Here is a 115343-nt window from a genome sequence, read left to right as displayed (position 1 = left end):
GAAAAACGTATTCTGGATTCTCAAAAATGCGTTGCGCCTTTTCTTCAATGCCTTGCGTTACATTAGCGCCGGCGATAGGCGAAACAAATACGTATTGTTGGAAATAATCTTGGAAACCGTAGTTCTCGAAGAAAGAAATGTAGTAGGGCTTCGTCCAAGGCATTTTGTAGGTGGGCTCGAACTCCCAGCCTTTGACCATCAAACCCCAGAAACTATCGCGCTCCCCAAAATTAATCGGGCCATCCATCCCCTCCATTCCACGCTCTGAAAGCCAGTTTTTGCAAGCATCAAATAGCATAATGGCTGCCTCTTCGTCTTCGATACACTCAAAAAAGCCCATTCCACCCACGGGAATTTCGCCTTCTTTTGTATTTCGCTCATAAAATGCCGCTACTCGACCAATGGCCTCACCAGCCTCAGAAAATAAAATCCAACGAATAGCCTCTCCTTGCTTAAAATGCGGATTTTTACGCGGATCGAAAATCGATTCGATGTCGTTATCTAGCGGACGAATCCAATTCGGATCAGAGGCGTACAGCTGAACCGGCAATTCCAAGAAGGTCTTCTTTAATCGAGCGTCGTCTCCTACTTCTCTCAAAAACATACCAAAAGCGATTTAATGCAAAAAACATACAAAGGTAATGAATTGCGTTTGGGTTTGGTGAATTAAAAGAATCCAATTAATTTTAATTCCTTTTTAACCTTCCGGTTTTACATGCAGCCCTTAAAAATATACAATACCCTGAGTCGTGAAAAAGAACTTTTCACCCCGATACACGAAAATCACGTAGGCCTTTATGTCTGCGGACCCACGGTATACAATTATGCCCATTTGGGAAATGTGCGCACTTTTACGTCTTTTGACGTCCTGAACCGCTATTTATTGCATATCGGATACAAGGTTCGCTACGTTCGAAACATTACGGATGTGGGACACCTTGTGGGCGATGGTGATGAGGGAGAAGACAAAATCGGTAAGATGGCCAAACTGGAAAAGTTAGAGCCGATGGAGATCGTTCATCGCTTTACCCAAGATTTCCATCAGGTATTAGAAAAATTCAATCTTTTGCCTCCGAACATTGAGCCTACGGCAACCGGCCATATTGTGGAGCAAATCGAAACGACGAAGGCCTTAATCGATAAAGGATTAGCCTATGAATCGAATGGTTCGGTTTATTTCGATATCGAGACCTATAACAAGAATGGCGGTAATTACGGACATTTATCTGGCCGTGTCATTGATGATTTATTAACAGAGACACGTGACCTAGATGGTGTGGGCGAGAAGCGTAATCCACTGGATTTTGCGCTTTGGAAAAAAGCCTCACCGGAACACATCATGCGCTGGCCATCTCCATGGGGAGAGGGTTTCCCAGGCTGGCATTTAGAGTGTACTTGCATGAGCCACAAATACTTAGGAGATACGTTTGATATTCACGGCGGTGGAATGGACTTGAAATTCCCCCACCACGAATGTGAAATTGCCCAAGCAAAAGGAGCCTACGACCGGGCACCCGTCCGTTATTGGATGCATACGAATATGCTGACGGTGAACGGCCAAAAAATGAGTAAATCCCTCGGAAACTCCTTTTTACCTGCCGAGTTAATCACAGGCAATCACCCCCTATTAGACCAGGCCTACAGCCCGATGACGGTTCGCTTCTTTATGTTGCAATCGCAATACCGCAGTACCTTGGACTTCTCAAACGATGCCCTAAAAGCCGCTCAGAAAGGCTACAAGAAGATCGCTAACGGCTTGCGCATCATCAAAAAGCTGGAATATCCTTCGGGAATTTCCGCGAACCCAGATGCGGCGCAAGAAAAAGAAATCAATGACGCGATTCAAGGCTGCTACGACGGTATGAACGACGACTTGAACACGGCCGTGGCAATTGCGCATCTATTTACCCTGTTAAAGAAAATTAATTCGATTTATACGGGTTCTCTTTCATTTGAGTCCCTTTCTGTTGAAACATTTTCGAATTTAAAACGTTTTTATATCAGCCTTTTAGAAGATGTTCTAGGGATCAAAGAAGAGGTACCAGCAGAAATGAATGGCCTAACCGATGAACTTCTTCAACTCTACAAGGGTTTCAAGGAAAGTAGACAATACGATAAGGTAGATGAGATTCGTGGCGCCTTTAAGTCTGCTGGATTATTGATTAAAGACATGAAGAACTCCATCGATTGGGGTTACGAAGAATAAAACTATGCTAAGAAATTTAACACCTACCGTTCGAAATTTAATTTTCGCGAATGTCGCTATCTTCTTAGGATCAGCCTTCATTCCGGATGATTTATTCGCCTTGTTTTTTTTCCAGTCGAGCAAATTCCACTATTTCCAACTGATCAGCTACATGTTCGTTCATGCGAACTTTATGCATTTGTTGATGAATATGTTTGGGTTATATATGTTCGGATCTATTCTGGAGCGTATTTGGGGAGGCCAACGCTTCTTGTTTTTCTACCTCTTCTGTGGGGTGGGTGCTGGATTATTACACGAGGCCATTCAATATTTCCACGATTACGCGAGCATTCGCAAAGCGCTTGAATTAGCCCTTTCGAACCCTAATTCTGATTTCTTGATGGATTATTTCAATCGTTTTGACGGTAGCACTTCGATTAACGAAGGTCGCCTGAATGCCTTAGGAGCGATTGACCATTACAAAGAATATACGACTCAAAACCCAGTCGTAGGAGCCTCTGGGAGTGTTTTTGGTATTTTGATGGCTTATGGCTATTTATTCCCAAACTCCGAGATGTTCATCTTCCCTATCCCGATTCCGGTGAAAGCGAAATACCTCGTAATGGGTTTCGCATTCTACGAGTTATGGGCTGGAAAAGCAGCTGCGGAAGGAGATAATGTGGCTCACTTTGCGCACTTAGGGGGTATGCTTTTCGCGGTGATTTTATTATTGATTTGGCGTCAAAAACGAGACAGTTTTTATTAAGATGCGCAGTATCCTGACCGATATAAAAAACATCATACAACAACCTGGCAATGGGTTGATGAAGATTATTGTGGCCAATGGCGCCATCTTCATCGCCTTGATGATCGCCCGGGTGGGATTGTTAATTGCGGGCGAATCGGGACTTTTTGATGCCTTTTTCGCGCAGGTATCCCTTCCGTCCACGCTGGACTTAATCATTCAGCGTCCTTGGAGCTTGGTTACCTATTTTTTCTTGCACATCGAGATCTTCCATTTGATCTTTAACATGATGTTTCTGTATTGGTTTGGGACGATTATTCAAGATTTCATTGGGAATAAGCGCTTAGTTCAGCTCTTTTTCTATGGAGGTTTAGCCGGAGCAGCCGCCTTCATTCTAGCGATGAACACGGTTAGTTTTTTCATTGCCAAAGGTCCTAATTTTCTCAATGGAGCCTCTGCCGGCGTATTTGCGGTGGTAGTTGCCGCGGCGACGATTCGCCCGAATTACCAAGTCCACCTACTCTTATTAGGTCCAGTCCGCATTAAATACATCGCCGCCTTTTACGTGTTGTGGTCCTTTATCGAAACGACGGGGTCGAACGCGGGTGGAAACATTGCTCATTTAGGGGGAGCCATTCTTGGTTTCATTTTTGCCAAAAACTTTTTAGCAGCCTCCAAACCTCAAGCCATCTTTGAAATAAAAATTAAAGAATTTGCCCAGGTGGTTAACCAGCAATTTCAAGCTCGAAAAGAACCCGAAACAGTACCCGAGGATGAACTGAATGCCATTCTGGATAAAATATCGCAATCGGGCTACGATAGTTTATCTGACTACGAACAAAAAAGATTATTCAAAGCGAGTCAAAAAAATGACTAAGGCTTAAAAACATTTTTACCTTTGTAAGGTTAATCTTTCACACTCATTAAAAGCGTCTATGCAATTTGAAGCCGGTCCATTACTTAGCAAAATATCCACTCCGGAGGATTTGCGTAAGTTGCCGAAGTCAGACTTACCCCAAGTTTGCGACGAATTGCGTCAATTTATCATTGACAACGTTTCTGTGAATGGAGGCCACTTTGGCGCTTCTTTAGGGGTTACCGAATTAACCGTTGCCCTTCATTATGTGTTCAACACGCCGGACGATCAACTCGTTTGGGACGTAGGCCACCAAGCATATGGTCACAAAATCCTAACAGGTCGCCGCGAAAATTTTCATACGAATCGTTTAATGGGCGGAATTTCGGGTTTCCCGAAACGCTCTGAAAGTACATACGACACCTTTGGCGTAGGTCACTCCTCTACTTCTATCTCTGCGGCGTTAGGTATGGCTGTAGCCTCAGGCTACAAGAAAGAGTCTCACAGACAACACATTGCCGTTATCGGTGATGGATCGATGACTGCGGGAATGGCCTTCGAAGCCATGAACCACGCGGGTGATATCCCGAACAACATGTTGATTATCCTGAACGATAACTGCATGGCGATCGACCCGAACGTGGGTGCTTTAAAAGAGTATTTGACAGATATCACGACGTCTCATACCTATAACAAGGTGAAAGATGATGTGTGGAACTTGTTAGGTAAGATGTCCAAATTCGGAAAGACGGCTCAAGAAATCGTTTCGAAGATTGAGAACGGATTAAAAGCGACTTTACTGAAGCAAAGCAATCTGTTCGAATCATTGAATCTGCGCTATTTTGGCCCCATCGACGGACATGACATCGATAACTTAACAACGGTCCTAAACGATCTAAAAGACATCCCTGGCCCTAAGATTTTGCATTGCATTACGACGAAAGGAAAGGGATATTCATTAGCCGAAAAAGACCAAACCTTATGGCATGCTCCCGGCAAGTTCGATAAGACGACCGGAGAGATTCACAAGAAAACCTACGATGATCCTCAACCACCTAAATACCAGGAGGTTTTTGGCCATACTTTGTTAGAATTAGCCGAGAAGAATCCGAAAATTATGGGTATTACCCCTGCAATGCCTTCTGGATCTTCCTTGAATATTATGATGCGGGCGATGCCTAACCGCGCTTTTGATGTGGGGATCGCGGAACAACATGCCGTGACTTTCTCTGCGGGATTAGCGACACAAGGCTTAACCGTTTTCTGTAATATCTACTCCTCTTTCATGCAACGTGGTTACGACCAAGTCGTGCACGATGTCTGCTTGCAAAAATTACCCGTTATTTTCTGCTTAGACCGCGCTGGTTTAGCCGGGGCTGACGGCCCTACCCACCACGGATTGCTTGATTTAGCCTTCATGCGTTGTGTGCCTAACATGATCGTAGCCGCTCCTCGCAACGAGCAAGAATTGCGTAACATCATGTATACGGCTTCGTTAGATTCTTTCAAGTCCCATGAAAAAGCCATCACCATCCGCTACCCACGTGGAGAAGGTGTGATGCCCGCTTGGAGAACTACTTTAGAAGAAATTGAAATCGGTAAGGGTGTTCAATTAATGGAGGGTGATGAAATTGCCATCTTGTCGATTGGTCATATTGGAAACGAAGCCATTGCCGCTTGCGAAAAAGCGCGTGAATTAGGCTTGAAACCAGCCTTATTCGATATGCGTTTCGTTAAACCTCTCGACGAAGAGTTATTGCACCGTGTTTTCAAGCAGTTTAAAACGATAATTACCGTGGAAGATGCGGCGATTCAGGGAGGATTTGGTTCTGCCATCGCTGAATTTATGGTCGACCACAGCTATACCGCTAAAATAATTCGACTCGGAATTGCAGACGAAATCGTGGAGCACGGAGAGCAAAAAGAACTCTACGCCCTTTGCGGAATCGACGCAAACGGCATTTTAGCAAAAATCCAAGCGAACACTACCCCAGTTCCTGCGAAAAATAATCCGAAAGCGCTTGTTTCTTAAAGTGTTAATAGCACTTTTCAAAGAAATAATCCCTACCTTTGCACCTTGAATTTCCCAAATTAAGGAATTTCGTTTCATTCAACGAATACATTTTTATGCAAAGCATTCGCAACATTGCCATTATTGCCCACGTTGACCACGGTAAAACGACCCTAGTTGACAAAATCATTCACGCATCCAAGATTTTTAGAGAAAATCAAGAATTTGGAGATTTGATCCTTGATAATAACGACCTAGAGAGAGAAAGAGGGATTACAATTACGTCTAAGAACGTATCTGTTCGTTACAATGGAGTGAAAATCAACATTATCGATACACCTGGTCACGCCGACTTTGGCGGTGAGGTAGAACGTGTTCTACGTATGGCGGATGGCGTTATTTTGTTAGTCGATGCTTTTGAAGGCCCCATGCCTCAAACACGTTTCGTATTATCAAAAGCGATCGCTTTAGGTCTTAAGCCTATCGTTATTGTTAACAAAGTAGATAAAGAAAACTGTCGTCCAGACGAAGTACACGAAAGTGTATTTGACTTGATGTTTAACTTAGAAGCAACAGAAGATCAATTAGACTTCCCTTGTATCTACGGTTCATCGAAGCAAGGATGGATGAGCACTGATTGGAAAAAACCAACAGATAATATCATCCCATTGTTAGATGCGATCATCGAGCATATCCCAGCTTCTAAAGTACAAGAAGGTACTCCTCAAATGCAGATTACGTCATTAGACTACTCTTCATTCGTAGGTCGTATCGCGATCGGTCGTTTAGAGCGTGGAACTTTGACAGAAGGAATGCAAATTTCCCTTTGCAAAGCAGATGGCACGACGAAGAAAATGCGTATCAAAGAACTTCAAGTTTTCGAAGGTCTAGGAAAAGTGAAAGTAGATAAAGTAGAGTGTGGTGAGATTTGTGCCATCACAGGTATCGAAGATTTCGAAATCGGTGACACGGTTGCAGATGCAGAAAATCCAGAGGCTTTAGCACGTATCGCGATTGATGAGCCTACGATGAACATGTTGTTCACGATTAATAACTCTCCATTCTTTGGTAAAGAAGGTAAATTAGTTACTTCTCGTCACTTACGTGATCGTCTTTTTAAAGAGACAGAGAAAAACTTAGCTTTGAAAGTAGTTACAACGGAAAGTGAAGATAAGTTCTTAGTATTTGGCCGTGGTATTCTTCACTTGTCAGTTTTAATCGAAACGATGCGTCGTGAGGGTTATGAATTACAAGTAGGTCAGCCTCAGGTTATTTTCAAAGAAGGTGAGAATGGCGAGAAATTAGAGCCGATCGAATCCCTAGTAGTAGACGTTCCTGCTGAAGTTGCTGGTAAAGTAATCGAATTAGCGACTCAAGGTAAAGGTGAGTTGTTGATTATGGAACCAAAAGGTGACTTACAACACTTAGAATTCAACATTCCATCTCGTGGTTTGATTGGTTTACGTTCTAAAGTATTAACAGCTACATTCGGAGAGGCAATCATGGCCCACCGTTTCATCGCTTACGAACCATTCAAAGGTCCAATTCCAGGCCGTATCAACGGATCATTGATCTCGATGAACACAGGTCCTGCAATTCCTTACGCGATTGATAAATTACAAGATAGAGGGGTGTTCTTCATCGATCCAGGTGAAGAAGTTTACACAGGGATGGTAGTAGGTGAGCACAATCGCCAAAACGACATCGAAGTGAACCTTCAAGCTGCGAAGCAATTAACGAATATGCGTGCTTCAGGTACGGATTCGAATACCAAAATTGCTCCTAAATTAAACTTCTCATTAGAAGAGTGTATGGAGTTTATCCAAAAGGATGAATACTTAGAAATCACTCCTAAGTCTTTACGTATGCGTAAAATTTGGTTAGACCCGAACGAGCGTAAGCGTAACGAAAAGAAGCCAAGCTAATATTTCAAAGGCTGCCCTCACCGGCAGCCTTTTTTTATAGCCTTAGCGCAGGTCTCTCCTCCAGAAAATAATATTTCTCCGGCAAATAGGGCTTCAAGACTCCCATCCAATAAGGCGAAGGCTTTTTCAGGAAGTACCAGGTAGCGCCGCTCCAGCTTTCTAACCAGTCAGAATCGCGGTATTTGATTTCCTTCCCTAAAATTAAATGCTCCTGTCCACGTGCCTCCGTAGGTTCTCGGACATAGGCGAATTTCATACCCTGGTGTCGCCATTGGACATTTCTAGAGGATGGCCACCTTCGTATCAGCGTATCCTTCACTCCTGTATTTGCCCACAGGGGACTTAGATGGGATTGAATCCAAGCAGGTTCTAAGCTAACAGGCAAAGAAGCGATCGAGGAAGAACCCCTAGTTTTTATCCAAATCGCCTCCCCCTTGTATTGGCTCAGAAAAGCACTAGGCCTCACAGGATCCGTAGGAACAAGCACAAGTATCACCCACAGAAAAGCGAGTCCCTTCCATTGTCTAGGCGCCCAAACTACGATTGCGATGCTGGCGAAGTAAAGTATCAACTCAAGTCTGGCCAAGTGTAAGAATGGAATCACCGACGTCACCCTCTCCACCCAAGCAAACATTATCCCATGAAGTACCTGAAAACTTCCTGACAACAAAAAAGCCAATGGCAGAAAGGCCCATTCCGGCAAAAAAGCACCCACACTGAGAGTAAGAAAACCCAGGAACAAGGCTATTGAAGAGAATAAAATCAAGAAAGGATTCAGTAATAAAAACGAGAGCGGATGTGGTAGCTGATGAAAATAATAGACAATCAGGGGCCAGGTAAACACTTGAGCCGCTAAAGCAACACAGGTCAATTCCCAAATTTTCGTTAATGGCCAACGCATCCAACCTCGAAAACAAATCAGCTTCACCCAACGCTGCTGAAATGCAATCAATCCCCAAACTGCTAAATACGACAGCTGAAAACCCGGATCAAACAAGGAAGCAGGATGAATAAAAAGTAGGACAAAGGCACTAAAAGCTAATGTATTAAGGCTCTCCTGCCTTCTGAGAAATGTTTTCGCAAACAAGATCACCGAAAACATCCAAGCAGACCTCAACACCGGCAAAGAAAACCCACTAATCCCAGCATAACACCAAAGCAAAGCCAGCATCAGCCCGAAAAACGCCCATGGCCCCGCCGGCCTTAATTTCAGCAAAAAACCGAACACTAGGCTTAAACCCAGATACAATAAGCCCACATGCAAGCCAGAAACCGATAAAATATGGATCGCCCCTAATGCGGAATAGGTCGACAAAGTCTCAAAATCAATCTTCGTCTTCACCCCTAACAACATTGCCTCCGCGACATCCCGATCTCGTCCCGGTTCAAAAACGCGTTCTAAAATCTTCACAAAAAAAGCCCGTGCAGTATCAAAAAAAGGAATGCTCTCCTCCCCTTTCTCTACCAATCGAATTCGATCTGCCGAAATATAGGCCGTTCCACCTATCCCCTTCGCGGCATAATAATCTCGCCAATCTTTCTCAAAAGGAAAAAGAGGGGCCACAAAGGGTTTGATCGATTGCTTTACCACATAATGATTCCCTTCCTGCGGTCTACCTAACTGCTTGGATAGATAGAGACGAAACAGAGCGGGCTGGACTACCCAAGATCCGCCAGAACGAGTACCCAAACAACGCGCTAACACGGACCAGGTTTTGGGTTTGGACTCGACTGCACCCTCGACTCTAAACACAAATCCATCCGTGGGAAGTGGCCGAATAACGGGTTTTAAATAGGATGTCCAAGCCATCGCGAATACGATCAGCAGTGCAGATATTCCGATGCTTCGTAAAAGTCGAGAAGGGGAAAATAAGCAGGGCAAGGCAAACAAGGGCCAATAGAAACCTCCAGAAAGAAGAATTCCGATCATCCAACCTAGCAGAATTCGGACAAAAGGGAAACGAGAAAAATAGGAAATCATCGATTAGGCGGAAAGGCCTAAAGGTAGAATTTTTTAACAGCGATTAGGGATTCCACCTCATCAGGAACTAGATATTTAATCGACTGTCCTTGTTGAATACAAGAACGAATATAGGTGGCTGAAATATGCAAAACAGGCGCCTCAATACGCTGAACGTTCTTATGCTCCCATAAATCAGACGCTGGATCTTCCCCACGTGGGTACACGTAGAGGCCATAATAATCAAGTATTTGGTTATAGTTCTTCCAGCTCTTGAACTGTTCCAGGTTATCGCCGCCCAGGATTAACTTGAATTCCATGCTGGGATGACGTTCGGCTAAATGTACAAGCGTATCAATCGTATAAGAAGGACGCGGTAACTTAAATTCGATATCTGAGGATTTGAAGGCGTAATTATCTGAAATGGCACGTTCTACTAGATCCAGACGATCAAATTCGTGCAATAAGGATTTACTCTTCTTGTGGGGATTTTGAGGGGAAACGACGAACCAAATTTGGTCCACCTCCGTCTGATTTAAAACAGCCTGCGCAATGATCAAGTGACCCTGGTGAATCGGATTAAATGAACCAAAAAACAAGCCTACCTTCATGATTGCTTCAATTTATCAAACAGCGCCTGCGCCTCTGCAACAGCCACCTCTAATTGATCATTCACTAGAATGACATCGAATTGCTCTTGGAAAGACCACTCGAATTTCATTTTGAAAATACGCTTTGATAAGGCCTCCTCATCTTCTGTACCTCTAGAACGCAAGCGTTGCTCGAGCATTTCGAGGGTAGGTACTTTGACAAAAACAGCCAAAGCACGATCTCCATAATATTTCTTCAAAGCTAGACCTCCGCGCACATCGACATCAAAAATCACATGTTTTCCTGTCGCCCAAATACGTTCGATCTCAGACTTCAAAGTTCCATAATAGGCTCCTGCATATACTTCCTCCCACTCCACAAATTCATCATTCGCGATTTTTGCGCGAAAATCATCTGGCGTTAAAAAGTAGTAATCCTTTCCGTGCTCCTCATGGCGCCCCCGCTTGTCACGCGTGCAGGCAGAAATAGAAAAGCCCAAATCAGCATTGCGCGCTAATAATTCCTTAACGATGGTTGTTTTCCCTGAACCAGACGGGGCTGAAAATATGATAAGTTTACCTTCCAAAAATTCTGATGATTAAATGAACCAACAAAATAAGGGAATTAAGAGCAATATAAGGAGGATAATAGATGATATTTTTGCCCGAATACTTTCCAGTAAACTGCTCGGGCATTTCGAATGACAGGATGACTTTAGTGCTTTGCGCAAGGCTAACTCTAATTCATGCCCCTCTTGACAGGGCAAACATTGATCCTTATTCGCTATAAAACGGGCTTCCTCCTCCGCTGACGCTTCTTTATCCAAAATACGTTGGATAAGCTTTAGGCAATCGGGTTGATGGGCACAATTCGTCTTCATATGATTTACAAACAGAGCGTCTAAAAAATAAGTTCCTGGTTACGCTGACAACATGTCAGTTTTATAGCCTTTTTTCATAGCATACGAAGCAAGGGTTTCCTTCAGCATGGCACGTGCGCGGTGAAGCCTCGATCTAACAGTACCGATAGGAATATTCAGAATTTTAGCCATCTCCTCGTAGCTAAACTCCTCTAAATCACATAAAATGATGATCATTCTGAAATCAACTGGAAGCGCCTGAATGGCGGAGGTGATTTCATCACCTAGCATCTCGTTTACCGTTTCAGCTTGCAAATCCGCTTGAAAAGCTGGTTCAGGATCATCCTCCCCTGCAAACGACTGCTCCACCCATTCAAATTCTACCTTAGTTGGGCCTCGGGATTTTTTTCGGTAATCATTGATGAAATTATTCTTGAGAATGCGGAATAACCAAGCTTTGGCATAGGTACCCGGCTCAAAAGAACCGATAAATCGAAATGCCCGCATGCAGGTATCCTGCACTAAATCGTGTGCATCGTCCTCATCATTCGTTAATCTAAGGGCAAAATTATACATCGAATCCAGGTGAGGCACAAACTCCTTTTCAAAGAGTGCTCTGGCTTGCGATTCGGTCAGCGCTGGGGCTGTATCTATTTCTGTACTCATGGCGGTTTATCTAAAAGATATACCCCTACCTACAATTTAAACGCCAAAAAGAAAAGATGACAAAAAGACTTATTTAGATGAATTAAACAATTCGAGCAAAGCAAAAACGCCCAGACCTAAAAGTGTACTCAAAAATGCCTTCAGGAGGCTCAGGCCTAACAAACTGCCCGTGCTTGATTCTAACAAAAACAGCACGATATGATGGGTAAATAACATGAGAGCAACGTAAGGGAAAAACCACAACCACTTCATCTCCGCTAGACTAATCGCCGAACGCTCATCATATCCGTTCGCTGGAGTTAAGATTTTGAAGAAAGTGGGGCGTAGCCAAGCCACTAAAACAGTAGCGAAGGCATGCATGCCGTGCGTATTATAAAACGTATCCAATAACCACCCGAGAGCAAAGCCTCCAATAATCAAATAAACGGGAGGTGTTTCGATAGGCGCCTTGATGATCGCCCATAAATAGATAAAGCAGAAGCCGTAGTAAAATAAGGCCAAATCGCGCAAGAACAATAGCTGCACCACAATGGACAAAACCACGCCAAGAACCCACTTATATTGAAAGTTAGCGCCCATTTTAGTCGATTTTAGGTTTAGCTTGTTCCAATTTTGCTTGCTGACCCGCAAATTTATTCTCGATCACGTAGACATAACGCAACGTAGAGAAATGCGTTAAAAGCATCACTTTGATGTCGTGAAAGGTGCCATCGTCTTGTAATCCGACTTTGGCTACAATTCCAATTGGAACGTTAGGTGGATAAACCGCATTATAATCCGAGGTAACGATCGTGTCGCCTTTGACTACTTTCTTATACTTGGAAACGTCCATTAATTCCGCCACTTCTGGCTGATAGCCCGGCCATTTAATATAACCTAATTCTCCTGAGGATTTAATTTTAGCAGAAATGGTGTTACTGGTATGTAAAACAGAGACAATTAAAGACAAATTTTCTTGACAAGAGATAACTTTCCCCACCACACCAGTAGACGAAATGACTGCCATTCCTGGCTTTATGCCATCCTGTGAGCCTTTTTCGATCGTCAAATAATTTTGAGAATTGCGGGTGCTCTGGTCGATTACCTTACACGCGATGGGCTTGTAGCGATCAAGCGCTGCTTTGCTAAAAAAGACAGGGATATCTGCTTTTTGCTGCACCTGTGCCTGCAATTGAAAGATTTGTTGGTGTAATTTTTGATTCTCCAGGGCTAACTCCCCATTAATATCTCGTAATTGATGATAGGAAGCTACTTCCTGGCGAGTAGACAAAATCGACGCTGCCCAGGCATTCGTCGTATTGAAATAAAGGGTGTGTTGGTAATTATTGTAGGTAAATACAGACCAAAGGCTGATAACCTGCAGCAAAATAAACAGAAGCAGATTTCGCTGACGCAATAAAAACTCAAACAGTTGATTCATCCCCTACTAGGTAATCAATACCGGACGGTATTTCTCTAAGTTTTTCAAGATTTCACCCGTACCACGAATAACGGCCTTCAATGGATCGTCAGCCACGTGTACTTTTAATTGAGTCTTCTTCTCAATACGCTTATCTAAACCGTGTAACATCGCACCACCACCTGCTAAGTGAATACCATTATGGAAGATATCTCCTGATAATTCCGCTGGAGCTCTTTGCAGAGTTTCCATGATCGCTACTTCGATTTTCGTAATGGAACTATCTAGTGCGTAAGCGATTTCTGAATAATTGATCAAGATTTCCTTCGGAATACCTGTCATTTGATCACGGCCACGGATTTCGAAATCCGCTGGAGGGTTCTCTAATTCTGGAAGAGCAGATCCTACTTGAATCTTAATTTGCTCCGCAGAACGCTCACCGATTACTAACTTGTGCTCACGCAACAAGTAGTCTTTAATATCACGCGTAAATTCATCCCCTGCCACACGAATCGAGTTTTCTACTACGATTCCACTTAGGGAAATGATCGCTACTTCTGTCGTACCACCTCCGATATCTACCACAAGAGATCCGTTCGGTTGTTCAATATCAATGCCGATACCAATTGCCGCAGCGATCGGTTCGTGTACCATATACACTTCACGTGCTCCTGCATGTTCTGCGGAGTCTTTTACGGCTCTTTTCTCTACCTCGGTAATACCTGAGGGGATACAAATCACCATTCTTAACGCTGGAGAAAAGAAGGAATTTCCTTTGTCCATCATCTTGATTAAACCACGCATCATTAATTCTGCAGCAGTAAAATCAGCAATCACACCATCTTTCAGCGGACGAATCGTTTTGATATTATCGTTCGTTTTCTCGTGCATCATCATCGCCTGACGACCTACCGCTAATACCTTGTTCGTATTACGGTCCAAGGCAATGATAGAAGGTTCGTCTACGACTACTTGGTCTTTGTGGATAATCAAGGTATTTGCCGTACCTAAGTCCATGGCAATATCCTTCGAAAGAAAATTAAATAAGCCCATCTGATTTTGTGATAGTAAAAAACAAAATTACATAAAAATTGCCCTAAAATTTGAAAAAAAATGAATTTTCCATTTTCCCCGAAATAATTATAAAATAGGCCAAAGCAGTTGCTCCGAATTACTTCCTTCAAAGAATCCCCTTCTTATTAATATATTACAAATAAATACCCGAAAAAAAATAGCGTAAATGGGCCAAATTAATCGACAAAATAATTTGGAATTATTATCTGATTTATTAGTTTTGTCCAAGTTTATTCAAAAAATCGTATTCATTACTCCGTTTGGTGATAAATTATGGAAGATTATAACAAGATCATCGAGTCCTTAGGTGTTAAATTCATCAAAGCGAGAAACATTAGAATATTACAACCTATTCGTATCAAGAATTTCTATGACGTAGAAAATTCGCTCTTGATATTGTACAAAGGCGAGGTGTCTTTTGGTGAAGAGGAGACTCCAGTGGAAGAAGGCGACATGCTTTTCATCCCAGGCGGAAAAATGATTAGCGTAACCTACGGAAACGCAGAAAAACCAAAAGCGGTGAACAACGAAGAGTTCATGACGCACCGCGAATTGTATTTTGACCAAAATACGGATGCATCTTTAATCGGAACACAACCGAACTCGTTCGGAATGGTGGCCTTCGAAGCTAAAGTATTTGACTCGGTTAACTTCTTTACTTCCTTAGATATCCCTCCGTTCTTAATCAAGCGCGACGATAAACTAGCGGCAACCATCCGCGAAATCTTAGAAGAAGATTTATCTGATGCGATCGGTAAAGGACGTATCATCAAAATCAAAACGGAAGAGATCGTTATCGAAGTGATTCGCTACATTATTGAAAACCGATTATTCGTAGAGCAATTAGCAACAAACTCGACTTACTTTAAAGACCCACGCTTAATTGATATCTTCGCTTACATCAAAGATCATTTGGGTGGTGATTTATCAAACAAAGTTTTAGCAAACGTGGCAAACGTTTCTGAAGACTACGTAGGTCAATATTTCAAGATGTTAACGGGTATCAACCCACAAGATTATATCGAATACCAACGTATGGAAGCGGCAGTCGGTTTACTTCGTACGACGAAGAAATCAATCCGCGCGATCGGTTCCGAAGTTGGCTACAAGGACACGGCTTATTTCTGCCGTCGTTTCAAAATGATGTTCGGCATTCCAGCTGGAAAGATGAGAAGACGAGAGTCGTTGATGAATATTTAAACAAAAAAGCCGTTGAGAAATCTCAACGGCTTTTTTGTTAGTCGCTAGTCAACAGTCGATAGTCGACTAAATCGCGTAGCGATGACTAAGCGACAAGTCGCGACTTGCCAATCTCGACTAGTACCTTGCGACTAGTGACTAGCTTTAGTCGAAGCCACGCTTCGACTAAAGCAAATACTTCAACTTCACCAACTCTCTCTCCGTCAAGAATCTCCAGCTACCGCGTGGAAGATCTTTCTTCGTCAAGCCAGCGAAAGTCGTACGGTCTAGTTTTGTTACTTCGTAACCTAGGTGTTCGAAAATACGACGAACGATGCGGTTTTTACCGGAGTGGATTTTAACGCCGATGACATAGCCGTCTGGAGTGACTTTGGCCAAATCATCTACTTTAATTTCCCCATCCTCTAAAGTTAAACCTTCCTTGATTTTCTCGAAATCTTCGTCCGTCAAAGGCTTGTCTAGCTCTGCTTGGTAAATCTTCTCGATTTCGTTCGACGGGTGCGTTAACTTATCCGCTAATTCACCGTCATTCGTTAAAAGCAATAAACCAGTCGTGTTTCTATCCAAACGTCCCACCGGGTAAATGCGCGATTCAGTCGCGTTCTTTACGAGTTCCATCACGGTCTTGCGATCGTTCGGGTCCTCGGTAGTGGTTAAGAAGTCTTTTGGCTTATTTAATAATAAGTAAACTGGTTTTTCGCGGTTCAACTTGCGGTTACCGTATTTCACGATGTCCGTAGGCTTCACCTGGTAGCCCATTTCTGTGATTACCTTGTTGTTTACTTTGATTTCACCTGCTTCAATTAATTTATCGGCATCACGACGAGAACAAATTCCCGCGTTGGCGATGTAGCGATTTAAGCGAATTTCGTCTGAACGACGATCGGTTTGGGCGATTTTCTTTTGAATCTTCGAAGGAGCACGCTCCTTGTAGCGATCTAATTTGTATTGTGGTTCGTAGGCCGGGCCTGCATCGAAACGAGAGCGGCTTTTAAACGTCTCTCGGTCTGAATAACGTGGATTGCGACTTCCTTCCGGACGTTCGCCACGCTCTGCAGAACGCTCTGTACGCTCCTCATAGCGACGCTCGATGCGTGCTGTTGGATTCTCATCACGCGGCGTTGTCGACTCTTCTGAACCCTCTACTTTTGGGGCCGCATTGCGATCCCAGCGATTATCGCCCTTGTAAGGTGTACGTGTTGGATTTTCAGTTCTGCCAAAAGGCTTGCGTTCTCCACCTTGATATGGTTTGCGCTCGCCACCTTCGCGGTTATCCCGGTTAAACGGCTTACGCTCGCCATCAAATGGCTTACGGTCTCCGAATGAACGACGCTCTCCACCTTCGCGATTGAACGGCTTGCGATCTCCACCTTGGTACGGTTTACGCTCGCCATCAAATGGTTTGCGCTCTCCTGAAAAACGATTGCTTGATTCTGTTCTCGGTGCTCGAGGTCCGCGTGGGGCTCCTGAGTCATTACGGGGTCCGTTAAAATCACGGCCTCCTGAAGATCTTCCTTCTGATCTTCCAGTAGATCTACCTTCAGATCTTCCTGTGTTCGCACGACCTTCTGATGGTCGGCTGTCACGACGGTTATCGTCGTTTGAAATTCTTTTTCTCATAATTGTACAACATCACTGCTGGGAATAAAAGATGACGAACGTTTGTCATCTTGCTTTCGATTGTCGAAATTTAGGCAAAGCTACAGAAAATAATCGAGTTTGTGTTTATTTTTACGTTACATTCGTCCACTATGAAAATCGTAAAGCCATTTAATTCAAGCGTTTACCTCTTTATCCTGACGAGCATCTTCTTGCTTAGCGGATGTAATTATGACGCCCGATTGTTCAAAAAGGCGAAGCAAAATTTTGAATTAGGGGAATATGAGTGGACGATTCGGGAAGTAAAGCCTTTGGCCCAAAGATACTTCAGAGCCGCAGAAACAAACTATTTCGTTGCCGAGTCTTATCGTCTATCCAACCGTATCCAATACGCCACTCCTTATTATTTAATCGCCAAAGAGAAGGGCTACGAGGACAAAAACATCAATCTGCACCTGGCTTACGCCGCAAAAGCCAATGCGAAATATGCGGATGCGAAAAAATACCTGAAAGAGTTTATCGATTCCAAGCCCTCGAGAGAATTAGTAGTGAAGGCGGAAATCGAATTAGATAATTTGCCTGCTGTGGAGGAATACACGAAAAAACCGAGCCCTGTGAAGGTGCAGGGATTGGTGGGAAACACGAATCAGGCGGAGTTTGGGCCTATTAAAATGGGGGACGAGCTGATTTTAACGAGTTCAAAGAAGCCGCTGATTTATAAGAATAATGGATTACCGTTTTTGGGTTTGTATAAAGCGCGACTGAAAACTCCGGGTGAAATCGAAAAGCTGGAATTGTTTAGCCCTAATTTATTGGATGCGAATGCGAACGAGGGGACGCCAGCCTTTTCGAAAGACGGGAACCTGATGGTATTTGCCCGCGGTAACTCAGGTAAAAGCAAGGATCCTTCGCCAGATGTTGATTTGTATATTTCGACCAAAAGAGACGGAAATTGGTCCACTCCAGAACGTTTAGCTATTTCAGATTCCCTGGGTTGGGATGGTAGCCCGGCCTTTTCGAGAGATGGGAAGACGCTTTATTTTGCTTCGAATAGACGCGGAGGAAAAGGAGGATTGGATTTATACCGAGCGCCTGTGGATAATTCGGGACGTTTTGGGCGACCGATTAATTTAGGCTCTACGATTAATACACGAGGTAACGAGATCTTCCCTTATGTTTCTGAAGATGGTAAATTATACTTCTCTTCTGATGGACATCCCAGCTTAGGTGGTTTGGATATTTTTGTAGCGAGTCGTAGTGGGGATGAAATCCAAATCGAACATCTAGGAGTGCCTATTAACTCGGTGGGGGATGATTTTGGGCTATTTTTATCGGATGTGACGCAAGGCTACTTCAGCTCAAACCGTGTGGGTGGCAAGGGAGATGATGATATTTATTATTTCGAGTCGACCGGCTCCGAAGACCGCTGGTGGTCGACGGAGACCACCCTAATAGAAAGCACTGAGCCGGCGAAAGTGGCTCTCTATCACCTGCGGACGCAAGTCTTGAATTCGAGAAATAAACCGATCGCGAATGCGAAAGTGGGCGTTAAACGCAATGGCGAAATTCAGCCAGTGATGTTTACGGATGCGAAAGGATACCTAGATACGATAGATGTAAATCCAGCCGACCAAATCAGCTTCAACGCTAGCAAAGAAAAGTTCTTAACGAAGCGTAGCGAATTCTTGATGGATGGTCGCGAGATTCCGAAACAACTTTTGAAGAAAGAATTAACGGACACGACTTTTGAGCATAAAATCATCTTAGGCTTAGCGGAAGTGGGCGAGGAATTAGGGGCTTTGTTTGACGTAAATCCCATCTATTACGATTTAGATAAGTCGAATATCCGTCCAGATGCCGCAGTGGAATTAGATAAGATTGTTCAGGTATTGAAGGACAATCCAAGCATTTCAATCGAATTAGGCTCTCACACAGATGCGCGTGCCAGTGCGAGCTATAACTTGAAATTATCCCAAAGACGTGCCGAATCAGCCGTTAAATACATCATCGAACACGGAATTGAGGCCGCAAGAATCAAAGCCAAAGGCTACGGTGAAACGCAACTCATCAACGGATGCTCTGATGGCGTAGATTGTAGCGAAGAAGCACACCAAGAAAACCGCCGAACTGAATTTAAAATTACAGACCTGAATGACTAATTACGTTTTAAAAAATGCTTCCATCGTTAACGAGGGAAAAATCACTGTTTCTGACATCCGAATTTCGGAAGGCCGCATCACAAAAATCGCCTCAGACATTACGCCTGACGCTGGCGATGTGATCATGGACCTAAGTGGGAAACACGTTTTTCCAGGAATGATTGATGATCAGGTGCATTTTAGAGAGCCGGGTTTAACTCACAAAGCAACCATCGCGAGTGAAGCACGTGCCGCTGTGGCTGGGGGTGTAACTAGTTTCATGGAGATGCCGAACACGGTGCCCAATGCGTTAACACAGGAATTATTAGCTGATAAATACGCGATAGCGGCGGCTGGGTCTTTGGCTAACTACTCCTTCTTCATGGGAGCCGGAAACGACAATTTAGAGGAAGTATTGAAAACGAATTCCCGCGACGTGTGTGGAATCAAAATATTTATGGGCTCCTCGACCGGCAACATGCTGGTAGACAACACCCAAACATTAGAAAAGCTATTCTCTAGCTGCGAAATGTTAATCGCCACCCACTGCGAAGATGAGCCTACAGTGCGAGCTAGAACAGCCCTTTTCAAAGAAAAATACCCAGAAAATGCGCCGGCCTACATCCATCCTTTAGTAAGAAATGAGGAAGCTTGCTACCTATCCTCTTCGATGGCGGTGGATTTAGCGAAGAAAAACAATACCCGCTTGCACATCTTGCACATCTCGACAGAAGAGGAATTAGCCTTGTTTGAGACCGGTAAAGCGGTGAAGGATAAGAAAATTACCGCCGAAGTTTGTGTGCACCACCTCTGGTTCGATGCGGCACAATACGATACATTAGGCAATCAAATCAAGTGCAATCCAGCCATAAAAGATGCCCGCCACAAGACGGCTCTTCGGAAAGCTTTGATCTCTGGAGAATTGGATATTATTGCGACGGATCACGCACCACACACCTGGGAGGAGAAATCGCAGGAGTTTTGGAAGTCTCCATCTGGCCTGCCTCTAGTGCAACACCCTCTACTTTTGATGATTGATTTAGCCAAAGAAGGTCACATCAGCCTCGAGCTCATCGCCGAAAAAACGGCGCATGCAGTGGCCGATTGCTTCCAAATCGAGGAGCGTGGCTACCTTCGCGAGGGCTACTGGGCTGATTTAGCGATTGTGGATTTAAACAAACCGCAAACCGTCTCGAAAGAAAATGTGCTGTATCAATGCGGCTGGTCTCCTTTAGAGGGACACACCTTGTCTGCCTCAGTTGAGCATACCTTTGTTTCTGGCCATTTGGCCTATTCGAAGGGATCCTTTAATGAAGCTGTCAAAGGAAAGCGCCTTTTATTTAACCGATAACATGTCCTCGCTCCTCCCTTTCTTTTCGCCTATCGGGCTAGAAGCCGGCTTAGATGAAGCTGGGAGAGGATGCTTAGCCGGTCCCGTGGTGGCTGCGGCGGTGATTTTACCTAAGGATTTCCACCATCCTTTCCTGACAGATTCGAAGCAAATGACCTTAAAGCAGCGCAACGAGTTAAAGCGTTTGGTGCGGGAGTACGCGATTGATTATGCGATTGCGGAGGTCGATGCTGCTAAAATTGATGAAATCAATATTTTAAAGGCGAGTATATGCGCGATGCACCTCGCGGTAGATCAACTGAAGGAACGTCCGGAGCACCTATTGGTCGATGGAAATCGTTTTTATAGCTACCCATTAATACCGCATACGTGTGTCGTAAAAGGGGATTCGAAATATTTTTCGATTGCTGCTGCTTCTATTTTAGCCAAAACATACCGAGACGAACTCATGGAAAAAGCAGCACAAGAACATCCTGGCTATGGTTGGGAGCGAAATGCGGGTTATCCCACCCTGCAACATCGCAAAGCCATCTTAGAAAAAGGCCTAACAAATCTTCATCGGAAAACGTTTAGAGTAGAGATAAAATAATTCTGTAAATTAGAACCCAAATGAAACTACGCTTTCTCTTTCTTTTATTCATCGGCTTTTCCGCCATAGCCCAAGACGCGTCTAGAAAAGAACGTGCCTTGCGTTTCGGAATGCAGCAGGATTCTATTTACAGAGGGTCTCAGGCCTTAGCTAAGAAAAGAGGTATTCCTTTGCAGCAGACGCTAGGAAAGGGAAAAACATTAACATTTCAAGGCTTTTCGGAGATAGGTGAAGCGCTGTATTTGACGACAGAGTCAAATGCGCAAGCAGCAAAAATGACGAAGACTAACCTCTTATATCCAGGAGGAACGATGGGGGTAGGTTTAACCGGGAAGTCGGATTCGATTAAAGGAAAACTGGGTATGTGGGATGGTGGAGCGGTTTTAGCGAGTCACCAGGAGTTTGAGGGAAGAGCGGTGGCCCAGCAAACTATGACAGGTACGAATGAACATGCGACTCACGTGGCTGGTATTTTAGTGGCGGGCGGAATTAGCCCATCTGCTAAAGGAATGGCATACGAGGCGGATTTGAAGTTTTGGGACTATTCAAATGACAATTCAGAAATATCAACGGCTTCTACCTCTTTGCTGATTAGTAATCACTCCTATGGTTACCAAGCGGGATGGGTGTATGACGAGACGAAGAAAAAATGGCAATGGTGGGGAAATGATGCGGTGAGCGAGACCGAAGATTTTAAGTTTGGACTTTATGATTCAAACACACAGACTTGGGATCGCATTGCCTACAACGCACCTAACTACTTGATAGTAAAGTCTGCAGGAAATAGCCGAAACCAAAATGGCCCTGCCTCTGGCGAATATTATTTATTAAAAACCTCTTCTGACTCTTCTAATAAAGCCCGTTCTAAAAACGATGGCTACGATATTATTTCCACTTCAGGGACTGCGAAAAACATTCTTACCGTGGGTGCAGCGTCGCTTTCCTCCCTTATTCCGACGAAAGCCTCCGAAGTGACTATCTCTAGTTTTACGAGCTGGGGACCTACAGATGATGGCCGAATTAAGCCAGACGTGATGGCTATCGGTACCAGCATGTTCTCCACAGGAAATGCGAATGATAAGAGTTATATCACCCAAAGTGGCACGTCCATGTCCTCCCCCCAAGCGGCAGGTTCCTTGTACTTGCTTCAACAATTATACAATCGTCTAAATAAAAATACATTTATGCTGGCATCCACCCTAAAAGCGGTGGCTATCCATACTGCCTTGGATATGGAAGCAGTAGGTCCAGACTATAAAACAGGCTGGGGGCTCATTCAATTAGATAAGGCGGCGGATTTGATTAAAAATACTAGCAATTCCCATTTGTTGACAGAGGGTAAATTAGCCCAGGGAGCGACGAAAACCTATACATTCACCGCATCGGGAAATGGTCCATTGCGCGTCACCATGGCATGGACGGATCCAGAGGCTAGCACCTCGTCTGCTTTAAATGACCGAACACCTCGTTTAGTGAATGACCTCGATATTCGCTTAACGAGCGGATCATCGACCTTCCAGCCTTTCCTGTTAGACCCCGCTAGCCCAGATGCCTTGGCGGTCAGAGGGGATAATATTCGGGATAATGTGGAACAAATTTTGGTTCCTAATACACTTCCTGGCCAAACCTTTACGCTAACAGTAAGTCACAAAGGAACCCTGAGAAATAGCAATCAAGACTATGGCTTAGCTGTTTCAGGGATTGGCGGACCAGCTTATTGTGCCGTAACGCCCAGTAGTGCATCGACAGACTTCAAAACATTTAGCTTAGGAGCAGTGAAAGATTCCACTGGATTAAATCCAGTGTTTACCGCTGAATTAGGAGCGACTGTTCCTGTGAACTTTAGTTTCGCAGGGAGTAGTACGAAAAAAATACGCTTGTATGCAGACTGGAATCAAGATGGTGATTTCGCTGATGCGGGGGAGGAATTATATAATTCTGCCAGTACCGCTACCACCATTTCTATTCCGAGCACCCTAAAGCAAGATAATTATTACCGCATGCGTTGGGTAGCGGTCAGTGGATCTGGGGAGGCTCTTTCTTGCGGATCGGTGAGTGCGGGTGAGACGAAAGATTATGCTTTGCAGATTCTACAAGCCTCGAAGGACTTTAGTGCGGTTTCCATCACGCAGTCGACGGCTGGATTTTGCGAAAGTAATGGCCCGACGAATTTCATTGCACGCATCAAAAATGTGGGTTCTTTAACCCAAACGAACATACCTGTCCTGTTAGAGATCAAGTCCGGCTCCACCTTAGTGGGCACGGCCACTGGAACCATCAGCAGTCTAGCCTCAAGCAGAGAGACCGACGTGAATCTGACGGGCAATGCCACATTAGCTGCAGGAACGAGTTATTCATTCACGTTGAAAACGCAATTAACCGGCGATCAGAATAGCGCGAACGACTCCTTTGTCCTCAGTAAAACAATTGAAAGCCCTACTGCGCCTGTGGTGACGGGTACTATTTGTAGTGGATCTGCCGAATTGAGCTTAGCAGCGACGAATGGAAGTCCACTTTGGTACAATGGAAATACCTTGTTAGGGGCTGGTGCGAACTTAAAGACTCCGTCGACCGGGACTTTTTATGCGGCATTTGATAATTTGAATACGACGATGGGGCCGGCGACAAAGGCGGCCTTTGGCGGGGGAACGTATTATTCTAATTTTGGCCCTGAACCCATATTTGCAGTGACGCAACCGACAATTTTAGAATCAGCTACGGTTTATATTGGCACATCGGGAACCGTTACGTTCGGGATTTTTGACAAAGAAACAGGGGAATTAGTGGCCTCGGTAACCAAGGATTTAACGGCGACACGTACCTCTGCAAATTCAACAACGATCAATAGCCAGTTAATTGATGACAAAAATGATCCAGGCCAAAAAGTCATTTTAAATCTTCCTTTCCCTAAGGCGGGAAATTATATTTTATCACACGCTTGCTCAAACGGCGCGTCCATTTTCCGTAGCAACCGGACGGCTGCAGATACGGTGAATGCGCCTACGAACATCGGATATCCGTATGCTATTCCGGGAGTCATCAAATTAACGGGAGCACTCTTCAATGGTGGCGAAATTCAATCCGGCTTTTATTACTTGTATGGAATGAAGTTCAAATCCTACGCTTGCCCTAGCCCAAGAGTAGCCGTAACAGTCACAACCGGCGAAAGTCCAGTGGTGACGGTTAGTCCAACGGGAGCCTCCACGGTATGTTTAGGAGATAAAATCACCTTAACAGGTACCGCTGCATCGGGCACACCTAACTACCAATGGTTTAAAAATGGCGCCGCTATCGCAGGAGCAACGACGAATAAATTAGAGGTGAACACCACGGGTGTGTACACCTTGAATTCTAGCTTTAATGGCATTTGCCCTGTATTATCACCTGCATCTACGGTAACCGCGTCTACCCCATTAGAGCCTCTTATCACCTTTAATCAAGGCGTTTTAACGACTTCGGCTGGAACAGATATTCAGTGGTATTTAAATGATGTGGCCATCAATGGTGCAACAGCGACGACCTATAAGCCGACGGCTAATGGTGTTTATAAAGTCAAATTACGCGATGTAAATGGCTGTTTAGCCTCTGCTAGCTATGGTATCACGATCTTAGCGGTGACGGCAGATAATCCATTTACCACGCTCTTTGCGTTCCCGAATCCGGCAACGAATGAATTATACATTGGTATTCCGAATGCTATTTCGGCGTCGAAAATTCGCGTTCGCCTGACAGATATGCAGGGTAAGGAGATTAAAGATTATAGAGTAGAGAGTAGAGATAATCGATTAATGATCGATATTTCTGGCTTATCTGTGGGAAATTACGTGATTAGCTTCCCAGAACTAGATGGCGAGGCTTCGATAAAGTTCCAGAAGAACTAATTATTTTTTAGTCCAAACAAAGATCATCCGAGGCGACTTTAACTCATCAAATGCTGATAAGTTATAGTCGCCTTTTAGGTCGACTAAACTCAAACCCGCTTTTGTAGCGTAAGAGATAAAATCATTCTTTGCGACTAATTCCACCTTCTCCACAAACGAATAGGCTTTCCCTTGATCGCTAAAGTCAATGGACTTATACAAATACCCTTTTTCAGACCAGCGTTTGATGTGAAAGGAAATCCCCTCTCGCTCAATTGTTTCCACTGGAACTAAATTCGCTAACACGTAGGTCGGATTAAAGAAATCCAAGACTAAAATGCCGCCGTCTTTTAGACCGCCAGAAAAGGTGTCGAAGGCTTTTTGGTTATCTTGTTGATCATCAAAATACCCAAAACTCGTGAAGAAATTAAAGATCGCATCGTACTGATTTTGCAAAGGCAAGGGCTCGCGCAAATCGTGGACAAAAAAGAGGAGATCCTTGTTTTCGAATGCCTGAGCGGCTTCGATGTTAGACGGAGATAAATCAAAAGCGTCCACCACAAAACCTAGACTTTGTAGGGTAATTGCGTGGCGACCTTTCCCACAGGCGGCGTCTAATACGCGAGAACCAGGGGATAATTGTAGCTTTTCTTGCAGGGAGGAAATAAAGCGCGCAGCTTCAGATTCATCCCGCTTTGCATACAGAATATGGTAATAAGGAGAATCAAACCAGGCACTAAACCACTCTTTATCCTCCATTATTTGCGAATGCTTACATTCGTTAAGAAATCTTGGTAAGCTAAGGCAATACCCTCTTTCAACTCAATTTTATGTTTCCAGCCTAGGCCATGTAATTTAGACACATCCATTAACTTGCGAGGTGTTCCGTCAGGACGATTCGTATCCCATTGAATGCTTCCTTCAAATCCAACGATTGCCTTTACCGTTTCAGCTAATTCTTTGATGGTCACGTCGATTCCTGTTCCGATATTGACTAATTCTGAATCACTGTAGATCTCCATCAAATAGACACAAGCCTCCGCTAGGTCATCGGCATGTAAAAATTCGCGCATAGGAGATCCTGATCCCCAAAGCGTCATGGAGGCATCCCCACGTTCTTTGGCCTCATGAAACTTGCGAATCATCGCAGGCAAAACGTGTGAATTTTCTAAATCATAATTATCATTAGGGCCATACAAATTCGTAGGCATCACGGAGATGAAATCACAGCCATATTGTGCGCGGTAGGCCTCACACATTTTAATGCCTGCAATTTTAGCGATGGCATACGGCTCGTTTGTTTCCTCTAAATAGCCACTCAATAAATAAGACTCTTTTAACGGCTGAGGAGCTAATTTAGGATATATACAAGAAGAACCTAAGAACTGTAGTTTCTTTACTTTATTGATAAAAGAAGCGTGGATGATGTTGTTTTGGATGGCCAAATTCTCATACAAGAAATCAGCGCGATAGGTGTTGTTCGCAACGATTCCACCTACTTTTGCTGCGGCTAAAAACACATAATCTGGTTTTTCAGCAGCGAAGAATTCGGCTACTTTTACCTGATCACGTAGGTCTAATTCCGCTGAGGTTTTTAACAACAAATTCGTATAACCTAGGCTCTGTAATTTTCGAACAATAGCGGAGCCCACCATTCCGCGGTGACCTGCTACGTATATTTTTGCTTCTTTTTCCAATGAATTAATCGACTTAAGACTCTAAAAATCCTTGCAAAAATACACAAAGTCCGTCAGGTAATAAGTTTAATTCGTAGTTTTGAGAAATATTTTTAGGTCTCACCTATGATTTTGCGCGTCCTTCTTTTCGGTCTTCTACTTTGCTCGAACCTTCCTGTTCAAGCACAGAATCGCGCTATTACAAAAAACAAACCTTTGATAGACACTTCTGTTCACGAGAAAGGCTTATTTAATGGTCGTTTTTCGTCTGGATTAGAAGGCAAGGTGGAAGAGGCGAAGAAATTCAAAGAAGACAGCAAGGCATTTATTGAAAGTTTAGGCGTAAAAGATTTAGGCAAAAAAATAGTAAAGACCGCTAAGAAAAAACTTCAACCACGCGACGAATACGCCGGCATCAAAACCGAGCACAAGCTAGGGAATTATGGTAGTGGGGTCCGAATGACAGTGGAAGAGGTACATGTGGTGAAATATGTCGAGGATGAGGCGCTAAGCCCTTATTTACAAGAGATAAGCATCTTCGACCCAGCACAATCCCGGGTTGTCACAATCCCTTTGAAGGACGCAAAAAATGCACAAATCTGCCATGGGCCCTTCAAAAAATACGTCAACCAAAAACTAATCGAAGAGGGTTTTTATTTCATGGGAGTGAAAGATGGGCGTTGGGAAAATTATAGTTCAGAAAATGAACTAGAGAACAAGGTGTATTACGAAAAGGGCTTCACCGCGGGTTCCATCATACATTATTACGATGCTTCGAAGAAAAAAATACAAGAAGTTATCCCCCGTTTCTATGGCAAAATCCGAGGCACCTATTACGCTTTCTACCCGAATGGGAGTTTGAAAGAGGATGGCCGATTGGACGATAGTGTGAAGGTGGGTCGTTGGAGAGAATACCACGAAGTAGGAAGTGGAGGTCGTTTAAAGAAAGAATGGAGATACGGTAAGGATAAGTTTGACACAGCTGAACCCCTATTAATCCAAGAACGAGATCAGCAATCCAAGATTATTTTTCAGACGCAGGAACCCATTTCGCAGCACAAACCGACGAATCTTCCTCCGATGGACACAGAGGACGATGAAGATTCCGAAGAAGATGATTCTACCAAAGAAGCGAATTTAGTGCGAACTGATCTTGCTTCCATTTACCAGCCATTTTTAACTATTCATACCCCGGCAGACTTCCATCCGGCTTTGTCCACTGGTTTTATAAATGCCCCGCAAACACCCCCTGATTTCGTTTTTTAATTTCGATCTATTAGTCATTAATTAAACAACATCACATGAAACAATCAGAATACATTCAATCCTTCTTGAAGGGGGATTGGAAATCAGGAATAGCGGTCTTTTTAGTTGCTCTTCCACTTTGCTTAGGAATTGCGCTGGCCTCAGGAGCGCCCTTATTAGCTGGCCTTGTGGCTGGTATCATCGGAGGTACCGTAGTCTCTCTTTTATCCGGATCTGAATTATCCGTGAGTGGACCCGCAGCAGGCTTAACCATCATTGTGGCAAACGCCATCACAGATTTAGGTTCATTCCCCGGCTTTTTAGTAGCTGTCATTCTTGCAGGTGGAATTCAAATAATTTTAGGTTTACTGAAACTCGGAAAAATCGGGGGATTCTTTCCTTCTTCTGTTATACGAGGCATGCTCGTTGCCATCGGAATTGTGATTATTTTGAAGCAGATTCCACATGCCATCGGAGATGATTTGGACTTTATTGGCGAGTTTGAATTTGACCAAAAAGATGGGGAAAATACCTTCTCTGAAATCCTGAAATCCTTAGCTGACATTAAAATAGGCGCTTTAATCATTTCACTAATAGGACTTGTTATCCTGTTTTCATGGACAAAATTAGGAGAGACAATCAAGTGGATGAATGCATTACCTGCTTCTTTATTCGTGGTATTAACGGGTGTGGCGATCAATGAAAGCTTCCCATTTTGGGCGGCGGATTGGTTCTTAGGAAATTCAAAAGACCACATGGTGAACTTACCTATTTTCGCCTCTAGTGGCGAGATTTGGAGTGGATTGGTATCCCCCGATTGGACATTTATTTCAAATCCAAAGGTATACTCCATCGCCTTTACCTTAGCCATCGTGGCTACCTTAGAATCTCTACTTTCGTTAGAGGCCAGTGATTCTTTGGACCCATTAAAGCGAATTTCTTCTCCCGATAGAGAGCTATTAGCCCAAGGAACTGGTAATATAGTCAGTGGATTATTAGGCGGCCTACCGATCACATCCGTTATCGTCAGATCCTCTACGAATATTTATGCGGGTGGTAAGACGCGGATGTCGGGATTCTTCCATGGAATTCTCTTATTAGTGGCAGTGCTTTTGCTTCCGCTTTATTTAAATAAAATCCCTTTGGCCTGCTTAGCGAGCATTTTATTGTACACGGGATATAAACTAGCCCATCCGAAAGAGTTCAAGAAGGTGATTGCTGAAGGCTGGAAACAATGGGTGCCGTTTTTGGTTACAGTGGCAGTTGTTGTGGGAGTAGATTTGTTATGGGGAATATTTATCGGCACCTTAGTTGGATTGGTTTTTGTTGTAATCACGAATTTCTCTTCGGTATTTTCGGTATTTAAAAACGGGAATGAAGTATTGATTAAGTTCCAAAAGGACGTAACTTTCTTGCACAAAATGTCACTAAAGGAGACCTTGAGAAAGATCCCTGAAGGCTCTGAAGTATTCATTGATATTTCCAAAGTCCACTTTATGGATCATGACATTAAACTTATCATTGACGAATTCATTGCCACCGCAAGCGAAAGAGGCATCGAGGCAGACCTTAAAATGAAAAAAATATGAAAGAATATAAAAAATTACTCTTAAGTAATAAGGCTTGGGCGAGCGAACGTTTAGAGCTCGACCCTACTTATTTCGATAATTTATCGAAGGATCAGAATCCTTTATTCTTGTGGATTGGGTGTGCAGATAGCCGGGTTCCTGCAGAGGAAATCACCCATGCGGATCCAGGTGACATTTTCGTCCACCGAAATGTGGCGAATATGGTCGTTCATACCGATATTAACTTATTATCCGTATTGCAATATGCAGTCGAGGTTTTAGAGGTAAAGCACATCATCGTGTGTGGCCACTATAATTGTGGTGGGGTGAAGGCGGCGATGACGAACCATGATTTTGGCTTAATCAATAAATGGTTGCGTAATATCAAGGAGGTTTACGAAAAGCACTACGAAGATCTGCATGATATTACAGATGAAACGGCACGATTCAATAAATTAGTCGAGTTGAACGTCGCAGAGCAGATCCAAAACTTAGCAAAAACGACCATCGTCCAAAAAGCCTGGGAAAAACGTCAATTCCCTCACCTTCATGGCTGGGTTTTCGATATACACCATGGCGAGATTAAAGAAATTATTAATATCAACGCCGGCGAGTGGACCAGCCCCGTTTTTCATTACGATTTTTAACAAAAAAAGAGGGGCCGCTACGCGGCCCCTCTTTTTTTTCCTGCTCTAAAAAGCTAGACAGTCGTCTTGATTTTCAATTCATCTAACTGCGCTTGCGCCAGTGGAGATGGTGAATCGATCATGACATCACGTCCCGCATTGTTCTTAGGGAAAGCGATGTAATCACGGATCGAATCTGTTCCTCCGAATAGCGAGCAAAGGCGATCAAAACCAAATGCTAATCCACCGTGTGGCGGCGCTCCATATTCAAAGGCATCCAATAAGAAACCGAATTGAGCTTGCGCCTCCTCTGGAGTGAATCCAAGGACTTCGAACATTTTCGATTGTAGGTCTTTTTGGAAGATACGAATCGAACCTCCTCCTACTTCCACCCCATTCACGACTAAATCGTAAGCGTTCGCACGTACTTTACCGAATTCACCAGCAAGCATCAACGGAATATCCTCCGGCTTCGGGCTAGTGAATGGATGGTGCATCGCAAACCAGCGATCTTCTTCCTCACCGTACTCTAACAGTGGGAAATCCACTACCCAGTGTACTTTATAATTGTTCGGATCACGTAATCCCATACGTGTTCCCATCTCTAAACGTAATTCATTCAATTGCTTGCGCACCTTGTCTCCGTCGCCCGAAAGCACAAGAATCAAGTCGCCTGGCTCTGCATTAAACGCCGCAGCCCATTTCGCTAAATCTTCTTCCGAATAGAATTTATCCACCGATGATTTCACCACGCCATCCGCTTGAACGCGGGCATAAATCAATCCTTTCGCACCGATTTGTGGACGGCGAACGAAGTCTGTTAATTCATCGATTTGCTTGCGTGTATACTCCGCTGCACCTTTGACGCAGATTCCTACCACCGTATTCGCCGCATCAAAAACTTGGAAATCTTTTCCAGAAGTCAAGTCAACGCCTTCGCCTTTCAATTCCACGAATTGCATGTCAAAACGAATATCTGGCTTATCTGAACCATAATATTTCATCGCATCCGCGTAGGTCATACGAGGCACTTCGCCGATGTCAAGGCCTTTCACGTTTTGGAACAAATGACGAATTAATCCCTCAAACATATTCAAGATATCTTCTTGCTCCACGAAGGACATTTCACAGTCGATTTGCGTGAATTCTGGTTGGCGATCTGCACGTAAATCTTCGTCACGGAAACACTTCACAATTTGGTAGTAACGGTCAAAACCGGATACCATCAATAATTGCTTAAAGGTTTGGGGAGACTGCGGCAAGGCATAAAATTCGCCTGGATTCATCCGAGAAGGAACGACGAAATCACGCGCACCTTCTGGCGTAGATTTAATTAAAACGGGCGTTTCCACCTCGATAAAATCTTGCTTATCTAAGTAGTTACGCACTTCACGACCTACGTGATGTCGCAACTGCAAACTCTCGCGAATCGGGTTGCGACGCAAGTCTAAATAGCGGTATTTCATGCGGATATCATCGCCGCCATCTGTCTCGTCCTCGATTAAGAAAGGAGGCAATTTCGCGGGATTCAATACGCGTAATTCTTTCACTTTGATTTCAATATCGCCGGTAGGCATCTTGTCGTTTTTAGACAAGCGCTCTACGACTGTACCTTTCGCTTCTACAACGAATTCACGACCTAATCCTCTTGCTAATGCCAAAGCCTCCGCAGACGATTTTCCTTCCTCTAACATCAATTGAGTGACCCCATAACGATCCCGAAGATCCACCCAAATCATCCCTCCTTTATCACGTGAACGCTGAACCCAGCCACAAAGTGTTACCTCGGTGCCTGCATGTTCGATGCGCAATTCGCCATTTGTATGTGTACGTAGCATATTAAATATTAAAATTCGTGCAAAATTACGGAAAAGGTCAGGGAGTGAAAAACATTTACCCTTTTATTCTTTTTTACTTAATTTTGAAGATGAGCAAAATCGGAATTGTAGGTTCAGGAATGGGTGGCTTAGGTCTAGCGATTCGCAGCGCAGTGGCAGGCCATGACGTGACAGTCTTCGAGGCGAATCCCTACGTGGGCGGCAAGCTAGCTCAGATTGAAAAGGACGGCTTCCGTTTTGATGCGGGCCCTTCCCTCTTCACCATGCCACATTTAGTAGATGAATTGTTCACGCTAGCGGGCAAAAATCCCCGCGACTATTTCTCTTACGAACGTTTGCCGGAGATTTGCCGCTACTTTTGGGAGGATGGCACCCGATTGCAGACAAATGCGGAACCAGCAGAAACGGCCGCAGCGATTGCCTCAGAACTGGGCGAATCCGCAGAAAACGTGTCCGCCTTTTTACGCGGAATCGGGGAGAATTACCACATCATCAGCGAGCTATTTTTAGACAATTCTTTGCATTCCTTGTCCACTTGGACGGGGCCAAAAGCCCTGAAAGGCTATGCAAATCTGCACCGTTTGGGTTTATTCAGCACGATGCACCGCTCGCACGAAAAGCGTTTTAAAAATCCGAAAACGGTTCAGCTTTTTGATCGCTACGCCACTTACAACGGCTCGGATCCTTACCAAACGCCCGCGACATTATCGATCATTCCGCACTTAGAATACAACATTGGGGCCTTTTTCCCGAAAGGCGGCATCATTAGCATTCCGCGTGCCCTGCACAAACTAGCGACGGAATTAGGAGTTCAGTTTCAGTTAGAGGAAAAGGTATCTCAAATCACCACATCGAATAATACTGCCACCGGTCTTGTGACCGATAAAGGCTCTTATTCCTTCGATTACATCGCGAGCAACGCGGATATTCGTCCGAGTTATGAGAAATTACTAACGCAAGAACCGGCCCCGAAAAAACTATTAAACCAGCCCAAATCTAGCTCCGGCATCATTTTCTACTGGGGAATGGACCGCAGCTTCGACGAATTAGGGGTACACAACATCTTCTTCTCGGACGATTACCAAGGCGAATTCAAGGCCATCTTCGAAGATAAAACCATCAACGATGATCCGACTATTTACCTGCATATCTCCTCGAAAGTGGAGAAAGGCGATGCCCCAGTGGGTGGCGAAAACTGGTTCATTTTAATGAACGTCCCTGCGAATGAGGGGCAGGATTGGGATGCAGTGGTCGCGAAGATGCGCAAGAATGTGATGGCAAAATTATCGCGCAACTTAGGCGTAGACATCGAGAAACACCTCGTCGCAGAAGACTATTTAGACCCAAGACGCATCGAAGAAAGAACTTCTTCCTCTGGAGGAGCTTTGTACGGAAATGCGTCGAACAACCGTTTTGCTGCTTTTTTACGCCACCCGAATTACCGCAAGGCCATCAAAAACCTGTACTGGGTAGGCGGCAGTGTGCATCCGGGAGGTGGAATTCCACTTTGTTTATCTTCGGCAAAAATTGCGGCGAAATTGATGAGTGAGAAGTAAATTGTTTTTAGCATTATTCGATGATTAAATTTTAGTAAATTGAAGTTGATTCAGCTTCATAAATCCTACTCATCTACTTTTACTTATTCTATGAAACAACTATTCATTATCTTTTTCTTGTCAATATCTACTGCTGCATTCGCCATTCCCGCAAATAAACAAAACAAAAAAACAGCTAGAATAAGTCCAACTATTATCAATGGCACCGCCACAACTGCACCATTTTATGTATTATTGGGCGATCCAAGTTCATCTGGTGGTGGGATGATTATTGCCGATAGGTGGATTTTAACAGCGGGTCATACAACAAGTTATGCTCCTGTGTACGCAGGAATAGACAACCGTAACAATATCACTAACTCTTCTACTCTACAAGTTAAGGATAGAATAAAAGATCTATACGTAAATACCCCAAACCCATCAAATGACATTGGTTTAATACAACTAAGCCAACCTCTGATTTTTAGTTCAACTATTGCCCCAATTAAACTAGCTAGTTCTGCAAATGCTTCTATGTGGAACAATGGACAAATCGGAAAAGTATATGGAATGGGAAAAACAAGCACAGAGAGCTATTCACAACAATTACTCACTACAAATGTCAATTTATTAAGTAACTCTAGTTCAGTCAGCGAAAAGAAAATTTACGCCACAGGTCCATACACAAATGATGCCTGCAATGGGGATAGCGGAGGGCCATTGACCAATTTTAGTGTGTCATCTGACACCAGCGCACGCGCGATCGGTATAGTTAGTAGTAATTTATTCGGTAATGCACAATTTGGATGTGGCGAAGGAGGTAAGTATACGAAGATTTCTGACTATTTAAGATGGATAATAGAAACAATTCATCTAAAAAGTAGTCCAAGTAAAATCTTTGGATTTAAAACAAAAGAAAAAGGATATTTCAATAGATACGGCACATGCATTTGACCTAAGGAAAATTGAAATAGATGTCGCCGATTTACCTCGTGGAGTTTATTATCTACACTTGAGATTTGGCTCAAAAAAAGAAAATCAAGTTGACAAAATTAGAATTCTGCTAAACTAATCCCTGATGAAGTCTTCCTCCAAGCTTTTTACTGGCATGTTTATACTATTTTTTGCGCTACTATCCTGTGAAAAAGAAAATATGAACCCATCCGTTGTGGATAAATACTTGGGGTGGTATCAATTTGATTATGCCCGATATGAAAACTATTATTTTGAATTACCTGATTATAGTAAAAATGTTGAGGACATTCCTATTGGTTGGAGAATGAAGATGATTAAAGTAAACGATTCTACTGTTGACATAAAAGTACCTTATTGGGCAAATCTATCCACAAATTCTATCGTTTTTAAAAATTTAAGGATACGAACAATCACTTACCCAATCCCATTTGATCCAGCTATTTACTACTTCTATGATACCAAAAAAAATCGAAGAGTTGGGGTACTAGAAGAAATTAATGGAAATATATACCTCAATCTACATGCAGTTGATTCTGTTACTAATATTCCAATCAGAATAGATAACGCAAAACGCTATTATTAGTCATAAGACAAGAGATATTTATTCATTAACGTTGAAGAAAATGCGTAATTTCGCGCATTCAATTGATAAAAATTATGATTCAAAGACCACAATCCCTCTTCTTAGCCCTCGTCATGATAGCGAATAGCATCGCGACATCGGGCATTTCTATTTGGCAAAAAATAGGCTCATCCGGCCAAAAAGCAGAGCTTTTTTCTAACCAATGGCTGTTATTCCAAAACGAAAAAGAAGTGGCGGCGCACAGTACGATTGCGATCGCGCTTTTGGTGACCGTATCTACCATAATTACCTTAGTGACCGTTTTCTCTTACAAAAACCGCATCCGTCAAATGATGTTAGGCTTGATCAATTCCTTGGTATTAGCGGGAGCGATGGGCTATGCTTTTTGGGTGATTTTCAAAGAGGCGGTGCCTACTTTTGAGCCGGAAACGCAAGGAAAATATGGCTACGGATTCTACGCTTTAGTGGTTTCACTGTTAGCGAATATGATTGCGAACCGCTTGATCCGCAAAGATGAGATGTTAGTGCAATCGTCGAACAGAATGCGCTAAGCTAGATTTTAGACAATACCCTCTTTCAATAGGTCGTGGAGATGTACAAATCCCACGGCCTTTTTATTTGCCGTCACCACCAGTTGTGTGATATTTTTACTTTGCATGATGGCCAAAGCCTCGGTAGCAAATGCCTCCGCTTCGATGGTCTTCGGCGTTTTATTCATCAGTTGATCCAGCGAAATCGCAGACCAATCTTTTGAATTCTCTAAAGTACGGCGAACGTCTCCGTCCGTAATGATTCCCACTAAATCCCTTTTAGCATCTAGCACCGCTGTCGCGCCTAAACGCTTAGAAGAGATTTCGTGAATGGCTTCTTGGATGGTGGCTCCTTCCGAAATAGCTGGGAACTCATGAGTCGGATACAAATCCGCCACTTTTAAATACAGGCGTTTGCCTAGAGCGCCACCTGGATGGTATTTGGCAAAATCCTGCGCCGTAAATCCTTTACATTCTAACAAACAAACCGCTAAGGCATCGCCTAATGCAAGCGCCACCGTCGTAGAGGTCGTAGGTGCGAGGTTCATCAAATCAGCCTCCTGCTCCGCCAAAGCATGTAATATATAATCCGATTGCTGGCCTAAATACGAATTCGTATTCGACACCATAGCAATCAATTTCACTTGTAAACGCTTAATCAAAGGCACCAACACCTTGATTTCAGGCGTATCCCCTGACTTCGAAATACACACCACGGCATCTCCTTCTTGAATCATGCCTAAATCCCCGTGAATCGCATCCGCCGCATGCATAAACAGAGCAGGCGTTCCAGTCGAATTCATCGTAGCCACAATTTTCTGGGCAATGATGGCCGATTTACCGATTCCCGTGAACACGATGCGTCCTGGAATGCTCAACAAATGTTCCACACAAGCTTCAAAATCTGAATTAATTCCAGCGCTCACCTGAAGAATGGCCTCTGCTTCCTGTGTTAAAACTTTTTTTGCTGTGGATTGGATATTTTTGCTTAATTTCAATGTTAGAAGAATTTGTAGGGCAAAGATAAGTAGAAGCCCGCAGAATCTTATCATCGCCGAAACAACCCATTAATCAAATTATGCCCCATCCAATAACCATCGATAGCTTAAAGGAACAGCTGAAAAAGACCTTTGGATTTAGCCAATTTCGCGGGGAGCAAGAAGCTATTATCCTAAATACGGTTCAAGGTAAAAACAGCTTTGTTTTAATGCCTACGGGTGCAGGAAAATCACTTTGCTACCAATTGCCGGCAATTGTGATGGAGGGAACGGCGATTGTGATCTCGCCTTTGATCGCGTTGATGAAGAATCAGGTGGACCAAATGGTCGCTTTTGGCATTAATGCCCAATTCTTAAATTCCTCGCTAACCCGCGCTGAAATCAATCGGGTGAAAGCGGAGGTCATCTCTGGAGCCGTTAAATTACTGTACATCGCCCCAGAATCCCTAAATAAGCAAGAAAACCTGAACTTTTTAAAGCAGGCAAAAATATCCTTCGTGGCCATCGATGAGGCACACTGTATCTCCGAATGGGGCCACGATTTTAGACCAGAGTACCGCAAGATCCGCACGATCATCGAGACGATCGATGAGAAAATGCCCATTATCGCTTTAACAGCAACGGCTACTCCTAAGGTCCAAATCGACATCCAAAAGACCCTAAATCTGGAAGATGCCACCGTTTTCAAATCCTCTTTCAACCGCAAGAACCTCTATTATGAGATTCGTTCGAAGAAAGATATCGATAAGCAACTCATCCGTTTCATTAAGTCGCACAATGGTAAGGCAGGTATTATTTATTGCCTTTCCAGAAAGCGGGTGGAGGAAATTGCGGAATTATTGCACGTGAATAGCGTGAAAGCCCTTCCCTACCATGCTGGTTTAGAGCCGCAGGTGCGTATGGCGAACCAAGAAGCTTTCTTAAATGAGGAAGTGGATGTGATGGTCGCTACGATCGCCTTCGGAATGGGAATCGACAAACCGGATGTACGTTTTGTCATTCACTATGATGCCCCTAAGTCACTGGAGGGCTATTACCAGGAGACGGGGCGCGCTGGTCGCGATGGCTTGGATGGTACGTGTATTTTATTTTACACTTACGATGACATCCTGAAATTAGACAAGTTTAATAAAGATAAGGCCGTTACAGAGAAGGAGAATGCCAAAATCCTCCTATCTGAGATGGTCTATTATACGAATATTGGTGTTTGCCGCCGTAAGCAATTGCTCCACTATTTTGGGGAGCATATGGCAGAAAACTGCGGATTCTGCGATAACTGTATGCACCCGACGCCTACTTTTAAAGCGGAGGAGGAAGTTAGTTTAGTCTTGAAAGCAGTGCAGCAAACCGGCGAACAATTCGATGCGGAGCACATTGCGGATTTCTTAGAAGGCAAATCAAATTCCTTCATTCAGAGCCACGAACAAGAAAAACTAGCCTTGTTCGGTGCAGGGAAAACGGTTTCATGGATTGCCCCAGAGGTAGATGAAGACGATGATGAGGAGGACGATGACGACGCAGATGAGGACGCACCGAAGAAGCCAAAAATTCGCAAAACGGCATCGAAGCCTGTGCCTATCGAGGACGAAAAATCCCCTTGGATTTCGTTCATCAAGCAGATGGCGATTTTTGGGCTATTAGATAAGGACATTGAGAATTACGGGGTGTTGAAGATTTCTGAGGCGGGCGCGGCCTTCCTGCAGGCCTCTTTCCCGGTGACTTTCTACAAAGACCACGATTACGAAAAAGAGGCTGAGCCAGCTGAGAGCGAGGATGAGGGAGCTGCTTTAGGGGCCAAAGCCTACGATGACGCCCTCTTTGACATCCTCAAAACCCTACGCAAGAAGATCGCGAAGGAGAAGAATTTGCCTCCGTATGTGATTTTCCAAGATCCTTCTTTGGAAGAAATGGCGACCACTTATCCGACTACTCAGGATGAAATGGCCCAAATCAACGGCGTGGGAATGGGTAAAGTCGTGAAATTCGGTAAGCCATTCCTAGATGTGATCAATCGTTACGTCGAGGAAAACGAGATTGAAACCGCGAAAGAGGTGGTGGTGAAATCCACGGTGAATAAATCCAAAATCAAGATTTACATCATCCAACAGGTCGATCGTAAAATCGATTTAGACCTGATTGCTGAACAAAAAGAGGTCAGCATGGCGGAATTGATCGAGGAAATCGAGACAATTTGCTTCTCGGGCACTAAGTTGAATTTAGATTATTATATCAATCAAGTGATCGAACCTGATAAGCAGGATGAGATTTACGAATATTTCATGTCTGCAGACTCAGATGATATCGCTGAGGCGCTAGAAACCTGTGATATCGAGGACGTGAGCGAGGAAGAACTTCGCTTAATGCGCATTAAATTTTTAAGTGAATTAGCCAATTAATCATTATATGAACGTTTTAATATTAGGTGCTGGAGGCCGTGAACACGCATTTTCTTGGAAGATTAGCCAAAGCCCTATCCTAGGTAACTTATACATTGCACCTGGTAATCCAGGCACCGCACAATGCGGAACGAATTTAGCGATTAGCGTAACGGATTTTGAAGGAATCGCCGCGGCGATTCGCACACACGATATCGGATTAGTGGTCGTAGGACCAGAAGAGCCCTTAGTAAAAGGCGTGCGCGATTTTATCGAATCGCAAGCTGACCTACAGCACGTAGGGATCGTAGGGCCAGGCGCAGATGGAGCCCAAATCGAAGGCAGTAAGGACTTCTCGAAGAACTTCATGCACAAATACGGCATTCCGACGGCCGCATCACAAACTTTCACGAAGGATACGATTGCGGAAGGCTTAGCCTATCTACAAACACAATCTTTACCTATCGTATTAAAGGCCGACGGCTTAGCAGCGGGAAAAGGCGTGATTATCGCCTTGACTTTGGAAGAAGCTGAAACGGCTTTGAACGAAATGCTATTGGATGCAAAGTTTGGTGATGCGAGTTCCAAAGTCGTGATCGAACAATTCCTTCGCGGAATAGAACTATCCGTTTTCGTTCTTTCGGACGGAGAAAATTACGTTGTGCTACCAGAGGCGAAAGACTATAAGCGCATTGGCGAAAATGACGAAGGTTTAAACACCGGCGGTATGGGAGCGGTTTCACCCGTTCCGTTTGCGAATGAGAAATTCATGGAGGCAGTTCGCGTGAAAGTGATCGAACCAACCGTGAAAGGTTTAAAAGCAGAAAATATTGACTACAAAGGTTTCATCTTCATCGGTTTAATGAACCACGAGGGCGAGCCCTATGTCATCGAATACAATGCAAGAATGGGTGATCCGGAAACGGAGGTGGTTTTACCTAGAATCGAATCAGATTTCCTATCTTTGTTGATTGCAGCCTCGAATGGCACGCTGAGCGAACAAAAAATTTCCATTTTGGACCAATACGCCGTAACTACCATGTTAGTAGCGGGTGGATATCCAGAGGAATACCGCAAAGGCGATGTGTTAACGGGTCTAGACAAAGTGGAAGACGCGATCGTTTTCCACGCAGGAACCACCTCGAAAGACGGTGAAATTTTAACCAGTGGTGGCCGCGTAATGGCGCTAACAGGCACTTCGAATACCTTGGAAAAGGCGATCCAGAAATCTCAAAAGGCCGCCCAAACCATTCAATTCGAAGGCAAAAACTTTAGAAGAGACATCGGATTAGATGTATTAAGATATGGCATGTAAATCGTGTTCCAGTGGGTCATGTGGCTCTACCAGCACTAGCGGAGAGGTAAAAGGCTGCCAAAGCAATGGCGGTTGTGGCTCAGGTGGTTGCAATAAAATGAACGTCTTCGACTGGTTATCCGACCTAGACGTCCCTTCTTTTCAACGCTACCACATCGTGGAAGTGAAGTTCAAAGGAGGCAGAAAAGAATATTTCCGCAATGCAGATCAATTAGAATTGCACACGGGGGATTCCGTGATGGTCGATTCCAGCAGCGGAACCCAATTAGGCGTTGTTTCCCTTCAGGGAGAATTAGTTCGACTTCAATTATTGAAGAAGAACATTAAAGACGACGATAAAATCAAGACTATCTTCCGTTTAGCCACCGAGAAGGACATCGAGAAGCACGAGCAAGCGATGGCGCGCGACCTGCCTACGATGTACCGTGGACGTCAAATCATCAGTGATTTGAAGCTAAACATGAAATTATCGGATGTGGAATTCCAGTCAGATGGTTCTAAAGCCATCTTCTACTATTCTTCAGAAGACCGTGTCGATTTCCGTGAACTGATCAAATTACTCGCGACTGAATTCAAGATTCGTGTCGAGATGAAGCAGATTTCCCTACGCCAAGAAGCCGGCAGATTAGGCGGAATCGGGGTTTGTGGCCGTGAATTATGCTGCTCTACCTGGTTATCGGATTTCAAAAACGTTACCACCTCAGCGGCTCGTTACCAAAACTTATCTCTCAATCCAGTCAAATTAAGCGGTCAATGTGGACGTTTAAAATGCTGCTTGAACTACGAATTAGAGACCTATATGGATGCCCTAAAAAGCATTCCGACGATTGAGGGTCGCCTTAAAACGAAGCGCGGGGATGCGATCTTGCAAAAGACCGATATCTTCAAGCGGATGATGTGGTTTGGGATTGTGGGCGAAGAGGCAATTTGGATCCCGGTGAGCTGTGATCGCGTAGCTGAAATCGTTGAATTAAATAAAAAAGGAATTATTCCTGAGTCGTTCGAGGATCTGAATCCAGATGCTCCAGCGGTAGAAAAACCTACCTTATCCGAATTGAACTCCGATCTAGAGCGGATGGATAAGAAATACGGTGGCTCTGCGAAATCAGGTAATCGCAATAACAGAAATAACCGGGGCAATCGCGACGGCGGACCTCGTTCAGATCGTGGACCACGTACTCCAAGACCGGAGGGTGAAAACCGAGGTCCTAGACCAGAGCGCGGACCAAGACCAGAAGGACAAGATCGTGGACCACGCCCTCCAAGACCAGAAGGCGAGAGTCGCGGACCGAGACCAGAAGGACAAGATCGTGGACCACGCCCTCCAAGACCAGAAGGCGAGAGTCGCGGACCGAGACCAGAGCGTGGACCAAGACCGGAAGGACAAGACCGTGTACCGCGTCCACCTAGACCGGAAGGGCAAAACCGTCCAAACGGAGCTGCTCCTTTAGCCGATGGTACAGCCACACCGAAGCCATTTAAGAAGAAAAAGAAGTTCAAACCAAGACCTCCGAGAGATGGTGCAGCGCCTACCCCTGAAGCTTAGCCTTGGATGCATTTTCCTTCTAGAGCTACTTTTCTTTGCTTGCGGAAATACGAATGTGGCCATTGATGAGACCTTTAGTTTTCCTGAATCAGGTTGGATTCAAAAGCAGCCGGTACAATTCGAGGTGACAGTGGAAGATTCGTTGGTGAACTACGCTTTGTATGTAGTGGTTCGTCAAAATAATGCCTACCCCTTCTATAACCTTTATTTCAGCCCGAGTATCATGGATGGGCAAGGGAAGATTGTTCAAAGAGGTTTAGCCGAAGCTATTTTGTATGATCCTACGACAGGGAAGCCGAAAGGTGCGGGTTTTGGCGATATCTATGAGAAAAACTTTCTAGTCTATCCCTCACTGAAATTCCCCAAAAATGGGAAGTATAAAATTCAATTAGATCAATCCATGCGGGTAGATACGCTGGCGGGGATGGTGTCGATCGGGCTTCGTTTAGAGAAAAAATAGCATGGCAAAAATAGACGACATCGATAAAAAGATTCTCGCATTTCTACACGAAGATGCCTTCCTTTCAAACAAAGAAATGGCCCAACGTTTAGGCATGAGCGCCACGCCGATCCATGAACGCATTAAGCGCATGGAAAAAGAAGGGGTCATTACCGGTTACCGGGCGATGATCAATCCGGCAAAACTGGGCAAGACCCTGACCGTTTTCTGTGATATTTCCTTAAAAGAGCATGCGGCAGAATACTTGAATCAGTTCGAAAAGGATGTGATGAATTTAGCTGAAGTCGCCGAATGTTATTGCGTTTCTGGGCACAGTGATTTTTTATTGAAGATCGTTGTTGCGGATATGGATGAGTACCGCGAATTTATTTTGCATAAACTAGCAAGTATAAAAAATATAGGCAACGCCCAAAGCCATTTCGTTATGAACGAAGTGGAGAATGAGCATTTTATGCCTTGGATTTCGAATTCTTTAACCAATTAAGCCTATAAGTTAGGGTAATCCTTTCTTTGAATTTGATTACTTTAGTGTTAAACCTATTATCATGAATAAAATAACGAAGACGATCCTGTCCCTTTTGGTCATTACCCTCATTCTGGGTTTAGCCTTTTATCCTAAAATCAAGAAGACTTTTTTCTCTGCTGAAACGAAGGAGAAAGGGAAAGAGAAGGGCGGTTCTGGTGGAAAGAGCGGAAAGACGGCTGTGATTGTGACGGTGGTAAAATCGACGCGTTTGGACGATATGATTAGTTCGACGGGTTCTATTTTGCCAAACGAAGAAGTCGAAATTCGTTCAGAAATCGCCGGCCGTATCATTGCTTTGAACATTAAAGAAGGGGATGTTGTAGCGAAAGGCACGGTTTTACTTCGTATTAACGATGATGATTTGCAAGCACGTCTACGCAAATTAGGCTTCAACAAGAAGCTAGCGGAAGATAATGAAGCTCGCCAAAAAGTCTTATTACAAAAGGAAGCCATCTCGCAACGTGAGTACGACATTGCGGTGAACTCGGTGAACACGATTTCGGCAGACATCGAAGATTTAAAAGCACAAATTCTAAAAACTACCTTGCGGGCTCCATTTGCGGGAAAAATTGGTTTCCGTTATGTGAGTTTAGGAAGTTACATTTCACCTAGCACGCAAATTGCGACGTTAACGAACACGAATCCAGCGAAAATCGAATTCGCTATTCCAGCAAAATATGCCACTCAAGTTAGAAATGGAGGTACGATTGAATTTACTACGGAGAATGAGGAAAAGAATTACATCGGTCGGGTGTATGCGATCGACCCGAAGATCGACCCTCAAACAAGAACCTTGCAGATTAGAGCTCAAGCACCTAATCCGGGTAATGAATTAGTTCCTGGCGCTTTTGCTAAGGTAAATTTGATTCTAAAAACGAAAGGATCTGCCATCATGATTCCAACGGAAGCCGTTATTCCTGAAGCAAAAGGGAGCAAGGTGTATGTGGTGAAAAATGGCAAATCAATATCGACGAAAGTGACGTTGGGAACCCGCAGCGAAAAAACCGTAGAAATTATAGATGGTCTGGCGATCGGAGATACCCTCATTACGAACGGTATCATTCAAGTGAAGCCGGATGGCGAAGTAGAAATTAAAGAAGTCGTAAAATAAATCCAAATGGCATCTTTCTCAGAGATTAGCATAAAAAGACCGGTACTTGCGATTGTAATGTCAATCACGATCATTGTATTCGGTATCATCGGGTACACCTACTTAGGTGTCCGGGAATACCCCTCCGTGGATCCGCCGGTGGTGAACGTGCAAACTTCCTATACGGGAGCGAATGCAGACATCATCGAATCCCAAATCACGGAACCCTTAGAAGAATCCATTAATGGTATAGCCGGTATTCGTACCCTTTCCAGTTCAAGTCGCGATGGCCGTTCGAGTATCACGGTAGAATTTGATCTTTCCGTGAATATTGAGGATGCAGCAAACGACGTTCGGGACCGCGTATCCCGTACCATGGGTCAGTTACCCAAAGACGTGGATCCTCCCATCGTAGCGAAAGCGGATGCGGATGCGAATCCGATCTATAACATCAACGTATTTTCAGCGACACGTGATTTATTATCCTTGAATGAATTAGCTACCAGAAATATCAAGGAGAAATTCCAAACGATTCCCGGCGTAAGTTCGGTGCAGTTGTGGGGTGAGCAGAAATACGCCATGCGTTTGCACATCGATCCAGAGCGTTTAGCTTCTTTCCGATTAACGGCTCCCGACATCGTTTCAGCTTTAGCTAAGCAAAATATCGAATTGCCCTCAGGAAGTATCGAAGGAGCGACGACCGAATTAACGGTACGTACGCAAGGTCGTTTAACGACAGAAGAGGATTTCAATAACTTGATCATCAAAGAAGAGGGCGATCGTTCCGTGAAATTTTCGGATGTGGGAAGAGCAGAGCTTTCACCAGAAAACAACAAGACCTTCTTTAAAAGGGATTTAAAACCGATGATTTCCATCGCGGTTATTCCGCAGCCAGGCTCGAATCAGATCCAAATCGTCGATGCCATCCACAAGAAAATAGCGCAAATTCGCTTGACCTTGCCGGCAGATGTGGAGATGAAAGAAGGCTTCGACAACACAAAATATGTGCGTAAATCAATCGAAGAGGTGGAAGAAACCATCTTTACGGCCATTTTATTAGTAACGATTATCATCTTCTTGTTCTTACGTGACTGGAGATCGACCATCATTCCATTAACGGCTATTCCGGTCAGCTTAATCGGGGTATTCTTCTTCATGTACTTAGCCGGGTTCTCCATTAACGTATTGACCTTGCTAGGAATCGTACTTTCCATTGGTCTCGTGGTGGATGACGCGATTGTGGTTTTAGAAAATATATATACCAAAATTGAGGAGGGCTTAAGTCCGTGGGAAGCGGCCGTGGAAGGCTCAAAAGAGATCTATTTCGCTGTTATTTCGACTACAGTAACCTTAGCGGCGGTATTCTTGCCAGTGATTTTCTTGCAAGGTATCACGGGACGCTTGTTCCGCGAATTCGGAATTGTGGTAGCTGGATCGGTGATTATTTCGGCCTTTGTTTCGTTGACCTTAACGCCAATGTTGAGTTCTCGCTTATTAAAGGGGAGTCATTCAAAACCTTGGTTCTATACGGTAACGGAACCCTTCTTTGTGGCCTTGACAAAAGGCTATGAGGATTCGTTAGCCGCTTTTATTAAGATTCGTTGGATGGCTTGGGTGATCATGATTACCTTGTTTGGGATCATTTATGCCCTGTTTAAATTCGAGGCGATTCCATCAGAATTAGCCCCACTAGAAGATAGAGGAGGTCTACGAGTAAGCGCCGTGGCTCCAGAAGGAGCAACTTTCGAATACATGTTGAATTATACCGATGAGATGGCAAAGTTTCTAATGACTGATATTCCAGCTAAGGAACGTTATGCAGTATATTCAATTACTTCCCCTCCTTTTGGGAATGGCGGTTCGAATACAGGGACTATGCGGATTATATTATCCGATCCAGAAGGCCGTAGAACGCAACAACAAATTGCGGAGCAGCTGCAGCCGAAGATTAAGAAATTCACCGGAGCACGTGCGACCTTGATTCAAGAACCTACCTTGTCTACTGGACAACGTGGGGGTGGAGGTCTACCGGTAGCCTTTGTGATTCAAGCTTCGACTTTTGAAAGCTTAAAAAAGAATATTCCGCTGTTTATGGCTAAAGTTCGCGAGAGCTCGAAATTCGAAACAGCAGACGTTAACTTGAAATTTACGAAACCAGAATTGCGTTTGGAAATCAACCGTGATAAAGCCCAAAACCTCGGCATATCGATCCAAGATGTGGCCACTACATTGCAATTAGGCCTATCCGGTAGACGTTTTGGCTATTTCGTGATGGACGGGAAACAATACCAAATCATCGGTCAAATCGACCGCCCGATGCGAAACGACGTATCTGACTTGAAGTCGCTTTATGTGAAAAACAACCGCGGCGATCTGATTCAATTAGATAACCTAGTGAAGATCACCGAGCAAAGTACTCCCCCACAGCTCTTCCGTTACAACCGCTACGTGGCAGCCACAGTAACGGCACAAATGGCGAAAGGAGTTACCTTAGGAGAAGCATTGAATGAGATGGACAAATTAGCGAAAGAGACCTTCGACGTTTCCTTCTCTACTGCTTATGATGGCCAAAGTAAGGAATTCAAAGAGTCTAGCTCTTCCCTTCTTTTCGCCTTTGCTCTTGCCATTTTATTGATCTACTTGATCCTTTCTGCTCAATTCGAAAGCTTCGTCGATCCGTTTATCATCTTATTCACGGTTCCTTTAGCGGTAGCAGGTGCCCTTTTAACTTTGTGGGATTTCAGCCAAACCCTGAATATCTTCTCCCAAATCGGTATCATCGTCCTCATCGGTCTCGTAACGAAGAACGGTATCTTGATTGTGGAATTTGCCAACCAACGGAAGGAATCTGGATCAGAGAAAATCAAAGCAGTTCAAGAAGCGGCAGTAGCTCGTTTCCGCCCTATCATTATGACCTCGCTTTGTACGATTTTAGGTATTTTACCGATCGCCTTAGCTTTGGGTTCAGGTTCTCAAAGTAGGGTTTCGATGGGTATCGCTGTAGTGGGTGGTATGTTATTCTCCACTACCTTAACCCTGTATATTATTCCTGCGATTTACAGTTATTTATCTAGTAACCGCAAACCAGTACATGCTGAATAAAGAAATTTGGATGCAACGCGCTTTCGACCTAGCCTTGTTAGGCTCAGGGCGCGTTGCCCCTAATCCTCTTGTCGGTTGTTTGATAGTTAAAAATGACCGTCTTATCGGCGAAGGTTACCACCAACAATACGGTGGGCCACATGCGGAAGTCAATGCTATCCGTAATGCCTCTGAATCCGTTACTGGCGCCACAGCCTTTGTGACCTTAGAGCCGTGTTCGCATTATGGCAAAACCCCTCCTTGTGCCGATTTACTAATTGAATCCGGAATCAATGAAGTCTATGTCGCGAACTTAGACCCTAATCCACTGGTAGCTGGAAAAGGGATTGCGAAACTAGAAGCGGCTGGTATTACCTGTCACGTGGGATTGCTGGCAGAAAAAGGAGAATGGATTAATCGCCACTTCTTTACCTTTCACCGACTGAAACGACCCTACATTACTTTCAAATACGCGTGTTCAGCTGATGGATTTATCGCTTTAGCAGGTGGTGAGCCCACCCAAATCTCGTCTGAACTTTCCGCCATTCGCGTGCATCAAATGCGCGCAGAACATCAAGGAATTTTAGTAGGCGTCACAACCATCATCAACGATAATCCCACACTTAACACTCGATTAGTCCCAGGCAAAAATCCCCTCCGAATCGTCCTAGATCCGCAGGGAAGAATTCCAGCCGATGCGAAAGTGCTAACAGACGGTGGAGAAACTGTGGTTTTAAAATCGGCTTCAGAAATTCTACAGCTGGGTATTCAATCGATCTTAGTCGAGGGCGGCGCTCAAACGATGGAAAGATTGTTTGCGGAGGGTTTGGTGGATGAGATTTGGAAAATACGATCTCCCAAAACCTTACAAGAGGGTATTTCTGAACCGAAACTAGCGGTAAAATGGCGAGCTATCGACTACTTAGGTGACGACACCTGGTTTAAAGGAATCCTAAAACCTGAGCTAAGAGGTACATATTCAAGCCCAGAATAATCGCGGTAATTACCCAAACGATCCCTTGTAATAGCGGCGAGTTCGCAAACTTACCCATCTTCTGTTTATCCCCCGTAAATAGTACCAGCGGAATCACGGCGAAACTCAACTGCATCGACAAAACGACTTGTGAAAAGACCAGCAACTCTCCTATCTTCGATTCCCCATAGATCCAAGTAATGAAAAAAGCCGGAATGATGGCAATCAAACGAGTAATCAAACGTCTTAACCAAGGGGCAATCCGTAAATCCAGAAAACCTTCCATGACGATTTGACCGGCAAGAGTTCCGGTTAAGGTGGCGTTTTGGCCAGAAGCTAAGAGGGCCACAGCAAATAGGATACTAGCTAGTTGACTACCTAAGACTGGATCCAATAATTGGTAGGCATCTCGAATATCAGCCACGTGTTTTAGATTATTGCCATGGAAAGCAGCGGCGGCTAGAATTAGAATCCCGGCATTAATAAAAAAGGCCAAGCCTAAGGAAATCGTCGAATCCCAGGTAGCATATTTAATCGCTTTTTCCTTGTCCTCCTCTGTGTCTTTGATGGCACGCGTCTGGACGATACTAGAGTGTAAATATAGATTATGGGGCATCACCGTCGCACCTAAAATACCAATCGCCACGTAAAGCTGACTTGGATTCATCACTACTGAGGTTTGTGGAACGAGGCCTCCGAGAATTCCTGCGATCGATGGTTGTGAAATAAACAACTCATAGGCAAAGCAGCAAACGATAACAATGAGCAGGGATAAAACGATAGATTCGATGACTTTGAAGCCCTTGTTTTGGAAGTATAAAATCAAGAAAACATCTAAAATCGTGATGACAATCCCGGCAAGAATCGGGATCCCAAAGAGCAATTGCAGCGCTAACGCCGATCCAATCACCTCGGCTAAATCACAGGCAGCAATCGCCAGTTCACAGACAATCCACAAAAAGATGGCCACCGGTTTTGGGAAAGCATCCCCACAGGCCTGGGCTAAATCGCGCCCCGAAGCCACGCCTAATTTCAAGGCTAGGTGCTGTAAAATGATGGCAAAAATGCTGGAAACAAGAATAACCGATAAAAGCGTATACCCGAAAGAGGCTCCTCCAGCAAGGTCGGTGGCCCAGTTACCCGGGTCCATGTAGCCTACTGCCACTAAAAAACCGGGACCCATGAAGGCCCGCAAATTCTTCCAAAAACCGGAACCCGCAGGCACAGGTATCGTCCCAAACACTTCGGAGAGGGATTTCATTTTAGGACTAGAACGCCAAGGACTCGACATACAATAGAATTTTGTACAATTTAAAAATAATTTTTAGATTAACCTAAAAAATAAATTTACTATCTTTACCTCATGGCGATCTCATTCACAGAAGAAAACTACTTAAAGGTCATTCACCGTCTATCTGAGGCTACTTCAGAGGACATTTCAACGAACGCTGTCGCTGAATTAATGCAAACTAAAGCGGCGTCTGTGACGGACATGTTACGCAAATTAGCGGACAAGGGTTGGGTAAATTACCAGAAATACCAAGGGGTTCGCTTAAGTCCGGCAGGCGAAAAAATTGCGTTGTCGATTGTGCGAAAGCACCGACTTTGGGAAGTATTCTTAGTCGACAAAATGGGTTTCAACTGGGATGAGGTGCACGAAATCGCCGAACAATTAGAGCACATCGAGTCTGACGAATTAGTTCAAAAATTAGACGCCTACCTCGGATTCCCTAAAACCGACCCCCACGGCGACCCAATTCCGAACAAAGAAGGCATCTTGCCTGAATTAGCCTACCTACACCTGTCGGATATCAAGGCCGGAAAAAACTGTAAATTAATGGGAGTGGCGCAAGATTCAGCGGTCTTCTTGCAGTTATTAACGAAACTAAACTTAAGTCTGGGAGCTAAATTAGCGATCATGGAGATCAACGAATTCGATCGATCCTTTTTCGTCTCGATTAACGACGCAGAGCCCATCTTCATCAGTCATGAAGTGGCTAAAAACATCCTCGTTAAAATTCTAGCTTAATAAATCGAGTACCTCGTCTTCGCTCAAAGCACGTAAGATGCTCTCGTCTGACGTCACCAGCTCTGAAGCTAAATCCTTCTTGCGTTGCTGCAAGGCCAAGATTTTCTCCTCCACCGTTTCTTTCGAAATGAACTTATAGGTGAAGACTGTTTTCTTTTGACCGATGCGGTGCGCGCGGTCAATCGCTTGAGCCTCCGCCGCTGGATTCCACCAAGGGTCTAGCAAGAACACGTAATCCGCAGCGGTTAAGTTCAAACCTACCCCGCCGGCTTTTAAAGAGATTAAGAAAACGGATTGCCCGTCGTCTTTTTGGAAGCTTTCCACTTGTCCCTTCCGATCCAGTGTACTTCCATCTAGGTACGCATAGGCGATGCCACGCTCTTCTAAAGCCGCTTTAATCAAGTTCAAGTGCTGAACGAATTGGCTAAAGATCAAGACCTTGTGGTGTTGCTCTAATACCGTTTCTAATTTCTCTAGAACGGCCTCCATTTTTCCGGAGTCGCCCGTATAACCCTCCTCACAAAGAGATGGATGGTTTGCTAGCTGACGCAATTTCGTTAAACCCTGCAAGACAGAGAAACGGGATTTCTGTAAACCCTCGTCCTTGATCTGCTTTAAAAGCACATCGCGGTAGAACGATTTCGTCTTATCGTACAAGCGCTCCTGTTCCTCGGTCATCGAGCAATAGGTCACCGATTCCATCTTCTCTGGTAAATCCGCAGCTACTTGACGTTTTTCACGACGCAATAAGTAGGGCTTAATTAAGAAATAGAGGCGCTTTTTCTTCTCCATATCCGCCTTCTTCTCGATCGGCAATTGGAAATGGTCTTTGAAATAACGCTGAGTACCTAGGAGTCCGGTGTTAACGAAGTTCATTTGCGACCAAAGATCCATCGTCGAATTCTCTAGCGGAGTTCCCGTCATAACGAGGCGGAATTTCGCATTCAACTTCTGAACGGCTTTGGTAATATTCGCCAAAGGATTCTTAATCGCCTGCGACTCATCTAAAATCACATACGAGAAGGCTTGCTTTTCGAACCATTCAATGTCCGAACGCACCATCCCGAAAGAGCAAAGTATCAAATCAATTTTCCCGATTTGGGCTTGTAGCTTCTCTCTTTGAGGCCCGCTATAGACTAAAACGCGCAATTGCGGCGTAAATTTCTTCGCCTCCATCTCCCAGTTATACAACAGGGAGGTAGGCATCACGAGCAAGGTAGGCAAGGTCTCGCCCTGCTCCTTTAAACTTTGTAATAGGCACAGCGTCTGCACCGTTTTACCAAGACCCATGTCATCCGCTAAACAAGCGCCTAGGCCCGCAGCCTGACGCGTGCGCATCCAACGATACCCCTCTAATTGATAAGGACGCAAGGTGCCTTTGAAGTTCTTCGGCACGGGATATTCTTTCGCTTCTAGCGCAAGGTCGTTAACGGTCTTGGCACGTAGCGCTGTTTTCACTAAATCTTGATTCTCCCACTCCTGCACTAATTGGTAATGTTGGCGGCGCAAGAAGACACCCTCCTCACCAGGACGGGTTTCAGAGAAATAGAATAAATCTTGGTAATCGTGGAACCAGTTATCTGGAATCATCGCGATAGACCCATCTGGCAAATGGAATTCTTTCTTCTTTTGCAGGATGAGCTGGCGGATTTTCAGGAATGGAATTTGGAACTCCCCAAACGAAATCACCGCCTGAATATCGAACCAATCCAGTTTTTCTCCGATGCGAATCTTAATCTCAGGCTTGCCTAAAAAATAACGTGGCGCCTGTCCATCACCTTTGAACTGTACCACAAATGCAGCCTGATCCAAGGCTTCCTTATTCGCCGTTAACCACTGTACTGCCTCGCCACGTTGCATAAAGGCGCGTCCATCGCTTTCCATCTTAAGACCTAAAGTCTTCAGCTGTTGGAAGGCACGCTTTTCTTTGACGTGGGAACGCATGATTTTTTGGAAGGCATAACTATCGCCTTTCTTTTCAAAAAGAACGTTTGCCTCAGACGATAAACCGTCCCAAGGGAAGCGGTTATTGCCGTATTGAAAGGATAGCACGAAGTTCCAGCGATCCGCTGCTTCTAAAGCTGCCTTCTTTTTTAAGGTCTCTTCCTCCTCTAATTTAGGCGCTGTAGGTCCATAGGAAAGCAGGAATTGAACTGGCTTCTCGGTATTTGTAATCTCGAATCCTTTGGCATGCACCGGATAACGAGCTACCATCGCCTTCACGAATTTTCGGAAGTAATCTTCCTCCATATTCTTCGGAATCGCGACAAACTTCTTATTCAAGAAAGGGCGTAATTTCTTCCCCTCTAATTCTGGATTGAAGTGGTATAATTTCTGGTTCATCAGCATCCAAGCCGGCTCATCGCATAAAACGACCGCGTCCTTGTACTGGAACTCTAACTTATTGCCTTTGTATTTTAAGGTAGGGAAGTAATGCGTATTCTCCTCATTGCGCATGAAATGGAACAACACATCTACGGCCTCCGCTTCGATTTGCACAGACTGGCGCATCGGGTTTCCATCATTTCCCATGATGAAGAGTGTCTTATCGGGACAAATGAGTCCAAATATTTGACCCCTCTTTTTCTCGATCACCGACATCACTGCCTCCTGAATATCTTTCTCCCCTTTCTCTGCATCCCAAGTCTTCAAGAAGAATTCTTCCATCGTCTTGCGCTTCGAAGTATTGAACTTTTCAAAAACGGCTACCGGTTTCATGCTCTCGATCAAACCCACCGCCGTGCGGTCGCGGTCATCTAGCGCATGTTCAAATTCGTGGAAATTCCGGGAAGTAAGTGTTTGGTACTCCCAGGTCAATTGACCTTTCTCATTTAATTGCACCACAAAGACTTCGAATAAATATCCAAGGCATTCATGAGACAATAAAGAATAAACAACCTGGAAAGGTTTGTTAGGGGAGATTTTCATTTTAAAAACACCCGATTTCTCGGATTACAAGAGTCAAACCTTTAAAATTAAGGTTTTTTTCTCAATTGCAAGCAAGCCCAATTGTTTTTTGATGCTTGCGCGATAAAATTAAGTTGCTGCTTATCAGCCGATTCCAATAAAAGTGGAATGTCTTCGGTATAGAAACCACTTAAGAAAAGTAGTCCACCGGGCTTAATTCGAGCGGCGTATTCCGCCATTTCTGCGAGTAATATATTGCGATTAATATTGGCTAAAAGCACATCATAAGCCGTCTCATCCTCATCAGCTATCGTACCTAGCCCAAAAGGAATCTCGGCACAATCATTCAGCCCTGCATTTTCGATCGAATTCTCTACCGACCATTCATCGATATCGAAACCTCTCACGAAGCTAGCACCGCGCTTCTTTGCCACAAAAGCTAAAAGCCCTGTGCCCGTTCCTGCATCTAAAACGGTCTTACCCGTTAAATCCACATCGAAAAGGGCTTGCGTCATCAGGGAAGTCGTTTCGTGATGGCCAGTACCAAAAGACATTTTGGGATTAATCACCACCTCCATCTGAAACCCTGGCTCCGAAGGATGAAAACTAGCGCGTATCAACACCAAGTCATCAATGCGAATAGGATCGTAATTACTCTCCCATACCTCATTCCAGTTTTGCTTCTCGATGCGATTCGTCTCAAAAGTCGTCAAACCGTAGCGCGACATAATTTCCGACAATGCCTCCTCCGAAAAATCAACCTCCGGGCAATACGCGATGACTCCCGTATCGGAATCCTCAAAAATATCGAACTGAATTTCGCCTAGCTCAGCGACTAAAATATCAGACAGCTCAGGACTGGCTGTAATTTTCACTTGAATCGTAGACATAAATTAATTAGAAGGAGGCGTGTTTTTCTTACCAAAAACGGAAATGCCGATGTACCGTTTCGGCTGCAATCTAAAGTCAAGCAAAAGCTTATCTAGATCAACGATGGTTTTATTTAGTCCTAGGTATAGGCTATCGTTCTTAATCAGTTTACCTGCAGTACCCTCGCCGCGCTCTAAGCCCTGCACGATTTTCTTCAATGAAACCACCGTCGCATCCACCTCTTTCAAGGTCTTACCGATTTTCAATGCATTCAAGGAATCCGCTACCGTATTAAACTTCGTCAACAAAGGGCGCAACTGCTTTTCAGTTTCAATCAAATCCGTCGACAAGGTCTTCATGTTCGATGAAATCTGTGCGATGTTCGCTTTGTTATCTGCGACGATACCGTTTACCGAGCCATTGATATTAGAAACAGTCTCATTTGAAGTCTTCAATAAGGTATTCAAATAGGTGCCGGTATGATCGAATTTATTCGAGATTTGGCGGAATGAAACTAGTAAGGAATCTGCGTTCGCGATCACTGGAATAGCCCGTTCTTTTAATAAGGCAGTGACGCCCACTTCCGTCTCCCCTTTTAAGAAAGAATCCTCGGCTAAATTTCCTTTGCCCTCTAAGCGCAAACGAATGATTTTACCACCTAATAAGGCCCCATCAGAGAGCACTGCCACAGTTTTATCTGGAATAAGGATGTCTTGGCTTAATCGTAAAGTGACTAAGATTTTATTGGCCTTTTCAGGCAGAATCTCCACTTTCTTTACTTTTCCGACCTCGATGCCATTCACCATCACTTGGTTAGAAACCATGAGCCCATCGACGTTGTCATACTCTACATAATAGACGCGCGCCGTCGAGAATACGTCATTCCCTTTCAGAAAATTAAACCCGAAATAGAGGATTAAGAAGGCTAACAATGCCAAAAACCCTACTTTTAATTCATTGCTTTTGAACATCGTTTCTATTTTTCGATTTCTTCTTTGTAATGCTTAAATGCCGTCGCAATGGCCGTGGCCACCTCTGACTGTCCCTTTTCCGAAGCTAAATATGCCTCTTCGTCTGGGTTCGTTAAAAATCCCGTTTCTACGAGAACACTGGGCATCGCGGTCCTCCAGATCACTAAGAATCCCGCCTGCTTCACCCCAAAACTCTTCCGCTGGTATGTTTTTGTAAACTGCTCCTCTACCTTAGAAGCGAATTTCACGGAACTAGCCATGAACGCACTTTGGTAATTCGCCATCATAATATGGGCTAATGGAGAATTAGGATCAAAACCATCGTAGGTCTTTTGGTAATCCTTCTCTTGCAAAATAACGGAGTTTTCACGCTTCGCTACGTTCAAGTTGCCATCCGTTTTGTGCAGACCCATGGTATAGGTTTCTGTTCCGTATGCGTTTTTATTCACCGCCGCATTGCAATGCACGGAGATAAACAAGTCCGCTTTATTTCGATTCGCAATATTTGCGCGCTCGTTTAACTCAATAAAGGTGTCTGTATCTCGGGTATAGATAATCTTCAAATCAGGATGAGCTGCTTTCAGCTTTTTTCCCACTTCCAAGATAATTTTCAAAGTCACAATGCCCTCGTGAGAACCTTTAGGGCCAGAACAGCCTGGGTCTTTTCCTCCGTGACCTGCATCCAAGCAAACCACTCTGATTTTGTTTTTAATGTCCGTTTTCTGAAAGCCGCTAGGCGTCCAAGCTGTCAGCAATAAACCCAGCGAGAAAAATAAACCGATAGATTTTATCTGATTAAACATTATTTTCTAATTGTACACGTTGATAACAAGCAAAGATGTAATTTTGTAGGCTTGTATTAATGTTACAAAGATAATTTTTAAATTCCATTTGGTAAAGAAATCCACATATTACCTTTTTGTTACCCTGCTGCTCCTATTTGCTTCTTTTTCAGAGGCGAAAGCGCAGCGAGTAATCTCGACGGATACTTTACAGAAATCGATCCCTAAAGACACGGCGGCGGAATTACAGACCACGGTTTACTATTCAGCCGTAGACTCCACGATTTTAGACGCAGACAAGCAAATCGTTAATTTGTACGGTAATGCCAAAGTCAAATACGGCGACATCTCCCTCGAAGCGAACTATATCCGCTTAGACTGGGCAAAAAACGAGGTCTATGCCATTGGGACAAAAGATACGCTCACGCAGAAGATCGTCGGTCTCCCTGTTTTTCTCCAAGGAAGTGATAAATACGATTCCGATGAGATTCGCTATAATTTCAAAACGAAACGAGCCATCATTAAGGGAATTGTGACCCAGCAAGGTGAGGGTTTTGTTCAGGGGAAAAACGTCAAAAAAGACGAGGAGGAGAACCTTTACATCCGAAATGCCATCTACACGACCTGTAATTTAACGCATCCACACTTTCACATCAAGGCAAACAAGATCAAAGTTGTAGGCAAAAAAGAGATCATCTCCGGACCGTTTCACTTTGAGTTGAATGACATTCCCTTGCCCATCGGCTTACCTTTTGGCTTTTTCCCCTATTCCCAGCCAAAGGAGGCCGGAAAATCAGGGATTATTATGCCCACCTATGGCGAGGAGCCGAATGGACGTGGGTTTTACCTGCGTGAAGGCGGTTATTATTGGGCGGCTAGCGAAAATATAGGCATCCGTTTTACCGGCCAAATCTATTCTAAAGGTGGCTGGGGTCTAGGCGCCAACTCCCAATACAACAAGCGTTATCGTTACACAGGTAGCTTTAATTTAGCCTTCAATCGCAATAGCAATGGGGATGAGTTTGATCCGACGAAAAGAACTGATTTCGCTCTGCAATGGTCGCATGCGCCACGTAGTGTAGGAAACTCTAGCTTCTCGGCCTCCGTGAATATCGCCTCGAACTCCTACAACCAATACAATTCTTTCAATACCCAGCAATACCTGTCTAATACGATTGGATCATCCGTGCAGTATTCCAAGAATTTTGGCCAAAGCATTCGCACGAGCATCAACCTACGCATCAATCAGAACACGAGTACGCGTGTGTTTGATGCGGGAACGGACTTTAACTTTGGCCTAAACCAGATACAGCCCTTCAAAAAGAAGAACTCCATCGGCGATCGTTTCATCGATCAATTCCGTATCGGTTTAGACTTTTCAGGGGGAATCTCGATGACGAACCAAGTAGGTGACCCCTATACGCGTTATGAATTTGATGTGTATCCACGTGCTTCTAATTCGCTCAGAGGTACTATTCAACGGCCTTTTATACCGACTGGCGTGGATGATGTTCCGCCAGGCGTAATTCCAGTAGATGCGAGCACCTTGCCGATCTTATGGGAAAAGGCGCAGACCAAATTCAATTATAGCATTCCGCTCGCCCTGCCTAACCTGAAGATAACGAAGCACATCAATTTAACTCCTGGAGTGTCTTGGTCAGGAAATATGTACACGCGTTCTTACAAGTATACCTACGTGCCAGCGGATTCTACCGTGCGCATCGATACGGTGGGCGGCTTGCCTAAATTTAGCTCACAGGTAGCCTTTTCGGCGAGTATGAATACGCGTTTGTTCGGAACTTTGCGCTTTAAGAAGGGGCGCCTAGAGGCCATTCGACATACCTTAGTCCCATCTGTAGGCCTAAGCTATACACCCGATATTTCCGATCCGACTTACGGATTTTTCCAAGATGTTAGAATCAATAACCGGAAATTTATTAATTCTGAAGGAAAAGAGCAGATCGGGGATATTCGCCGAATTAGTACGTTTGACCCGAGAACGATGAGTTATGGGGGTGCGACAGGGGCGGTTTCTTTTGGGTTCCAAAACACCTTAGAGGCTAAACTGAAAACGAAATCTGATACGGCGAGCGTTTTAACGGAGAAGGTCCGCATTTTAGACAACTTCGGGATCAACGGAAGTTATAATTTATTGGCAAAAGAATATGCCCTTTCTAATATCGGGTTTAACCTCGCGTCCCGCGTAAAGGAATTTGATATCAACTTAGGTGGAAGTTTTGACCCCTATTTGTATGTAGAGGATCCTTTGTTTTTTGATATCGGTCGCAGAACTCCAGACTATATGTTCAGTTCTGGTGCTGGATTAGCTCGTTTACAAGGATTCAACTTCTCGATAGGCCGTCGATTCTCGGCAGGCAAACCTAAACCAAAAGAGAATAAGAATGCCAGCGAGGCACAAATGAATCAAATTAACCGAAACCTAGACGACTATGTCGACTGGAATGTGCCTTGGAACTTCTCCTTTTCGTACCAATACAGTATGAATAAGACAGGTTTAGCCTCTCCGCAAAACATCAGTGGTCTTAGCTTCCAAGGCGACTTAAGTCTTTCCGAAAAATGGAAATTCTCAGTAACCTCTGGCTTTGACTTCAAGTACAAAGGCCTGACCTACACGAACATGTCCGTGCACCGCGATCTACATTGCTGGGAGATGAACTTTAACTGGACGCCAATCGCGAGTCCATTCTATGGCCGTGCAAGTAATTATTCCTTCGATCTTCGTGTGAAATCGACGCTGCTACAGGATTTGAAATTATCCCGTAGACGCAGCTTTTATGACAAAGGAGGATTCTAGTTTAGCTTAGATTTAAAGGCCTTTAAGAACTTATCCATTTTAGGTTTGATGACGATTTGGCAATAAGGCTCCGTCCCATTCTCATTAAAATAGTTCTGGTGGTAATCTTCCGCCACGTAAAACTCGGATGCTGGAGTAATTTCCGTCACAATTGGATTAGGGAAAACGTGGGAGTCATTTAACTTTTTCTTCCAAGCCTCCGCCTCATTTTGCTGCTCCGCTGTATGGAAAAATACGGCACTACGGTACTGAGTTCCGGTATCTGCCCCTTGTCTATTCAAAGTCGTGGGATCATGTGTTTGCCAAAAAATCTCCAACAAAGTCGCCACACTCACCTCATCGGGATCATAACTTAACTGACAAACCTCTGCATGACCCGTTAGTCCCGAGCAAACTTCGCGGTAGGTTGGATTCTTAATCTTCCCACCCATATAGCCTGAAGTGACCGTTTTCACTCCTTTCACACGCTGAAATACCGCCTCCACACACCAAAAACACCCTGCTCCAAACGTAATTTTCTCTAATTTCTGATCCATTTTAGTTGTCTGTTTAGTTTTTTCTGTTGCGCTACCACAGGAAAAATGAAAAGCGCTCGTGATGATGCTCAACACTATTACCGTAATTTTCGAGATCTTTTTCATCTTATTTTATTTTTTAGCACTAATTTCGCTTCCCAAATTACCTAATTTTCGTTCAAACTTGAAACAAACCTGGAAAACCGCCTTTGCAGATCGAAGCTTTACAATCTCCTTCCTGGGAGCCCTAGCCGTGTTCTCTATTTTCCCCTTCAAGGCAGATGATTTTTTCCAATGGATCCAAAAGCGAGATGGCATCCAGTGGAACGATCCCATACTAAACGCGCTTCCAGCCCTAAATGTTTCCTACCCTATTTTTGGGATCATCTACTTATCGGTCATTTACCTCTTATATCGCCTTTTACGAGACCCGAAACGATTCGTTTGGTTTGCATGGGCCTTCAATGTAGAGACCCTATTCCGCTTTATTTGTATTTACTTCGTTGCGCTGGACCCTCCGGCTCGATTAGTGGACTTACATGATCCTTTAGCGGAGCTTTTCATTTATGGGGAGAACATGGCCATCACAAAAGACCTCTTCTTTTCTGGTCATACGGCCACAATGGTTTTTGTTTGTTACTTCCTGCCAACAACTAGAGAAAGACGAATAGCGATCGGACTTAGCCTCCTTTTAGTAGGCTTGCTCCTAGTTCAGCACGTGCATTATAGCTTGGATGTAGTAGCTGCTCCACTCTTTACATTAGCGGCTATCTGGATCGTAAAAAAAATCAGGGTTATTTAGACGATTTCTTGTCTAAGGTCTCAAACACGGAATTGTTCGATTTGTATTCTGGAATAATCTCCTTGATTTTCGCCACAATCGAATTATTATTTCCGCTCGATAACAGGTGATTCAAATCATTCGTAGCTACTTCCATGTACGCATAAGAAGGCGTATTTACCTCCGCGATCAAGATCTTAGGATGGTGTGTAGGCAAGGTATTTTCGTCGTTGTTTAACAACTCTTCGTATAACTTTTCGCCCGGACGTAATCCCGTATACCGAATCTCGATATCCTTATCCACACGTAGACCACTCAAGGTAATCATCTTCTTCGCTAGGTCAATGATCTTCACAGACTCTCCCATATCGAAGACAAACACTTCACCACCTTGACCCATCGTCGCCGCTTCTAAAACAAGTTCGCAGGCTTCCGGAATCGTCATGAAATAACGTGTAATCTCTGGGTGCGTCACCGTTACAGGCCCGCCACGCTCAATTTGCTTCTTAAACAACGGAATAACAGAACCATTGGAACCTAACACGTTCCCAAAACGAGTGGCAATAAACTTCGTCTTCACCCCTTCGATTTGGTTCATCGACTGAGTATACATCTCAGCTAAACGCTTCGTCGCACCCATCACATTCGTCGGATTTACGGCTTTATCCGTAGACACCATCACGAATTTTTCCACCCCTACCTCAGAGGCTAATTCCGCCAAAATACGCGTACCAATCACGTTCGTCTTGATCGCCTCGTACGGATTATTTTCCATTAATGGCACGTGCTTATAGGCAGCTGCATGGAAAACGATATCAGGGCGGTGGTTCTTAAAAATCTTGCTAATACGTCTGGTATCCGACACATCTGCCACATTCACGATGAGCTGAACGTTCGTCGGAACTTTACCAGCTAATTCATATTCTAAATCATATAAAGCCGATTCTGCTTGATCAACTAGAACTAACTTCGCAGGGAAATAAGCAATCAACTGACGAACAATCTCACTACCGATAGAGCCCGCCGCACCCGTCACTAAAATAATTTTGCCTGAAATCTCCTCGCCGATGCGCTTGTTATTCATTTGGATTACTTCGCGACCCAATAAGTCCTCAATTTTCACATTGTGAATTTGATTCATCGCGAACTCACCCTCTACCCATTTATCTACTGGAGGTAGGGCCTTCACGACCACGCCTCTATCCAAGAAAATGTCAGAAATTTTACGCTTCGACTTTGCAGACATGTTATTAATGGCCATAATAACCTCCATGCCGTCATTCGAACCCACGAACTTATCTAATACCTCTGGTAAGCTGTATACTTTAATACCCTCGATGGTTTTGCCTATTTTAGACTCATTATCATCGATAAAACCGAGTATTTTATAGTTAGTGCTGCGGTCTGTTTGGAACACATTTTTCGTCAACATACCCGTATAACCAGCCCCATAGATCAACACGCCGATCGTCGGCTTGAACTGATTCACAAAGGACTCGTAAAAGCTCTTCACAAAGAATCGCAAAATCACCATCCAAAACAGACAAATGAAGAAGTCGATGATTAAAATAGATGCCGATAGATTGAATACGTGCTCAAAACCCAAGGTATTTCGGATAACTCCAGAAACCGCCACGGCTCCCAATGAACCCGTGAAAACCGCCTTCAAGATCAGAATGGCATCCTCAATACTCGTATGTCGAATGATTCCAGCATAGGACTGGAAATACAAAAAGGCTAATAAACGTAAGCCTATGATAAAAATAAGCTGGGAAAAGAAAATGTTGAAGTCAATTTCCGTCACCTGGAAATTCATGCGCAACAAGGTCGCAACAGAAAAAGAAAATACGACTATCAAAGAGTCAAATACCAAAACTAACCACCTTGAAAGGAAGCGATTAGAGTATTTCCGGATGAAGGAAGACTTTGTCATAAGTAGGATCTTCTATAAAACGGGGTAGAATTCCATACAAAAATACCCATTTTAATCCGATTCTAATCCTAAATTTATCAAACGGCTAATTTTGTAGACGAATGGACTACGCTTTCCCGAATCCTGGAGCCGTTAAATCGACGATTGCATCCGACTTCATCACCATAACTCGTTCTTTCGCGATATTCGTCATGTAACCAATGGCGGTCACGTCTGCGATTTTTTCTACTTTAGGAAAATCCTCCTGAGAAACGGTAAACAACAACTCATAATCCTCTCCACCATTTAAAGCGGCAGTCAAAGGACTCAAACTAAATTCCGTCGCAGCTAAATAGGTCTCGTCATCAATCGGAATATTCTTCTCAAAAATTCGCGCGCCTAAACCAGATGCGTTGCACAGGTGAATGATCTCAGAGGCCAAACCGTCCGAACAATCAATCATCGAGGTCGGAACCACCCCTAACTCGCGTAATTCGTGTATAATATCAAAGCGAGCCATCGGTTTTAACTGACGTAGCACCACATAACTCTTCCCTTCTAATTCGGGTTGCATATCTGGATTCGCCAAAAAGACCTGCTTTTCTCTTTCTAATGAATGCAAACCCATCAACGCTGCCCCTAAATCTCCAGATACGCAAAGCACATCGTTCGGCTTCGCCGTTCCGCGCTTCACTAATTTCTCGTCCTCTACCACACCCGTGGCAGTCATTGATAAAATCAAACCTTGCGGACTAGAAGTGGTATCACCACCCACGATATCCACTTTGTATTCTTCACAAGCTAATCGAATGCCTTCGTATAAAGCATCCACAGATTCCACTGAGAAACGATTAGATAATCCTAACCCAATGATTAGTTGGGTCGGAATCGCGTTCATCGCTGCGATATCGGAAAGAACGACAGATACGGCTTTGAAACCTAAATGTTGCAAAGGCGTGTAGGCTAAATCGAAATGCACACCTTCGATTAAAAGCTCTGTGGTGGTCACGACTTTATTCCCTTTCGGATCTAAAACAGCCGTATCATCGCCTATTCCCAGCTCCGTCCAGGCTTGCTTCTCTGTCAATTGAGACGCGATATGATTAATTAAACCAAACTCACCAATCTCACCAATTTCTGTTCTCTTTTCCATATAACACAAAAAGCCGCCACAAGGACGGCTTTTATTTTTAAAAATCTACTTAATTAACTAAAGCTAACTTAACAATAGCGCTGCTCGCTTTTACATAAGCTGTCGATTGTTGTAAGCTTAATCCAGTCGCCGTAGGCGTGGATAAAATAGAGTAAATGATGGTACCGCCGGTTCCTGTAGGGGCCCCTTCAGCACTGGTCAATCCACTTAAAGTTAAGCTATTCCCATCCGTCGCAACGGTGTAGGTGCCTGTAAATATTTTCCCATCAAACTCCGTTAATGTCACAGAACCTGCGGTTGATAGATCTAATTTGTATTGCGAATAACCCTGAACGACATTCGAAGTGCTCGATTTATCGTATTTAGTCACGCCGTCCCATTGAACGGAGCTAGCCGACCACACTTTCTTGACTAAAGTAGCCACACTCACCGTCGGAGTAGGAGGCGTAGGAGTCGGAGTAGGAGTTGGATCCCCTCCGCCACTGCATGCCATCACAGAGATAGCAAATAATAAGACAAAGAATTGTTTCATAGGAAATTATATTGCGATGTAAAATTAAAAATCTTTCTGAAAAAAATGGTCTTTGACCCTTTTTATTTAGCTTCGTGTAAAATATGAAGACCTATACACGCGGACAGTTAGCCCTACGAAATGGGCAGGATAAGCCTGAAATTTGGGTGGCCTTTCAAGGGCTCATTTATGATATGACGCATTCCAAATTGTGGAAAAATGGCAAACATTATGAGCATTGGGCAGGCCAAGATTTAACACCGGAACTAGCCGATGCTCCACATAGTGAAAAAGTATTTGAGAAATTTACGCCCATTGGGATCCTAGAATAGCATGATTTTAATCGTTGAGAGTGGTTCGACTAAAACAGCCTGGAGATTAATAAAAGATCCTGCGGCACCTTATGAGAGTTTCACTAGTCTGGGGATCAATCCCTATTACCAAACAGCGGAAGAAATCAAGACCGCGCAGGCGACCGTCCTCGCAGGCTTTTCTGAACTGCCCATCTCTGCCGTTTATTATTATGGCACAGGTGTTACCGGCGATGCACAATGCGAAATAATTGCAGCTGCCTTTCGTCCATTTTTCCATCCAACTTGTTCGCTAGAAATTCAAAATGACCTCATCGCCGCAGCTCGCTCCTTGTGTGGAAAAACAGCCGGCATCGCCTGTATTTTAGGGACTGGGTCTAATTCGGGATATTGGGATGGCACACGCATTTCAGAGCAGATACCCCCACTCGGATTTTGGTTAGGAGATGAGGGAAGCGGTGGTCATTTAGGCAAAAGCTTAGTTTTAAGTTATCTGCATAATCAAATGCCGGCGGATTTGAGGGCGGTTTTTGAGAAGCGGTTTGGGGTATTAGATCGTCTGACAATTTTAGATAAGGCCTACAAACAAGCTTTCCCGAATCGCTGGTTTGCCAGCTTTTCGAAGTTTCTGTTTGACCACCGAAGGGATGCCTTTTGTTATAACCTAATTGAGCAGTCTTTCGACGCCTATATTCGACTTTATTTAAAACGCTATTCGGTGGATACTCTCTTTCATTTCACGGGTTCCGTGGCCTTTTATTACTCGGATATCTTGAAACAAGTGATGAAAAAAAATGGTTTAACTACTGGACATATTAGCGAAGGACCTATGGCTGGTCTTTGCCTGTATCACAAGGGGGAATTTTGGCCATAAATTCGTAAATTGCCGTATCAAACTAAATGCCTGAGAAAAAATATATCCTATGACTTCACACATTAAATCCATAGGCACAAAGCAAAAAGCACTTCAAATTAACTTAGACCGCAGTATTTACGGCTCCTTTGCGGAGATCGGGGCGGGTCAGGATGTAGCTGCTAATTTCTTTAAAGCGGGCGGTGCCTCAGGTACTATCGCAAAAACGATTTCAGCCTACGATATGGCTTTTTCAGATGCCATTTATGGTGAAGAGGCCTCAGGAAAATACGTTTGCGAGCCGCGTTTAATGAAGATGTTAAATCGCGAGTTCAAGTTATTGAATGTTCGCTTAACAGAATCCGCTTCCGAAAAACGATTCTTCGCCTTCGCTGACACCGTTTCTGCCTTAAATTTCCAAAAAACCAATGACGCACACGGCTGGATCGGACTTCGTTTTCAATTAACCCCCAATGGCGGTTTTAACGATGTCGTGATTCACGTCAACATGTTAGATAACGACAACATCCTACAACAGCAAGCGCTGGGGGTGATCGGGGTGAATCTATTGTATGGTTGCTACCACTACTACGAGGATCCAGAGAAGTTGTTATTGTCCTTACTAGATGATTTATCGAAGGACCGCATCGAGATCGATATGATCCGTTTCGAAGGTCCAGATTTCAAAGAGGTGGACAATCGCTTGATGTCACTTTATTTAGTGAAGCACGGATACACGCAAGCGGCGGTTTTTGGTCCAGATGGCAAGGTGATGCAGCCTTACGATGCTTTATCGAAGAAACACATCGTAGCCGTTCGTGGTCGTTTCCGTCCAGTAACGAATATCTTCTCAGATATGTTAAAGAAGGGCGTTGCGCAGTTTGAGCAAGAACCGGATGTGGATGATGATAAAATCTGTGTACTTTCTGAGTTAACGCTGAAGAGTTTAGAAAACGAGAAACACAAGATCGATGAAAAGGATTTCCTAGATCGTGTAGATATTTTATGTTCTTTAGGCCAAACCGTGTTAATCTCTAATTTCCACGAATACTTCAAGCTAGTCGACTTTTTAAGCCAGTTCTCTAAGCTAAAGATGGCGCTGGTGATGGGTATGCCTAACTTGGAATATATTTTTGAGGAGAAGCATTATGCAGATGTGCCAGGAGGAATTATGAGTGCTTTTGGCTGTTTATTTGGCCAAAAAATCAAACTCTACCTCTACCCTACCGTTTCGACTACGGGCGAAATCGTTCAACTGAAGAATTTCGAACCAGATGCGCATCTGAAAGGTCTATTCCAATACTTATTGGATAACGAGAAGTTAGCGGAGATTAAAAACTATGATGAAAAACTCATGAATATCCGTACGGATCAGGTACTTGAACTAATTCAAAGCGGTACCGATGAATGGGCACAATATGTACCAAAATCTGTCGCCAAATTAATCAAAGAACACTCGCTCTTCGGATATAAAGCCTAACAAAAAAGCCCTGATCTCTCAGGGCTTTTTTTTATTTCATTAGATCGATAAACTGATCAAATAAGTAACGAGAATCATGCGGTCCCGGGCTAGCTTCTGGGTGATGTTGCACCGAGAAGGCCTTGCGATCTTTCACGCGTAAACCTTCGACGGTTTGATCGTTCAAGTTAATATGCGTCAATTCCGCTTTATCTGATGAGTTCAATTCGTCCATCTTCACGGCGAAACCATGGTTTTGGGAAGTGATTTCAGACAAACCTGTCACTAAATTCTTCACCGGATGATTTAACCCACGGTGTCCGTTGTGCATCTTGTAGGTACTTAAACCCACTACTTGCGCCAGGATTTGGTGACCTAAACAAATACCGAAAACGGGTTTATCGCTATTCAAGAATTGCGTCACCGTTTCAATCGCATAAGACATCACCGCTGGATCACCAGGGCCATTCGAAACGAAATAGCCATCTGGATTCCAAGCTGCAATTTCTGCAAAAGAGGTCTTCGCTGGAAATACTTTCAAGTAACATCCGCGCTCAGCAATATTAGATAAGATGCTTCTTTTCACGCCTAAGTCTAATACAGCTACTTTGCGTTCTGCTTTCTCCTCACCTAAGAAATAGGCTTCTTGCGTACATACTTGAGAAGATAATTCTAAACCCTCCATCGATGGAATTTTATCCAAAGCCGCCTTTAATTCAGCCTCATCAAAAATCTCTGAAGAGATCAAACAGTTCATCACCCCTTTCGTACGGATGTGGCGAACTAATGCACGTGTATCAATACCAGAAATACCTACGATACCGGCGTTAGCTAAATAATCTTGTAAAGATCCGTCCGCTGTTTCACGGGAGTGAACGCTAGCAAACTCATTACAAACCATACCGGCGATTTGGACCTTATTCGATTCCGCCTCTTTCTCTTGCATCACCCCGTAATTTCCGATGTGTGCCGTTGTATTGATAATCACTTGACCCGCGTAAGACGGATCCGTATAAATTTCTTGATAACCCGTCATACCGGTGTTAAAACAGATCTCACCGCCGTGAGTACCTATTTTCCCTAGTGCTTTCCCGTGGAAGATAGTTCCATCTTGTAATAATAAAACCGCTGGTGTGGACTCGGTAAATCTCATAAAATGCTGTTATATAATAGGGGTCTAAACTTCATTACCTAAAAAAAGGGCTTCAACGGAAAGTTGAAGCCCTTTAAAAAAATAGAAAGAGAGAGATTAAGCGTCTTCTCCTTTTTCTTCTGTGGACTCCTCAGTTGCTGGTGCTTCTGGAGCAGCTTCTTCAGCTACTTCTGGTGCAGCCTCTTCAGCTACAACCTCAGCTGCTGGAGCTTCTTCAACAACTTCTGCAGATGGTGCTTCCGCAGCCGCTACTGGAGCCGCAGCTTCAGTTGCTTTTGCAGCGCCACCACGACGGCTACGACGAGTTTTACCCGCTTTCTCCGCTGATGCAGCTAACATTGTTTCGTTGAAGTCAACTAATTCAATGAAGCAGATTTCCGCGTTATCACCTAAACGATTACCTAACTTGATAATACGTGTATATCCACCTGGACGATTCGCTACTTTCTCAGAAACGATAGAGAACAATTCTTTGATCGCATCCTTATTTTGTAAATAAGAGAATACCACACGACGATTGTTAGTGCTATCAGTTTTAGACTTTGTGATCATTGGCTCTACGTATTTACGTAATTCCTTTGCCTTAGCTACAGTCGTTTGGATACGCTTGTGTAAGATCAAAGATGAAGCCATGTTTGATAACAACGCTGCTCTGTGAGAGGCTGTTCTTCCTAGGTGATTAAATTTTTTACCGTGTCTCATTGTGTTATTTCGTAAGTTAAAAGCTCTTGCGAGCTGCGGTTAGTTTACCTCTCGGCAAACCACCTATTACTTTGTTTAAATTATTAATTAATCTTCGTCTAAACGATATTTAGAAACATCCATTCCAAAGGTTAATCCTTTTTCCTCGATCAATTGCTCTAATTCAGTCAATGATTTCTTTCCGAAGTTACGGAACTTCATCATATCAGAGATTTCTAATTTCGCTAATTCACCTAAAGTGCGAACGTCAGCTGATTTTAAGCAGTTGTAAGCACGTACAGATAAATCTAAGTCAGCTAATGAAGTCTTCAATAACTTGCGCATGTGAAGTAATTCCTCATCTACTACATTATCTTCTTCTGCCTTAGGAGTTTCAAATGTCATTGTTTGATCAGAGAACAACATAAAGTGTTGGATCAAGATATACGCAGCACCTTTCAATGCATCTTCTGGGTGGATAGAACCATCCGTCTCGATATCTAAAACTAATTTCTCATAATCCGTCTTTTGCTCCACACGTGTGTTCTCAATGCTGAACTTTACATTTTTGATTGGAGTGTAGATGGCATCGATAGCGATGTGACCGAATGGCAACTCGTTTGCACGAGGCTCATCAGCTGGTACATAACCACGACCTTTTTCGATTACTAAATCAATTTCAACTTCTTTCGAAGAATCTAAATTGCAAATAACCAATTCAGGGTTTAATACTTGGAAATAAGGAGTAAACTTAGCGATGTCACCTGCAGTGATAGCTGTTTGTCCTTTAATTTTCATAGAAACTTTGTTATCCAAAATTTCTTGTGTCTTCTTGAAACGAATTTTTTTCAAGTTCAAGATGATCTCAGATACATCTTCATGAACGCCTTCAATGGCAGAAAATTCGTGTAACACACCAGAAATCTTAACGCTTGTGATAGCATATCCTTCTAAAGAAGAAAGTAAGATTCTACGAAGTGCGTTACCAATGGTAACACCGTAACCTTTTTCGAGTGGCTTGAACTCAAATAACCCGTGGAAGTCTGTGGCTTTTTCCATCACAACTTTTTCGGGCATTTGGAATGCTAATATTGACATATTTCGTAGCTTAAAATGATACTGAAAAAACGTTATTGGTACTCTTAATAAACTCTAGTAATCTCGTTAGGAGATTACTTAGAGTATAATTCGACAATTGCTTGTTCGTTGAAGTTTTCAGGAATCTGATCTCTTTCTGGCATAGCAACAAACTTACCAACCAATTCAACACCATCCCACTCTAACCAGTTGAAGTTCTTTGGAGAACGAGCAGCTAGTGAGTTAGATACTACTTCTAGAGATTTTGATTTAGCACGAACACCCACTAATTGACCTGGACGTAGAGAGTAAGATGGCACATTTACTACTTCGCCGTCTACAATGATGTGTTTGTGAATAACTAATTGACGCGCTGCACGACGTGTAGGAGCAATACCTAAACGATAAACCGTGTTATCTAAACGAGCTTCACATAATTTGATCAAGTTTTCACCTGTTATCCCTGCCTTTACAGCAGCCTTGTGGAACAAGTTTTCGAATTGGCGTTCTAAAATACCGTATGTGTATTTTACTTTTTGCTTTTCTTTCAATTGCACTGCGTATTCAGAAACCTTTGAACGCTTTCCTTTACCGTGCATACCTGGTGCATAGTTTTTACGAGCTAATGCTTTGCTCGGACCTAGAATTGCTTCACCGAAACGACGTGCAATCTTGGATTTGGGACCTGTGTATCTAGCCATTTTTCTTAAAAGTCATTGGACCTCTTATGCCCAATGAAGTAATTAAATTGTGAATAAAAGCGGGAGAAAATAATTACTAATTACTCCTGCATAAAAAATTATTAAACGCGACGACGTTTTGGAGGACGACATCCATTGTGAGGCATTGGAGTAATATCTTTGATGATAGAAACTTCAATTCCTGAGTTTTGGATAGTACGGATAGCTGACTCACGTCCTGCTCCTGGTCCTTTTACGAAAACCTCCGCTTTCTTCATTCCTGCTTCAACAGCTACCGCTGCACAGTTAGATGCTGCCATCTGAGCTGCGTATGGTGTGTTTTTCTTAGACCCACGGAAACCCATCTTTCCTGCTGAAGCCCAAGAGATCACTTGACCTGCTGAGTTAGTAATGGAGATAATAATGTTGTTAAAGGAAGCTTTGATGTGTACTTGTCCGTTTTGTTCAACGACAACTACTCTCTTCTTCGCTTTATCTTTTCTTTTTGCTTGTGCCATAATTTGAAATGAAATACGAAGAGGTGTTACCCTCTAGTTATTATTTAGTTACTTTTTTCTTGTTAGCAACTGTTTTTCTACGACCCTTACGAGTACGTGAGTTGTTCTTAGTACGCTGACCACGTAATGGAAGACCTTTACGGTGACGTAATCCACGGTAGCAACCGATGTCCATCAAACGCTTGATGTTCAATTGAACCTCAGATTTCAACTGACCTTCCGTTTTGAATTCAGCAGCGATGATCGCACGGATAGCGCTAGCCTCCGTATCGTTCCACTCACCAGCTTTCTTGTCAAACGAAACCGCAGCTTTCGTTAAAATTTTTTGAGCAGTGCTACGACCAATACCGAAAATATAAGTCAACGCAATTTCTCCTCTTTTTTTGTCGGGAATATCAACCCCTGCAATACGAGCCATATAGGTAATTAATTGTTGTTATTAATCAATTTAAAATTCTGTCGAATTATCCTTGTCTTTGTTTGAACTTAGGATTCTTCTTGTTGATTACGTAAAGCTTTCCGTGACGACGGATTACTTTGCAATCTGCACTACGTTTCTTGATAGATGCTTTAACTTTCATATTAACTGTATTTATAAAATCAAACCTTAAATTACTTGTATCTGTAAACAATTCTCGCCTTACTTAAATCATAAGGAGACATCTCTAACTTCACCTTATCACCTGGTAAAATCTTGATGTAGTGCATCCGCATCTTGCCCGAAATGTGTGCAATGACTTGGTGCGTATTTTCCAATTCTACCCGAAACATGGCGTTCGAAAGAGCTTCCAAAATAATTCCGTCTACTTCTATCGAGGACTGTTTGGCCATAATTATTAATTTATATATTCAACAATACTGTTGATGTTTTAATCACTTCTTCAATCGGAGCAAAGGTCGTCAAAATGATTGGGCCTTCTTTCCCTACCGCCACCGTGTGTTCAAAGTGAGCACTTGGTTTGCGATCTTGTGTGCGGATAGTCCAGCCATCCTTATCTACTGAGATTTGACGCTTACCTAAGTTAATCATTGGTTCGATCGCAATGACCATTCCTTCTTTTAACTTAGCTCCTTCCCCGCGGCGACCATAATTAGGTACCTCTGGGCTTTCGTGAAGCTTCTTACCTACTCCGTGACCAACTAGCTCTCTCACTACTCCGTAACCAAATGATTCCGTGTAAGATTGAACAGCGAAACCAATGTCGCCAACTCGTTTGCCTGGTGCGGCTTGATTCAAACCTAAATACAAGGACTCTTTCGTCCGTTGTAACAATTGAACTACGTCTTCAGATACATTTCCGATACCATAGGTATAGGCGCTGTCTGCGTGGTAGCCATTTTTATAAACTCCTCCGTCTATCGAGATAATATCACCTTCTTTCAGGATCAATTCTCCAGGTAAACCATGAACCACCACATCATTCACCGAAATACACAACGAATAGGCGTATTTTTGGCTTCCTACTTGGTAGTTCAAAAAGGATGGATGCGCTCCATTATCTTTAATGTACTCGTAAGCAATTTTATCTAAGGCCAAAGTACTCACTCCCGGCTGTATCGCCTTCGCTACTTCAGCATGACATTTTCCAAGGATTTCGCCATTCTGTTGAATGAATGCTAATTCCGCGGGTGTCTTTAAATAGATCATCTTAACGATTAATCAGTTCTGAGCGACCTTTCACTCTTCCTGATTGCATTAAACCTTCGTACTTACGCATCAACAAATAACTTTCTATTTGTTGCAATGTATCTAATACTACACCTACCAAGATAAGAAGAGACGTTCCTCCGAAGAAAGAAGCAAAACCTCTTGTTACACCAAACAAGTTAGCAATCGCTGGAAGAATCGCGATAAGCGATAACATCACAGCACCTGGTAAAGTAATACGATCTAAAATCGTTGCAATAAAACCTGCAGTCTCTTCACCTGGCTTCACTCCTGGAACAAAACCTCCACCACGCTTCATATCATCAGAGATTTGAGTCGGGTTAATTGAGATCGCTGTGTAGAAGAAGGTAAACACAATGATTAAGAAAGCAAATAATACGTTGTATTGCCAAGTCGTGAAATCACCGAAAGCAGAGGCTACCGAAGAAGCAAATTCTGATTTCTCAGCAAACGACTGAGCCACTAAACCTGGGATAAACATCAAAGCTTGAGCAAAGATGATCGGCATTACACCTGAAGCGTTTAACTTCAAAGGAATGTATTGACGCTCACCACCTACTGCTGTTGCTTTCGAACCTACCACTTGCTTAGCATATTGAACTGGGATACGGCGAACCGCTTGAGTAACCATGATGGCACCCATTACCACAAAGAATAAAGCAACAATTTCAATGATGAACATTAAAGCACCTGACATCCCGCGAGAACCTGCTTCTTGTAAAATAGACGCTGGGAAACGAGATACGATACCAATCATGATCAACATGGAAATACCGTTACCGATACCTTTGTCCGTAATCTTCTCTCCTAACCACATACACAACATCGTACCACCTATTAAGATAGCAACGCCATATAAACGGAAGAACCAAGGATCTACCATGATCGCTTCAGAAGGAATCGTTACTTGTAAATAAGTAAACGCTTGAGCTGCTGTAACGAAAATCGTTAAGATACGAGTGATTTGGTTTAACTTCTTACGACCTGACTCACCGTCCTTCTGCATTTTTTGGAAATACGGAAGCGCAATAGTCAATAACTGAATCGCAATAGAAGCCGAGATGTAAGGCATGATACCTAAAGCAAATACCGAAGCATTACTTAAAGCACCGCCTGAAAAGATATTTAACAAACCGAAAAGACCACCTTCTCCTGCTTGAGTTAACTTAGTCGCATCTACACCTGGTAAAGCTACGTAAGAACCTAAACGGAAGAATGCAATGAAAAGAAGCGTATTTAGAATACGGCCTCTTAACTCCTCGATTGAGAAAATATGCTTGAAAGTTGTTATTAACTTGTTCATTCGATTAGAATAGAGGATTAACCAACAATTGCTTTACCGCCTGCTGCTTCAATCGCAGCTTTAGCAGCACCTGAGAAACCTTTTACAGTAACCTCTAACGCAGTTGTTACAGATCCACGTGATAAAATCTTCACTAAGTCAGACTTAGAAACAAGACCATTTGTGTAAAGTGTTTCAAATGTAATCACCTTAGTTCCGATTGAATCAGCTAATGCTTGTAAGGTATCTAAGTTGATTGCTTTGTATTCTACACGGTTGTGGTTCTTGAAACCAAACTTAGGAACACGACGTTGTAATGGCATCTGACCACCTTCAAATCCTCTCTTACGAGAATAACCTGAACGAGATTGAGCACCTTTGTGACCACGAGCAGAAGTTCCACCTAATCCAGAACCTTGACCACGACCAACTCTTTTTCTAACTTTTACTGAGCCTTCAGCAGGCTTTAACGATGATAATTTCATTCTAATTGGGGCTTAGCGCTGCTGTTCCCAGCAACTCGCATGTTAATTAAATATTTTCAACTACAATTAAGTGGTTTACGGCACGAATCATACCTGCAATGGCTGGATTCAATTCAACCTCAACACTCTTACGGATTTTTCCTAATCCCAAAGCTTGGATCGTACGCTTCTGTACTTCCGGGCGCTTAATTGCACTTTTAACTTGAGTAATTTTAACTTTAGACATTGTATGTTCTATTAGAGAGGCTTACGCGCTCTGATTATCCATTAAATACTTTAGCAACAGAGATTCCACGTTGGAATGCTACTGAGTGTGGAGCTCTCATCTTCACTAATGCATCGATGGTTGCCTTCACTACGTTGTGTGGGTTAGATGATCCTTTAGACTTAGCTAAGACATCATGTACACCTACCGATTCTAACACGGCACGCATCGCACCACCGGCGATCAATCCTGTACCTGGTGCAGCTGGCTTAATTAAAACGAAACCACCTGAGAATTTACCTAATTGCTCGTGAGGAACTGTGTTCTTCAACAAAGGAATTTGGAATAAGTTTTTCTTAGCGTCTTCGATACCTTTTGTGATAGCGTCAGTTACCTCGTTTGCTTTTCCTAAACCGTATCCTACGATACCAGCACCGTCACCTACGACAACGATTGCTGAGAAACTAAAACGACGACCACCTTTAACTACTTTTGCAACACGGTTGATGGCTACTACTTTCTCCTTCAACTCACCTTCGTTAACCTTTATTGGTTTTGCTTGTAAATGCGACATATCTATTTCTTAAAATTGTAAGCCACCCTCGCGAGCACCTTCAGCTAATGATTTAATTCTTCCGTGATACAAATAACCATTACGGTCAAAAACTACCTTCTCAATTCCAGCCGCCTTCGCTTTTGCAGCGATAGCTAAACCTACTGACTTTGCAGCTTCAATATTGTTGTTCACTTTATCTTTTGTGTAAGAAGTAGCTGACATGATAGTCTTACCAGCTAAATCATCTACTAATTGTGCATACAATGCAGAATTAGAGCGATATACAGTTAAACGCGGACGCTCCGCTGTTCCTGCAATCTTAGCGCGAATCGCACGTTTAATGCGGGTTCTGCGTAAATTTTTGGTTGTTGCCATTTGTTAACTTGTTTGTGTGGATTTCCGGCCCACGCTTATAATTTATTTTTTACCGCCTGCTTTACCAGCTTTACGACGTACTTGCTCTCCTAAGAAACGAACACCTTTACCTTTGTATGGTTCAACTGGACGTAGAGACTTGATTTTCGCAGCTACTTGACCGATTAATTGCTTATCAATCGAATTCAATGTAACCATTGGATTCTTTCCTTTCTCCATTGCAGTTGCGATAGATACTTCAGCAGGAATCGACATGAAAATCGCGTGAGAGTAACCCAAGCTTAATTCTAAAATATTTCCTTGATTTGCGGCCTTGTAACCAACCCCGATGATTTCCAAAACTTTTTGGTATCCTTCACTCACACCCACGACCATGTTGTTGATCAATGAACGATATAAACCGTGCATCGCTTTGTGACGTTTTTGTTCTGTTGGACGAGCCACAGTCAAAACACCTTCTTCGATGTTAACGATGATATCTTGATCAATTTGTTGTGACAAAGTTCCTTTAGGTCCTTTTACTGTCACTAAATTACCAGCACTCACTTCTACAGTTACTCCTGCAGGGATGGTGATAATCTTATTTCCAATTCTTGACATTGTAATAAATTATAGCTTAAATTCCGAGATTGCTCTCCTTTCAGCGTGAAACAAAAATTAATATACGTAACAAAGTACTTCTCCACCTACGTGTAAAGTACGAGCTTCTTTATCTGTAATTACTCCCTTAGAAGTAGATAAGATAGCGATACCTAATCCGTTCAATACGCGTGGTAACTCTTCAGCACCATTGTATTTACGAAGACCTGGCTTAGAAATACGAGTCAAGTTAACGATAGCGGGTTGCTTCGTAACTGAGTTGTATTTCAACGCAATTTTGATGGTTCCCTGTACGGATGAATCATCGAATTTATAGTTTGAAATGTATCCTTTATCAAAAAGTACTTTCGTAATTTCCTTTTTAATGTTGGAAGCAGGAATTTCAACTACCCTATGGCGTGCCTTCAAGGCATTTCTCAATCGGGTTAAATAATCTGCTATTGGATCTGTCATTGTTTTTAAATTTGCCGCAGGTCTTTTAAAATGGGCCTGCAAAATTACAAAAATGAATTTAATTAATCAAATAATATTACCAGCTTGATTTAGTTACACCTGGAATCAAACCATTGGATGCCATTTCACGGAACGTAACACGGCTAATACCGAACTTACGCATATATCCACGAGGACGTCCTGTTAATTTACAACGGTTGTGTAAACGTACAGGAGATGCATTTTTTGGAAGTTTATCCAATCCAACGTAATCTCCAGCTGCTTTTAAAGCTGCGCGCTTCACTGCATATTTTGCAACTGCTGCTTCGCGTTTTCTTTCTCTTGCTTTTACTGACTCTTTAGCCATTTTGTAAAAATTTAAAGGTTTTTATGAAAGCCTAAAGGGCTATTTATTTTTTTTGATTTGCAAAAGGCATTCCAACCGCTGCTAATAAAGCGAAAGCTTCTTCATCTGTTGAGGCTGTCGTCACAAACGTGATATCCATACCAGAGATTTTACTTACTTTATCGATTGAAATTTCAGGGAAGATGATTTGCTCTTTAACCCCTAATGTATAGTTTCCACGACCATCAAATCCTTTTTCAGAGATTCCTTTAAAGTCACGAACACGTGCTAAAGAAACTGTTGTCAAACGATCTAAGAATTCGTACATACGATCTCCACGTAACGTTACTTTCACACCGATAGGCATATCTTCACGTAATTTAAAGTTCGAGATAGCTTTCTTAGAGATCGTCGCTACCGCTTTTTGACCAGCGATCTGCGTGATTTCTTCGATAGCGATATCGATTAATTTCTTATCCGACACTGCGGCTCCTACGCCTTTGTTGATTACGATTTTAGTAATCTTAGGCACTTGCATGATAGACTTGTACTGAAACTTTTCTTTCAAGCTTGGTACAACCTCCTTAACAAAACGTTCTTTTAATCTAGGTACTGCCATTGTAGTATATTTTGTGGATTTCCGACCCACGGTTAAGTTCTAATTATGCGATAAATTTACCAGTCGCTTTAGAATAGCGTTGTAATTTACCCTTCTCGTTCAATTTACGACCTGTACGTACAGGCTTTCCGTTTTCTACAACCATTAGGTTAGAGATGTGGATTGAACCTTCACGCTTTTCGATTCCTCCTTGAGGATTAGCTGCAGATGGCTTAACGTGCTTAGTTTGCAAGTTAGCTCCTTCTACGATTGCACGAGATTTTTCAACGATCACTTGAGTGATTACACCCGTCTTGCCTTTCGCATTACCTGCGATCACTTGAACAGTATCTCCTTTTTTAACGTGCAATTTTGCTGGTTTACTTGTATTTTTTTCCATTGTATGATTATTAAATTGGGTTCACCCAATATCTCATCTAATTATAAAACTTCAGGGGCTAGGGAAACAATTTTCATGAATCCTGCATCACGCAACTCACGCGCAACTGGCCCGAAAATACGAGTTCCTCTCGGCTCATCATTTGCGTTTAATAAAACGGCTGCGTTATCTTCGAAACGAATATATGAACCATCTTTACGACGAATTTCTTTCTTCACACGAACAACTACTGCTCTTGAAACGGTTCCTTTCTTCATGTTAGAAGAAGAAAGTGCTGACTTCACAGAAACGACAATTTTATCTCCAATAGAAGCGTATCTTTTGCCAGTACCGCCTAATACGCGAATGACTAAAACTTCTTTTGCTCCAGAATTATCCGCTACACCCAATCTTGATTCTTGCTGTAACATTATATTTGATCTTTAAATTTTAAATTTTGTATAACAATATAGAATTACTTCGCTTTAGCGACGATTTCTATTAATCTCCAACACTTGTTCTTCGAAAGAGGGCGTGTTTCCATTACTTTAACTGTATCACCGATGCCACACTCGTTATTCTCGTCGTGAGCCATCAATTTAGTAGTCTTCTGTACGAACTTTCCGTACAATGGGTGTTTTACCTTACGGTCAACTGTTAACGTGATAGACTTGTCCATCTTGTTACTTACCACTTTCCCAATTCTAACTTTTCTTAGATTTCTTTCTTCCATGGTTGTTGGATTAATGTTAAACAATTGGCCGATAGCGTATTTGAACCGGCCTATTAAAAATTAATTAAATTAAGCTTTTTTTGCCGCGCTTAGAGCAGTTTCTAACTTCGCGATCAATTTGCGGTTTTGACGAATGCGCATTGGATTCTCAATCGGTGAAATAGCGTGAGCTAATTTCAAACGAGAGATATTCTCTTGCTCAGCAGCAATCTGCTTCTTCAATTCTTCAACTCCTAGTTTTTGTATTTCTGCGTTTTTCATAACAATGTTATTTGGATGTATTAAACTGTAGGTCTAATATCCTATTCTGAATAATCTCTACGAACTACAAACTTCGTACGCATTGGCAATTTTTGTGCCGCTAAACGTAAAGCTTCTTGAGCGATCGCCAAAGGAACCCCTGCCGATTCAAACAAAATAGTTCCTGGACGAACATTAGCTACCCAATATTCTGGAGCACCTTTACCCTTACCCATACGAACCTCTGCAGGCTTCTTAGTGATAGGTTTATCAGGGAAAACACGAATCCAAACTTGTCCTTCACGTTTCATAGCACGGGTTACCGAGATACGAGCTGCTTCAATTTGACGAGCTGTGATACGACCTGGCTCTAAAGATTTAATAGCGAATGATCCAAAATCAATCTCGTGGCCACGGGTTGCAACACCTCTTACGCGACCTTTTTGTTGCTTACGAAATTTCGTTCTTTTTGGTTGTAACATCTTCTTATAAGTCTAATATCTAATTCAAATATATTTTATCGCTTTCCACCACGGCCACGGTTCGCACCGCCAGCACCTGGTTTGTTACGGTCACCACCTTGATCTGCTCCTTCTGGACGACGGCCACGACCACGGTCATCACCACGTCCACGAGGTCCACGATCACCACCGCGAGAATCCGCTGCAGTTGATTGTAATCCCATGTTTGCATTAGGAGATAAATCTGGCTTACCGAAAACCTCTCCACGGAATACCCATACTTTGATACCGATCTTTCCGTAAACAGTTAAAGCTTCAGAGATAGCGTAATCAACATCCGCACGAAGCGTATGAAGAGGAATACGTCCTTCTTTGTATCCTTCAGAACGTGCCATTTCAGCACCACCTAAACGACCTGATAATTTTAATTTAATTCCTTGTGCACCTACACGCATCGCAGAAGCGATAGCTTGCTTCATTGCACGACGGAATGAAATACGAGCTTGTAATTGTTGAGCAATTGCTTCCCCGATTAATTTCGCATCGATTTCTGGACGCTTAATCTCAAAGATGTTGATTTGAACATCCTTACCAGTGATTTTCTTTAACTCTTCTTTTACCTTGTCTACCTCAGCACCTTGCTTACCGATAACCACACCAGCACGAGCTGTGTTGATTGTCAAAGTGATGCGCTTTAAGGTACGCTCAATAATAACTTTTGAGATAGATCCTTTTGGAATACGAGCGGCAACGTACTTTCTGATTTTCTCGTCTTCAACAAGCTTATCTGCGAAAGTCTTTCCTCCGTACCAATTAGAATCCCAACCTCTTACGATACCTAATCTTAATCCAACGGGGTTAATTTTTTGTCCCATTTCTTGTTTTATCTAATAGTTAATTATTCTGCTGAACTTGTTTCTAAAGCAGGAGCTTCTGAAGAAGCCACTACTAAAGTGATGTGATTTGAACGCTTCAAGATGCGGTGACCTCTTCCTTGCGGAGCAGGACGTAAACGCTTGATCGAAGCACCTCCATCAACGAAGATAGTCTTGATGAACAAGTCCGCTTCCTCAATTTTAGCATCGACATGCTTGTTTTGCCAGTTAGAAACCGCAGAGAGTAATAATTTCTCTATCGATTTAGCACCAACTTTGGGCTCAAATTTTAAGATACCCAACGCTTTGGATACTTTCTGTCCACGTACCATGTCTGCGACAATACGCATCTTCTGCGGCGACGTAGGAACATTTCTTAATTTAGCAATTGCTTCCATTTTCAATATTGATTAAGACCCGAGAGTCTATCTATTTACCTTTTACCTTTGTCTTTTTTCGCCACGTGACCACGGAAGTTACGTGTTGGAGAGAACTCACCTAATTTGTGACCTACCATATTTTCAGTTGCAAAAACAGGGATAAATTTATTCCCGTTATGTACTGCGAATGTGTGACCTACGAAATCTGGAGAGATCATTGAACGTCTAGACCATGTTTTAATCACGGATTTCTTTCCGGATTCGTTCATAGCCTGAACCTTGTTATCAAGGCGGTAATCAATGTAAGGACCTTTTTTTAGTGAACGTGCCATCTAACTATTTTTTTCTTCTACTGATGATAAGACGATTAGTGTGTTTCTTTGGATTGCGAGTTTTCTTACCCTTAGCCAATAAACCGGTACGAGAACGTGGGTGACCTCCTGAAGAGCGACCCTCACCACCACCCATCGGGTGATCAACTGGGTTCATTACGACACCACGAACACGTGGACGACGACCTAACCAACGGTGACGTCCAGCTTTACCTAAGTTCACGTTCATGTGATCTGAGTTAGATACTGTACCGATTGTCGCAAGACAACGAGCTAATACCATACGCATCTCACCTGAAGGCAATTTCAAGGTAGCATATTTTCCATCACGTGCTAACAATTGAGCGTACGTGCCAGCAGAACGAGCCATTTCAGCTCCCTTACCAGGTTGTAATTCGATTGCGTGCACTAATGTACCTAACGGGATGTTTGCCAAAGGCAATGTATTTCCCACCTCTGGAGCTACTTTCTCTCCTGAGATAACTGTTTGGCCTACCTGGATTCCAGCTGGTGCCAAGATATATGATTTCTGACCGTCTGTATACTCAATAAGAGCGATACGAGAAGTACGGTTTGGATCGTATTCTACTGTTAATACCGTTGCAGGAACATCAAATTTCGCACGAGTGAAATCAATCACACGGTAACGACGCTTGTGACCACCACCAATGTAACGCATTGAGCGACGACCATCTGCATTTCTACCACCCGTTCTTTTGATCGGTTCTAGTAAAGGCTTGTACGGTTTGTCCGTAGTAATCTCCTCGAACGTAGGCGCGATGCGCTGACGTTGTCCTGGAGTTGTTGGTTTAATTTTTTTAATTGCTGCCATTTAATTAGTTCAATTTATCGGGATGAACCCCCTTAGTTTTTTTAATTAGATTCCTTGGTAGAAGTCAATTACTTCACCTGGAGCTACTGTTACAATTGCTTTCTTGATCGTAGAAGTACGTCCAGAAGTGACTTTAGTACGTGTAGACTTGGATTTTACTTTTCCAATTTGACGCATTGTTCTCACATCTTGAACATCAACACCGTACATCTTCTTCACCTCTTTGGCAATCTCAATCTTGTTTGCTGTCAACTCAACAACAAACGTGTATTGGCCTTTCTCTTGCATGGCTTGCGACTTTTCAGTCAAGGCCGGACGTTTAATAATGCCCATTTTTATTTTCGTTTATAACAGAAAATCTTCTGTCAATTAGTTACTGAATGATGACTCAATTTTTTCAATCGCTGCAGTTGTGATTAACAACTTACCTGCGTTCACTAAATCGTATGTGTTCACATCTCCTGCGGTTGTAACCTTAGTTTTTGGAACATTACGACCAGATAATACTACATTCTTGTCTACTTCTGGAGTGATCAATAATGTTTTTGTGTTATCTAATTGAAGCGCTTTCAACATTGCTAAATACGCTTTTGTTTGTGGCGTTGCGAATGAAACTGAATCTAAGATCGCGATATCACCAGATTGAGCCTTAGCAGCTAAAGCTGATTGGCGAGCCAAAGCTTTCACTTTCTTGTTCAATTTGAAGTGGTAATCACGTGGGCGTGGTCCGAAGATACGTCCACCACCTTTCATCAAAGGAGATTTCATTGAACCTGCACGTGCACCACCCGTACCTTTTTGTTTCTTAATCTTGCGAGTCGAGCGAGAAACTTCTGCACGCTCTTTCGCTTTGTGAGTTCCTTGACGTTGGTTAGCTAAATATTGCTTCACATCTAAGTAAACCACATGCTCGTTAGGAACGATACCAAAGATTTCGTCAGAAAGAGTAATTTTCTTTCCGGTATCTTTTCCTGCTATGTTATATACTGATAATTCCATGTTTCAGAATGTCTATTGTTTAGGCTAGGCCCAATTTTTAATTTTCAATGATTACGTATGAGTTCTTAGCTCCAGGTACTGATCCAGAAACTACTAATAAGTTTTTCTCTGGATAGATTCTCAAAACTTGAAGGTTTTGAACCTTTACACGATTACCACCTGTACGACCCGCCATGCGTAAGCCTTTGAATACACGAGATGGGAATGAACACGCACCAATTGAACCTGGGTGACGACCGCGGTTATGCTGACCGTGAGTTTGACCACCCACACCGGCAAAACCGTGACGCTTAACAACACCCTGGAAACCTTTACCTTTAGATGTTCCGACAACGTCTACGAACGTATCTAATTGTAACATTTCAACAGTTAAAACATCCCCTAAAGCTAGAGGCTGCTCAAACGTGCGAAATTCTACCAATTTCTTCTTGGGAGTAGTATTTGCTTTCTTGAAGTGACCCAACAAAGATTTTGTTGTGTGCTTTTCTTTCTTCTCACCGTAGCCGATTTGAACAGCGTTATAGCCTTCTTTCTCTACAGTTTTCACTTGTGTAACCACACAAGGACCGGCTTCGATTAGCGTACATGGAACAGCTTTACCGTCTTCCATGTATAGGCTAGTCATTCCGACTTTTTTACCAATAATTCCTGACATAATATGTTAATATTTAAAATATAAATATGCTTACAAGGCTACCGAGGCTTGTTGTAAGACTTTTATTCAAAATCATCGTTCAACTGAACGTGATATAGGAATCTAAACAATAAAAAAAAGCAGAATTGGTATAAGGCGACAAGATGGACCCGCTGTGGATAACAGCGAAAAAACACCTTGTGTAGCTTAATATTTAATTAATGGGCTGGGCATTCAACGGTCATCAATCAATACCAGTTCTAACACAAAAATCAAGCTTTCCTCGATTTAAGACCTGTTTGACATGCATTTTATGTGTTTTAAATAAATTCGGGAAGTTCTGCCAACCTCTCTCTGAATAAAAAACTGCGTTTGTCGAACGGGAGTGCAAAGGTAGGAAAAAAAATAATACAAACAAGAGGTGCGTTAAAAATATTTTGAAAATCAAGCAATTAGTAGTCAGTAGTCAGTGGGCAGTAGTCAGGGGGATGGTGAATGATAAATGATAAATGATAAATGGTGAATGCCTTCGGACTAAGACGAAGTCGACTAAGTCACACAGTGACGACTAGCGACTAATGACTCCCGACTGACGACTGAGTCGCTCCTCAAATTTATCACTCCCTTAATATACCTTACCCCTACCTTATCTAACTTAGGGCAAACATTTCCTTACCATGAAAAAAATCCGCTTACTGATTATCCTATCCCTCATTGCTATTAAAGCAAATGCACAGCAAATACTAGAGGTCCCTGGACTTGACGAGTTTGCCAAAATAGACACGAATGGCCATTCTGTTTTACCTAGTGGTCGTTATGTTACACCGGCTGGGAAGACGATTCGTATTACGGATGACCCTTTTGGACTATCGATTAGTCCTGATAAAAAATGGGCTGTAACCGTTCACAATGCTGCGTTCACGCGAGTAGACCTACAAACGAACACGTCTAAACGTTTTCCTCCTTACGGAACACCAGATAAAATCTCTCCTTATGGCAAAAGTTCATTCCTAGGGATTGTGTTTGCTGCTGATAGCAAGAGCTTTTTTCTGAGCGGTGGAGATGCTGGGAATGTGTATCAAGTAGATATTGTGACGGGAGCTGTCATGAGAACGCTTTCCTTGGACGGCCCAATTGGTGAGAAAATATATAAAGATAGTTTTGCTTCCGATATGGTGTTGATGCCGGAAACGAATGAACTACTTGTATTAGATCAGGCAAATTATCGAATGGTGCGCATTGATCTAGGAACGGGAGGATTGAAATCGAGTACGGGAACTGGCCGCTTGCCTTTTGGGATTACGCTTAGTCCTGATCATCAATCTGCCTTCGTAGCAAATGTGGGCATGTATGCCTATCCTTTAGTAGAGGGAACGACGCCAGAGAATCTCAAAACGCAGTATATTCCGTACCATCCGTATGGAAATGATACGAAAGAATCGAAAGAGGGGACCGTTATAGAGGGCAAAAAGATTCCAGGGGTGGGAGATCCACGCGCAGATGAGGCGATGAGTGTATTCCAAATAGATTTAAAAACGAACAAAACTGTTAAAGTATATAAACCTGGTTTTCAGTTAGGGGAAATGGTGGAGGAGATGGAAGTTGTGGGTGGTTCTAGCCCTAATTCGGTAGCGGTAGGATCGCAATATGTCTACGTCAGCAATGCGACGAACGATAATATTGCGGTGATTGATTACAAGACCAAACAGATTAAAACCCACATCCCAATTCAATTTTCTTCTTTATTAGATAAGCGTCGGGGATATTTACCGTTCGGTTTGACCTTAAGTAAGGATGAAAAAACATTATATGTCACACTTTTAGGCTTAAATGCGGTGGCGGTGATCGATGTAGCTTCCAAGAAAACTAGTGGATTTATTCCCACGGGATGGGGGCCTACTCGTGTGAAACTTTCAGAGGATGAAAAAACTTTGTACGTGACTTCCTGCCGTGGATATGGTGCGGGTCCAAATGGTGGAGCAGGTTATAAAGCACCTAAACAAGGGACTTACATTGGGGATGTGCAATTAGGTACTTTCCAAACGATACCTATGCCTTCTTCCGCAGAATTAGCTAGCCTAACCCAGCGGGTTAAAAACAATACATTTGTAGTGAAAGATGCCGCTAACAGAGGCAACAAAACCTTTTCGCTGGCTAAACCGGGACAATCTCCTATCAAACACATCGTGTATATAACAAAGGAAAATAGAACCTATGATGAGGTTTTTGGTCAGTTTAAGGGAGCTAAGGGGGATACTACCATTGCCCGCTACGGATTGAATCGTACGGTTTATGAAAAAGGTAAAACGTTTAGAAATGCCGACGTTTCTCCTAATCACCACCAAATCGCAAAAGCCTTCTCCATGAGTGATAACTTCTATTGCGATAGCGATGCCTCGATTCACGGTCACCACTGGATGATGGGCGTGATTCCGAATGAATGGGTGGAAACGAATTCTAGTGTCAGCAAAACAGCGAAGATCTTCTCAGAGGCTCCAGGACGTCGTTTTCCAGGTTCCACAGGAAGTATGGACCCGGAGGATTATGCAGAGATCGGCGGAATTTGGGAGGCTTTAGAGCGCAAGAATATTCCTTTTTACAATTTTGGCGAGGCAAATGAGACAGGACACGTGCGCGAAGATTGGTCAGATACCTTGACGGGGGCGGGTCATATTGTGATGGTACCGATGCAGAAGGCCTTGTACAAAAACACCAGCCACAATTATGCGGGCTTTAATATGAGCATTCCAGATCAATTCCGCGTGCAACAGTTCGAGACGGAATTCACAGAGAAATGGTTAAGCGGCAAAGAAAAAATGCCTGCTTTAGTGACTATACAACTTCCAAATGACCACGGAGCTGATGTTGATTCCGCAGCAGGATTCCCTTACCGATCGTCGTTTATGGCGGATAACGATTTAGCTTTAGGTCGCATGTTGCAGTTTTTATCCCACACGCCGTATTGGAAAGATATGCTAGTGATCGTCACGGAGGATGATCCCCAAGGGGGCGTTGACCACATCGATGCACACCGCAGTATCTTGATGATGGCCGGACCTTATGTCAAAAGAGATTATGTGTCACATCGCCATGCGAATTTTGGGTCGATATTGCGCGTAATTTATACCTTGTTAGGCGTTCCTGCCGTGAATCATTACGATCAGACGGCGAGCGTTTTGGATGACTTTTTTACAGACACCCCTAATTTCAAGCCTTACCAGTTTAGCTTCCCGGATAAACGCATTTTCGATGCGGATAAGACGATGATTCGCTATAATCGCACGATCGATTGGCGTAAAATCAAGAAGACGGTAGAGATGGATGATGAGGAAGATCAGCGAAAAAATCACTAATTACCAACTGTATCCGACTTGCAAATGAAGGCTGCGGCCCATGCCGTCGATTCCTGATCCATGCATTCGATAAGGCACATCGCCTAAATTTACGCCCTGCATACCTAGTTGAATGTGGGGCGTTAGTTTATACGAAGCTTGTAACTGAAGAATGCCCCAACCGGCTGTTCCACCTGGATTCATCCGATTATCTGATTTGTCTCCAGCGCTAAGTCGGTCTTGGCGATCCGCAAAAAGCCAAAGCAATGCAATGTTTCCTTTATCGAGTTGGTAATTCACAGACAGATTTCCATTGAAAGGAGGAATGCGGCGCATTGGTTCGTTTTGCGTTTGGTTTTGGCCCAAAACATAGGAAATCGAATTTCCTACACTAAACCGTTCCCCTAGCACCAGCGTTTGTGACCACTCAAAACCATAGAGATAGGCCTGATCCACATTTTCTTTGCGATATACCGGATATCCTTGAATAATTTCCGTCGTTTTAATCCGCGTAATTAAATTCGTCAGCGAAGTATGAAAAGCTGACCACTCTGCTCTGTAACGTCGGTTTTGGACCCGAAATCCGATATTTTTCGTCAATGAATATTCCGGCTTTAACTGGTAGGCGGGAAGCTCATACCGAAAATCAACGATTCCTAAACTGCCTAAATCATCTAAATTAGGCGCACGAAAACCCGATGCGATGGAAGCAAAAACCGTGAATGACGGACTAAGCGCATACGATAGACCGCCATCATAAACGAAAGCTCCTACTGAAATTTGTGCATCTTTCACCGTTGTGTCTGGAAGAAAAGCAGTCATCTGTTGGTAGCGCAAACCGGCATGTACTTGCCACGATTGATAGGCCCACTCATGCAAAGAAAAGGCCGAAAAGGTAGCATATCGTGATTTATCTGGATACAAGGCACGTAAAGCAGTCGTTTTCGTATTGACATCTTGGCGACGACTTCTTACCCCATCCGCGTAAAATTCTAGGCCTGTCGATGAATGAAGTCCAGGGACAAACTCACTTTTAAAAGAGCCGATTATTCCAAGAGTTCTAACTTCATCTGCCTCTTTTCGCAAGGTGCTGGAGCCTTTTTTCTGCAAGGCTCTCTCCTCGATACTTTCTTGTAAGGACGCTGTTATTTCAGCGGTTTGCAGCAAATTGTGCTGCCCCTGGTAAGTTAGGCGAGAATATCCCCGAAGATACGACTGCAAAGTCATTTCATTCAAGGCAAAGTTTTCTAATTGAATTTTGTGATAGACAGGGACGTGATCTTGTGTATTCTGTTGAACAAGGTTCTCGAGGGTAAAATGCTCCCCTAGTTTTGCGCGGTATTGCACTTGGAGATTTTGTTCTTCATATCCTGTGGGACGCTGAAAAGATCCTCCGCCTCCGCGACGAATATCTCCAAACGATTTCTTCCCGGCCAAGACGGAAATCGAATTCCGTTCTGATTGAAATTGTAATCGAGCTAAGCCACTGAGCTCCATGCCTTGGCTGATTCCCCTTCCCAAGAGCTGCCCAGACCATGATTTCGCTCCAAAAGTCGGTTTTTTAGAAATTAAATGCACCGCGCCAGTCAACGCATCCGATCCGTATTGAACAGAGCCCGAACCTCGAACTACCTCGATTTGGTCGAGGGAAAAAGGGTCAATCGTGTTTAGGTATTGATTAGGGCCGTAGCGAAAGGTAGAGTTATTAAAGCGAATGCCGTCTAAGACCAGCAGCGTTTGATTTCCCGTCAGGCCGCGAACAAAGGCAGAGCCTCCACCTTGATTCGTGCGTTGTAAAAACACGCCCGGAACGCTCGAAAGTACTTCCGGTGTATTCATTAGTTGTGTACTCTTTACTTTAGACGCATATACAGGTATCGCAAGACGTTGACTTACCACAGGTTGTCTGCTTGCGCTGACCACTACATTAACCAAGGTGTCCGAAAGGCTCGCAAAAGCCAAACGGACGCCTAACATACTCAATACAATAAAATTCATTTTTAATCTTCTTCTGTCGTAGCTAAAATAGCCGCTCTACGCGGTGCAGGCATGATGGAATCCTCACCTTTCACGGCCTTCCAAATCACTTCACTGAATTCTAAATCAGGCACCGAATCTTCCTTTTTAAAATCAAATTTAGCACTTTTCTGTGCACTCGGTGTATCTCTTACATTCAGCTCGAACAAGTTTGTGCGGGGTAATTCGTGAGTAAATGGCGTCAGGTTCGGCGTCGAAGTAAAGCTACGGAACATCGGTGTAGCCGCCGCATCGTATTGACTCATCGGAGGCAAGCCTAAGATTAATTCAATGGTGCGTAACATCGACGAAGTTGAATAAGGCGTGTGATCCACAAATCCACGCTTCACAAATCCACCCGCTACATAAGCGGTTGTGCGGTGAGCGTCTACGTGGTCTGGGCCGTTTTGGGCATCATCTTCTACAATAAATACCGCTGTTTCTTTCCAAATAGGGGACTTCGATAAGTGTTCAATAAATAAACCAATCGCGTAGTCGTTATCTGCCACGTAGGCAAATGGGGTCTTTTTGCCCAAACGCTGACCTTCTGTGTGGTCATTTGGGAATTGCATCGAATTAAATCGAGGCACTTGATTTAACGCAAGCAGGCGATCAAAGTCTCTTTTCCAAGCGTGGAAACGAGTCGTATCCATCACGTCTTGATCAAATGAAGCATAATCTGGGCAAAAATGATCAGCAATGGCTGGAATATTAGGTTTGAAATCCGTGGCAAATTCCCCGTAGGTGCGGTAAGAAATCCCTGCTCTTTTCGCATAATCCCAAATAAATCCATTCTTCGGATTCGCAATAGCGCGGTTACCCTCTCCATCATAATTTCCGCCACGTCCACCGTACGAGGTAGGCCAGGTTTTCTCTAAATAATCCGTTGCATGTGCAGATGTAGACCAGTTATGACCATCTGAACTCACCTCACCGTCCACATAGAAATTATCTAATAAAACGAAGTCCTTCACCAACTTGTGTTGATTAGGCGTATACTTTTCGCCAAACAACAATAAGGTCGTATCTCCATTTCCTCCCGCCACATCGGATAATACTTGATCATACGTGCGGTTTTCTTTCAGAATATAGTAGACATATTTAATAGGGGATGCATCTCCCACTTTCATTGGAATCGGATTTCCCTTCTCCCCTGCCGCATGTATTTCGCTTTCCTTCGTATAAGGCGTATTCTTATAAACCGCCTCTGATAATATGGCTAATTCCTTTGTCGTAGGTTCTTTGAAAACGGACATCGTCCCTTTCATTAAACCTCCAATATATTGACTCGGTGCCGCTATCGTATTATCTGATTTTTGGTAGGTAACGGTTTGTTTTTTCGCAATCGGATTAGGCCCTTTCGGATTAGCGAAAGAAGAAAAACCCTTACCGTTAGCCACGAATAATTTACCTTTTACGATCTTCAATGCCGTTGGGTACCAACCTACTGGAATGAATCCAAGTGATTTTGATTGCCCTGGCTTTTCTACTTCGAATACCGCTAAACAATTGTTATCTGCATTTGCAACGTATAATCTTTCCTCGTTTGCTGATAAGGCCAAACCATTCGTCGAACTACCCTCTAACGCATCTGGAACTAGTGCTGCATTTAAAACCTCCATTTCTTTACCTGCGTGCAAATCAACCACTGAAACGGAATTGTCATTTCCATTCGCCACAAACATTACCTGCCCATTTTTCGTGATTAGCATTTCGTTCGGGTGATCGCCTACAGCGATGGGCTTTGCAAACGTTTTGGTTTTGATTTCAAACGGTAAAACTTGACGCGCTCCCCAAACCGATACATACAAAATCTCTTTCTTTTTATCCAAAAGACAAGTGAATGCCTCAGCAGGCAAAGCATGAACAGATCGCACCGCCTTTTTAGCAGCATCCACCACGTAAAGCGAATTATTCTCCTTCGTTACCACATATAACATTCCGGTCGCATCGTCATATTCAATACCCGCTGGTGAAATAGTTGCCTTTAATTCTGTCGTTAATGCAATTTTCTCTTGCTCCACTAATTTCCCTGATAGAATATGGAATACCCGAATACAATTGTCATTGCCACCTGAAACAAATACGGTTTTATTATCTGCCGCTACTTTCAGACCATACCAAGATTTAGGTAACTTTTGAAAGTCTAGCACCTGATTGGTAGCCGCATCGATTAGTTGAAGGCTTTGGACGCTTTGGCCATTATTCGTCACTAAAAGATATTTTTGATCCGGGGAAACGACCACATTTAACGGTAAATCTCCCAAAGCAATAGAAGTACCATATGGAGATAATTTCCAACCATTAGGAAGCGTCACGCGCTTCGATTGAAGATCGGACTTTAAATCTTTCTGCGCGAAGGCACCTAACGAAAGGCCTAAAAAAAGGAGGGTTAGGGAAGTGAATTTCATATCTATTTATTTGCAGGAAAATTACAGTAAAGACCTGAATTGCTTATCCCGAGCAAGTCAAATTTAACAATTTGATATTATCGTTTTTCGATGATAAACTGATCCCTGATCAGGCCATCGGCTGCCAGCCATTTTGCCTCTAGCTTCGTATTAGTTACATCTATAATCATCGATCCACCTACTTCCGTATTTGTGTAGACTGCCGATTTTAGCGGAAATCCAGGTTCCCTTCCTCCTAACTTGCCCCCCGAACCATTCACGATGTAAATCACACCTTGCCCATTTTTACCCACTATGTAGTGATTAGGCGATTTCTCCGTAGCGACTACCTGCTTAGAAGCGTCAAACGTATCATTTATCCCAAAATGCCCACGCAAGGGTAACGTTCTTTCATACACATGGCTATGCCCGGCTAAAACGATATCTACTTTGTATTTCTCGAAAACTGGATTCACCTTTTCGCGCATATTTTTCATATCCAATTCTGTATCCGAATCATGCGAGCCTTTCGAATAAGGGGGCTTATGAAAATAGACGATCGTAAATGGGAGACGATTAGCGGCTAGGTCTTTGGCTAACCAATCATACTGATCCCCTTTCCCGTCCATCACTTGATTTCCAGCTGCATCCCGCAATTCCGTGTCTAACGAAATAAGATGTAACGAGCCATAATCCACCGAATAATAGGATTCAGAATGAGACGGAACACCGCCCGACTGCCCTTCCATTGGAAGCGTAAAAATAGTAAAATACGGCGGCTTCGTGGGATCATGTTTCCCTGCATAATCGTGATTTCCGGGTGCTGGATAAAGCGCTAGATTTGGGAAAAAATCTTTGCCATAGACATCAAAAACGTATTTTTGGTACTCCTCTTCTTTACCAGTATTGTAAGCATTATCCCCTAACCAAATCCACGCATCAATAGGTTGCTTTGCCGTATAATTTTTAACGGCGTTTAGTACGGCTTTTTGATTAGGTGTATCATATCCAAAGTCCCCTAAAGCCCATACACGCACTGAATTAGGGTCTCCCGCTTTCGGCTTCGTATGAAATTTACCCCCTTTCCCCTCTGAAATGGAATAGCTGTAGGTTTTATTCGTTTTAAGTCCCCCTACTTTCAGCACATGGTCAATCACTTGATTCGTATCCAATGCAACTTGATTCAAGGAATTCTCCCCGAAAAGGATACGACTAGCCATGGGCGTTGCTGTACGCCATTGAATAATGACCGATTCTGAAGTCATCGATTGCAAATAGGGGCCACGAACAATTGAATCGGTTTGGCCAAAGGCAGAAAGTGAGAGTAAAAGTAGCAGTAGTTTCTTCATGGATGTAAATTAAAAAAACGCCCAGAAACCTGAGCGTTTTTAAGAAAACCAAATGATTAAATTAAACGATTAGTATCCTGCATTTTGTTTCAGATATCCAGGTAAATTGGATGCTCCATCAATAGCCGTTTGAGGAATTGGGAAAACACGTTTTGTTTTGTCTGTATTCGTTTTCTCTGTCCATTTATCCTCGTATTTATTAAAGCGAATTAAATCAGTACGGCGCTGTAGTTCCCAATAGAATTCGAATCCACGCTCACGCAATAACAGGTCTAAATTAATCGTCGTTAAAGCCGATGCTGCTGAATTAGCCGTACGCGCTAAACGCACTTTATTTACATCTAATAAGGCGCCTGCCGCGTCGTTCGATTTACGCAATTTTGCTTCCGCACGCATTAAATACATATCAGCTAAACGAACGATCATGATGTCCGCTTCGCCAAAATTACGACCAGACGAAGATTTATCCGAGAACTCATATTTCTCCACGCGGAAACCTGCGCTATAATCACTTCCTGTTGTTGTATAATCTACCTGCTCTACGTGAATAACAGATGGATTCCCTTTTCCACGGCTATTCATCAACTTACCTACCTTTAATGATTTACCATCTGCACATTTCACAAAAGCACCTGATGCGTAGATCAAACCATATTGCTGGCCACGTAAAATACCACGATCAATCTTGTATTTCGTAGGATCTACACATTGATCATCTGCTTTTACCACATTTTGCTTGTAAAAACGAGGGTCAGCGTCTGCAGGATCGACTGAACCATAGGCAGAAACCCATGATTGATAGAAGGTAGGCGTAATAGCTGGACCATCCGTACCGTTTGCTGCTGGATAAGCAGGTAATGGACGTTGATCATTTGCTAAAGAGAAATAAGATAAACGGTTGTGCCCATTTAATTCAGCACGCTGATCCACTGCAAAAATCAACTCCTTGTTCGTATGGTTTACGTTGCTAAAGATATCCCAGTAATCAGTAGATAAAGCATATTGGCCGGAGTTAATTACTTTATCTGTGTATTCAATTACCTTATCCATATCTTCCGACTTGAAAGTAGGGGTTCCATAAGGATCACGCCATGCTGCTGCATTTAAGTGTAGACGAGCCAATAATGCCCATACGCCTCCCTTCGTTAAACGTCCAGGTCCAGCAGAAGTCGTTAATTGAGGTTCAACTGCTAATAACTCATTCTTGATATAAGTAATGGCAGTTTCTCCGCGCATGATGGTTGTTACATCGCCTAAATCTTCTTTTGAGAAGGCCACTCCATACAAATCTAACATCATCATGTTGTAAAAAGCTCGCATTCCGCGCGCCTCAGCAATGTATAAATTTGCATTTGCATCCTTATTTGATTTCAAGGAATTAATAGCCGTCACTGAACGTGAAATACCGGCTAAAATCGCGTTCCATGTATTTCTGACATTCGGATCTGTCGAAGTTGTTTCGTGCTTGTGCAAGGATAAATAAATACCATTATCACCCCAATCCGTACCTCCACGGTAAGGCAAGATGGCCTCATCCGTAGAAATTTCCTGCAATGCGAACAAAGTCGTGTGCTGGAAAATGGTAGGTAAAACGGCATATACTGGTGCAATCATACCGTCTGCTGCTTGCTTGTCTGTTAAGCCAGCTGCATTGTACTCGTCTAGAATTTTTTCATTTAAATCGGAGCAACCTACTAAGGCTGACATCCCCGCCAATACGATGGCTATATTTCTTAACTTTTTCATTTCTTTTTGCTATTCAAATTAGAATGTAAGATTTAAACCAACAATGACAGACTTCGCTTTCGGGTAACTTAGGTAATCGATACCGTAAGAAAGAACCCCATTAATCGAGTTGTCTTTATTTACTTCAGGATCATATCCATCATACTTTGTTTGAACCCAAAGATTTTGTCCAGTCACGGATAAACGTGCATTTGAAATAAACTTACTAATACCTAATTTCTTGGTGTCAAACTGGTAACCTAAGGTTACGTTATTTAATCGCAAGAAGGCTGCGTCTTTCAAATAACGGGTGGAGATAGGAGCCGCATTATTAATGGACTCTTTTGCATCTGCATAAGCTGCTGGAACCACGTTCGTATTTTTCGCGATTTTCAATTTATAAAACGCTGCGTTAGCCGTGTTATCGTAAATTTTATTTCCCGCTACTCCATTAAATTGCAAACCTACATCAAAGCCTTTGTAGGCTACATTTCCAAACATATTGTATTGTGTAGTAGGCAAAGCTGTTCCTGCTGCAATACGATCTTTGTCTGTTATAATTCCATCGCCATCTTGATCCTTGTAAATGCTCATTCCCTTGTCATCGAATCCAATGAATTCTTTTAAGAAGAAGGTTCCGATCGGCTGACCATTAATGTAGCCATTAATCGTAGCTGATGTCAAACCTGAACCCGAAGCAGAACCAGAAGGGATGACCGAATAAGGAGAACCTTTCACCTCATTTTGGATCAAGGTTAAGTTACCACCTACATTAAATTTAACCCCTGATTTTGTAGTGAATTTGTAGTCTAAATCTACTTCAACACCCTTGTTCAAGATTTCCATGTTTTTCACATTCGTCCAAACCGAACTTGCTGGTTGAACTGGATCTGCTGGAATAACCTCTAATAACATGTTCGTAGAGACCTTATTAAAGGCATCGATCGAACCAGAAAGGGCTCCATTTAAAAAAGCAAAATCAAGACCCAAGTTCATTTGAGTAGAAACCTCCCATTGAATATCCGGATTCGCCAAACGAGAATACGTAATACCAGCTGGGTAAGAAGTAGACGCGTCCATTGGATACGAAGTGGTTCCACTTACCACTGCCGTGAATAAAGGCTGCGTAATTTTTGGTGGGATTTCTTGGTTACCTGTTTGGCCCCATCCTCCACGTAATTTCAAATTGCTTACAGCTGATTTTTGTAGGAATGGCTCCTCCGAAATTCTCCATCCTAAAGAGAAAGAAGGGAAAATACCATAGCGATTATTAGCACCAAACTTCGATGAACCATCCGCACGAACCGTTGCCGTAGCCAAGTATTTGTCTTGGTATTGATAAGTAGCACGTGCGAAGAATGACTGCAATTCATTAATGAAAGCAGCACCTGCAGGCTTATTTGTCGCTAATGTTAATTCTTGACCAATTCCAGGATTGTAAATAGGTTCTGTAGGAACAATGGGGAATTTATTGATACTAAATGTGCGCCATTGGTATTGGATTTTTTGATACGAATGACCTAATAAAGCCGCCACTGTATGATCTCCTAATTCTAAATTATACGTCAAATAATTTTCAATCAAATTATTTAAGTTGCTCGTATTGTAGGTATCTAAACGACCATCAATTTTAGGGACACTACTCGCTAAAGTTTGAACATCCCGAACAGATGTTGAATTATCATATCCATAGTTCAAACGATAAACCAAACCTTTTGCTAGTTTTATCGAAGGTGAGACATTCGCAATAAAACGATTTGTCGTATTAATATCCTTGTATAATTGCAGGGTAGTCAATGGGTTAGATGAACTTACGAAAGTGGCTGGTGTCTTGCCATCGGCTAAATAAGCTGGTAAAGTCGGGTTATTTGAAATTGCCGTTCCTAATAAACTTTCGATTGCTGGGCGCTCATTTACCGTATTCGAGAAGTTTAAATTCGCATCTACATTCAAGCGATCATCCCAGAATTTTTGATTTACATTGATGCGACCAGTCATGCGATCTAGCTGGTTGTTTTTCAAAATACCTTGCTGCATTTGTGCTCCAAACGCCGCGTAATAAGTCAACTTATCAGCGCCACCACCTAAACTAAGGTTGTAGTTTTTTGTCAAAGCATCGCGTGTAATTTCTCTCTGCCAATCCGTATTCGAATTGAATTCTTCTAACACACCACTATTGGCTACTACTTGCTTGCGGAATTCTGCAGCTGATAAAACTGGTAGCGCGCGAGCAATAGAAGAGATACCTACACTTGTAGAAAGTTCTAATTTCGAAGCACCCGCTTTCCCTTTTTTAGTCGTCACTAAAATAACTCCGTTTGCTCCACGAGAACCATAAATCGCCGTAGCAGAAGCATCTTTTAATACATCAATGGTCTCAATGTCTTGAGGATTCAAAAAGTTTAATGGATTTCCTCCACCTGTTGTCGAATTATCTAGAGCTAAGCCATCAATCACAAATAACGGTGTTGATCCAGAGCGAATTCCACCAGGACCACGTACCGTAATTCCTTGAATACCTCCTGGTTCACCCGTCGCTGAAGTTACATTTACACCCGCCACTTTACCTTGTAATAATTGCTCGGGCGAGTTAATGATACCTTTATTAAATGACTCACTTGCAACAGATTTAACAGAACCCGTCACATCTGTTTTTTTCTGAGTTCCGTAACCTACTACGATTACTTGGTCTAAATCAGACGCCGTCATAGACAAAGAAAAATTAACTTCCGTTTGTTTTCCAACCGTGATAGACTTGGTGGTGTAACCGATAAATCTAACTTCCAAAACTGCATTTTCAGATGGAGCGCTGATTGAATACTTACCTGCCACGTCTACCGTAGTTCCTTTAGTAGAACCCTTAACAGATACAGTTGCTCCAGCTAAAGGCTCTTTAGTCGTGGCGTCAGTTACAATACCCGTAATAGTGATAGACGATTTATTTTGCCCAAAAACAGGAATTAATGGTCCTGAAATCAAGGATAGAACAGCCATACACATAATAACCCATTGTCTGGATTTACTCATGTATCTATGTCCTTGAAAGTGTTGAATTACATTCATAAGATTAGATTAGTTTAAATTAGTGACCAAAAATATAGCGTGTTAAAAGGATACAGGTTATATGATAATCAATGAGTTGTTAAATAATTTATTCTTTGAAAAGTGCAAATTGGTCGTCACTGCGTGACTTAGGCAAAGAGTCAATAAAAACAAAAGACAAGGCCGTAGGCGACTAAGCGACGCAGTCGCGACTAAGGCGAAGTCGACTAAGTCACGCAGTGACGACTAAACGATATAGTCGTGACTAAATCGCGCAGCGATGACTTCGCGCTTTTGCGCGTTCCCCCCTCGAAAAACGAATAATCTTTTGTATTTTTGGGCTTTAGTTGCTGAAAATCAGGCAGTTTTTATTTATTTCCCAAGAAAAAAAAGCATTATGTCAAGTTTATCCAATCAAACAGGAGTGTTGCACGGAGATGCGGTTCAAGAGTTATTTGAGATCGCAAAGAAAAATCAATTCGCTTTACCGGCTGTAAACGTTACCGGTACAGATACTGTAAATGCAGTATTAGAAGCAGCGAAAGCCGTGAATTCTCCAGTAATCATTCAATTCTCTAACGGTGGTGGTATTTTCTACGCTGGAAAGTCTCTTTCTAACGAGAATCAAGCTGCAGCCATCGCAGGTTCGATTTCAGGTGCTTACCACGTTCACCAAATGGCGAAAGCTTACGGTGTTCAAGTAGTATTACACACGGACCACTGTGCGAAAAAATTATTGCCTTGGATCGACGGTTTATTAGATGCTGGCGAGAAGTTCTTCGCTGAAACGGGACAACCTTTGTTCTCTTCGCACATGATTGACTTGTCTGAGGAGCCTTTGGAAGAAAACTTAGAAATCTGCGCAAAATATTTAGAGCGTATGTCTAAAATGGGCATGACTTTAGAAATCGAATTAGGTGTTACAGGTGGTGAAGAAGATGGTGTGGATAACTCAGATGTAGATTCTTCTAAATTATATACACAACCGGAAGAGGTGGCTTATGCTTATGAAGTATTGTCCAAAATCTCCCACCGTTTCACGATCGCTGCGGCATTCGGTAACGTACACGGTGTTTACAAGCCGGGTAATGTGAAATTACAACCCATCATTTTGAAGAACTCACAAGAATTCATCAAAGAGAAATATAGCTTAACTGCTGAGAAACCAATCAACTTCGTATTCCACGGTGGTTCTGGTTCATCTCGTGAGGAAATCCGTGAGGCATTATCTTATGGTGCGATCAAAATGAACATCGATACAGATACGCAATGGGCATTCTGGGAAGGCGTTTTAGACTTCTACAAGAAGAACGAAGCGTATTTACAAGGCCAAATCGGTAACCCAACAGGTGACGATTCTCCGAACAAGAAATATTATGACCCACGTGTTTGGTTACGTAAGGGCGAAGAGACTTTGGTAGCTCGTTTAAAAACAGCTTTCGAAGACTTGAACGCGACAAACGCGAATCAGTATCTATAGTCACTAGTCGCTAGTCACTAGTCGAGAGTCAAATGAGCTGGAACTTTGTTCTGGCTCTTTTGGTTTTAGAAGATTAGAGATAATAGAGTATAGAGAAGAGTTAAAAAATCTCGAACTTTGCATCCGAAAATTATAGACTAGCGACTAGCGACTAGCGACTAGCGACTAGCGACTAGCGATTGACAACTGAATATGAAAACCGAACTACACCCTGCCTCCTCCCGCGGAACAGCCGATCACGGCTGGTTGAAGACCGCCTTTAGTTTTAGCTTTGCTGGCTATTATAATCCGGCGAGAATTCATTTTGGTGCGTTGCGCGTGTTGAATGATGACTACATAGCGGCTGGGATGGGTTTTGGCAAACATCCACATGATAATATGGAGATTGTGACCATTCCGATGAAAGGTGCGGTGGCGCATGAGGATTCGATGGGAACGAATGGGATTATTAATGCAGGGGACGTGCAGGTTATGTCTGCGGGGTCTGGGATTTATCACTCAGAATTTAATGCGAGCCAGACGGAGGCTTTGGAGCTTTTCCAAATTTGGGTAATGCCTAAATTGAAAAATATCACGCCGCGTTATGATCAGCGTAGCTATAATGCAGCTGATTTTAAGGGGCAATGGAAGACGGTGGTTTCGCCACTGGGAACGGACATCGATTCACTTCAAGTAAATCAGGATACTTATTTTAATCTAACGGAATTAAACGCGGGCGAAAGTCTGAGCTATGCGCTACACGGGGCACAGCAAGGGGCTTTTGTGTTTGTGATTGAGGGTGGTATCGAAGTGGCTGGCGAAAAGCTAGGTAGACGCGATGCGATCGGTATTTCACAAACAGAAAGCATTGAGGTGCAGGCAGCGACAGCGGACACGAAGGTGTTGTTGATCGAGGTTCCGATGGTCTGGTAGATTTAACTTTAGCGTAACATTTGCTTAATCAGGAGTTAAAAGTGGTGGTCTATTTTTGGTAAACCAAATAGGTAACCAATGGGCCATCCTTCTCAACCCACCTACAAAACGATCGTTATATCTGACTTGCATTTAGGTAGCAAGGGAGCTAAAGCAGCCGAGGTAAACGAATTTTTACGTGCACATTCGTGCCACCAACTCATCTTAAACGGCGATATCATCGACGGCTGGCAGCTTAAAAAGGGCGGTAGCTGGAAGAAGAAGCACACGGCATTTTTCCGTTGCGTCTTAAAGATGATGGATAAGTGGGATACGGAGGTGATTTATTTGCGCGGGAATCATGATGATTTCCTAGAGCAAGTACTTCCCTTGAAGATTGGAAAGCAGTTTTCGATTCGCCAGGATTATATGTTGAAGAGTTTTGGCAAGAAATACTTCATTACACACGGCGATATTTTCGATAGTATTACGAGCCAAATGAAATGGCTAGCCTATTTAGGCGATATCGGCTACACATTCTTGTTGTGGCTGAATAAATGGTATAATCAATACCGCAGCTGGCAAGGAAAGCCTTACTATTCTTTATCGCAGGTCATTAAGCAAAAAGTGAAGGCGGCGGTGAATTTCATCTCGGATTTTGAGGAGAAATTAGCGGAATTAGCGAAGGCCAAAGGCGCGGATGGCATCATCTGTGGCCATATCCACAAAGCAGAGATCAAGATGATCGACGGAATTGCCTACATGAATTCAGGAGACTGGGTGGAATCATTGACAGCTTTAGTGGAAACACATCAAGGGGAATGGCAAATCATTGAATTCCCTCACTACAACTTAAAAGCAGAATTAAACGAAATTTTAGGCGAGGCTGTGACAGTCGAAGCAGAAGAAGAACTATAAGATGGGAAAATTCATATTTACCGTACAAGGTGAAGGTCGAGGTCATTTAACGCAAGCGATCTCTTTTACTCAAATCGCGCGCGAGGCAGGACATGAAGTGATTGGTTACGCTGTGGGATCATTCCAAGGCCGTAAGATTCCTTCGTTTTTCTTAGATTTCATCGGAGATACCCCTATTTTACAATACGAAAGTCCATCCATTATTTTTGGCAATGGAAAATCAGTGCAGCTATTTAAAACGGCGGCACAGGCGTTCACGAATTTCAAGACTTTTTGGAATAGCGCCACACAACTTGAAGAATTCATTGAAGAGTTACAACCAGATGGAATTGTGAACTTTTATGAGTCAATTACCGGGCTTTACAAGTTGAAATCGGGTTCAAAGATCCCGACGATGTCTGTGGGTCACCAATACTTACTATTAAATAAGAACTTCGAGAGTATCGCAGAGAAGAAGATTGATCGTATTCTATTGAATATGAACACGTTGATTACCTCTATTGGTTCTAAGAAATTACTAGGCTTATCTTTCCGTCCGATCGAAAATGACGAGAAGATCGAAGTTGTCCCCCCATTATTGCGTCAACAGGTTAAGAATATTGTTCCAAAAGCAGGGGAGCGTTGGTTAGCCTATCTAACGCACTTCCGTTTATCGGAGGATATCATGAACTGGTCTAACGCGAATCCGGAGGTAAAATTGGATTGTTTTTGGGATAATCCAGCCCGCAAAGAGACGTATCACTATTCAGACTCCTTGACTTTTCATCCGATTGATGCAGAGAATTATTTGGCCAAAATGACGGAATGCGCTGGCCTCATTTCCACCGCTGGTTTTGAGTCAGTGGCTGAAGCGATGTATTTAGGAAAGCCTGCCATGATGGTTCCGGTGCCTAACCACATCGAGCAGATGATCAACGCGCATGATGGAGCCTTGTCCGGTGCTGGAATTGGTGCAACTACATTTGACCTAGGTATCTTCAAAAAATACTTACCTACACACGTTTCTGTGAAAGACCAATACCAAGAGTGGGTAGCACAATCACAGCGTTTAATGGCGGGCCATTTACGTGATTTGATTGCTCAACCAGTCTATGTGGCAAACTTCGAAAAGAATCAAGGAACGGGTTTGTCTGGCATGTTAGGACGCAGAAGATTCCGTTGGTCTAGATAAAAACGAAAATGATCATATATAAAAAGGCGAATCGTTAGGTTCGCCTTTTTTATTGACAATCTCTTAACAAAAACATGATAATTTAAACATCTAATTCGGGAGAAAAAAGAGGAATTTTGGTAAACAGTTGATGTGTTATAAATGAACAGAAGATCCCTTCTTCAAACACTAGGCTTAGGTCTAGGTGCTCTCAGCTTACCGCTCGTAGGTAATGCAAAAACCCCCTCCTCTCCTGACAAACCTTTTCGAATTGCACACATTACAGACGTGCATATGATGCCTTTAATTGGGGCTGCAAAAGGCTTTTCTAGATGTTTGGACCATATTCAATCCCTTCCTGATAAACCCGATTTAATTATCAATAGTGGCGACGCCATTATGGATGCGCACAGAGGTGGCAGATCAGTAGCGGAAAAACAGTGGCGCTTATGGAGTGAAGTGGTTGAAAAAGAACTCTCGATTCCGATTGTGCAGTCACTAGGCAACCACGATATTTGGGTGAAAAATGAAAGCCCAGAGAGTATCCTGGACGGGAAAAAATTTGCTTTAGATAAAATTCAAGAGTCCGATTTCTATTATTCGAAAAATCTTGGGGCCTGGCATTTAATCAGCTTGGATAGTATCAGCCCGAATCATGAGGGCAAATGGTATACGGGAAAAATTGATGAAGCCCAAATGCACTGGCTGAAGAATGAGTTAAATTCAATCCCTTCTTTCAAACCCGTATTAATCGTAAGCCATATTCCGATTCTAGCTGCTTGTATCTTCTTCGATGGTAATCGTTTTGAAAATAACCAGTGGAATGTGCCAGGACGCTGGATGCATGAAGATGCACATGAATTGAAAAATTTGTTCCTTAAGCATCCAAACGTTAAATTAGCTATTTCGGGACATATTCACCTCTTAGATAAAGTAGAATACAACGGTGTCACCTATTGTTGTAATGGTGCTGTAAGTGGAGCATGGTGGGCTGGAAATTACCAGCAAACAAAACCCGGATATGCGATCATCGATCTTTATGCCGATGGCCGCTTCACGAACCAGTATACCCCTTATGCTTAAACCTTGGATTTATTTATTAATGGCCTCAGGATTAGAGGCTGCCTGGACTTTTTCTTTGCGTAAGCTAGATTTAGGTGCTCTAAAGAATGCCATTGTTGAAAATCCATTACTTAGTTCTGCCGTAGGGGTACAATTTGGCTATTTACTTCTTTATTTAGGCCTAGGGGGATCTAATATCTATTTCCTCTCCTTATCCATGAAGACTATCCCCATGACCATTGCGATAGCTACCTGGACCTCCGTTTCCCTGATTTTGATCAAAATGTGCGATATTTTTATCTTAAAAAATCCAACAAACCTGTCCGAATTCTTCTTCCTTACCCTCATTATTACCGGGATTGTAGGGCTGAAATTCAGCGCACCGGCTTAATTTCCAATGTTAAATTTTTCAATGTTATGTAAATGTTAACATAGATTAATTTTATTTAACAATTTCTTTACATAGTTTTGATCATCACATTAAATAAAACCTGTATGAGTGAGGACAACAAAAAACTAATTGACCAAGTAGCACAAGCTATTTTGCCTAAATTGAACGGACTTTCAGAGAAAAATGCGAAGAAAGTACTTAACGAAACGACAAAATCTGTTTCTTCAATCGTAAAAAAATATAGCAAGTTAATCGCAGAACAAGAGAAAGAGGCTGCTAAAGCGAAAGAGAAAGCGGCAAAAGCTGCAGCTAAGAAAGCAGAGAAAGACGCAAAAAAAAAGTCAAAGGAGAGCAAAAAAGTAGCAAAAGCTAAATTACTTGCTTCCTTAATCGCTAAAGAAAAACCAGCTGCACCAGCTGCAGCAAAAAAATCAACAGCAGCGAAAGCTCCCGCTGCAAAGGCGCCGGCAAAACCGAAAGCCCGTGCTCCTAGAACAAAGAAATAAATTGAGATAACATAAAAAAAGGGGAGACATTGTCTCCCCTTTTTTTTACTCCTTCATCGCTAAATTTTTTCTGTAAACAGCTTCTTTAATTTGCTTATTTCAGGCTTACCTACGCCTAATTCAACTTCTAAATATTTTTCAATTGAACCGTATTTCTTTTCAATAGTATGGAACGTTACTTGTAGGTAGCTCTCTTTCACTCCCATCAAATCCAACACCATTTCCTCCGTAAAACCCATTGATTTTAGTCGAGGAATCATTTTACGATTCTCATCTTGGCGGTAATAATTAGACGCTAAAAAATCAGCTATTACCTGGTCTCTAGAAACTCCTAAGACTGTGAGCAATAATGCTGCCCCCATGCCTGTGCGATCCTTTCCAGCAGTACAATGAAATAACACGTTTGTGCCTTCCTCTGCCTTTACTAGTTCTGCGAAAAACGGCTTGTAGCGAAAAGCTAACGAATCGTTTAGTCCATAAAATGAACGCATCATTGAATCTGTATCAGCAGCGGTTTTTAATTTTAAAAAGACCGAATTCGGATTTACCTGACCACTTCCTGCTGGCAGATTTACGTATTTTGCTCCTACAGGCAATTTATCAGGTGCCTGCTTGATTTCGACAGGACCTCTAAAATCAACAACAACTTTAATTTTACGGTCGACTAATTGAGTTAAATCCTCTGGCGTCAGTTTTGACAAATCTGCGGAACGATAAACTCTCCCCCACTTAACTCGCCCTCCGTCAGCCGTTTTGTAACCACCCAAGTCCCTAAAATTTTGGGCACCCGTTAAAAATACCTTACGCTGCAAACTATCGACTACCTGCGCTTGTAGTGAGAGCGAAAAAAATAAAAATACGACTAGTGTTCTAAGCATCCTCTTAAATTAAAAAAGTTCCCAACGTATACCAGCTTGTCCTCTGCTAGAGTACCATTCTACCATCGTAACACGACGTTCGTCACCCAAATATGTTTTTAATGGCTCGTTGTTCAAGTTATTTAGCTCGACAAAGGCTTTAATTCGCTTACTCACTTGAACACTTGCAGAAGCATCTAGCGTGAAGTTTTTACCCGTATAGGTATAAAAATCTTTCCCTAAAGACTGATTAATAGTTTCTAATGAGGCTCCACGGAAGTTGCCCGCTAAACGTATCATAACACCATTCTTTTCATAGAATAAGATGGCATTATATAGGTGCTTAGACTGATTCGGCAATTCTGTTACATCATAACGGCTCGTGCCTATCACGGGCACTTTTGCTTCGCTTTGGATGTACGTATAATTTGCTTCTACACCTAAGCCACTTAAAAATCCAGGTAAGAAGTTTAATCGTTTGTTCACACCCACTTCAAAACCAAAAAGGTTGCCATCTGAAATGTTGGTCGCTTGCGTTAATACATAATTTGTACCTGAAATAGTTTCAATACTACGATTAGAGAAAACAATATCTTGTAGTTTTTTGTAGAACAAACCGCCAGATACAATTCCTAAATTATCGAAGTAATGCTCATACATTAAATCAAAATTTTGAGATTTTGTAGGCTTCAAGGCTGTATTTCCTCGTGAAATCGTCGGGATTGATTGCGTCATATCAATATTTTCTCCTGGATTTAAATCCGAAAAATTAGCTCTTGAGAACGTGCTTGTGTAAGCAAAACGCAAATTTGATTTCTCGTTCAAAGCCATCTTAGCGTGGAACATAGGCAAGAGATTCGTGTATTGATTTTCTTGCTTGATGGGAGTCACGGTGTTTGTTGTAGTGGTTCCTACTTTCGTGGCAGATAATTTATTTCCATCCAAGCTTAAGAAAGTTGTTTCGCTTCTTAAACCTCCTACTAGGGTGATATTTTCCGCTACTTTATACTCGCCCATTACGTAAGCCGACGCTACGGATTCTGTCGCTTTGTACTTTAAAGTGGCATTAGAAGCAGGCGACACATCGCGCATTCCATTAGCTGTCAATGCAGCGGAGCTATATAAATCAAATAAAGCTTGAGGCGTTAAAGGCTTCATAATCATATTAGAGTAATCTAATTCCAACTCATTGAAATACCCTGCACCTATCGGAAATTCCTCTCTTGTTAAAGAAGATAAGGGTACTAAGGCTGGAGAACCTGGAATACCCAATGCAGCATTAGGAACCCAAACCGCCGTTGTGCCAAAGGAGGCATCACGAGATTTAGAACGAAATTTAAGACCAGCCTTTAATTTCAATTTTTCGGAGGTCTCATGAGAGAAATTTACTTGAAGATTTTTATCTGCTTCCTCCGTATTTAAACCATAAATAACTAACTGTTGCAAAGTCAATTTTGAAGGATCCATCACCTCTGCTGCATTACCTAACATAGGGTCAAACAACATAGGATCTTGACCAATACCATCTGGGGAATCGAAATTCCAATATTTTTTTCCATTAGAAGAGAGACCAATGAATCCTCCATTAATTCTTTGACGGAATGTGGCAATCGGTAAGCCCTTTGTTCCGTTTGTAGAAGGGGTTTCTAGAAAGAACTTTGTATGGTAATCGGATGCTAACCAGTCTACTTTTAACTTATCGCCGAAGTAGTGTTCTCCACCTACCTCAAATCCATTTAACGCTGTTTGGTAATGAGAATAACGATAGTTGTATTGGTATCTTTTATTCGTATAGTCAACATACGATTCATGTACTGGACGAATATCATCGAATTTATCCCAAAGTCCACGTGAGAATATCTTGTGATTATTATTGAATTTATATTCGATTCCAAAAGTCAATCCGGAGGTTTGGCGCTTACCCATGTAACGCTTAAACATGATGCTATTAATCGAAGTTCGATCTAAAGCAATGGCAGATCCCGTATTGTAAGAAACGTCATAGGAGTCTGTTCCCCAATTACGATCCCAAAATGCTCCCGTAAGAATTATCCCTAGCTTTCCTCCAAAAAAACGATCACCATACGTTAATGAACCATTTGTTGTACCGTTCTGAGAGAAGGCGTTATAGCCTCCAGCTGCACTTACATTAAAAACTCGTTTGGTAGGAGCCGTCTTAGTAACAAAATTGATGGAGCCACCGATGGCATCAGCCTCCATATCCGGAGTTAAGGCTTTCGAAACCTCTACTCGTTGAATCATTTCTGAGGGAACCGCATCTAAAATAGAGGCACGCGTACCATATACAGAGGCTGAAGGCAAACGGCTACCATTGAATAAAGTAGAAGTCCACGAAAAAGGGGTTCCACGAACCGTAGCTTGATCCGCTTCTCCATGGTATCTCGCAACAGCAACTCCTTGAATACGTTGAATGGCCTCTGCTGCATTACGATCTGGTAATTTACCGATGGCATCAGCCACAACTACATCCATTATTGCCAAGGCATTTTTCTTAATGCTATAAGCCTTTGATTGTGAACCGGCTACGAAACCGGTAACAATCACTTCTCCTAACGTACTATTCGCAGGTTTTAAAAGAATATTTCCCAAAGAAACTCCGGATGCCGGAACACTAATAGTCGTATCTAAATCTGCATAACCGATAAACGAAAAATGCAAAGTAAGCTGACTAGCCTTCGCTGCATTTAATCGAAAATCACCTTGTTCAGAGGAAATGGCCGCTTGGTTCGACCCTTTAATTCGTACGGTAGCACCTGGTAAAGCCCCGTCTTTCGCGACAATTTTACCTTGAATAACTTGCGCTTGAATGGTTTGAAAGCTTAGTAATCCAATGATTGCTAAAACTAAAGTTTGTAAGTTTTTCATGTGTTTAATCACTAATTATTGAATGGGAGAAAATGCTTTCACCACTCCATCATTCTCAGAAGAAACTACGAGTAGAGGTAAGCCATTTGGACTTTTTTCAGCCGGAATAAAGATGATTCCCTCAGGAGCATCACCCGTCTTCAAAGTCATTTTATACAAGGGAAGAGTCGGTATAGTGATGTCGTAAATCATGACAGCATCCGTACGCTCACATCCCACGAAAGCATACATGCGTGAGCCTATCTTACCTACCGCAATTCCTTCCGGTTCAGAGCCTTTGTCATCTGATCTTGCATCGTCATAAAGTCCTGCAAGAATGGAGCGATGATCAATTTCATTATCTGTGTCGAAAACTTGCTTTCCGGTTAAACCATTCCATACACTCATGGATCTTCCGCCTAAGGAGTATAACTCATCAAAATCTCCGTCACCGTCTGTATCACCTAACGTCGTTGTGATATTTAAGCGCCCTAAAGCAGGTTCTAATTTTAATGCATCACCCGTAACGAAATTATTGTAATCTAATTTGATATCCTTTACGCGTTTGATTTCTGCAAAAGCAGCATACTCTCTTGCATCCCCTTCATTCGCGGTAAACAAATAAGGAATGCCCTCTTTTTCATACACAGCGATGGCATCCGGCATATAAATTCCCTTGATTTTTGCGTAAGAAGAGAATAATACCTTCGAATCCTTATCACTAAAATCGAATGCATTATTTATGGTACTATAGTCTTTGAATCCGAGTGGGAAAACATCGGTAATATTTTGTGTGTTAAGATCGACTTTAGCAATCGCGTTATTTTCTTGTAAAGTCACCCAAGCAGTTTTAGAATCTGCTGAAATCGTGATATATTCTGGCTCCACATCTTTTGTTAGCGTTGCCCCTTTACCAAAAACACGAAAACCTTTTGCCTTTAAAATGGCAGCATATGATTCGAATCCGGCAAAATTTAAGGTTTTTACCGCGTAACCCGCATTAATCGAAATAATTGAAATAGAGCCCTCTGGATCTACTGTATAATCGTCCGAAGGCTCTCCTTCGTTTGCTGTCAATATTATATTACCATCCGGAGAGAAGGTAACCATATCCGGCAAAGCTCCTACAGTCACTTGTTTGATTTCAGATAAATCTGACGTATTAAAAATGACACATTTACCATTTGATTGCTTATTTGTTGCTTCAATAGCTGCCGCTAATTTTCCATTAGCCACCGCAACGCTATTCACAAAACCTCCATAAGGAGCCATGAGAATACTGGTAATTAATTTAGGGCTTGCTGGATTTGCGTAGTCTAACACATCAATTTTATTAACTGATGAATTATTTACGACGAATAGTTTTTTAGTGGATGGATCAAAAGCCGAAATTTCAGAAGCACCTAGGCCTCCAAGAGCAATCGAACTAATTTCTTTAAACTGATAAATTTGAGGATCACTTTGCACATCTAACATGCTTTCTTGCTTACACGCAAAAACAAGTCCTCCCAAGAAGATTATAGAAAGTAATTTTTTCATTTTTAGGCTGATTAAAAAAAGGGGGGACAATGTCCCCCACTTTTTAATTTATACTTCATCAATTATTTGTTCAACCACATGACATCGTTGATGTCATCTTTTCCAGCGTATTGGCTAGTGATCGCTGCTGTGTAGTTTGTCGCATTTGCCGTACGCTCAGTGGTTGGATAAATCCAACGTTGCGCGATACGATTCGAGTTTCCATTACCTACTCCTGAAGAGAATGCTGGGAAACCTGTTCTTCTCCAGTTGAAATATGCTTCCATACCTGAGTTCATGAAGAAGGCAGCGTATTTTTGAGAAACGATTTTCTGGATAGCATTCGTTGCATCATAAGCAACAGCTGACTGTGCATAATACGTATCGAAGTTAAAATTAACTAAATACTTCGTTTGGTCAGCCGCATCTCTTGTACCCGTTTTAGAATACGTGAATGTGTTCGCTCCTTCTACGATACCATAGAATGCATGAGAAGCTTTGATACCTTTCTTGTACCAATCCTCGGCAGAACCTGTAGCCCAACCACGTGCATATCCTTCAGCGATGTTGAAACATAATTCAGGATATCCCACGATGAATGTATTTTCACCTGTGTAGTTTTGGTAGTAACGAGAGCGACTTTGGAAAGAATAGATACCTGGCGCAAAACCCGCTCCATTTGAAAGACCTGCATTCTTTGCCATGTCATCAATAGCATCACCTGAACCAGCTCCACGGTATGCCGTGTAGTCGGATGGCAATTTACCTGCTTTCAAATCCGAACCAGCTGGCTCACAGGTTACCATAACGCGTGGATCTTGAATTGAAGTTAAGAAACCCACATAGGTAGACGCCATATTTTGACGTGTCGCGTCAAAACCAAAGTTATCTGGGTTAGATGGATACTTATTGAATGAGTTCCAAACAAATTGTAAAGACTCCGCGTTCGATCCTAAAAGAGGATACTTCGTCTGGTTACCTACCATTTCAGCAAACTTCGCTTTCACTCCTAATTCCGCATCCGTATCTTTTTTAGACAAGGTAATCAATACGCGTAAACGGTAGGCGTTCACTACTTTTTGCCATTTCTTCAAATCTCCACCGAAATAGAAATCTCCTGAAACTGTCTCACCTTTTGCAATCAAGGTAGTCATATCTGCATTTGCATCATCTAACCACTTCAAGATTTGAACGTAGATTACTTTCTGTGAATCGTACTTTGGGGCTGTGTTAGCAATTCCTTTTAACGCATCCGTCATGGGTAAATCACCCACACGCTTCGACATTTGATCGAAGAAATAAGCGCGGAAGAACTTGCCTAGGGCAGAATAACCATTCACATCAGCTAAACCTAATTTCTTCGCTTCTTCTTCCATTTTTACCACGTTTTTCAACGTTGTATATTGGTTGGGCATTTGGCCTAAATTATATTCATTATTTGCATAATAATTATAGTTAGAGCAATAGAACTGATTCCAACGCATCTCTGCTGAGAATGGGCGACCATTATCGTTCATCATATTGTATTCAATCGACTGCAGCACTAAAGAAGCAGGGACCTGTACCGCGCGGTTAGAGTCTTTCTCTAACTGATCGAAGGTTTTCTCGCAACTGCTTAAAGCAAGTAAGGAGAACCCTAACAATCCTAAAATGATATTTTTAACTTTCATTGTTTGTGACATTTATAGAAATGAAAATATTAGAATGTGAAGTTTAAGTTAACTCCGTAGCTTCTAACAGAAGGAGTTTGAGAACCAGAAGTTCCATCCGTGATGTATTGAGATAAGTCAATATCTTTCTTCTCAGCGAAGTACAATAAGTTACGACCTACGAAAGATACGTTCGCACCAGATACTGCTTTTCCGAACCACTTAGTGGGAAGTTTCACACCTACTACTACTTCTTTCAACATTCCGAATGAACGACTCATTAAGTTACCTTCATTTGTATTGTAATAACGACTTACGTAGTCTTGTACGAAGGTCTTCACCGTGTTAGGAGCGAATTGTAATTCAGAGTAGTTCGTTACTTTACCGTTTGCATCATACTTGATCGCAACTCCGTTTGAAACTACCACACCTTGACCTACAAAAGCCTTCACACCTAAAGCATCTTGTGGACGAGCAGCTGCGAAAATGCCTTGTGTCGTTCCGATGTGACGTCCACCACGGTAGGTTTGTTGTTGAGTATAATTCACGATAACACCACCAATACGACCATCAAACAACATACTTAAGCTCACATTCTTATAGGTGAATTTATTATTAAGGCCGAAAACAAAGTCTGGATTTGTATTTCCCAAAAATTGTGATTGTGCTCCTGTTAATCTTTCTGGAACACCGGCAGAAGTATTAATAATTTTTCCATCTGGTGTACGTACGAAAGCTGAACCATACAATCTATCCGTACGATCACCCACTTTTAAGAACGTATTTAAGTTTGTGATACCTGGGTAGATTTCAGTCAACCTTTGCTCGAAAGTAGAGTAGTTAGCTAATACATCCCAGCTAAAGTCGGCTGTTTGAATAGGCGTTCCTGTTACAGAGATTTCATACCCTTTCTTCTGAGTCTTGATACCATTCACTAATGCAGAGGTATAACCTGAAGTAGAAGAGATAGGTAATGAGAAGATCGAAGGACCGTCATTCGAGATGAAATAAGCAGCATCGATTCCGATACGGTTTTTGAATAAACGTAAGTCCATACCAAATTCAGTCTGAGAAGTTTCAGATGGATTCAAGTTCGGATTGCTTAATTCGTTACCGTACGTAGCACCCGTTTGGTTGTTGTAGTAGAAACCAGTTGAGTAAACCGTGTTGTTTTGGTAGGAAGGACCATCATATGGAGAGTTATAATTTTCTCCAGAATAAGTTCCTGCCCGGTTATCAATCGTTGATGATGTTAAACCATCTTTTACATTGGCAAATGATCCACGGAATTTCAAGAAGGAAACAACTTCTGGTAAGTTCACATAGTCTGACACAACTGAAACCGCTCCGAATGAAGGGTAGAAGAACGAGTTCTTACCAGCTGGTAAAGTAGATAATTTGTCTAAGCGACCTGTAGCAAACACCGTTAAATATTTCTTATAAGAAAAGTCAGCAGAATAGTAAGCAGAAAGAACATTCATGTCAGAACCAAAGTTTGCCACTTGAACCGGAAGAGCCGAGTTCGAGAAGTTATATAAACCTGGAACGTTCAAATAGTTCGTTGAAGCAAAGATCGACTTGTATTGGAATACGCGTTGAGATGCACCTGCATTGATTTTTGTATTGAAGCCTGATAACAAATCTTTGTCAAACGTTAACAATAATTCTGTATTGTTTTCGAATAAATTACGACGATCTTCACGGTAATCACCACGACGCTCATCACGACCGTAGGTACCCGCAGAATAAGGGAATTTCTCTGTACGAACCATGTCCCAAGTCGTTACTTGCGTACGAGCTAATAAGTTCAAGTTTTCGTTAAAGGTATAACGTAAAGCTGCTTGGCCTACGATATCAGTCTTATAGTGAGAACGCAACCACTCGTATGACATGAAGTAGGGGTTATTATAACGTTGGTATTCTGCATAGATTTGCTGAACACCTTCCTTGCCTTTTTGCCAGTAGTTACGCATATCATCCATGCTCCAGTCTGCTCCAGCCCAATACACGATGTTATAGATAATCGAGTTAGGACCGTAGTTAACATCTGGAATGTTAGGCGTGTATTGACGGTTGTATTGTAAGTTCGACTCAAACTTTAATTTGTTTGAGAACTTGTAATCAGCCGTAATGTTGAAGTTCGTCATATTCAATTGGGTATTAGGTACAATACCTTTTTGATAGATATGAGAAGTAGAGAAACGCAAGTTGTATTTCTCACCTGTTGCCGCTACTGAAACGTTGTTAGTAGACAAGATACCCGTTTCTAAGAAACGCTTTAAGTTGTCCTTACCACGTGCGACCCAAGGAGTACCTGCACGCTTACCAGTGATAGGATCTACTGGAGAATCGTATTGAGGAATTAATTGTCCGTTAAAACGTGGACCCCAACCACCATCGTAGTCACCATCGTTCAAACCACCCCCTTTTCCATCACCGAAAGCATAAGAACCGTGATCACCAGGACCATATTCGTCTTGTACTTCTGGAATCGCGTAGAAACCTGATTGTAATTGAGTAGATGAATTAACTTCTACTGAGAAACCTCGCTTGTCAGCTGAACCACGTTTTGTTGTGATTAAGATCGCACCGTTCTTTCCACGGAAACCATATAAAGCAGACGCTGAAGCTCCTTTTAAAACCGAGTACGTTTCGATATCATCTGCAGAGATATTCCAAGTATCAGAGTTAATAGGTACACCATCTACTACATATAAAACAGTAGAGCTACCACGTAACGAGATATTCGGCTTACGTAATAATTCTGGCTGAGCACCGATCGTTAAACCAGCTACGCGACCTGATAATGCGTTGATTGCGTTTGGCTCGCGTGCTTTGATCGTGTTAGCTCCGTCCACTGTTTGGATAGCCACACCTATTTTACGAACGTCTTTCTTGATACCTAAGGCCGTCACAACTACTTCTTGTAATTGCTTTTGATCTTGTGCTAGAACGACATTTAATTCCGAAACATTTCCTACGGCTACTTCTTTCGCAGCGTAGCCAATCATGGAAAATTGTAAAACTTCATTTCCTGAAACGGCAATCGAATATTGACCATTTGCATCCGTCATGGAGCCTTTCGTGCTTCCTTTAACTCGGATAGTGACACCCGGGATGCCCGCCTTCTCTTCTAAAGAAGTAACCGTCCCCTTCACACTACGAGATTGACCAAAAGAGGTCATACTTACCGTAGTAATCATTGCAAAAACCAGCCAAATCAACGATTTAGGGCTCATTTTAGCAAAAACCATTTGTAGATTGTTTTTCATATGAGTTTGTTTATTTAATATTTGCCACAAAAGTAGACGAATGATGTAAACGCGATTCGAGGAAAAAAATAAGAAATCGTTAAGAAAAATTGTGGCATATTACGTCTATGTTAAGGCTTTGATTTAAACCAAATTTAGCTCCAGAAAATCTTTGAAAAATGCTATTTTAAAAGCGTAACAATTTCGTTACTTCGGCTTAACCTATATGTAATCTACACTTACTAATTTCGAATATGAATCAGATCAAATTAGTCGTTTTAGACATGGCGGGCACCACCGTCCTAGACCAGCACGAAGTCGAACATTGCTTTAAATTAGCCGCTCAGAAGAATGGGTTGCATTCCAGTGACGAACGCATATTAGCCTTGCAGGGCTATGCTAAACTCTATGTTTTTACCCTGTTATGGACGGAACAAATAGGCGAAGGTGATCCGCGAATTACGGAATTGGCTGCCAAGTCCTATGCCGATTTCAAAGAGATTCTAGAAAACCATTACCGCACGCAACCTGTCTATCCTACAGAGGGTTGCTTGGAATTGTTTAAGGCCTTGCATGCGAAAGGAATTAAAATCGCGCTAACCACTGGATTTTACCGCGAAGTGGCGGATATCATTTTAGGTCGTTTAGGCTGGGTTCCCTCCCTAGATGCGACTTCAGGTATTCATCTTTCCGTTACTCCGGATGAAGTGAACGGCGAAGGTCGCCCTTCCCCTGCGATGATTTACTATGCGATGGAAAAATTAGGCGTTACGAATCTGTCGGAGGTATTGAACGTAGGAGATACTCCGGTGGATTTAGCTTTCGGCAAAAATGCTGGCGTAGGCATTGCTTTAGGTGTGTGCAATGGCACTCATACACGTGAACAATTAGAAGGACATCCCAATGATGGACTGATCGAGAAAATATCCGATGTTTTAACTTATGTATAAGAATCGAAAATACGATTTAGTGATCGTAGGTGGTGGTATTATTGGTACTTTTTGTGCTTACCATGCGCTGAGAAAAGGAAAAAGTGTCTTGCTTTTAGAAAAGGATGTACAACCTTACGAGGCGAGTTTCCGGAATTTTGGACAGGCGGTTCCCTCTGGTCAAGCCCTAGATACCTGGTTTAATTACGGCAGAAAATCGCTGAAAATTTACAAAGAGCTTCAAGAAGAGACGGATATTTCAGTGGTAAAGAATGGATCTTGGTATCTCGCGTCTGATGACCAAGAATTGACCTTGTTAGAGGAGATGTTTCAACTGTTCAAAGACCGGGATTATACCTCCCGTTTGTACACGGCTTCTGAAACGCTAGAGATCAATCCCCATTTTAAAAAAGACTACGTAAAAGGCGGCTTATTCATCCCTGAAGAAGCTTCTTTAAATCCCCTAGTGATGGTGCACCGTGTGCGGGAATTTATGATTAAGCACCTGGGATTACATTATTATCCTTTATGCCCAGTCGTAGCCGTGGAGAAAAAACGCGGTATTGCGATGATTAGTACAGCGAAAAAACAAACGTTTTGGGGAGATCAAGTAATCCTTGCTAATGGCCGCGATACCCAATTTTTACTCCCTGAACACTATCCCGCAGCTGAATTAAAAATTAGCAAATTGCAGATGATGCGATTAGCTCCGCAAAAGAAGATTTTGAAATCGAATATTTTAACGGGCTTGACGATTCGCAGATATGAAAGCTTTCATTCCTGCCCTTCATTTAAAAAAATCTACACCTCCTCAGAGCAGAAAGTATTACAGGAAAAAGGCATACACATTTTGTTCAAACAAGCAGATGACGGCTCCATCATTTTAGGGGATTCCCATGAATATGTGCCGGCGAATGAGCAAGCGAATTTTGGGTTTGAAGTATCCTCAGAGATCAATGATATGATGCTACAGGAGGCAAAGCGAATTACAAACCTAGACAATTGGACTGTAGATTCTACTTGGGCTGGATTTTATTTACAAGGTACGCAATCAGAGGTCTACACGAAAGTGGTGGACGATGTCATTCATATCATTAACGGCATAGGTGGAAAAGGCATGACAACCTCCCCTGGCTTTACCGCAGAATACATTTCTAAATTATACTCATGAAAAAAATCTTCGCACTCTGCCTAATCAGTGCCCATTTATTCGCCCAAAAAGCCCCCAAAAATGTCATCTTTCTCATCGGTGACGGCATGGGTGTTAGCCAAATTTATGCTGGACTAACGGCTAATCGGGGTCATTTAAATTTAGAACGCATCAAGGTAATAGGGTTTCACAAAAACCAGGCATCTGATAATTATGTGACGGATTCAGCAGCGGGAGCAACGGCCTTTGCCACCGGGAAACAAACCTATAATGGAGCCATTGGATTGGATTCCTTGAAAGTTCCTTCGACGACTTTACTAGAAATGGCTGAGAAAAAAGGGCTTGCTACGGGCCTAGTGAGCACTTGTGATATTACTGATGCCACACCTTCCTCTTTTATAGCTCATCAACGTACGCGCTCGATGCACGAAGAAATCGCAGGGGACTTTTTAAAGACCGATATCGATGTGGTGATAGGAGGTGGCAGAAAGTATTTCGAGAAGCGAAAAGATGGTTTAAATCTAGTAGACAGT

104 protein-coding genes (2 of these 104 running past the window's edge) are annotated in these 115343 nt (G+C 42.9%); 42 read left to right on the top strand and 62 right to left on the bottom strand.

Annotated elements, in window-relative coordinates:
- A protein-coding gene (locus tag V7S74_RS07830) for a hypothetical protein (protein WP_406778209.1) crosses the window boundary here: on the bottom strand, positions 1-604 show its 5' portion. 572 nt of this gene lie to the left of the window's left edge; 604 of the gene's 1176 nt are visible here — the first part of the coding sequence; it begins with the start codon at positions 602-604; its stop codon lies beyond the left edge, outside the window.
- 111 nt (positions 605-715) lie between these two features.
- Between V7S74_RS07830 and cysS the strand changes: the two genes are divergently transcribed.
- The 5 genes from cysS (at position 716) to typA (ending at position 7722) form a co-directional block, all read left to right on the top strand.
- Entirely contained in the window at positions 716-2206 is a 1491-nt protein-coding gene (gene cysS / locus V7S74_RS07825) for a cysteine--tRNA ligase (protein ID WP_406778208.1), read from the top strand.
- Between the two features lie 4 nt (positions 2207-2210).
- Positions 2211-2951 carry a rhomboid family intramembrane serine protease gene (locus V7S74_RS07820; protein ID WP_406778207.1) on the top strand — a complete coding sequence of 247 codons (741 nt, stop codon included), beginning with the start codon at positions 2211-2213 and terminating at the stop codon, positions 2949-2951.
- A 1-nt stretch (position 2952) separates the two neighbouring features.
- Positions 2953-3807, top strand: coding sequence for a rhomboid family intramembrane serine protease (locus tag V7S74_RS07815; protein WP_406778206.1), 855 nt, complete (start codon positions 2953-2955; stop codon positions 3805-3807).
- A gap of 58 nt (positions 3808-3865) precedes the next feature.
- Complete coding sequence (dxs, locus tag V7S74_RS07810) at positions 3866-5818, top strand: 1-deoxy-D-xylulose-5-phosphate synthase (RefSeq protein WP_406778205.1); 1953 nt, start codon at positions 3866-3868, stop codon at positions 5816-5818.
- 95 nt (positions 5819-5913) lie between these two features.
- Complete coding sequence (typA, locus tag V7S74_RS07805; protein WP_406778204.1) at positions 5914-7722, top strand: translational GTPase TypA; 1809 nt, start codon at positions 5914-5916, stop codon at positions 7720-7722.
- A gap of 34 nt (positions 7723-7756) precedes the next feature.
- Here the strand turns inward: typA and V7S74_RS07800 are convergent, their stop codons facing one another.
- The 7 genes from V7S74_RS07800 to V7S74_RS07770 all read right to left on the bottom strand — a co-directional run bounded on the left by V7S74_RS07800 (position 7757) and on the right by V7S74_RS07770 (position 14250).
- Positions 7757-9703: a ComEC/Rec2 family competence protein gene (locus V7S74_RS07800; protein WP_406778203.1), complete on the bottom strand. Its 1947-nt coding sequence runs from the start codon at positions 9701-9703 to the stop codon at positions 7757-7759.
- Between the two features lie 17 nt (positions 9704-9720).
- Positions 9721-10293: a nicotinate (nicotinamide) nucleotide adenylyltransferase gene (nadD, locus tag V7S74_RS07795; protein WP_406778202.1), complete on the bottom strand. Its 573-nt coding sequence runs from the start codon at positions 10291-10293 to the stop codon at positions 9721-9723.
- Positions 10290-10859, bottom strand: coding sequence for a guanylate kinase (gmk, locus tag V7S74_RS07790; protein WP_406778201.1), 570 nt, complete (start codon positions 10857-10859; stop codon positions 10290-10292). Before gmk ends, nadD begins: the two co-directional genes overlap by 4 nt.
- A 333-nt stretch (positions 10860-11192) precedes the next feature.
- Complete coding sequence (locus V7S74_RS07785; protein WP_406778200.1) at positions 11193-11798, bottom strand: sigma-70 family RNA polymerase sigma factor; 606 nt, start codon at positions 11796-11798, stop codon at positions 11193-11195.
- 69 nt (positions 11799-11867) lie between these two features.
- Positions 11868-12377, bottom strand: coding sequence for a hypothetical protein (locus V7S74_RS07780; protein ID WP_406778199.1), 510 nt, complete (start codon positions 12375-12377; stop codon positions 11868-11870).
- Between the two features lies 1 nt (position 12378).
- Positions 12379-13218 (bottom strand): rod shape-determining protein MreC, encoded by an 840-nt coding sequence (mreC, locus tag V7S74_RS07775; RefSeq protein ID WP_406778198.1) that lies wholly within the window; start codon positions 13216-13218, stop codon positions 12379-12381.
- Positions 13219-13224: 6 nt separating this feature from the next.
- Positions 13225-14250, bottom strand: coding sequence for a rod shape-determining protein (locus V7S74_RS07770; RefSeq protein ID WP_130895380.1), 1026 nt, complete (start codon positions 14248-14250; stop codon positions 13225-13227).
- Between the two features lie 294 nt (positions 14251-14544).
- Here V7S74_RS07770 and V7S74_RS07765 point away from each other — a divergent pair, with 294 nt between their 5' ends.
- The gene (locus V7S74_RS07765; RefSeq protein ID WP_130922635.1) at positions 14545-15471 is read left to right on the top strand and encodes a helix-turn-helix domain-containing protein; all 927 of its coding nucleotides are present in this window, start codon (positions 14545-14547) and stop codon (positions 15469-15471) included.
- 165 nt (positions 15472-15636) lie between these two features.
- Here the strand turns inward: V7S74_RS07765 and V7S74_RS07760 are convergent, their stop codons facing one another.
- Entirely contained in the window at positions 15637-17091 is a 1455-nt protein-coding gene (locus V7S74_RS07760) for a pseudouridine synthase (RefSeq protein ID WP_406778197.1), read from the bottom strand.
- A 131-nt stretch (positions 17092-17222) separates the two neighbouring features.
- Between V7S74_RS07760 and V7S74_RS07755 the strand changes: the two genes are divergently transcribed.
- From V7S74_RS07755 to V7S74_RS07740, 4 genes are read left to right on the top strand one after another with little or no spacing between them, the layout of a single operon-like run.
- Positions 17223-19229 carry a CHU_0125 family OmpA-like outer membrane integrity protein gene (locus V7S74_RS07755; RefSeq protein ID WP_406778196.1) on the top strand — a complete coding sequence of 669 codons (2007 nt, stop codon included), beginning with the start codon at positions 17223-17225 and terminating at the stop codon, positions 19227-19229.
- Entirely contained in the window at positions 19222-20559 is a 1338-nt protein-coding gene (locus V7S74_RS07750; RefSeq protein ID WP_406778195.1) for a dihydroorotase, read from the top strand. Before V7S74_RS07755 ends, V7S74_RS07750 begins: the two co-directional genes overlap by 8 nt.
- 1 nt (position 20560) lies before the next feature.
- Complete coding sequence (locus tag V7S74_RS07745) at positions 20561-21148, top strand: ribonuclease HII (protein ID WP_406778194.1); 588 nt, start codon at positions 20561-20563, stop codon at positions 21146-21148.
- A 20-nt stretch (positions 21149-21168) separates the two neighbouring features.
- Positions 21169-25029, top strand: coding sequence for a S8 family serine peptidase (locus V7S74_RS07740; RefSeq protein WP_406778193.1), 3861 nt, complete (start codon positions 21169-21171; stop codon positions 25027-25029).
- Here the strand turns inward: V7S74_RS07740 and V7S74_RS07735 are convergent, their stop codons facing one another.
- Complete coding sequence (locus V7S74_RS07735) at positions 25030-25767, bottom strand: SAM-dependent methyltransferase (RefSeq protein WP_406778192.1); 738 nt, start codon at positions 25765-25767, stop codon at positions 25030-25032.
- Positions 25767-26705, bottom strand: a complete 939-nt coding sequence (fcl, locus tag V7S74_RS07730; RefSeq protein WP_406778191.1) for a GDP-L-fucose synthase — start codon at positions 26703-26705, stop codon at positions 25767-25769. Before fcl ends, V7S74_RS07735 begins: the two co-directional genes overlap by 1 nt.
- Positions 26706-26810: 105 nt before the next feature.
- Here fcl and V7S74_RS07725 point away from each other — a divergent pair, with 105 nt between their 5' ends.
- Genes V7S74_RS07725 through can form a run of 3 tightly spaced genes read left to right on the top strand, consistent with a single transcriptional unit; the run spans position 26811 to position 30144 of the window.
- Complete coding sequence (locus V7S74_RS07725; protein ID WP_406778190.1) at positions 26811-27950, top strand: toxin-antitoxin system YwqK family antitoxin; 1140 nt, start codon at positions 26811-26813, stop codon at positions 27948-27950.
- A gap of 35 nt (positions 27951-27985) precedes the next feature.
- The gene (locus V7S74_RS07720; RefSeq protein WP_406778189.1) at positions 27986-29518 is read left to right on the top strand and encodes a SulP family inorganic anion transporter; all 1533 of its coding nucleotides are present in this window, start codon (positions 27986-27988) and stop codon (positions 29516-29518) included.
- On the top strand, positions 29515-30144 hold the full coding sequence (can, locus tag V7S74_RS07715; RefSeq protein ID WP_406778188.1) for a carbonate dehydratase: 630 nt from the start codon (positions 29515-29517) through the stop codon (positions 30142-30144). Before V7S74_RS07720 ends, can begins: the two co-directional genes overlap by 4 nt.
- 53 nt (positions 30145-30197) lie before the next feature.
- Here can and aspS read toward each other — a convergent pair whose 3' ends face one another.
- Positions 30198-31961: an aspartate--tRNA ligase gene (aspS, locus tag V7S74_RS07710; protein WP_406778187.1), complete on the bottom strand. Its 1764-nt coding sequence runs from the start codon at positions 31959-31961 to the stop codon at positions 30198-30200.
- An 89-nt stretch (positions 31962-32050) separates the two neighbouring features.
- Here aspS and crtD point away from each other — a divergent pair, with 89 nt between their 5' ends.
- The 4 genes from crtD to V7S74_RS07690 all read left to right on the top strand — a co-directional run bounded on the left by crtD (position 32051) and on the right by V7S74_RS07690 (position 35605).
- Positions 32051-33517 (top strand): 1-hydroxycarotenoid 3,4-desaturase CrtD, encoded by a 1467-nt coding sequence (gene crtD / locus V7S74_RS07705; RefSeq protein ID WP_406778186.1) that lies wholly within the window; start codon positions 32051-32053, stop codon positions 33515-33517.
- A 90-nt stretch (positions 33518-33607) separates the two neighbouring features.
- Positions 33608-34450 (top strand): S1 family peptidase, encoded by an 843-nt coding sequence (locus V7S74_RS07700; RefSeq protein WP_406778185.1) that lies wholly within the window; start codon positions 33608-33610, stop codon positions 34448-34450.
- Positions 34451-34574: 124 nt separating this feature from the next.
- Complete coding sequence (locus V7S74_RS07695) at positions 34575-35054, top strand: hypothetical protein (RefSeq protein WP_406778184.1); 480 nt, start codon at positions 34575-34577, stop codon at positions 35052-35054.
- Between the two features lie 74 nt (positions 35055-35128).
- Positions 35129-35605: a DUF4293 domain-containing protein gene (locus V7S74_RS07690; protein WP_406778183.1), complete on the top strand. Its 477-nt coding sequence runs from the start codon at positions 35129-35131 to the stop codon at positions 35603-35605.
- A gap of 8 nt (positions 35606-35613) precedes the next feature.
- On the opposite strand, the gene V7S74_RS07685 is transcribed toward V7S74_RS07690, so the two are convergent.
- Positions 35614-36582, bottom strand: a complete 969-nt coding sequence (locus V7S74_RS07685) for a KpsF/GutQ family sugar-phosphate isomerase (RefSeq protein WP_406778182.1) — start codon at positions 36580-36582, stop codon at positions 35614-35616.
- A gap of 80 nt (positions 36583-36662) precedes the next feature.
- Here V7S74_RS07685 and V7S74_RS07680 point away from each other — a divergent pair, with 80 nt between their 5' ends.
- From V7S74_RS07680 to ribD, 8 genes are all read left to right on the top strand, one after another.
- Complete coding sequence (locus V7S74_RS07680; RefSeq protein ID WP_406778181.1) at positions 36663-38978, top strand: RecQ family ATP-dependent DNA helicase; 2316 nt, start codon at positions 36663-36665, stop codon at positions 38976-38978.
- 7 nt (positions 38979-38985) lie between these two features.
- Positions 38986-40272 (top strand): phosphoribosylamine--glycine ligase, encoded by a 1287-nt coding sequence (purD, locus tag V7S74_RS07675; RefSeq protein ID WP_406778180.1) that lies wholly within the window; start codon positions 38986-38988, stop codon positions 40270-40272.
- On the top strand, positions 40262-41818 hold the full coding sequence (gene ricT, locus V7S74_RS07670) for a regulatory iron-sulfur-containing complex subunit RicT (RefSeq protein ID WP_406778179.1): 1557 nt from the start codon (positions 40262-40264) through the stop codon (positions 41816-41818). The genes purD and ricT overlap by 11 nt, the downstream gene beginning before the upstream one ends.
- On the top strand, positions 41790-42278 hold the full coding sequence (gene gldH, locus V7S74_RS07665) for a gliding motility lipoprotein GldH (protein WP_406778178.1): 489 nt from the start codon (positions 41790-41792) through the stop codon (positions 42276-42278). Before ricT ends, gldH begins: the two co-directional genes overlap by 29 nt.
- 1 nt (position 42279) lies before the next feature.
- Positions 42280-42762 carry an Lrp/AsnC family transcriptional regulator gene (locus V7S74_RS07660; RefSeq protein ID WP_406778177.1) on the top strand — a complete coding sequence of 161 codons (483 nt, stop codon included), beginning with the start codon at positions 42280-42282 and terminating at the stop codon, positions 42760-42762.
- Between the two features lie 61 nt (positions 42763-42823).
- Positions 42824-43915 carry an efflux RND transporter periplasmic adaptor subunit gene (locus V7S74_RS07655; protein WP_406778176.1) on the top strand — a complete coding sequence of 364 codons (1092 nt, stop codon included), beginning with the start codon at positions 42824-42826 and terminating at the stop codon, positions 43913-43915.
- Positions 43916-43921: 6 nt separating this feature from the next.
- Positions 43922-46996 carry an efflux RND transporter permease subunit gene (locus tag V7S74_RS07650; protein ID WP_406778175.1) on the top strand — a complete coding sequence of 1025 codons (3075 nt, stop codon included), beginning with the start codon at positions 43922-43924 and terminating at the stop codon, positions 46994-46996.
- A complete protein-coding gene (gene ribD / locus V7S74_RS07645; RefSeq protein ID WP_406778174.1) occupies positions 46986-47969 on the top strand; it encodes a bifunctional diaminohydroxyphosphoribosylaminopyrimidine deaminase/5-amino-6-(5-phosphoribosylamino)uracil reductase RibD in 984 nt (327 codons plus the stop codon). Before V7S74_RS07650 ends, ribD begins: the two co-directional genes overlap by 11 nt.
- Here ribD and V7S74_RS07640 read toward each other — a convergent pair.
- Positions 47917-49239, bottom strand: a complete 1323-nt coding sequence (locus tag V7S74_RS07640) for an Nramp family divalent metal transporter (RefSeq protein ID WP_406778173.1) — start codon at positions 49237-49239, stop codon at positions 47917-47919. The two genes, ribD and V7S74_RS07640, sit on opposite strands and share 53 nt — an antisense overlap.
- Before the next feature lie 72 nt (positions 49240-49311).
- Here V7S74_RS07640 and V7S74_RS07635 point away from each other — a divergent pair, with 72 nt between their 5' ends.
- Positions 49312-49977: a metal-dependent transcriptional regulator gene (locus tag V7S74_RS07635; protein ID WP_406778172.1), complete on the top strand. Its 666-nt coding sequence runs from the start codon at positions 49312-49314 to the stop codon at positions 49975-49977.
- On the opposite strand, the gene V7S74_RS07630 is transcribed toward V7S74_RS07635, so the two are convergent.
- From V7S74_RS07630 to V7S74_RS07615, 4 genes are read right to left on the bottom strand one after another with little or no spacing between them, the layout of a single operon-like run.
- On the bottom strand, positions 49969-52905 hold the full coding sequence (locus V7S74_RS07630) for a DEAD/DEAH box helicase (protein ID WP_406778171.1): 2937 nt from the start codon (positions 52903-52905) through the stop codon (positions 49969-49971). The genes V7S74_RS07635 and V7S74_RS07630 overlap by 9 nt on opposite strands.
- Positions 52906-52952: 47 nt before the next feature.
- Positions 52953-53774, bottom strand: coding sequence for a 50S ribosomal protein L11 methyltransferase (prmA, locus tag V7S74_RS07625; RefSeq protein ID WP_406778170.1), 822 nt, complete (start codon positions 53772-53774; stop codon positions 52953-52955).
- A 3-nt stretch (positions 53775-53777) separates the two neighbouring features.
- Positions 53778-54725 carry an MlaD family protein gene (locus V7S74_RS07620; RefSeq protein WP_406778169.1) on the bottom strand — a complete coding sequence of 316 codons (948 nt, stop codon included), beginning with the start codon at positions 54723-54725 and terminating at the stop codon, positions 53778-53780.
- A 5-nt stretch (positions 54726-54730) separates the two neighbouring features.
- Positions 54731-55528, bottom strand: a complete 798-nt coding sequence (locus tag V7S74_RS07615) for an N-acetylmuramoyl-L-alanine amidase family protein (RefSeq protein WP_406778168.1) — start codon at positions 55526-55528, stop codon at positions 54731-54733.
- Positions 55529-55616: 88 nt separating this feature from the next.
- Here V7S74_RS07615 and V7S74_RS07610 point away from each other — a divergent pair, with 88 nt between their 5' ends.
- Positions 55617-58322 carry a putative LPS assembly protein LptD gene (locus V7S74_RS07610; RefSeq protein WP_406778167.1) on the top strand — a complete coding sequence of 902 codons (2706 nt, stop codon included), beginning with the start codon at positions 55617-55619 and terminating at the stop codon, positions 58320-58322.
- On the opposite strand, the gene msrA is transcribed toward V7S74_RS07610, so the two are convergent.
- A complete protein-coding gene (gene msrA, locus V7S74_RS07605) occupies positions 58319-58963 on the bottom strand; it encodes a peptide-methionine (S)-S-oxide reductase MsrA (RefSeq protein ID WP_406778166.1) in 645 nt (214 codons plus the stop codon). The genes V7S74_RS07610 and msrA overlap by 4 nt on opposite strands.
- Before the next feature lie 58 nt (positions 58964-59021).
- Between msrA and V7S74_RS07600 the strand changes: the two genes are divergently transcribed.
- The gene (locus V7S74_RS07600; protein ID WP_406778165.1) at positions 59022-59639 is read left to right on the top strand and encodes a phosphatase PAP2-related protein; all 618 of its coding nucleotides are present in this window, start codon (positions 59022-59024) and stop codon (positions 59637-59639) included.
- On the opposite strand, the gene V7S74_RS07595 is transcribed toward V7S74_RS07600, so the two are convergent.
- The 3 genes from V7S74_RS07595 to V7S74_RS07585 form a co-directional block, all read right to left on the bottom strand.
- Positions 59632-61551, bottom strand: coding sequence for a polysaccharide biosynthesis protein (locus V7S74_RS07595; protein ID WP_406778164.1), 1920 nt, complete (start codon positions 61549-61551; stop codon positions 59632-59634). The two genes, V7S74_RS07600 and V7S74_RS07595, sit on opposite strands and share 8 nt — an antisense overlap.
- Positions 61552-61657: 106 nt before the next feature.
- On the bottom strand, positions 61658-62683 hold the full coding sequence (gene thiL / locus V7S74_RS07590) for a thiamine-phosphate kinase (RefSeq protein ID WP_406778163.1): 1026 nt from the start codon (positions 62681-62683) through the stop codon (positions 61658-61660).
- A 49-nt stretch (positions 62684-62732) separates the two neighbouring features.
- Positions 62733-63215 carry a hypothetical protein gene (locus V7S74_RS07585; RefSeq protein WP_406778162.1) on the bottom strand — a complete coding sequence of 161 codons (483 nt, stop codon included), beginning with the start codon at positions 63213-63215 and terminating at the stop codon, positions 62733-62735.
- A gap of 83 nt (positions 63216-63298) precedes the next feature.
- On the opposite strand from V7S74_RS07585, the gene V7S74_RS07580 reads away from it, so the two are divergent.
- Genes V7S74_RS07580 through V7S74_RS07570 form a run of 3 tightly spaced genes read left to right on the top strand, consistent with a single transcriptional unit; the run spans position 63299 to position 65838 of the window.
- Positions 63299-63526, top strand: a complete 228-nt coding sequence (locus tag V7S74_RS07580; protein WP_406778161.1) for a cytochrome b5 domain-containing protein — start codon at positions 63299-63301, stop codon at positions 63524-63526.
- Position 63527: 1 nt separating this feature from the next.
- Positions 63528-64379, top strand: a complete 852-nt coding sequence (locus V7S74_RS07575; RefSeq protein ID WP_406778160.1) for an N-acetylglucosamine kinase — start codon at positions 63528-63530, stop codon at positions 64377-64379.
- A 49-nt stretch (positions 64380-64428) separates the two neighbouring features.
- On the top strand, positions 64429-65838 hold the full coding sequence (locus V7S74_RS07570) for a TonB-dependent receptor (RefSeq protein WP_406778159.1): 1410 nt from the start codon (positions 64429-64431) through the stop codon (positions 65836-65838).
- 31 nt (positions 65839-65869) lie between these two features.
- Here V7S74_RS07570 and carA read toward each other — a convergent pair whose 3' ends face one another.
- The 30 genes from carA to rplC all read right to left on the bottom strand — a co-directional run bounded on the left by carA (position 65870) and on the right by rplC (position 82360).
- Positions 65870-66970, bottom strand: a complete 1101-nt coding sequence (gene carA, locus V7S74_RS07565) for a glutamine-hydrolyzing carbamoyl-phosphate synthase small subunit (protein ID WP_406778158.1) — start codon at positions 66968-66970, stop codon at positions 65870-65872.
- A 96-nt stretch (positions 66971-67066) separates the two neighbouring features.
- Positions 67067-67672: a 50S ribosomal protein L17 gene (gene rplQ, locus V7S74_RS07560; protein WP_406778157.1), complete on the bottom strand. Its 606-nt coding sequence runs from the start codon at positions 67670-67672 to the stop codon at positions 67067-67069.
- A gap of 87 nt (positions 67673-67759) precedes the next feature.
- A complete protein-coding gene (locus V7S74_RS07555) occupies positions 67760-68749 on the bottom strand; it encodes a DNA-directed RNA polymerase subunit alpha (RefSeq protein ID WP_406778156.1) in 990 nt (329 codons plus the stop codon).
- 74 nt (positions 68750-68823) lie between these two features.
- Entirely contained in the window at positions 68824-69429 is a 606-nt protein-coding gene (gene rpsD, locus V7S74_RS07550) for a 30S ribosomal protein S4 (protein ID WP_223131590.1), read from the bottom strand.
- A gap of 101 nt (positions 69430-69530) precedes the next feature.
- Positions 69531-69926, bottom strand: a complete 396-nt coding sequence (gene rpsK, locus V7S74_RS07545) for a 30S ribosomal protein S11 (RefSeq protein WP_130895422.1) — start codon at positions 69924-69926, stop codon at positions 69531-69533.
- 40 nt (positions 69927-69966) lie between these two features.
- Positions 69967-70344 (bottom strand): 30S ribosomal protein S13, encoded by a 378-nt coding sequence (gene rpsM, locus V7S74_RS07540; RefSeq protein ID WP_130895423.1) that lies wholly within the window; start codon positions 70342-70344, stop codon positions 69967-69969.
- A gap of 46 nt (positions 70345-70390) precedes the next feature.
- Positions 70391-70507: a type B 50S ribosomal protein L36 gene (gene ykgO, locus V7S74_RS07535; RefSeq protein ID WP_130895424.1), complete on the bottom strand. Its 117-nt coding sequence runs from the start codon at positions 70505-70507 to the stop codon at positions 70391-70393.
- 31 nt (positions 70508-70538) lie between these two features.
- Entirely contained in the window at positions 70539-70757 is a 219-nt protein-coding gene (gene infA, locus V7S74_RS07530) for a translation initiation factor IF-1 (RefSeq protein WP_127803117.1), read from the bottom strand.
- A gap of 10 nt (positions 70758-70767) precedes the next feature.
- Positions 70768-71574, bottom strand: coding sequence for a type I methionyl aminopeptidase (gene map, locus V7S74_RS07525; protein ID WP_406778155.1), 807 nt, complete (start codon positions 71572-71574; stop codon positions 70768-70770).
- Position 71575: 1 nt separating this feature from the next.
- The gene (gene secY / locus V7S74_RS07520) at positions 71576-72898 is read right to left on the bottom strand and encodes a preprotein translocase subunit SecY (protein WP_406778154.1); all 1323 of its coding nucleotides are present in this window, start codon (positions 72896-72898) and stop codon (positions 71576-71578) included.
- Between the two features lie 17 nt (positions 72899-72915).
- Entirely contained in the window at positions 72916-73362 is a 447-nt protein-coding gene (rplO, locus tag V7S74_RS07515; RefSeq protein ID WP_406778153.1) for a 50S ribosomal protein L15, read from the bottom strand.
- Between the two features lie 46 nt (positions 73363-73408).
- Entirely contained in the window at positions 73409-73588 is a 180-nt protein-coding gene (gene rpmD, locus V7S74_RS07510) for a 50S ribosomal protein L30 (RefSeq protein WP_205753085.1), read from the bottom strand.
- A 34-nt stretch (positions 73589-73622) separates the two neighbouring features.
- A complete protein-coding gene (gene rpsE, locus V7S74_RS07505; RefSeq protein ID WP_130895429.1) occupies positions 73623-74141 on the bottom strand; it encodes a 30S ribosomal protein S5 in 519 nt (172 codons plus the stop codon).
- Between the two features lie 9 nt (positions 74142-74150).
- Positions 74151-74498 (bottom strand): 50S ribosomal protein L18, encoded by a 348-nt coding sequence (gene rplR, locus V7S74_RS07500; protein WP_406778152.1) that lies wholly within the window; start codon positions 74496-74498, stop codon positions 74151-74153.
- 42 nt (positions 74499-74540) lie between these two features.
- Positions 74541-75098 (bottom strand): 50S ribosomal protein L6, encoded by a 558-nt coding sequence (gene rplF, locus V7S74_RS07495; RefSeq protein ID WP_406778151.1) that lies wholly within the window; start codon positions 75096-75098, stop codon positions 74541-74543.
- Between the two features lie 57 nt (positions 75099-75155).
- Positions 75156-75551 carry a 30S ribosomal protein S8 gene (gene rpsH / locus V7S74_RS07490; RefSeq protein WP_130895432.1) on the bottom strand — a complete coding sequence of 132 codons (396 nt, stop codon included), beginning with the start codon at positions 75549-75551 and terminating at the stop codon, positions 75156-75158.
- Between the two features lie 76 nt (positions 75552-75627).
- On the bottom strand, positions 75628-75897 hold the full coding sequence (gene rpsN, locus V7S74_RS07485; protein ID WP_130895433.1) for a 30S ribosomal protein S14: 270 nt from the start codon (positions 75895-75897) through the stop codon (positions 75628-75630).
- Positions 75898-75940: 43 nt separating this feature from the next.
- Positions 75941-76495, bottom strand: coding sequence for a 50S ribosomal protein L5 (gene rplE, locus V7S74_RS07480; protein WP_406778150.1), 555 nt, complete (start codon positions 76493-76495; stop codon positions 75941-75943).
- A gap of 43 nt (positions 76496-76538) precedes the next feature.
- Complete coding sequence (rplX, locus tag V7S74_RS07475) at positions 76539-76874, bottom strand: 50S ribosomal protein L24 (RefSeq protein WP_130895435.1); 336 nt, start codon at positions 76872-76874, stop codon at positions 76539-76541.
- Between the two features lie 41 nt (positions 76875-76915).
- Entirely contained in the window at positions 76916-77284 is a 369-nt protein-coding gene (gene rplN / locus V7S74_RS07470; protein ID WP_223131596.1) for a 50S ribosomal protein L14, read from the bottom strand.
- 44 nt (positions 77285-77328) lie between these two features.
- Positions 77329-77586 carry a 30S ribosomal protein S17 gene (gene rpsQ / locus V7S74_RS07465; protein WP_406778149.1) on the bottom strand — a complete coding sequence of 86 codons (258 nt, stop codon included), beginning with the start codon at positions 77584-77586 and terminating at the stop codon, positions 77329-77331.
- Positions 77587-77655: 69 nt separating this feature from the next.
- Positions 77656-77847: a 50S ribosomal protein L29 gene (gene rpmC / locus V7S74_RS07460; RefSeq protein ID WP_406778148.1), complete on the bottom strand. Its 192-nt coding sequence runs from the start codon at positions 77845-77847 to the stop codon at positions 77656-77658.
- Between the two features lie 41 nt (positions 77848-77888).
- Positions 77889-78308 carry a 50S ribosomal protein L16 gene (gene rplP, locus V7S74_RS07455; protein WP_377980627.1) on the bottom strand — a complete coding sequence of 140 codons (420 nt, stop codon included), beginning with the start codon at positions 78306-78308 and terminating at the stop codon, positions 77889-77891.
- A 35-nt stretch (positions 78309-78343) separates the two neighbouring features.
- Positions 78344-79162 carry a 30S ribosomal protein S3 gene (gene rpsC / locus V7S74_RS07450; protein ID WP_406778147.1) on the bottom strand — a complete coding sequence of 273 codons (819 nt, stop codon included), beginning with the start codon at positions 79160-79162 and terminating at the stop codon, positions 78344-78346.
- Between the two features lie 23 nt (positions 79163-79185).
- The gene (gene rplV / locus V7S74_RS07445; protein ID WP_406778146.1) at positions 79186-79560 is read right to left on the bottom strand and encodes a 50S ribosomal protein L22; all 375 of its coding nucleotides are present in this window, start codon (positions 79558-79560) and stop codon (positions 79186-79188) included.
- 35 nt (positions 79561-79595) lie between these two features.
- Positions 79596-79874, bottom strand: coding sequence for a 30S ribosomal protein S19 (gene rpsS / locus V7S74_RS07440; protein ID WP_130895442.1), 279 nt, complete (start codon positions 79872-79874; stop codon positions 79596-79598).
- A 4-nt stretch (positions 79875-79878) separates the two neighbouring features.
- Positions 79879-80706: a 50S ribosomal protein L2 gene (rplB, locus tag V7S74_RS07435; protein WP_406778145.1), complete on the bottom strand. Its 828-nt coding sequence runs from the start codon at positions 80704-80706 to the stop codon at positions 79879-79881.
- A gap of 45 nt (positions 80707-80751) precedes the next feature.
- Positions 80752-81039, bottom strand: a complete 288-nt coding sequence (gene rplW / locus V7S74_RS07430; RefSeq protein WP_223131599.1) for a 50S ribosomal protein L23 — start codon at positions 81037-81039, stop codon at positions 80752-80754.
- Positions 81040-81075: 36 nt separating this feature from the next.
- Positions 81076-81705, bottom strand: coding sequence for a 50S ribosomal protein L4 (gene rplD / locus V7S74_RS07425; protein WP_130895445.1), 630 nt, complete (start codon positions 81703-81705; stop codon positions 81076-81078).
- A 37-nt stretch (positions 81706-81742) separates the two neighbouring features.
- Positions 81743-82360, bottom strand: coding sequence for a 50S ribosomal protein L3 (gene rplC, locus V7S74_RS07420; RefSeq protein WP_406778144.1), 618 nt, complete (start codon positions 82358-82360; stop codon positions 81743-81745).
- A gap of 656 nt (positions 82361-83016) precedes the next feature.
- Here rplC and V7S74_RS07415 point away from each other — a divergent pair.
- The gene (locus tag V7S74_RS07415) at positions 83017-85692 is read left to right on the top strand and encodes a bifunctional YncE family protein/alkaline phosphatase family protein (RefSeq protein WP_406778143.1); all 2676 of its coding nucleotides are present in this window, start codon (positions 83017-83019) and stop codon (positions 85690-85692) included.
- On the opposite strand, the gene V7S74_RS07410 is transcribed toward V7S74_RS07415, so the two are convergent.
- The 5 genes from V7S74_RS07410 to V7S74_RS07390 all read right to left on the bottom strand — a co-directional run bounded on the left by V7S74_RS07410 (position 85693) and on the right by V7S74_RS07390 (position 96145).
- A complete protein-coding gene (locus V7S74_RS07410; RefSeq protein ID WP_406778142.1) occupies positions 85693-87669 on the bottom strand; it encodes a TonB-dependent receptor plug domain-containing protein in 1977 nt (658 codons plus the stop codon).
- Between the two features lie 2 nt (positions 87670-87671).
- Positions 87672-90098 (bottom strand): beta-propeller fold lactonase family protein, encoded by a 2427-nt coding sequence (locus V7S74_RS07405; RefSeq protein ID WP_406778141.1) that lies wholly within the window; start codon positions 90096-90098, stop codon positions 87672-87674.
- Positions 90099-90175: 77 nt separating this feature from the next.
- Positions 90176-91426, bottom strand: a complete 1251-nt coding sequence (locus V7S74_RS07400; RefSeq protein WP_406778140.1) for a metallophosphoesterase — start codon at positions 91424-91426, stop codon at positions 90176-90178.
- Positions 91427-91495: 69 nt separating this feature from the next.
- Positions 91496-93172, bottom strand: a complete 1677-nt coding sequence (locus tag V7S74_RS07395; RefSeq protein WP_406778139.1) for a RagB/SusD family nutrient uptake outer membrane protein — start codon at positions 93170-93172, stop codon at positions 91496-91498.
- Between the two features lie 18 nt (positions 93173-93190).
- Positions 93191-96145 (bottom strand): SusC/RagA family TonB-linked outer membrane protein, encoded by a 2955-nt coding sequence (locus V7S74_RS07390; RefSeq protein ID WP_406778138.1) that lies wholly within the window; start codon positions 96143-96145, stop codon positions 93191-93193.
- Between the two features lie 445 nt (positions 96146-96590).
- Here V7S74_RS07390 and fbaA point away from each other — a divergent pair, with 445 nt between their 5' ends.
- The 7 genes from fbaA (at position 96591) to V7S74_RS07355 (ending at position 102591) form a co-directional block, all read left to right on the top strand.
- Positions 96591-97673: a class II fructose-bisphosphate aldolase gene (fbaA, locus tag V7S74_RS07385; RefSeq protein WP_406778137.1), complete on the top strand. Its 1083-nt coding sequence runs from the start codon at positions 96591-96593 to the stop codon at positions 97671-97673.
- Positions 97674-97865: 192 nt separating this feature from the next.
- Positions 97866-98585 carry a pirin family protein gene (locus V7S74_RS07380; RefSeq protein ID WP_406778136.1) on the top strand — a complete coding sequence of 240 codons (720 nt, stop codon included), beginning with the start codon at positions 97866-97868 and terminating at the stop codon, positions 98583-98585.
- 78 nt (positions 98586-98663) lie between these two features.
- Positions 98664-99482 (top strand): UDP-2,3-diacylglucosamine diphosphatase, encoded by an 819-nt coding sequence (locus V7S74_RS07375; RefSeq protein ID WP_406778135.1) that lies wholly within the window; start codon positions 98664-98666, stop codon positions 99480-99482.
- Position 99483: 1 nt separating this feature from the next.
- Positions 99484-100653, top strand: a complete 1170-nt coding sequence (locus tag V7S74_RS07370; protein ID WP_406778134.1) for a glycosyltransferase family protein — start codon at positions 99484-99486, stop codon at positions 100651-100653.
- Positions 100654-100794: 141 nt separating this feature from the next.
- Positions 100795-101715 (top strand): metallophosphoesterase family protein, encoded by a 921-nt coding sequence (locus V7S74_RS07365; RefSeq protein ID WP_406778133.1) that lies wholly within the window; start codon positions 100795-100797, stop codon positions 101713-101715.
- Positions 101708-102085, top strand: a complete 378-nt coding sequence (locus V7S74_RS07360) for a DMT family transporter (RefSeq protein WP_406778132.1) — start codon at positions 101708-101710, stop codon at positions 102083-102085. The genes V7S74_RS07365 and V7S74_RS07360 overlap by 8 nt, the downstream gene beginning before the upstream one ends.
- Positions 102086-102189: 104 nt before the next feature.
- Positions 102190-102591, top strand: coding sequence for a hypothetical protein (locus tag V7S74_RS07355; RefSeq protein WP_406778131.1), 402 nt, complete (start codon positions 102190-102192; stop codon positions 102589-102591).
- Positions 102592-102650: 59 nt separating this feature from the next.
- Here the strand turns inward: V7S74_RS07355 and V7S74_RS07350 are convergent, their stop codons facing one another.
- The 5 genes from V7S74_RS07350 to V7S74_RS07330 form a co-directional block, all read right to left on the bottom strand.
- Positions 102651-103469 carry a tyrosine-protein phosphatase gene (locus tag V7S74_RS07350; protein WP_406778130.1) on the bottom strand — a complete coding sequence of 273 codons (819 nt, stop codon included), beginning with the start codon at positions 103467-103469 and terminating at the stop codon, positions 102651-102653.
- Positions 103470-103478: 9 nt separating this feature from the next.
- The gene (locus V7S74_RS07345; protein ID WP_406778129.1) at positions 103479-106334 is read right to left on the bottom strand and encodes a TonB-dependent receptor; all 2856 of its coding nucleotides are present in this window, start codon (positions 106332-106334) and stop codon (positions 103479-103481) included.
- A 15-nt stretch (positions 106335-106349) separates the two neighbouring features.
- Positions 106350-107852 (bottom strand): choice-of-anchor I family protein, encoded by a 1503-nt coding sequence (locus V7S74_RS07340; RefSeq protein ID WP_406778128.1) that lies wholly within the window; start codon positions 107850-107852, stop codon positions 106350-106352.
- Positions 107853-107914: 62 nt separating this feature from the next.
- Positions 107915-109501, bottom strand: coding sequence for a SusD/RagB family nutrient-binding outer membrane lipoprotein (locus tag V7S74_RS07335; RefSeq protein WP_406778127.1), 1587 nt, complete (start codon positions 109499-109501; stop codon positions 107915-107917).
- A gap of 29 nt (positions 109502-109530) precedes the next feature.
- Positions 109531-112752: a SusC/RagA family TonB-linked outer membrane protein gene (locus V7S74_RS07330; RefSeq protein WP_406778126.1), complete on the bottom strand. Its 3222-nt coding sequence runs from the start codon at positions 112750-112752 to the stop codon at positions 109531-109533.
- A gap of 233 nt (positions 112753-112985) precedes the next feature.
- Between V7S74_RS07330 and V7S74_RS07325 the strand changes: the two genes are divergently transcribed.
- The 3 genes in view from V7S74_RS07325 to V7S74_RS07315 are tightly spaced (each overlapping or abutting the next) and all read left to right on the top strand, a layout consistent with a single transcriptional unit that may run on beyond the window.
- Positions 112986-113681 (top strand): HAD family hydrolase, encoded by a 696-nt coding sequence (locus V7S74_RS07325; protein WP_406778125.1) that lies wholly within the window; start codon positions 112986-112988, stop codon positions 113679-113681.
- On the top strand, positions 113674-114831 hold the full coding sequence (locus V7S74_RS07320; RefSeq protein WP_406778124.1) for a TIGR03364 family FAD-dependent oxidoreductase: 1158 nt from the start codon (positions 113674-113676) through the stop codon (positions 114829-114831). Before V7S74_RS07325 ends, V7S74_RS07320 begins: the two co-directional genes overlap by 8 nt.
- A protein-coding gene (locus tag V7S74_RS07315; RefSeq protein WP_406778123.1) for an alkaline phosphatase crosses the window boundary here: on the top strand, positions 114828-115343 show its start. The gene runs 537 nt beyond the window's last position; only the first 516 of its 1053 coding nucleotides appear in the window; it begins with the start codon at positions 114828-114830; its stop codon lies off the right edge, out of view. The genes V7S74_RS07320 and V7S74_RS07315 overlap by 4 nt, the downstream gene beginning before the upstream one ends.

The organism is Aquirufa novilacunae, assembly GCF_045310505.1.
In the GTDB taxonomy this organism is placed as follows: domain Bacteria; phylum Bacteroidota; class Bacteroidia; order Cytophagales; family Spirosomataceae; genus Aquirufa; species Aquirufa novilacunae.
Note: the sequence above shows the minus strand (reverse complement) of the source record. Positions and strands in the feature narration are given on the sequence as shown.

What these genes read in the sequence shown, in the direction of transcription:
- rpsS (WP_130895442.1), bottom strand. Translation starts at nt 79,874, where the DNA reads ATGGCACGTTCACTAAAAAAAGGTCCTTACATTGATTACCGCCTTGAT.
- V7S74_RS07350 (WP_406778130.1), bottom strand. Translation starts at nt 103,469, where the DNA reads ATGCTTAGAACACTAGTCGTATTTTTATTTTTTTCGCTCTCACTACAA.
- V7S74_RS07755 (WP_406778196.1), top strand. Translation starts at nt 17,223, where the DNA reads ATGAAAATCGTAAAGCCATTTAATTCAAGCGTTTACCTCTTTATCCTG.
- rplF (WP_406778151.1), bottom strand. Translation starts at nt 75,098, where the DNA reads ATGTCAAGAATTGGAAATAAGATTATCACCATCCCTGCAGGAGTAACT.
- V7S74_RS07390 (WP_406778138.1), bottom strand. Translation starts at nt 96,145, where the DNA reads ATGGCTGTTCTATCCTTGATTTCAGGACCATTAATTCCTGTTTTTGGG.
- V7S74_RS07635 (WP_406778172.1), top strand. Translation starts at nt 49,312, where the DNA reads ATGGCGATCTCATTCACAGAAGAAAACTACTTAAAGGTCATTCACCGT.
- V7S74_RS07345 (WP_406778129.1), bottom strand. Translation starts at nt 106,334, where the DNA reads ATGAAAAACTTACAAACTTTAGTTTTAGCAATCATTGGATTACTAAGC.
- V7S74_RS07750 (WP_406778195.1), top strand. Translation starts at nt 19,222, where the DNA reads ATGACTAATTACGTTTTAAAAAATGCTTCCATCGTTAACGAGGGAAAA.
- thiL (WP_406778163.1), bottom strand. Translation starts at nt 62,683, where the DNA reads ATGGAAAAGAGAACAGAAATTGGTGAGATTGGTGAGTTTGGTTTAATT.
- rplO (WP_406778153.1), bottom strand. Translation starts at nt 73,362, where the DNA reads ATGAAATTATCATCGTTAAAGCCTGCTGAAGGCTCAGTAAAAGTTAGA.
- msrA (WP_406778166.1), bottom strand. Translation starts at nt 58,963, where the DNA reads ATGAAAAAGATCTCGAAAATTACGGTAATAGTGTTGAGCATCATCACG.
- prmA (WP_406778170.1), bottom strand. Translation starts at nt 53,774, where the DNA reads ATGTCTACGATTCAAGTGAAAATTACAGCCAGTCCTGAGCTGTCTGAT.
- V7S74_RS07785 (WP_406778200.1), bottom strand. Translation starts at nt 11,798, where the DNA reads ATGAGTACAGAAATAGATACAGCCCCAGCGCTGACCGAATCGCAAGCC.
- V7S74_RS07410 (WP_406778142.1), bottom strand. Translation starts at nt 87,669, where the DNA reads ATGAATTTTATTGTATTGAGTATGTTAGGCGTCCGTTTGGCTTTTGCG.
- V7S74_RS07620 (WP_406778169.1), bottom strand. Translation starts at nt 54,725, where the DNA reads ATGTTCAAAAGCAATGAATTAAAAGTAGGGTTTTTGGCATTGTTAGCC.
- V7S74_RS07820 (WP_406778207.1), top strand. Translation starts at nt 2,211, where the DNA reads ATGCTAAGAAATTTAACACCTACCGTTCGAAATTTAATTTTCGCGAAT.
- V7S74_RS07320 (WP_406778124.1), top strand. Translation starts at nt 113,674, where the DNA reads ATGTATAAGAATCGAAAATACGATTTAGTGATCGTAGGTGGTGGTATT.
- V7S74_RS07570 (WP_406778159.1), top strand. Translation starts at nt 64,429, where the DNA reads ATGACTTCACACATTAAATCCATAGGCACAAAGCAAAAAGCACTTCAA.
- V7S74_RS07415 (WP_406778143.1), top strand. Translation starts at nt 83,017, where the DNA reads ATGAAAAAAATCCGCTTACTGATTATCCTATCCCTCATTGCTATTAAA.
- rplB (WP_406778145.1), bottom strand. Translation starts at nt 80,706, where the DNA reads ATGGCAGCAATTAAAAAAATTAAACCAACAACTCCAGGACAACGTCAG.
- V7S74_RS07660 (WP_406778177.1), top strand. Translation starts at nt 42,280, where the DNA reads ATGGCAAAAATAGACGACATCGATAAAAAGATTCTCGCATTTCTACAC.
- rpmC (WP_406778148.1), bottom strand. Translation starts at nt 77,847, where the DNA reads ATGAAAAACGCAGAAATACAAAAACTAGGAGTTGAAGAATTGAAGAAG.
- can (WP_406778188.1), top strand. Translation starts at nt 29,515, where the DNA reads ATGAAAGAATATAAAAAATTACTCTTAAGTAATAAGGCTTGGGCGAGC.
- map (WP_406778155.1), bottom strand. Translation starts at nt 71,574, where the DNA reads ATGATCTATTTAAAGACACCCGCGGAATTAGCATTCATTCAACAGAAT.
- dxs (WP_406778205.1), top strand. Translation starts at nt 3,866, where the DNA reads ATGCAATTTGAAGCCGGTCCATTACTTAGCAAAATATCCACTCCGGAG.
- V7S74_RS07555 (WP_406778156.1), bottom strand. Translation starts at nt 68,749, where the DNA reads ATGTCAATATTAGCATTCCAAATGCCCGAAAAAGTTGTGATGGAAAAA.
- V7S74_RS07335 (WP_406778127.1), bottom strand. Translation starts at nt 109,501, where the DNA reads ATGAAAGTTAAAAATATCATTTTAGGATTGTTAGGGTTCTCCTTACTT.
- V7S74_RS07405 (WP_406778141.1), bottom strand. Translation starts at nt 90,098, where the DNA reads ATGAAATTCACTTCCCTAACCCTCCTTTTTTTAGGCCTTTCGTTAGGT.
- rplV (WP_406778146.1), bottom strand. Translation starts at nt 79,560, where the DNA reads ATGGAAGCAATTGCTAAATTAAGAAATGTTCCTACGTCGCCGCAGAAG.
- V7S74_RS07740 (WP_406778193.1), top strand. Translation starts at nt 21,169, where the DNA reads ATGAAACTACGCTTTCTCTTTCTTTTATTCATCGGCTTTTCCGCCATA.
- V7S74_RS07585 (WP_406778162.1), bottom strand. Translation starts at nt 63,215, where the DNA reads ATGAAACAATTCTTTGTCTTATTATTTGCTATCTCTGTGATGGCATGC.
- V7S74_RS07650 (WP_406778175.1), top strand. Translation starts at nt 43,922, where the DNA reads ATGGCATCTTTCTCAGAGATTAGCATAAAAAGACCGGTACTTGCGATT.
- rplN (WP_223131596.1), bottom strand. Translation starts at nt 77,284, where the DNA reads ATGTTACAGCAAGAATCAAGATTGGGTGTAGCGGATAATTCTGGAGCA.
- ykgO (WP_130895424.1), bottom strand. Translation starts at nt 70,507, where the DNA reads ATGAAAGTTAAAGCATCTATCAAGAAACGTAGTGCAGATTGCAAAGTA.
- V7S74_RS07700 (WP_406778185.1), top strand. Translation starts at nt 33,608, where the DNA reads ATGAAACAACTATTCATTATCTTTTTCTTGTCAATATCTACTGCTGCA.
- crtD (WP_406778186.1), top strand. Translation starts at nt 32,051, where the DNA reads ATGAGCAAAATCGGAATTGTAGGTTCAGGAATGGGTGGCTTAGGTCTA.
- rplP (WP_377980627.1), bottom strand. Translation starts at nt 78,308, where the DNA reads ATGTTACAACCAAAAAGAACGAAATTTCGTAAGCAACAAAAAGGTCGC.
- V7S74_RS07655 (WP_406778176.1), top strand. Translation starts at nt 42,824, where the DNA reads ATGAATAAAATAACGAAGACGATCCTGTCCCTTTTGGTCATTACCCTC.
- V7S74_RS07580 (WP_406778161.1), top strand. Translation starts at nt 63,299, where the DNA reads ATGAAGACCTATACACGCGGACAGTTAGCCCTACGAAATGGGCAGGAT.
- secY (WP_406778154.1), bottom strand. Translation starts at nt 72,898, where the DNA reads ATGAACAAGTTAATAACAACTTTCAAGCATATTTTCTCAATCGAGGAG.
- nadD (WP_406778202.1), bottom strand. Translation starts at nt 10,293, where the DNA reads ATGAAGGTAGGCTTGTTTTTTGGTTCATTTAATCCGATTCACCAGGGT.
- cysS (WP_406778208.1), top strand. Translation starts at nt 716, where the DNA reads ATGCAGCCCTTAAAAATATACAATACCCTGAGTCGTGAAAAAGAACTT.
- rplE (WP_406778150.1), bottom strand. Translation starts at nt 76,495, where the DNA reads ATGGCAGTACCTAGATTAAAAGAACGTTTTGTTAAGGAGGTTGTACCA.
- rplC (WP_406778144.1), bottom strand. Translation starts at nt 82,360, where the DNA reads ATGTCAGGAATTATTGGTAAAAAAGTCGGAATGACTAGCCTATACATG.
- V7S74_RS07770 (WP_130895380.1), bottom strand. Translation starts at nt 14,250, where the DNA reads ATGGGCTTATTTAATTTTCTTTCGAAGGATATTGCCATGGACTTAGGT.
- V7S74_RS07340 (WP_406778128.1), bottom strand. Translation starts at nt 107,852, where the DNA reads ATGAAAAAATTACTTTCTATAATCTTCTTGGGAGGACTTGTTTTTGCG.
- V7S74_RS07365 (WP_406778133.1), top strand. Translation starts at nt 100,795, where the DNA reads ATGAACAGAAGATCCCTTCTTCAAACACTAGGCTTAGGTCTAGGTGCT.
- fbaA (WP_406778137.1), top strand. Translation starts at nt 96,591, where the DNA reads ATGTCAAGTTTATCCAATCAAACAGGAGTGTTGCACGGAGATGCGGTT.
- V7S74_RS07395 (WP_406778139.1), bottom strand. Translation starts at nt 93,172, where the DNA reads ATGAAAAAGTTAAGAAATATAGCCATCGTATTGGCGGGGATGTCAGCC.
- V7S74_RS07760 (WP_406778197.1), bottom strand. Translation starts at nt 17,091, where the DNA reads ATGAGAAAAAGAATTTCAAACGACGATAACCGTCGTGACAGCCGACCA.
- V7S74_RS07695 (WP_406778184.1), top strand. Translation starts at nt 34,575, where the DNA reads ATGAAGTCTTCCTCCAAGCTTTTTACTGGCATGTTTATACTATTTTTT.
- rplD (WP_130895445.1), bottom strand. Translation starts at nt 81,705, where the DNA reads ATGGAATTATCAGTATATAACATAGCAGGAAAAGATACCGGAAAGAAA.
- V7S74_RS07330 (WP_406778126.1), bottom strand. Translation starts at nt 112,752, where the DNA reads ATGAAAAACAATCTACAAATGGTTTTTGCTAAAATGAGCCCTAAATCG.
- infA (WP_127803117.1), bottom strand. Translation starts at nt 70,757, where the DNA reads ATGGCCAAACAGTCCTCGATAGAAGTAGACGGAATTATTTTGGAAGCT.
- V7S74_RS07725 (WP_406778190.1), top strand. Translation starts at nt 26,811, where the DNA reads ATGATTTTGCGCGTCCTTCTTTTCGGTCTTCTACTTTGCTCGAACCTT.
- mreC (WP_406778198.1), bottom strand. Translation starts at nt 13,218, where the DNA reads ATGAATCAACTGTTTGAGTTTTTATTGCGTCAGCGAAATCTGCTTCTG.
- V7S74_RS07630 (WP_406778171.1), bottom strand. Translation starts at nt 52,905, where the DNA reads ATGAAAATCTCCCCTAACAAACCTTTCCAGGTTGTTTATTCTTTATTG.
- rplQ (WP_406778157.1), bottom strand. Translation starts at nt 67,672, where the DNA reads ATGAGACACGGTAAAAAATTTAATCACCTAGGAAGAACAGCCTCTCAC.
- V7S74_RS07800 (WP_406778203.1), bottom strand. Translation starts at nt 9,703, where the DNA reads ATGATTTCCTATTTTTCTCGTTTCCCTTTTGTCCGAATTCTGCTAGGT.
- rpsN (WP_130895433.1), bottom strand. Translation starts at nt 75,897, where the DNA reads ATGGCTAAAGAGTCAGTAAAAGCAAGAGAAAGAAAACGCGAAGCAGCA.
- V7S74_RS07735 (WP_406778192.1), bottom strand. Translation starts at nt 25,767, where the DNA reads ATGGAGGATAAAGAGTGGTTTAGTGCCTGGTTTGATTCTCCTTATTAC.
- rpmD (WP_205753085.1), bottom strand. Translation starts at nt 73,588, where the DNA reads ATGTCTAAAGTTAAAATTACTCAAGTTAAAAGTGCAATTAAGCGCCCG.
- rplW (WP_223131599.1), bottom strand. Translation starts at nt 81,039, where the DNA reads ATGGGCATTATTAAACGTCCGGCCTTGACTGAAAAGTCGCAAGCCATG.
- ricT (WP_406778179.1), top strand. Translation starts at nt 40,262, where the DNA reads ATGGCATGTAAATCGTGTTCCAGTGGGTCATGTGGCTCTACCAGCACT.
- purD (WP_406778180.1), top strand. Translation starts at nt 38,986, where the DNA reads ATGAACGTTTTAATATTAGGTGCTGGAGGCCGTGAACACGCATTTTCT.
- V7S74_RS07370 (WP_406778134.1), top strand. Translation starts at nt 99,484, where the DNA reads ATGGGAAAATTCATATTTACCGTACAAGGTGAAGGTCGAGGTCATTTA.
- rpsE (WP_130895429.1), bottom strand. Translation starts at nt 74,141, where the DNA reads ATGTCGCATTTACAAGCAAAACCAATAAAGGTTAACGAAGGTGAGTTG.
- gldH (WP_406778178.1), top strand. Translation starts at nt 41,790, where the DNA reads ATGGTGCAGCGCCTACCCCTGAAGCTTAGCCTTGGATGCATTTTCCTT.
- rpsD (WP_223131590.1), bottom strand. Translation starts at nt 69,429, where the DNA reads ATGGCTAGATACACAGGTCCCAAATCCAAGATTGCACGTCGTTTCGGT.
- V7S74_RS07720 (WP_406778189.1), top strand. Translation starts at nt 27,986, where the DNA reads ATGAAACAATCAGAATACATTCAATCCTTCTTGAAGGGGGATTGGAAA.
- V7S74_RS07575 (WP_406778160.1), top strand. Translation starts at nt 63,528, where the DNA reads ATGATTTTAATCGTTGAGAGTGGTTCGACTAAAACAGCCTGGAGATTA.
- carA (WP_406778158.1), bottom strand. Translation starts at nt 66,970, where the DNA reads ATGAGATTTACCGAGTCCACACCAGCGGTTTTATTATTACAAGATGGA.
- V7S74_RS07325 (WP_406778125.1), top strand. Translation starts at nt 112,986, where the DNA reads ATGAATCAGATCAAATTAGTCGTTTTAGACATGGCGGGCACCACCGTC.
- rpsC (WP_406778147.1), bottom strand. Translation starts at nt 79,162, where the DNA reads ATGGGACAAAAAATTAACCCCGTTGGATTAAGATTAGGTATCGTAAGA.
- V7S74_RS07400 (WP_406778140.1), bottom strand. Translation starts at nt 91,426, where the DNA reads ATGAAGAAACTACTGCTACTTTTACTCTCACTTTCTGCCTTTGGCCAA.
- V7S74_RS07765 (WP_130922635.1), top strand. Translation starts at nt 14,545, where the DNA reads ATGGAAGATTATAACAAGATCATCGAGTCCTTAGGTGTTAAATTCATC.
- V7S74_RS07360 (WP_406778132.1), top strand. Translation starts at nt 101,708, where the DNA reads ATGCTTAAACCTTGGATTTATTTATTAATGGCCTCAGGATTAGAGGCT.
- rpsH (WP_130895432.1), bottom strand. Translation starts at nt 75,551, where the DNA reads ATGACAGATCCAATAGCAGATTATTTAACCCGATTGAGAAATGCCTTG.
- typA (WP_406778204.1), top strand. Translation starts at nt 5,914, where the DNA reads ATGCAAAGCATTCGCAACATTGCCATTATTGCCCACGTTGACCACGGT.
- V7S74_RS07615 (WP_406778168.1), bottom strand. Translation starts at nt 55,528, where the DNA reads ATGTTTAATCAGATAAAATCTATCGGTTTATTTTTCTCGCTGGGTTTA.
- V7S74_RS07640 (WP_406778173.1), bottom strand. Translation starts at nt 49,239, where the DNA reads ATGTCGAGTCCTTGGCGTTCTAGTCCTAAAATGAAATCCCTCTCCGAA.
- V7S74_RS07375 (WP_406778135.1), top strand. Translation starts at nt 98,664, where the DNA reads ATGGGCCATCCTTCTCAACCCACCTACAAAACGATCGTTATATCTGAC.
- V7S74_RS07380 (WP_406778136.1), top strand. Translation starts at nt 97,866, where the DNA reads ATGAAAACCGAACTACACCCTGCCTCCTCCCGCGGAACAGCCGATCAC.
- V7S74_RS07815 (WP_406778206.1), top strand. Translation starts at nt 2,953, where the DNA reads ATGCGCAGTATCCTGACCGATATAAAAAACATCATACAACAACCTGGC.
- rpsM (WP_130895423.1), bottom strand. Translation starts at nt 70,344, where the DNA reads ATGGCTCGTATTGCAGGGGTTGATATTCCCGACAAAAAAAGAGGAGAA.
- ribD (WP_406778174.1), top strand. Translation starts at nt 46,986, where the DNA reads ATGCTGAATAAAGAAATTTGGATGCAACGCGCTTTCGACCTAGCCTTG.
- V7S74_RS07355 (WP_406778131.1), top strand. Translation starts at nt 102,190, where the DNA reads ATGAGTGAGGACAACAAAAAACTAATTGACCAAGTAGCACAAGCTATT.
- V7S74_RS07745 (WP_406778194.1), top strand. Translation starts at nt 20,561, where the DNA reads ATGTCCTCGCTCCTCCCTTTCTTTTCGCCTATCGGGCTAGAAGCCGGC.
- V7S74_RS07690 (WP_406778183.1), top strand. Translation starts at nt 35,129, where the DNA reads ATGATTCAAAGACCACAATCCCTCTTCTTAGCCCTCGTCATGATAGCG.
- rplR (WP_406778152.1), bottom strand. Translation starts at nt 74,498, where the DNA reads ATGGCAACAACCAAAAATTTACGCAGAACCCGCATTAAACGTGCGATT.
- V7S74_RS07595 (WP_406778164.1), bottom strand. Translation starts at nt 61,551, where the DNA reads ATGACAAAGTCTTCCTTCATCCGGAAATACTCTAATCGCTTCCTTTCA.
- rplX (WP_130895435.1), bottom strand. Translation starts at nt 76,874, where the DNA reads ATGGAAAAAAATACAAGTAAACCAGCAAAATTGCACGTTAAAAAAGGA.
- V7S74_RS07780 (WP_406778199.1), bottom strand. Translation starts at nt 12,377, where the DNA reads ATGGGCGCTAACTTTCAATATAAGTGGGTTCTTGGCGTGGTTTTGTCC.
- V7S74_RS07680 (WP_406778181.1), top strand. Translation starts at nt 36,663, where the DNA reads ATGCCCCATCCAATAACCATCGATAGCTTAAAGGAACAGCTGAAAAAG.
- rpsK (WP_130895422.1), bottom strand. Translation starts at nt 69,926, where the DNA reads ATGGCACAAGCAAAAAGAAAAGATAAAGCGAAGAAGAGAGTAGTTGTC.
- aspS (WP_406778187.1), bottom strand. Translation starts at nt 31,961, where the DNA reads ATGCTACGTACACATACAAATGGCGAATTGCGCATCGAACATGCAGGC.
- rpsQ (WP_406778149.1), bottom strand. Translation starts at nt 77,586, where the DNA reads ATGGAAGAAAGAAATCTAAGAAAAGTTAGAATTGGGAAAGTGGTAAGT.